The following is a 93621-nucleotide window of genomic DNA, read 5'->3' on the forward strand; positions in this document are numbered from 1 at the left end:
TGATATTTTTGAATCTTTTCAAAGCCGCCCATCAATTCCTGTCTTTCATATTCAGCCAGTGCCCAGTTTTTGTGCTGACCGGCAAACCACAATTTAAGATGATGAGGTTGAACAATAGTATTCATAATCGCCCCGGTGCCTGGTATATAAGAGGAATTCAACTTATTTTGCAGGCTATCTATCCGGGTCTTTAGATCTACCTTTTCACTGCCGGACTGTTCACACCCTACCATTATTGAAAATGGCAGAGCGAGTGATAAGAAAATTAATGATAATCGTTTCATATATTTAACTATTAGCGTGACTGATTAAAAATTGTACTTTATCTGGTATTAACCCCTTGTTATTACCCAAGACTATTTTTAGTTTTTCTTCCCGCATTGCGTGGCGGCCTCTATGACCAATTGTGCAACTTCTATTGGGTGGGATTCATAAACAGAATGACTGGCACCATCAATTTCAACCTTGTGGCTGTTTGCTCGTTTCGCATACATGCGTTCCAAGTCCGGATTAATAATGCGGTCAGATTTGGCGACCATATACCAGCTTGGTTTTGATCTCCAGGCCGGATTTTGGATTACCGCGTGAAATACTTCGTCTGCTGTCAACATTTGTGCCTGAGCGGTAAATTCTGCTACACTCTTGGGCAGGTCAGCAGCAAAATCGGCATAGAACCGCGCAGGATCGATATAATCGAAACCATCCGCGGTTTTCTGAAGTGATTTATACGCTGGTGGATAAAGTTTTCCGTTGGCTGCTTCATTCTCTCCCTGACCAGGTGCATGCGCGGCAATGTAGACAAGGCCGGCAACATGGGCATCGTTACCGGCTTCTGTAATGATCGCGCCTCCATAGCTATGCCCTACTAAAATGCAGGGCCCGTCCTGCAGCGCCAAAATTCGCTTAACTGCGTCTACATCATTAATAAATGTGGTCAATGGTTGCTGCACGATGCTTACATGATAGCCTTTTTTGACTAAAATATCATAGACAGGTTTCCAGCCGGAACCATCTACGAAAGCTCCATGTACCAGGACTATATTTTTAATACCGGATGGTTGTTGTTGTTGTTGTGCCTCGGCTACAGCAAAGTTTAATATCAAGGCAAAAAATAAGCTGATTTTTGATAGCCTGGTGATGATGTTGGTTGACTTTTTCATATTCATAAAATTTATGTTATTAAAATTCAGGGTGCCTGTGCCTTGGCAACAGGTGTATAAACATTTAATTAGATTTTCAGGCCCCCAAAAATACTGGCCATCATGATAGCCAGAACGGTGAGCGTTATCCAGGTATATAATTTATCTTTTTCAATAATGAAGCCTACAAGGGAAAAGGCAATCCGCAAAATAGGCGTAATGATAAGCACCACTACACCCAGCTCAATAATGCCTTTTGCATTGACCTTACATACACCTTTAAAAATTTCGCCCAGGCTTGTGAACCCGGCTTTGGCTCCGGTAAACGAATGGTAATGGGGAACAGCCTGAGCCCCGGACTGTTTAAGATATATCAATCCGCCAATAAGCACGATCAGGCTGGCTATGATCACCCCAAATCTTAGTTGTAATCCGATGAGCCGCTCGATATCCTGATCTGCCGGAGTTTTTTTTGAAACTATATTTTTCATTACAAAATGGTAAAATGATTGATTAAAATTGATGATGGTATCCATTATAGATCATTTCCAGAGCGACAAATGAAATGGCCAGGCAAAAAATATACTTCAACACCTTCGGATCAAGTCGGGTAAGTAATTTGGAGCCGGTGAAAGCGCCTGCAAGAACCCCTAACACTACAGGAAAGGCGATGCCAGCATCCATATAACCCCTTTGCAGGTAAATTACGGCACTGGCCGCCGCTGTAACACCAATCATGAAGTTACTCGTCGTGGTGCTTACCTTAAAGGGAATACGCATAGTGGAATCCATGGCCAGCACCTTTAATGCTCCCGAGCCGATTCCCAGTAAGCCGGAAAGAACACCCGCAAGCGTCATAATGGAAAACCCTGCTCCAACGTTTTTTAGCTGGTAAGCCACCTCTCCATCTTTGGCTGGATAGGTACTGTTTAGTTTCAATTTTAACGAAACGTTACTTCCGGTGGTCAGCGCCTCCTGGTTTTTTTTCCGGATGGTCATAAAAGCGGAGAATAACAGGATCGCACCAAATAAAATGGCAATTGTATTGGTCGGGGTGTAAACAGCGATCACAGCCCCTGCGACAGCACCTATTGTTGTGGCGATTTCAAGGAACATGCCCAGGCGAATATTGGCGATGCCTTCTTTGACATAAGCGCTTGCGGCGCCGGAAGAATTGGCAATAGCCGCCAATAGTGCAGCACCGATCGCATATCGTATATCAACATGAAAAACAAGGGTTAACAGCGGGATAACAACAACGCCGCCGCCCAAACCTGTGAGCGAACCTACCAGACCAGCGAGATAGGCGCCGGCAAGTAATATCAGGGTGAATGTTAGAATAGTCATCGTTTTAATAATTATTGTCCAGAATATATTTGATAATGTCCAGCGCTTGCTTTTTTCTTTTGCCTTTGATCGCTTTGTACAAGTCCTCATGCAGGTGATGGCTCATCGCAAAATGACCGATACCCTGCAATTCACGCTGTGAAAAAAATGAACGTATAGTATGGGTGAAATGCTGATAGAGGTTCAATAAAACCTTATTTGAGGAGGCTTTGGCAATCGCTGTATGGAAGGCGATGTCTGCATTTGTGCACTGCTGGCGGTCTTCGTCGGCAATAGCCTGTTTGCGAAGTGCAAGCTGGTGTTCCATTTCTTGCAGCTGCTCTATAGTATGGTGTTCAACTGCCAGCTTGACAATTTCTTCTTCAAGCAGTTTCCTTACAATGTTAATTTCATCAAAATCAGCGTTTCTCAAACGCTCATCTATCGTTTGGGATGAGTTTTCTTCATTTACAAAGGTGCCATTTCCTTGTTGTACACTTACAATACCGGCCATTGTCAGGCTTTTAATCGCTTCCCTAATTGTAGAACGCCCAACCGCATAAGTTCCCATTAACTCCCGTTCTGTAGGTATTTTTTCACCTGCTTTGTATTTTTCCTTCAGAATGTCCTGCCGGATACGAACGCTGATTTGATCGGATAGTCTTTCGCTTTTCATGTCGCTTTATTTACAACTCAAAGGTATGACCTTTAAATAAAGATCATACCTTTGAAATGGAATATTGCATTCTCATTACCTGGTAATGACTAAAGCTTGACAACATCTATTTGTTGTAAAAAGGAAAGATTGTCTTCCAGGTGCCAATCTTCATAGATCCGGCCGCCTTTTATATGCAAAATATCTATTGCAAAAAAGGAAATTGGTTTACCTGTAGGTTTTTGTCCTTTGAACGAACCGGTATAATGGCCCGTGAAAACCAGGCGGGCAACGATCTTATCTTTACTGATCAGCAGGTCTTCAATGCTACATTTCAAATCAGGAATAATGGTTCTGAAGTTTTTTGAGGCGAATAAAACACCGGTAACACCTTGTGATCGGCCTTTGGGCAATGTATTGTCTTTAAAATTATCAGCTAAAGCGGCCCTGGCAAATTGGGGATCACCGGTATTCCAGAAGGCATAAAATAAGCGGGCGGTGTGTATAAGCTGTTTTGAATAGCTATCGCTCAGTTTTTCGCCCAGAGTAATTGATTTCGGAACAGGCAGTTCATGGCTTCCCATGTCTTGTGCGCGGGCGGTTTGGACTACAGTAAATAGTATGATACCCGGTATCACGCTTTTGAGCTTATTTTTAATATTCATTTCAGTAGTATTTGCTTGTAATTTAATCTGATCATTTATTAGAAAGCGCTCTTAATTACCCCTCCATCAGCTCTTACTGCTGCTCCGTTGGTAGCAATCGAAAGATCGCTTGATAAATATGCCACTAGGCTGGCTATCTCATCCGGGTCTATAAAGCGTTGCAAAATGGATGTGGGCCGCATGGTCTGAAAAAAATCCTTCTCGATTTCTCCAATCGTTTTGCCATTTTCGGCTGCCAGATCCTTTATAAAAGTACCCGCACCTTCGGAAAACGTCGGGCCGGGTAACACGGTATTTACGGTTACATTTGTGCCTTTTGTGAGTTCTGCCAGGCCACGGGCAACAGCGATCTGAGCGGTTTTAGTCACCCCGTAATGGATCATTTCTTTGGGTGTTTGCACCCCGGATTCACTGGAAATAAAGATGATCCGCCCCCAGTTTTTGTGGATCATTTGATTAAAATATGCTCTTGACAGCCTGATACCGCTCAATACATTTACTTCATAAAATTTCATCCAGTCTTCATCGGTAATATTCTCAAATGCTTTCGGTTCGAAAATTCCAACATTGTTGATCAGTATATCAACTTCGGGCAACTGATCTGTTAATTGCCGGATTTGGTTTTTATCAGAAAAATCGGCGACAATGCCTTTTATATCCTGATTTCCAGTTTCTTTTATTAAAGTCGCAACAGCAAGGTTAACGCGGTCAGTTGTGCGGCCGTTTACAAATACTTTAGCGCCTTCATTTGCCAGGGCTTTTGCTATGGCAAAACCAATTCCGGCAGTTGATCCGGTTACCAGGGCTATTTTATTTTTTATTTTGAGTTCCATTTCTATAATGATTAGTTTTTTTATCTGTAATCTTTATCAACTATAGCCGTTTTATCATTCATTGTCATGCGGGCGATTTCGTCTTTCCGCATAAACTTTACCCCCGGCTTTTGACTAGCGTAGGCCAAAAATTCATCCAGCACTTTCACCTGTGCAGGTATTCCACTGATACGGTCATGGGTGCTGACTGACATCAGGCGTTTGCGGGTTGCCCCTTCTTCATATAGCTGATCAAATTCGAGCTTTAACTGTTCGCCGAACTGCGTTGATGAAAAATACCGGCCTTCGATCAATTGAATATCGTTACATCGTAAGGTATAGGGTACGACAGCGAAATTTTTACCGTTTACAGGTATCACAAAAGGTTCGTCACGACTCAGATCATCAATGTGATAGATAAACCCCAGTTCCTGTAAAATGGAGATCGTGTTCTTGCTTCTGCGCAACCAATTACAGTTATAACCAATCGTGGTCTGGCCGGTTATTTCTCTGATCATATCTACGCTGTCTATTATAAACTTTTTTTCGGTTTCATAGCTCATGGTGTACTGTGGCGTCCAGTTTAAACCGTGCCCGGATATTTCATGGCCGCGTGCCGCAATTTCTTTGGCTAAGCCGGGATTATGCCTGGCAGCTTCCCCGATTACATGGCTGGTCACCTTAATACCGTATTTATCCCATAGGTTCAGTAGCCTGGGAACACCTTCTTTATAGCCGTATTGAAACCAGGTCTTGGCCGGCAGATCGGTGTACCCTTTTTCAAGCTTTGGCGGGAATGGGCTATCAAAACCCGTTTCCGGTTCTCCGCCTGCTTCAAACTGCATAGAAACGGAGATCACCAGGCGGGTACCCTGTTCCCAGGTTGATTGATTTCCTGACAGGGTATCAGATTTGTCCTGCGAAAATATCCGCTCAGGGATAAGCAGGGAACCTGCCCCCAATAATGCGGCGCTCTTAATAAAATCTTTTCTTGATTGCATCTGAAGAATGAATTAAATAATGAAAATTTATGCAGGAATCGCGCGGTGGCCATTTCCAGCTGTCATTGACTAGTACAAAATTAGGATATACCGGGTCCCCCAACATTGAAAAAAAAATGGAATAACTTTTAAATATCATAGCAACCCGGATTAGTTAAACCTTTCCATATCGTACCTGAATCCTGGTGATTTTGAAAATATTTTTTGATTGATGTTTGGCTTTGAGTCCTGCAGGAATATCGTTTGATGCCTTCTTTTTAAAATTAGGTTCCTTTGGGGCCGAGTCTTCCTTTAACACAGGAATGATCGCCCGGTCTTTTTCACGCTTCACCAAGCGGCTGGATAGATCAAACGATGAACAGATAATGCCGAAAAAGCAAATAACCATGATGACGTGGGTAACCAGATAAACGATGTACATTTTAAACAGGATTAATATGAATTACTATACAATAATTAAAATCGACTTATACAAAATTCTTTGGCTATGCTAATGGAATTACTTGCACAGCAGGGTAATTGCCAAACAAATGCCAAATTATTAATGATTTGAGTATGAGCTATTTAGTTTATTTGTCATTAAAGATGAGATATCCATATATCGCCGATAGGCCGGGTGATGGCGATATAAGAAGGCATTTTGCGCAACAAATGTGATCTAATAGCACAACCTGGAATAGCAAATAAGTGCCACCAGCTTTATAAGAAGTTCTATGCGGATACCCGTATTTAAGAATGATTATTGACGTGCTTCCTTTGAATGCCCAGGCGTTTGATCTTGGAGTTGAGCGTACTGGAGGGAACACCCAGGATCTCTGCAGCGCCCCCCTCACCGGAGATGCGGCCACTGCAATATTTCAATATTTCTAAAATATGATCCCTTTCGTTATCGTCAACTGTTTTCAAATTTAACACGCCCACGGATGGATTTGCGGCAGCAGCTTGTTTAGGGGGCGGGAGATGTATCTGCTTTATCATATCGCCCGATGTCAGCAATATGCTCCTTTCTATCAGGTGTTCCAATTCCCGGATATTGCCGGGCCAGTCATATTGAACAAGTTCCTGCATGGCCCGGCTGCTTAAGGTCTCAATTTTCCTGCCGGTTTTTTTTGCATAGTGCAGGATAAAATGGGAAGCTAATACAGGAATGTCCGCTCTGCGTTCACGGAGCGGGGGCAAATCAATGGGAAAGATATTCAGACGATAGTAAAGATCGCTCCTGAACCGCCCTTCGGCCATTTCTTTGCCCAAGTCGCGGTTTGTGGCCGCGATGATCCGTACATCTACTTTAATGGTACTTTTGCCGCCTACCCGTTCTATTTCCTTTTCCTGTAATGCCCTCAGCATTTTTACCTGTAATTCGGGCGGCATTTCGCCTATTTCATCCAGGAACAGTGTTCCGTTATTGGCCAGCTCAAATTTGCCCAGTCTGCGTTCGGTAGCGCCGGTAAAGCTGCCCCGTTCATGGCCAAACAGTTCACTTTCAATCAGGTTAGCCGGCAATGCGGCGCAATTAACCTTAACCATCAACTTATTTTTCCTTGGCGAGTTATTATGTATAGCACGGGCAATCAGTTCCTTTCCGGTTCCGGTTTCGCCAAGTATCAGCACCGTACTGTCGGATGGCGCGACCTGCGCTACTAGCCGGAAGATTTTTTGCATGCAAGGGCTGTCCCCAACAATTTCCGAATTGTTGTGGGAAGTTTCAATTTCTTCTTTCAGGTAGATCTTTTCTTCTTCCAGTTGCTGCTTGTAATGGTTAATCTCGCTTAACTGCTTTTCAATCCGGTCATTTGCTATCGCATTCGCCAGGGCTATAGCCATCTGTGCCGTTATGCCTTTCAACAGGTGATCGTTAGTATGACCCGGCTGTATCCAGAGGATGCCGATATCTTCGCTGGCAACCCGCAGCCGAAGACCCAAAATTCTCTCTGCGCCTGCGGACTTCCAAAACGATGCGCTTGGAAAAGAGAGCTTGCCTTGCTGCAGAACATCAGCGATATCGAATATCACCGGTTCTTCTGATTGCAGCACCACACCGGTCATTGATCCCGCAATAGGCATCCTGGTTCCGGTTATGATTTGAAACCCGTTATCGGCAGGTGTATCTGCTTCTAATTCATGCAGGAAGTAGCTGTAAGTTTCATGGTCATCGTTTTTAATCGTAATAATATATTCCTTGATCAGGAAGAGATTTTTCAGGTATCTTTTGATCACCAATCCGAGCCCTTTTTTGTCTCTTACGGTAGCAATATCATTGCTGAAAGACAGGAATAAAGCTTTTTCCTGCTCTCTCCTGGAAACATCCTCATTGGCGATGATGTTAGAAACGGCGACAGATATTTGGTTTGCCAAACCGCCTACAAGACTTAGCATGCTTTCACCCAGGCTGATCTTTTGGTCAAAAAAGATGATCCAAAAACCAAAGACTCGGATACTTCTGGAAAATCTCACTACGATCATTTGCCGGAGCCCGGTCTCAAAATTAATTTTCAGGTAAAGGGGCAGTACTATTTCCTTATTCAACTGTTCCAGATCGAAAACAACTGGCGCGGCTGTTTCGGCTGCTTTGTCAAAAATGCCGTCGTTAATAGGATACTTAGACTCTTTGGCCTTCAGGTAGGTAGGATGGTCTTTGGTTTTTGCTTCAGGGTCCAACAAAAATGCACTTACGGTAGTCTGATCGTCATTGACAGTAGCGATAACGGTATGAGAGAATCCAAGAATGTTTTTAAGTCGTTGTGTGATCACGCCGAGCAATTCATTCGTATTTCTTACCGCTGCAATATCAATACTCAGGGATAATAGTAGCTCCCTTTCTTTTTCCCTCCTATCAATTTCTTCATTCGCCAGTATATTGGAAATTGCAGTGGACAACTGGTAAGACACCCCCTTGATCAGATTCAGCTGATGCTCGCTGTATGCAGATTTATGCCTGGTGTTTACAAAGAACAAGCCAATGATCCCTTCATCACCCTGAAGCGCGATTCCAGCTTTTTCTTTAATGCCGCGTTCAAATTCTGCCTTGATATTTCCGGGCACATCCGGCTGATGATATAATTGCTCTATATCAAAAATAACAATCTCCTCTGTTCGCCTGATTTTATCAAAACAGGTCTCTAAATAAGCAGGTTGACCTGAAGACTTTTTCCATTCCCGATCTGAATCGTTTAACTGGTCATGGGTAAACAGGAGGGTATCGTGACATTCCCTGCCATGACAAATGACCACGGTGATATCGGTGAAATCCAGGAGCCGACAGAAATCTTTGGCAATCACTTCAGATAAATCGCTTTTGCTGCGTATCGTGGTAATGTCAAAACTCAGCTGCAGCAATAAGCTACGTTCAGCTTCTTTAGCCTCCATGGCCTCATTGATCCTGATATTATCGACAGCGATAGACAGCTGGTTGGAAATGTTTTTAACCAGTTGCAGTTGCTGCCGGTCCATCTGTTGATTTCCGGCAAGGCAGATCCCCCATATGCCAATCGTTTTGCTGCCTACCTGTAAACCGATCATAATGATTTTTTTTACGCCGCTGTCATGTAAAATTTGCATATACTCCGGCAAGCTGGTTCGGGCCGCCAGCTGGTCCAAATCAAATATAACCGGATCTTTTGATAAGAGTGCCTTGTTAAAAATGCCATCACTGATCGGGTATTTATGCGTGAGGGCCTTTTGAAATTTCGGATGATTCTTCGCATTTGATTCCGTGTCTTGCAAAAATGAGGTCATCGTAAGTTCATCATCGTTAATCGTCGCAACCCAATGGTGCCCGAAATCAAAAAAGTGATTTAATTTATGATGAATGACGTTGAGCAGGTCCGTTTTTTCCCTTATCAGGGCAAAGTCAATATTAAGGGATTGCAAAATTTCAGTTTCCTTCTGTAGTTCAACTATTGCATCATTAGCCTTGATCTTTACGACAACCAAAGCCAACTGGTTAGCTAATAATTGTATAAATTCTAATTGATCTTTTTCAAATAAAATATGAGTTTCATATAATAATACCCAATGCCCGATCACCTCGCTTCCCTGGTAAAGCTTTAATATCAGGCCTTCTTTTTTTTCAATATCTTCCTCATCATTTAAATAATGAGATACATTCCAGGTTTCCAGCATCTCATCAAAATTGAATATCACCGGAATTGATGAACCTGAAGGTTGACTATTTATACCATTATTGACAGTAAGTTTTCTTGTATTAGCATGTTGACAAAAAGGATTTTCCTCCGGCAATGACCCCTGGTCATATAAAAAATCTTTAATTAGTCCCCTGTTGTCATTAAAAAGGCATATGGTAGAATAACTAAACTTTAATAAGTCTTTAAGCTGAACATTGATGACCTTTAACAACATCTCCCAATTTTTAATGGAAGCAAGCTCAAGGCTGTAAGATAAAAGAAACTTCTTATTGCTTTCCATCAGCTGATTTTTGTGGACATTAAAACATTAATAAAAAAAATCTACTTTTCCTTAGTCACAAGATTAGATGACCGAAGACATTTAAAAATAGTGGTTTCAATCGCTATGCCATATATTAATCGACTTATTGTCAAGTGATTAAAATAATTAATTAGCGTTTGCGATTGGGATATTTCCAAATTTTGGGAAATGTCACAGACAGGTCATTAAAAAGCAAGTCAAAGCGGGGTTAATTAAATGGATAAAGGCTGTTTTATCTGTTCCCGGGAAATATTTAATGCGGATAAAAATTATCAATTTTATATAAAATTACGCCAATTGCAAAAAAGAGAAATGGCTTAGTTCAAAAACTTAGAGATTATGAACAGGTTTATAACTTCTATCATATTTCTTTTTCTGGCCATATCTGTCGAGGGGCAGGATATCTCGCGGCATGAAGCAGACTCATTACTCCGGTCATTGAGCAAGGCAAATGCAGACACAACCCTGATCAATTCATTATTAAAATTGTCCATTTTTGAAATTCATAAACCCGGCGAATTAAAAACCGATCTGGATAGTGCGGCTGCATTTTTTAACCAGGCTAAACAAATCAACCAGCAATTAAAATCAGTTGAGGCTTACGGCTATATTACTTTAGTGGAATCATATATTCATAGAGAAAAAGGCCAGGGAACGCAGGCGAAGACATTGGTTGAAAGGGCTATACAGATTCTCAGTAATACGACAGATAAGTTTCGATTGGGCCAGGCTTATAGGGAACTATCTGACTATTATGATTATCAGGATCCGGCTCAATTGCCCCGAAAGATACAGCTGGTAGAACAGGCCGTCAATAGCTTTAAAGAGTCCGGCCACATCGAGCAAGTGGCTAATAGTCTCAGAACGCTTGGCGAACTTTATAGCAATGCCGCCGATACCGGAAACCCCGGCAATTACTATAGTACTTTGGCTTTAGCTTTAGAAAAGCTTAAGCTTTCCTTAGCACTTTATAAGTCTATTCATTATACGAAGGTTCAAGGGATATACGTATCACTGGGACAGGTTTATTTCAGCCAGACAGATTATCAGCAATCGCTGAATTACGAGCTGATGGCATTAAAAACCGCTGAGAGTGTTCGCGACATAACCATGCAGCTATGTCAAATCAACAATCACATCGGTATAACCATGTTCCACCTGGGTGATTATGAAAAAGCAGTAGGTTACTTTAAAGATGCGATCCAAACAGCGAAAAGATATAAGGACAATGAAACTATTTATACGTTGGCGACCAATATTGCTGATTCATATGTAAAGATCAACAAGCCGTCGAGCGCAAAAGTATTCCTGGAAAATATTTCAAAAAACTTTGCTGTGCCAAAAGATAATATCCAGCTTTCCTGCAGAATTGCGGGCAGCTATTTAACTGTTTATATGCTGTTAAAACAATACCAGCCGGCAAAAGCTTATTCCGATAAGTTGCTGAGTATGCTCAATAACAATAAAATAGGACAACTGGATGTTAGCGTTATTTATACATTACTGATAAAATACTATACTTTCACAAAACAATACTCATCGGCCCGTATATATTTGATAAAAAATGATTCGTTAGCCATCAAATCAGGAGATCCCTTAAGAATAGGAAATAATAATTATTGGTGGTTTGTGCTGGATACTTCCAGGCATCATTACCAATCCGCAATTGCTCGCTTGTTAAAATATCAGAAAATAAAAGACTCCGTGTATACGGTAACTAAAAGCCGTCAGACACAACAATTGCAGGTTCAGTTTGAAACGCAGAAAAAGGAAAGCCAGATCAGTTTATTAAATCAAACTACCAAGCTGGATCACGCCAGTCTTCAGCGGGCTAACCTGGTTAAGAACATTACTATAGCCGGTACCATATTGGCATTGATCATTGCCGGACTATTTTACAGGCAATACAGGCAAAAGCAAAAAGCAAACCTGGCAATCACCCAGAAAAATGAAGTGATCACCCAAAAAAACGAGGTGATCACTCAAAAGAATGAAATGCTGCAGCATTTATTGACAGAGAAAGAATGGCTGTTAAAAGAAGTACATCACCGTGTAAAAAATAATTTACATACCGTAATTTGCCTGTTGGAATCGCAGGCGATCTACCTGGAAAATGATGCTTTAAAAGCAATTGAGAACAGCCAGCACCGGATTTATGCTATGTCATTGATCCATCAAAAATTATATCAGTCGGAAGATTTAAAAACGATAGATATGAAAGTATATCTGCATGAATTTATCAGGTATCTAGGTGATAGTTTTGGCTCAATCGATCTTATTCATTTTCAATTGGATGTTGAACCATTGAAGCTCGGGGTATCACAAGCTATACCATTGGGGCTGATCATTAATGAGGCAGTTACCAATTCTATCAAGTACGCATTCCCGGAAAATAAGATGGGTATAATCTCCGTCCGGCTGCATCAATCGGAAGCGCAAATTAAACTGGTGGTTTCCGATAACGGCGTCGGAATACATACCAGGATCGGGAAAAATGAAGTTAACTCATTGGGGATTGATTTGATGAAAGGGCTAAGCAAGGATATAAAGGGCAAGATTTTCTTTGATATCAAAAATGGAACCAAAATTACGGTTATATTTAATGCTGATCCGGTAAGTAATGAGCACCTGCTGGCCTCTTTTGCAGAAAGGAATAAGTACTCGTGAAAATTAAAATACTAATTGTTGAGGATGTTTATATTGAGGCAAATAACCTCCGATTAATACTTACAAAGGCAGGCTATTTTATATGCTCAATTGCCCGGTCAGTCCCGGAAGCATTAAAAATCATTAAAAAACAAAATCCGGATCTTGTATTGTTAGATATCCATTTAGAAGGAAATTTAACCGGAATTGATCTTGCCAAAACATTAAGTGATAAAAATATTGCTTTCGTTTTTCTCTCAGCAAACTCAAACAGGCAAATACTTGATGCAGCCAAAGCGACTAAGCCCTATGGTTTCCTTGTAAAGCCATTCCGCGAAAAAGACGTATTGGTGATGCTGGATGTTGCCTGGTATCTTCATCAGGAAAGGCAGGAATCGGTTAAAAATAAACAAAATGACACGGCACCATATCCATCTCCCGGTAATGAGTTTCAGGGCATAATCGGACAGAGTAAAAGCTTCTTTGAGGTATTAGATAATGTAAGGATAGTAGCACCTTCAGATACATCTGTTTTGATACTGGGCGAAAGTGGTACCGGAAAGGAACTTATTGCCAAAGCTATCCACAGGGCCTCTTCCCGCAAAGCAAAACCAATGATCGTAGTCAATTGTGCGGCACTTCCGGCTAGCCTGATTGAATCCGAATTGTTTGGGCATGAAAAAGGATCTTTTACCGGTGCAACAGATAAAAGGATCGGAAAATTTGAGCAGGCTGACGGCGGGACAATTTTTTTGGATGAAATAGGCGAATTACCATCGGACCTGCAGGTAAAGTTCCTCAGGGTATTACAGGAAAAAGAAATCGATCCGATCGGCGGAAAAAAAAGAAAAATTAATGTCCGCGTAATTGCTGCTACCAACCGCAATTTAGAAGAGGAGATGGCTGCCGGCCGCTTCCGTATGGACCTTTATTACCGTTTGAATATTTTTCCAATTTCATTACCACCCTTGCGTGCCCGTAAGGAAGACATCTTACCGTTAGCTAACCACTTTCTAAATTTTTACGCGCATAAGCAAAATAAATCAATAACCGGGCTGGCAGACCACGTGATTAAAAGTATGTTAGACTATTCCTGGCCGGGAAACATACGGGAATTAGAGAATTTGATGGAAAGGAGTGCATTGCTTGCAAATGGGCCTGTGATAAATTTCTTACAACTACCAACAATTCAAAAGAAAGAAAGACCCGATGATGAAGGACTAATAAAAACAATGGATGAAAATGAACGCGACCATATTTTAACAGTACTTGAAAAGTGTGATTGGAAAGTATTTGGCGAACGGGGGGCTGCAGAAATATTAAAAATGAATGCCTGGACGCTAAATTCCAGGATGAAAAAACTCGGGATAGAGAAAAAGAGCAACTCGAAAAACACCCCTCATTAAGTGTGTTTAGTCTATCGCATTATTCCACAGGTAAAATTGCGGCATCTCATTATTCTATCGCAAAATGGCGGAATAAAGCAAGTTACTAAACCGATAGATTTATATTAATTGTCTGATTTTCATCTGATTATCCGTTTGGCACAGTATTTAACTGATTGTGCCGGGAATGAGATCAGAACCTGAACCATGCCCGGCTCTTTTTTGTCTCTGTAATTCCCTTTTTTTTTATGAATAGTCATCCAGACCATATGAATCCCAAAGGTATTATCATCAGACCCAGTAAATATACGGTAAAAGAAACCATGAACCGGCTGGTCGTTTTTTTACAACAACGTGGTGCAATCGTTTATGCGAGAATTAACCAGCAGGCGGAGGTCAATCAAATCGGACTGGATCTGCCTCCTCTGGAATTTTTGATGTTCGGCAGCCCTAAATCCGGGGGGCCGGTCATGATCGAAAACCCGGTTGCTGCGCTCGACTTTCCCTTAAAAATCATTGCATGGGAAGACAAAGAGCGAAAAAGCTGGATAGCCTATAATGACGCGGCTTATTTCAAGGAAAGATATGCGTTATCTGATGACCTGGCAATGTCATTGGAGTTGGATGACCTGATCTCTGAAGCGTTAGAAATCAAGATTTGAGGTCCGACTGGTATTCCACCGCAATGTAAATTCATGCTGGATTTTCCGTGAACGTGCCTACTGTGCGCCTGTAAAATTTACAAGTTATTCTTCAGTTTCTGCAAGATGCGAAAGGTGCCCTTATCATATTCTTGCATTTTAATAAAATAAATAAAATGGAAAAGAAAACAGCATTGATCACTGGTGGTAATGGAATCATCGGTCGTAATATGGTCCGTTACCTGGAAGCAACCGGTAACTGGAAAATCCTTGTTACCTCTCAATCGCCCCTCGGTTATGAGGGTAATTTTGAGTATCTGCAAATGGATCTCACTCAAGCGGCGGCAGTGGAAACGAACCAGGACAAACTAGGCCAGGTAACCCATATTTTTTTTGGAGCTTACGTGGAAAAACAAACCCTTGCCGAGCAAACAACCGTAAATACCCAATTGTTGCAAAACCTTGTTTCAGAAATGGAAAAGATATCACCTGTTTTGAAGCATGTTACGTTAATACAGGGTGGAAAAGCTTATGGTGCCCATTTAGGTAAATATAAGACACCGGCTAAAGAAACGGATCACCGTCATTTTCCGCCTAACTTTTATTACAGCCAGGAAGATTTTTTAAGGCAGCGATCCGCTGGGAAAAGCTGGGGCTGGACTGCACTGCGACCTGATATTGTCATCGGGCTGGCCATTGGCAACCCCATGAACCTGGCCACCATTATTGCAGTATATGCCACACTCTGTAAGGAATTGGGTATCCCGATGCGGTTTCCGGGGCCTGATATGGCATACGAGGTCCTGGTCAATGTGACAGATGCCCAATTGCTTTCCAAGGGTATGGAATATGTGGCGACACATGACGCAGCAAAAGGCGAGGTATTCAATTTTACCAATGGAGATATTTTCCGGTGGAAGGAATTGTGGGAGAAATTCGGAAGGTATTTCGGCGTTGAGGTGGACGTTCCTATGACTTTTTCACTCACGGCCTATATGGCCGACAAAAAACAACTGTGGGACGAAATCAACCAGAAATATAAACTGCAGGGTATTTCATTAGACCGCCTTGTACAATGGCCCTTCGGTGAATTTATATTTAACAATATCTATGATGCCATTTTGGATGTGAATAAGCTTCGCCGGATCGGATTTCATGAAATGCACCTGGATAGCTACGGGTCATTTGAGCGTGCATTTAATGAGCTAAAATCACACAAAATTATTCCGGCTTAGCAAATTAAGTTTGAAGAGACTCCTGCGTGATTTTAGCGACTGCTGTAAGGAAAGAATAATTAGACACGATTATTAAGCCAGGAACGGGAACACACCGGAAGTCAGATTCCTTAATAAGGCACCACAATTATTAATGAAAGTAAGTACCTTCCGGTTGCCCCTGACCTTAGCCTAAAAGCTGCTTGCGGCTGATTTTATCAATCAACTTTAACCCGGCAGTTGGTAAAAAACGCCTGATCAGGGTCAGTAGGATCGCGTTGGCGCTTGGTGCATATTCCAGTTTTCCGGCTTTTATATTTTTGATCACATCTAGCGCAAAGACAGCCGGGCTGGCCAGTTTTGTGGTGTTTTTCAAGTCTTCGGTGGTCATCCTGGTTTCTACTGCCGGCGGAATAATTTCAATAACCTTGAAATTGCTTCCTTTTAACTGAATGCGCAAAGACTTGGTAAATACGCTCAGGCCTGCTTTTGACGAAGAATACAAAGGTAATATAGGGACCGGCATAATCGCCGCCTCAGTTGTTATGTTGATGATTTGGTTGAGTTTGCTTTGATCTGCCTGGCGGATAAAATTTTGACTGACAGCGATCGGGCCGGCAAGATTGGTATTGAGCTTGGTAAAAATATCGGCCGAGGAAATGGACTGATTAGGAATGTCCCAGGTTTCAATGACACCGGCATTATTAAAAACGACGTCCAGCATGATACCTTGTTCTTTAAGTTTTGCAAAGAGCAGATCGATCGATGCCGGATCGGATATATCGCAGGTAAAGATGTTCAATGCTGGGACCGCTTTTCGCGCCTCTTCCAGTTTGTCAAGACTTCGGCCTGCAATAATAACGGTGTTTTTTATGGACAAAGCTGTGGCCAATGCCAGGCCTATACCCGTAGCGCCGCCGGTGATCAGAATAGTTTTATTTGTTAATTTCATGTGAGTACGAATAACTAATTTTACAATAGGCAAAGTTGTGTTATAATGGCTTCCGCAACTATGAAGGAATCAATGAATAACTTGTAAATTTCACAGATGCACATCAGGAATCTTACCCAAAAGCTGGAGATCGCTTACGTTATTAAGGACGAATGGCACTTACCGGTGCACAAGCACACCCATTATGAACTTCAGTATATCATGAGGGGAAAGGGTCAGCATGTGGTCAATGATCAGACTTATAATTATCACAAAGGCGACCTGTTCATCCTGCCGCCGCAGGACTCGCATTTTTTTATTTTCCAGGAGAAAACAGTCATCTGCATTATTAAATTTCATGAAGGTTTCTTCGAAGAGTTTTTGCGGGATGCGGATTTTAAACAGCTCTTGATGCGCTTTTCTTCCCCGCACAGAAAAATAATGCTTTCAGGGAATAACAGGCAGCAGGTAATTCAGTTAATGGACCTGCTGATAGCTGAGCATAGGACAAAAGGCCTTTATCAAAATATCATCATCAAAAATGCCTTATCACTCGTATTGATACTCATGGCTAAAGATGCAGATGAAAACCAGGTTGCTCCGCACGAAGGAAAGATCCAGGCGATACTCAATTATATCGATCAGCATATCACCGAGAAGCAAATGCTCTCAACTGAAAATATAGCCGACAAGTTCAACATAAGTAAATCCTATTTCAGCCAGTATTTCAGCAAAGCCACCGGTAGCCCTTATAAGCGGTATGTGCAGGAGTATGCGTTAAAGCTGATTGCCCACCAGTTGGTACACCGGGATAAAACTCTGTCACAGCTAGCCTATGAATTTGGTTACAGCGATGAAAGTCATTTAAGCAATTCCTTCAAGGCGCATTTTCATCAAACGCCATCCGCATTTAAAAAAGCAAATCAATTTTAACGGCACTGTCTTCATTTTATACAAGTTTTTCCCTGTTTGTTGCATAAGTCTGCATTACAGTCCTGTTTAGCTTTGTATCAGTAAAAGGAATAAAACAATGCATATAGATCATACGACCCTGCGAACCAGGGAAATGGAAAAAACAAAAGAATTTTTTATCCGTGTATTTGACCTCCAACCTGGGGAGAGACCGGCCGTAATAGCCACTAACATCCCCGATATTGGCTATATTATAAAGACAAACCGCTGATTCACCTGATACAAAGCTCATATTATTACAAAACAGCTATTGATAATTCAGCTGAGGCAATTGACCACGCCGCTTTTTTCTTAGAAGATTACGAGGCATTTAAGCAGAAGCTTACTGAACTTAAAATTCCTTACTCTTTAATGAACCTCCCGGATATAGGCGAACGGCGGATCTTCCTGCACACACCAACCGGTATTTTATTGGAAACCGTTTTCAGGTAACGATAAATAGTGCTGGAAAAATGAATTTATTTAAGATACGCACAGGAATATAAATTTTCATTGCTTTTTCGGTCTGATCATCAACCTTTAAGTAGGGTCATTGGTAATAAAACTCCAGGACCAATTCAATGCAAGTTTAATTTTGTTTCTAAATCCGGCAATAGGTATAATGTGAATGAATAACCATACCAACCATGCAATAAACCCTTTGAAGAAACCTGCAGGCAGATCAACCACAGCTTTATACTTGGCAATAATAGCCATGCTGCCTTTATTATGATAGCCGAACACTTTTAACGCCTTACCATCTTGTAAGCGCTTAAGATTTTCTGCTAGCGCAATTCCCTACTGAATAGCGACCTGTGCCAGTTGAGGATGACCGTCCGGGTAATTCTTATCTGTGCTTTGGATACATTGATCTCCGATTGCAAAAATATTTTGCGTGCCCGGTACCTGGTTATATTCGTTAACAATAATCCTCCTTCCACGACCTATATTCTCTGTCGGTAATCCCGGCGCTTCACGGGCTACTACACCGGATGCCCAAACCAATGTAGAAGTTGCTATTGTCTCATCACCGGCCAGTATGACTTTTCCATCTATATAATCTTTAACGGCGGTGTTCAATTTTATTTTTACGTCTAACTTGTTTAACACTTTGTATACCTCTTCCTGCGATCTGGGGCTCATTGGACCAAGCAATGTTTTACCAGAATTAATCAGATAAATATTACCTTTTGTATCCTTAAGTTCAGGATAATCTTTGTTAACGATATTACGACTCATTTCTGCCAGCATGCCAGAGATCTCCACGCCGGTCGGCCCTTCCCCTACTATAACAATATTTTGCAATTTTTCTTTCTCGGCAGTATCAGTAGCTCTTATGTTTTTCCCGACATTCAACAATAGATGGCTTCGGAGGTTAATTGCATCATCGATTGTTTTCAAAGGCAACCCCTTCTGCCTTATATTTTCCATTCCAAAATAATTGGTTTCAGTGCCCATTGCCAATACTAAATAATCATAGGACAGATTTCCGTCAGAAGTCTCGATCCGGTTTTCGAGCGGCACAATATTTTTTAATTCACCCAAATAGAACCGCAAATTTTCCTTATGCTGAAACATCTTTCGGATAAAGATGTAAAGACCACTACGGAAAAACAGGCGCATGTCCGGGAAAACTTCCGTAAATATGGTTTGTTCATTGCCTCAGTAGCCGAAGCGAAAACTCCCAACGATGTGAAAGATGCAATCAGTGCTTTCGCCCTGCCCAAAGGCAGCTCACGGATAAAAAAAGAAACGGCATCCAGTTTTGGCATTAATTCTTACGTAGGTATCTACCATACCTGGAATAAAGATTACACCGCGGCGCAAATACCCGCTGAAGAAACCGGACTAACGGCGCCAATCGGTTTTTCCTATAACCGGGGTCATTTTTTGGGAGGCAGTCTGACTGCATATGCCGAAGTGTTGGACATCGGGGCTATCTTCTCCTATAAACTGACCAGTGGTAACAATTTAAAATCAGACATTCAGCTGGGCCTGGTGTTTTCCCCGTCATTGGGGCTGATCTATGGGCTACCGATATTAAATAAGTACAATATTCCCTTGTCACTGGGAGCGAATATGCAATGGGGGCCGCGTTTAAAAGGCGTGTCTGACGCAGGTAATTCTTACTGCCACTGATGACACGGCGTTTTAACATATTCATCGCATTTGACATCCCTATTATTAATTTTTTTACATCTAAATAAACAACGTGTCATTCCATTGTCTACTTATTAAAACTTTATAGACTATCCTGCCAATTGCTTTAATCTTACAAGAAGTATTCCTGTAAAGGCTGCTAAATGACTTTACTTACCAGCTTTTAACCCAATCCTCTTTGTCAGCAAATCTGTTAATGAGCATAGCAGCCACGGTATCACCTGTTGCGTTTAGTAAAGTAGCAACGGGATCAATCAATGTTCCTATAATTATTGCAGGCGGCAGAGCTTCCGGAGGGAAGCCATAAGCAGAAATAAAAAGGAGTTCACCAACATAACCACCATTTGGAATACCGCCTTCAACAATGCTCACCATCACCGTCATGCCGAGGGCCAGCAGGACAACCTCCGGACTGTTGAAGCTTTTGCCGAACATGGCAAAAACAACAGCAATTTTTAAAATAGATGAAATGCTTGATCCGTCTTTGTGCAATGTTCCCCCAAGTGGTATTACTATCCCTGCTATGGTACTTGAAACACCCATTTTTTTGGCTGCTTCAAGATTTGCCGGAATGGTAGCAATGCTGCTGCAGGTGCCTACCGCAGTGAAGGATGGTATAATATTATTTTTCCAGTATTTTTTTACACCCTTTATTCCGCCTGCGATAAAAGCGTAAATACTGAAAAATACTGCATAATAAAAAATGCTGACGCCATAGCCAATACCCATTGTATGCGCATAAGCACCAAAAAGGGAGGGGCCAAATACAGCCACCTGGTAAGCAAAATAAGCGCCTAACCCAACGGGGCCAAGTTTCATAATAAGAACGAAAACATTTTTAAAAACTTCATTACCAGCATTTAAGAAACTACTGAATGCTAAACCCTGTTTCCCCGCCCGTAATGTTCCAAAACCTGTAAGGATTGCAAAAATAATCATTGCCAGCATGTTCTTCCTGGAAAGCAATTGATAAAATTCGCCCGTAGTAAACAACTGTGTTACCTGGTCGCCGGATAGCTTTTTATCTGCCTGGTGATTTAATAATTCAGGAGGTATAATTGTTTGCTGATGGATGGGAAACAACCATACTGCAAAAATCGTCACTAACGCTGCTATGAGAACCGTTGACAAAAACACGCCTGACATAATAGTCATGATCCTGGTCAGTTTTTGTTCGCCATGAAGATTAGCAATTGCCGAGGAGATAGCAAAAAAGACCAGCGGAATAACCGCAACAAACAACAGGTTCAGGAAAATATCTCCTATTGGCTTAAGCAGTTCTGCTCCTTTACCAAATAGTACTCCGGCAGCGCTGCCAATAATGATCCCGCCTATCAGCCAGATCATTCCACTATAATTTTTTAACCAATTATTCATTTGATGGTCTCCGGTTGTAAGATAACCATATTGCTGAAAAAAATTTGCGAAGCTTTTTAAAATACCTGTTAATAATAAAAGTATTTATAAAATATTCTGTCAGGAACGGTATTAATTTTACAGTCAGAGCATTTAATGCTTCTTACCGCCGAACTATTAAATTGGGGTACAGGCGGATAAATAAATCCCCGCTGCATATTATGAATTTGCTAAAAACTATAAATTATCAAACAATAGTTGCATTGTTTTATTCTTTATTTTCAAAGCATCCGCTTCGGGCAGAAATACATTATTCGACACAAATGTGAAATCCATTTGATTTTTAAATGTACTGGCAACCAGTGTACTGGGATTTCGCCATGGAAATGCAACTGTTGGGCTGTAAATAGCTTCTAATTCAAAAGATTTATATGTTTCGGGGATATTAAGCTTACCCATGTTGGATAAAGTAACATCATGCGTGCCATCAGTTGCTTTCAGAAATTTTACCATCCTTTTTACAGATGCGTGCATATACTCGCCCATCCATAACATTTCAAAAACGTTCAAAGCTTCTATTTTTGTGGTCAGCTCTGCTTTTATTTTCCGGACCGTGCTCCAAAAATCCAAACCTGATTTTTTATCAATGTTGAGTTCAACTATTGGAGCAAAGGCAAACATTGTATCCTGTTTTATCTGCGGAATAAAGTGCCTGATATCTACAGGGCTTATTACTTTTCCATGTGCTTTGTTGCCTCTTACCTCTTGAAATGCGTTAAGAAATGCTGCACATAACGCACCATGTACAGATGCATTGGCTTTTTTACTGGCTTTGGTTATATTAATTGTTTGTTCTGTGTCAAGTTTCCAGTGCAGCACATAATGATCCTTTGCAGATCTGTTCCTGGTAGGTTTAAAATAAAAAAATATCCTGCCTAAAAAAGCGAATATCCGGCTCTTCCTTTCCATTTTTTTATTGTCATGAAATTTATCCGGCATCAATTCATGTATCGAGACAAATGGAGAATATGCTTTCAATTCCTGGTCTGGCTCATCCAGCAAACTCAGTATTTCGCGCATCAGGGCTACAATAGTGCCGCCATCGCAAATACAATGCGGTAAAATCAGCATTAATTCAGATATTTCTACAGATCTGAGCCACACCACCCTGGCCAGTGGTTTGGATACTTCATTAAAAAGCTTGTACCATTCTTCCTTTGATACTGTCAACCAATCGTTATCTGTTAAGCGTTCAACTATACGTACCGGTACTTCAGCTATTTCGTTATTAAAAACAAAACATGGCTGATCCGAATATTCATCGCTGATACCAGCTCTCAGGGATGGGTGCTTTTGCTGTACTTTAAAGAGTGCTGAACGCAGGTTTCCAGGGCTTATGCTGCCTTTTATTTTTGCTGTAAACACACAATTGAGTGGTGTAACTGCGTCTACGTACATGATTCTTTCTACCATGATCAGATTTCTTTTCATATTACGATTGTAGCTGAAGTAAGTATGCGGTTTGTTCCTTAATAAGGGAGATAATTTTATCCTTTATGTTCAAAGCTTCCTGGTATGGGATAAAACCTTCGCTGGCAATAAATGAAAAATCCATTTGTCCGCGATAGGTGGAAGTGAGTAAAGTTGTAGTATTACCTAGCGGACCAATTACTGAAGGACTGAATATAGTTTCAATCTCAAATTTCTGGTACTGATATGGAATATCAATTTTACCGAGGTTAGAAAACATACAATCATTTGTTGATTTGCCATATTTCAAAAAATCACTGAATTTGGATAGCGAAGCATGAGCAGCCTCCATGGTCATAATGGTATCGTACGGGTTAAGCCGGACCATTTTTTTATCTATATCTTTTTGCAGCGCTTTAGCATTTTCAATAAAATCAAGTGAAGCGTAGGCCGACACTACTAACATTAAACCATATGCAAAAATTTGGTCTTTTTTTATTTCGGGCGCAAATCTGCGAATATCCACCGGGCACGTAATTTTATTATGTGCTTTTTCCTTTCTAATCTGTTTAAATGCACTTAACACCACACTGCATAGCAAAGTGTTTATTGTAACACCTTCCATTTTGCTAACGCGGATCAGATCTGCACTTACATTTTCATCGAGTTTCCAATGAATAAGATAATCTGTTTTTCTGTCTATGGCTTTCTTTTTTACGGGGATAAGCCAAAGTATCAATGTAGCGATGCCTCCAATAAGGCGGGCTTTTATTCTTTTCTTTTTGCTGTTGAGTATATTTGAAGGAATAATATCTGAAAGGTTATTTATCGGATGTTCTTTACCAATTTCCGCATCAGCATTATCCAAAATCTGTAACAATTCTTCCAGTATAACCATGGCAGCCCCACCATCACAAAGGCAATGATGCACTACAAGGATCAAGTCCGAAATTATGTCACTTTTTATCCATACCAAACGTATGAGCGGCCCATTTGCAGCATCAAAAACTGTTGACCATTCTTTTACCGATTCTGTTTTCCAATCATCATCGCTATTGCGGTTAACAATCCGTAAGGGAATTTTATTTTGCCTTTCTTTCTCAATTACAAACCAGGGAAACCCGTTTTCATCATTTTTTATACAGGCATTAAGCCAGGGATGCTTTTCCTGTATCCTTTGCAGCGAATAATTGAGTTCGTCGGCGGTTATATATCCTTTTATCCTTACCGGAGTTAAAACATTAAAGGCCGTTTGCCCGTTGCCAAACAGCATTCTTTCTCCAAATAACAGTTTTCTTTTCATGGCTTAATGCTGAGGTTCTGGTATTTGTTCTGTTTTAGCAAAATCTTCAAGCAATTGTACGGCCTTGTCATTTCCTCCGGCGGCAATAAATGTCTCTTTTATCTTTATTGAAGCATTACGGTATTCAGGATTTTCAAGCAATTCAAATACAGCGTTTTTCAGGTCTGCAATGCGCAAACGCTTATATCTTATGCTGATGCCACACCCGGCTTTTTCAATAAGCTTAGCAGTATGGAAATGATCATAAGCAATAGGTGTAATAAGCATTGGCAAGCCATTAATAAAAGTATCGTTAACAGTGTTAAAACCACCATGACATATCACCATGTCCATGTGTGGCATTAGTTCAGTTTGAGGAACAAAACCATTTACAATAAAATTATCAGGCCATACCTCAAAAATATCCTGATTTGTTGCAGCGACAATAGTAATTGGCTGATCGGTAAAAGCAGTTATCAATTTTTGAAAAAACTCTTTCCTGATATCCACCAGCAAGGTACCCAGCGACACAAAAACTTTTGGTGTAGTGGCTTTTGCCAGGCGTTCCCAATCAAAAGCTGCCTGGTTGGGCCTCCCCTTTACCGGGCCAACAAACTTCATATTTGCAGGTACTTCCTCAAAGCCAGCGAACACCCGGGAGGTAAAAACTATATTAAGTTTATTTGAATGGATAAAGATCCCATCGCTATAGATTCCAAATTCCCCCTGCAGACCTTTGATTAGATTTTGCTGCCATTCAAATATTTTTGGAGAGTTATTGGCGGTATCGCCCATTACGTCAGGAGGAACAGGTGTAGTTGTTACACATGGAATACCTTTAATATGGGCACATAAGGCACCTGCAAAAGTGATACAATCGTTTATAATTACATCGGGTTTCCAGGCATCCACAAAATTGCTTAATCCCTTCATCATGATCCGGGCGAAAGGCACATAGGTTTCTTCAAGGGCAAGTTTCATTACCTCCGGCCCCGAACAGCCCGGGCCATCATCCTGCCGTTTAAGTATGCTGCTTATTTGTTCCCGGTGTTCTTCAAGTTCCGCTCCGGGAACTATGAATTCGCCACCTGCAGGTATGTGTTTATCGGCAAGCGGGGTTAAACCCAGCCATTTTACAGTATGCCCGCGGGCAATTAAACTGGCGCCTATACTTAACGTCGGGCTGATATGACCAAAAAATGGTGGAACAACAAATAAAAATTTTGCCATAAATCTTTAATATTTTAATGTTTCTGATGGTTGTTTTATTAGGAGCTGTTCAAGCATATCTACAGCAGTTTGCGTACCTCCTGCCTCCTGAAATGATTTTTTCATCTGTTCAGCACTTGTTTTATAAGCTGGATTGTTTAATATTTCTTTTACTGCATCTTTAAGATGACCGGCTTTAAAGCGGTTAAAATTTAGTCGCTCACCAGCTCCGGTATGCACTACGCGCCCTGCAACATGTGATTGGTCGTAAGCAATAGGAATTACCACCATCGGCAGCCCATTCATCAAAGTTTCGCAAACGGTATTATGCCCGCCATGGCATACCACTGCATCAAGGTGTGGCAATAATTCCAATTGCGGCACCTGGGGCTGCACTATAAAGTTAGCGGGCCATGTGTCGAAAAGACCGGGATCTGAAACTACTACAACAGTTATATCATCATCTCCAAGTGCCTCTACTACCTTTTCAAAAAAACTTCTTTTATGTGCATGATCAAAGGTGGTACCAATGCTAACCAGGATCCTGGGTCTGTTGACAGCGTGCAGCAGGTCCCAGTCAAATGCAACATTAACAGTTCTGTGATGTATAACCGGACCGCTGAAACGGTAGTGCACAGGCAGGTCCATCTCCCCAAAAAATGACTTTGAAGTAAGCACCATGGTAAGCAGGTCAGAGCAGGCTATTGACGAATCACCTTTAACTCCCAACTCCTGTTGCAGCGCTACAATTTGGTTAACTTCCCATTCATGTACCTTTGGCAGCTCATCCATTACTTTTATGGCGGCTGGGGCAGTAACCGATGTTGCATAGGGTAGTTTTTTAATAACTGAGGCAATGGCTCCTGCAAACATCTGATGATCGGTAATAACCAGGTCAGGCTTAAATTTATCCAGCCAGCCAACAATGCCTTCATAGCTATGCCGGTTTAATGGAATTAATACCTCTTCGTATAAAAACTTGATACTGTCTATACCGTAAACTATTTTTTTGGTGATAAGATCCAGGTATTTTTCACTTTCTTGTTTTTGATGATCATTTTCATCATACCTGATAGGCAACAGTTCTCCACCTCCAGGTAATTTTGAGGCCAAAGATTCGTCGAGTGTTATCCAGCCAACCCGGTGGCCCCGTTGAAGCAAAACAGCTCCCATGCTTAAAGTAGGATTAACATGTCCGGTTAAAGGAGGCACTATAAATACAAACCTGGCCATAATGATGTTGTTACGGGTATATTTAATTCATAAAAAAAGAAGTGATCATATTGCCAATAAGCACAGGTTCCTGTATTGGGATATTATGATCGCCGTTTACAGGTATCAGTCTCGAATTTTTGATCATACCATTCAATTGTTTGCCACTTTCTATACAATTAGATGCTGATCCATAAAGCAACAGCGTATCTTTACTTATTGAAGTAATTTCCTGATCGTTAAAAAAATTCTTTTCTGCCACCATATCATTTTTAATACTGGTTTGGTAAAACAGGTATTCATACATCTGGTGGTTACGCTCCAACTGGCGCTTACCCATTTTCACTTTCGTGGTATCGGTAAAATTTTCGATATAGTGTTCCAGAAACTCCCGGCTATAGTCATCAATAATGCCCCGTGCTTTTTCGTCATTAGGATCGGGAGCCTCAATAATGGCCAGCTTTTTTATTTTTTCGGGAAAACGCAATGCCATTTTTAAGGCTATCAGCCCACCAAAACTATAGCCAGCCAGGTGCACCGCATCTAAACTCAGAGTTTCCATCAGGGCATTCAGGTCATCAGTCATGCTGTTTAAATCATAACCATCAGGAGCACGACCGCTCATGCCATGACTTTTTAAATCATACATTACCACATGAAACTGCCCGGCTAATATGGGTGCAATATTAAAAAAGTAAACAGAGAGGTTACTGAACATACCATGAACCAGCAACACGGTTTCGGCTGCCTCTTTATTCATCTCCTGGACATGTACATCCCTGTTATTTATCTTTATTACTGGCATTCTTTAATGTAGTTGATAATCATTCCCAAATTCAGGTTAATAAGCTGGTCAAGGTCCATTGAAGACAACCAACCTGTAAAATCTATCTGATCACCAAAATGAGCCTTTATTTTTTCGGAGAAGGATACAATTTCTATACTGTCCATCTCAAGGTCTTTAGTAAAAGAACTTTCCGGGGTAATATCCATCTCTTCAACAAACTCCTCACCTATTACTTCGGTAATAAATTGTTTCATCAGATCAAAGATCTCGTCGCTGTTTAATTCTGCCATTGATACTATTGTGTCCATCCGATTATATAATTTTTGTGTTTTATGGTTTTTATGTAGATGTCATTTATCCGCAACTCATCATCTTTAATCTCTGTGATGACGTATGCTTTTGGGTTACCTTGTAAACCCTTGCCAAGGTATTTTCCATAAGCTTCCTTGGCCACCCAAAAACGGGTAGCCCATTCCGCTTTATCTTTTCCTGTTAATAGAGCAGTTTCAGTTTTTGAAAACACAAGGCCAAAAAAACCAGCGCCCCGCTCTTCAATGGTTTCCATATCAATACCTACAGGCTTGTCAAATTGGGCTATACCAACAGCGTCGGTTCCTTTGTGTGCAATAGAAATGTGGATCCCATCTGCAAGGCCCCCGTGTGGGTATGGTTTACCCAGTTCATCTGCCCTTATCCCGAAAGCTATAGGATAACATGCCTGCTGCTTTACTTTATTAAGCAGGTTACGTACAGCATCTTTTACGGCTACACGGCTAATGATCCAGGTTTTTCTTTTGTTAGGCGGTAAGCTGTTATGATGTTTTTTTTCATCCTGGTTAAAATAGCGTTTCAGGATAAAATCCCATGAAACCACACGTGAGTAAGCTTGATGGAACATGAAAACGCCCGGCGCAATTTCTTCTGATAAACGATTATTTAATGGCGACATAGAAACGTTCCACAAAGGCTCGTCAATCTCCAGTCGCCTGTTTTGCCAACCCGAAATAATTGCCCATACCCTGCCATTCCGTTTCATGATAATATTTGCAGTAGCAAATTCTTCATTCATCTCAGTAAGTACGCAAGTGCATTCAAAAATTCCCTGTTGATCCTGCATCGGCTCGAAAAACTCTATCTCCTGTATTTTAACCGGGAAAGCAATACGATCTTTAGTTAAAGTTAGCTGCAACCATAAGCCAAATAATTGCCCGGCATTATCAAGCAGAGAACCTTTTCCGGCTGCACTCTCAATAATGCCGGTAATGCCCTTGCTGCCTACAGCTTTTATTGATCTGATACCCTGGTAGCCGGGGCCATGAAACATATGCGCATCGTAGATCTGTTCAGGGCTGCGTTGTATATCCAATAATTCACCAATGTCAAAATCCCTATCAGGTGGCACATTCAGGCTATTTGACAATTGAACCTCGGCATTGGCAAAGCGCTCCAGGTTAAGATAAACCCGATGCTGGTCCTTCCACTCCCCTATGACAGTTTCACGGAATGGCTTAACTACGTTCATCCATTGAAACACCCGGATATTCATTATTTTTTGAACCTGCTCACCAGGCGACTGTTCTGCAGCTATTTCACCAAATAGCTCAAATATCATGGTCATTGGAATCACAGGATCCATATCTTCTACACAATGCCAACCCTTTGGTTGCCTCAATAAAGAGTGATCAATTAAGTACGGACAATTATCAAGTGTAATATCAAGCTGCTTAGAAAACGCCTCGCGCGTTACAGGTGATGGTATTTCTGGTTTTGCAGTTTTGGTTAAGGGTTGTTGTAAAGCCCGGTTTTGAAATAGTTGCAGCATCTCTGCCTGCATACTTATCATTTGTGCCACATTATTATTAAAGGCACTCAAAACAGGATCTGCTACATCAACCAATAACGCTTCGTGAAGTACCGGAGTCAGGTGCTTAACTGCAAGGTTTTGAAGTACGGCCAGTTTATCAATAATTGGCAAACCTAACTGTAGTTTGATCCCCTTAGCGGTGTGGGGCGGAGAATATCTTTTGATCTCCATAAAATCCATTCCCAACTCTTTCCCCTCGATAAACAATGCAGCGAGCACCCGCTGCAACTGTGTTAAGCCGGAGCGCAAAGGAACATTGGATGCAATGGTGCTAAAGTTTTTCCCTTTTAAAGTATCATCGATAAAACCCATTAATCCGCCTGAACCTACCTGGATAAAAACACGGGCACCCTTCTGGTAGAGCTTTTCAGTAAGCTCACGAAAGCGTACAGGTTTTACCAGGTGTTCTGCGCTTAATTGCCTGATGGCTTCAAAACCTTCAGGATAAAGTTCTAAAGTTGTAGCAGACCAAAGTGGTATTGTTGTTTTACGGAACTGCATACTGCGCATTCCATCCAGTATTACATCAAGTTTATTGGCTATAAAAGGAGAGTGAAAGCCCGATTGAAATGGCAATACCTGGTGAAATATTTGTTGGGTTCTTAATATGGGTACCAGTTCATCCAACGCTGCTTTACTGCCGCAGAGGATTACCTGTTGCGGACAATTATCGTTGGAAAGATAAAGATGTTCAATAGTTGCAATTAGTGGCGCTAACTGATTTAATCCACATCCAATCGCAATAAACCTTGAATCTTTCAGCTCAAAAGTTTCAGGATTTAAAACATTGAGCAATTGTAAAACAGAGCTTTCTTCGGCCAGTTCAGATGAGCGGGCAGCAAGCCATTCGCCCAGGCTGTGCCCTGCGTTCATATCCGGTTTTATACCCAGCTGTTTAAGTGCCTTATCAAGAATACTACTCTTGTTCAATATTTTTAGCGCCTCGCTTAGTAAGCCTTCGGCTTTAGCATCATGGTCGGCTGCTATATTAAAGTAATCAGCTACACTTTCAACTTCGCCACCTGCCAGCCCGTCAAGGCCGGGAAAGACAAACGCAACTTTACCACCATTGCTAATAAGTGGTGCATTGGTGTACCATATATCCTGCTTGTTGCGCCAGGGCACATTTTTGGCTGCAATCTTTATGGCCTTTTTAAGTCGCTCAGGGGTTGGGCTAAACACTGCTATACGGTAATCACCCTCCCCCTTACTGTAATCCTGCGTTTCCAATGCATTCATCAATTCCTGATGACTTGGGCGTGCAAGTAACAATACTTCATCCTTTTTAGCTGAGTTGAACCCTTCGAGCACTACATGTGCGTTAATTCCTCCAAAACCAAAAGCGTTTACTCCAGCCAGTTTTGGCAGGCCGGAATCCCCCCAGTTTACCGGGTTTTGAACTGCCGAAAAGCGGGTATGTTCCATTTGCGCCAATGGCTCTTCGCAATGTAAAGTTGGCGGCAATACGCCGTGATAAAGCGCCATACAGGTTTTTATAAAACCGGCCATCCCGGCGGCTGGCATAGCATGCCCAATATTTGATTTTACACTGCCAATACCGGCGTTGGGCAGTTGCGCATCATTATTAAAAAACTTCGCCAGTGTTTCCAGTTCTGTTTTATCGCCTAAAGGGGTTCCGGTACCATGCGCTTCCAGGTAGCCTATGTTTTTCGGTTCAACACCTGCATTTTCCCAGGCTTGTTCAATTGCTTTAAGCTGTCCTTTTACTGACGGGCTCATTACACTTGTTCCGCTGCCATCGCTGCTTACACCAACGCCTTTAACAACCGCGTAAATTCTGTCCTTATCCTTTATCGCATCCTCAAGGCGTTTTAAAACCACAAAACCACAGCCTTCTCCAATAATTAATCCATCAGCATTTTTATCAAATGGTTTTATCTTTTCAGTCCGGGACAAAGCTCCTAACTGCGAAAATATGCTCCAGAAAGCTGCATTTTGCCCCACATGTACACCACCTGCAATAACTAAATTACAGCGCCCGCTATTGAGTTCCTGTACGGCGTGATCAATGGCGATAAGTGAACTGGCACAGGCGGCATCAAGTGTAAAAGCTACTCCGCCAAGATTTAAACGATTGGCCACCAGTGAAGCTGCCAGGTTTGGAATAAGCCCCATAACGGTATCAGGCCCAAAACGTCCTTTCCGGGATTGAAATTCCTCTTTAACCTTTTTTATTTCAGCATCATCCAAGTGTGGAAGAATATCTTTCAGTACAGCAACTATCTGTTCACCTGTTCTTACAATTTCAATGGCCCGCGTGGCCCCGGGGCCTGCATAGTTACCTTTTCCTATAATTATGCCCGTTTTTTCAAGCGACATGCTCTTTTCAAAAACACCGGCATCCTCAAGCGCTTTATGAACCAGATCAAGCGTTAATAAATGATCGGGTTCCATACCTTCAACTGCAAGGGGAAGAATACCAAAGCGTTGAGGATCAAATTCATGATCAGGAATAAAACCGCCACGATTGCAATAAAAGCGGTCGACACCCGAAGCATCTTTATCAAAGTGCACCGGATCTATCCGATCCGGCGGTACCGTTCGGGTAGAATCAACTTTATTGATGATATTTTGCCAAAATGTTTCCACATCACCCGCCCCGGGAAATATGCATGACATTCCTATAACAGCTACATCGGTTTTATTCATAATAGATTAGTTTAGGGAAATGAATACTACCAATTATCGCCGGCCATAATGAGCACCTGGCTCTCTTGTCCGTACTTTAGTTCATTTAAAAATGTTTCCCGGCCCTCCTTTAAGGGTATAAGTGTTATCCCGCGGCGCTCATATTCTTTTTCAAGCGCAGCTGATACCATTCCCGCTCCTTTCCATGGGCCCCAGTTTATTGATATTACCTTGCCTGTTATTTTCTTTTTCAATGCCCAGGCATACCTGTCAAGCACACTATTTGCGGCAGCGTAATCTGTTTGACCCCTATTACCATAAACCGACGCAATGCTTGAAAACAGTATAACGAACTGTGTATCGGGCAGTAACTGCTCTGCAAGCGCGCGCAGCGGTATAACTTTTGTGTCAAAAACGCGCTCAAATGATTCTGATGTTTTGCTGTGAAACAGTTTATCTTCCAATAACCCCGCTCCATGTATCACACCATCAATGCGGCCATACTGCTTGTAAACATTTTTAATAAACGTGCTAAAACCATCCGCATTACGCAGATCAAGCGACTCATATATTACTGTTGATCCGCTTTCTTCGAGCATGGCAATAGTAGATGCAATTTGGTTCTTTTTATGGATTCTTGCCGTTTCCTTTTCCAGCTCCGCAGGTTTTTTAATGTCTCCTTGTTTAACTAAAAAATTACGGATTTCATCTTTAGTTTGCAGTAATGCAGCCGGGTCCTGTTTTTCTGCATTGGAATAGGCAGAGCGGCCTACAAGGATATAAGTACAAGGATAATCCTTGGCTAAATGAGTGATCAACTCTGAAGTAATACCCTGTGCGCCACCAAGCACAAGTACTACCGAATTTTTATCCAGCTTAATATGTGATTCTTCTAAGCCGGCTATAAGTTGGGAAGGAACCAACTCCATAACCTGCCTTTTATGATCGTGGTAAATAACTTCTGAATGCTTATCCGGATTTAATATTTCATTTAAAGTAATCTCTGCCACTTCATCTTCAGACATTTGGGTTTGCAGACTCACAATCCTGCATTTAGTATATTCATACTCTTTATCCAGGCTTTTGAAAAAGCCCGGATAACCCTGGTAATGCCTTAACTGAGTAATGTCTGTATATTCTTTAAGATGAAGCCTGGTATCTGATACAAGGTAAACCCATTTCACCTCTCCAAAATCCAACTTTTTGATGGTTGAAAAATGATCAATGATTCCTTCTCTTTTTTGCGTAGCAAACATATTCAGGATAATGAGACCCTGGTAACCCTGAAGGGGATCACCGGCAGCTACTACATCCACAATAGCTCCATGTTTTTCAAATAATTTTTTAATCCTGAGGGCCTGAACCCCACCATCATCGGTTATAGCAAAACGCTGCCCACTGATAATGGTAGTTTCAGTTTTATGTAAAGCCGAAGGCTTAAGCTCAAAACGCATCCTTGAAAGTTTTTCGCTGAATGAATTGCCAGTCGCCCTGTTTTCAATAATCTTTTTAGCTTCAGTAACTATCGCGGCCCCTTCTGTTTCAATTTCTGAGATCCAGCTAACTAAACCATTGAGTGTTTTTATTGCAGCAAGCTTTTCCATATCGCCATCTTCCTGATCCTGGTTTTTACCAAAACCGATCTTTAACTTCAGTTCACCAATAATCTCCACCCTCTTGATAGAATCAATGCTAAGATCAGCTTCAAGGTCAAGGTCCATCCCCAGCATTTCCTGCGGATATCCAGTTTTTTCACTCACAACTGATAAAATAGCCGCTTTCAGTTCAACCGCTGAAAATTTTTGTTGATCTATTTTCACTTCCACATCTATATTAACAGCTGTTATATTTGTCGCAGCAGGCGAGGCATTGTCGTTGATCCATTTAACCAAACCGTTAAGTGTTTTAATACCCGCCAACTGCTCCATTATGGTATCTTCATTTTTATCTCCATGATTAAAACCTCCCAATTCAGTGCGTAAAGTGCCTATAATTTCTACCCGTTTGATAGAATCAATGCTCAGATCAGCCTCAAGATCCATTTCCATGCCAAGCATTTCCTGTGGATACCCGGTTTTATCACTTACAATTTGCAACAACACCTGCATCACATCTTTCGCCCGCACAGATTGGGAAACAGGCTTTAACTCTGGTTTGGTTATTGTTGGATGTTCAACCTGTATTGGATGTTGTATTATAGCATGCTGCGGCGTAGAATAGGATACAGTATGACCAACTGCTGGATTTTGCCCAAGGAAAGATAACATCACATCGCGCTGTGCCTGTATCATCAGCTTCATGCTATTCAAATATTCCTGCATCATCAGCTCAGAAGCCGAATTAGCAAATTGCGGATTTTCCATTCGTGTTTCTTTATTTTTGATTTTTATAGGTTTAGTTATTGGCGCTGCTCCATTTGATGGCAACTTGCCAGTTGCCGGTATAGCATGCTGGCCGTTAACATACCAAACAGCCGCACTTTTTTTATATAGCTCCGGCTCATCAAGGTTTAACAGCCTGGCATCCCGGCCTTCAAATAATTTTTCTATATGAATGTCACGGCCGGTAGCGATATAAGTAGCCAGCGTACATAACAAATGCGTCAATTTATTTTGCCCGCTATCTTCGGCAAATAATAAAATCTCGTCCTTACCGAGGCAAGCTTTAGCTAAGCCGGTTAGTACCTTACCCGGGCCAACCTCAATAAAGATCCTGGCGCCAGCGGCATACATTTGCTGTACCTCTGTTACAAATTTTACAGGCTTTATTAAATGATCAGTTAACCTTTCTTTTATTTTATCAGCCTTAACAGGGTATTCAGCAGCTGTGGTATTTGACCATACCGGCAATTGCAGGTCATTAAATTCAATATCTGCAAGTACATTTTGATACAAGCCTTTAGATTTAGCTAACAGCGGACTGTGAAAAGCACAGGCAACTTCCAGTTTTCTGAATGATACTTTTGCTGTTTTAAGCACCTCTGTTAAGTTTTGTATGGCTGGTGTAGTACCGGCAAGTACACACTGTAATGGTGAATTATAATTTACTGCATATATATCTTTTAGGCCTGATACTACCTTTAATAACTCATCCAGAGGTGCATTTACCGCAACCATGGCTCCGGCATCGCCGCCCTCTACAGCATCCAAAATAGATTTTGCCCGTTCGGCGCTTAATCTCACCAATTGATCTTCGGCAAATGCCCCGGCAAAACACAATGCCGGCAATTCTCCGTAACTATGTCCTGCAACCATATCAGGTTCAATGCCCAGCGATCTTAAAAAGTTGGCAATGGCCAGGTCAACAATACCCAATAAGGGCTGTGCCATACGGGTATCTTTAATATTTTCCTTTTGGGCCTTTATTAATCCGGCATCAAATGCAGCATTAGGGAAAAGCACTTTCTCCAACTGAGGATGCTGTTTTAATAAATTGCGCATGACCGGGAATATCACAAAAAGATCACGGGCCATATTGATGCGCTGGCTGCCTTGTCCGGGAAACATAAATGCAACCTTTCCTACTTGTTTTTTTACAATATAGGTGTCTTTGCTTTCAATACCCGATAAGGCAAGTTCAACCTTCATCATCAGGTCGTCGGCATTATCGGCAACAATGCTTAACTGAACAGGCTTTGCATCGGTTGTAGCCAAACTAAAAGCTATATCCTTTAAATCAATATTATCATTTATCTCCAAAAGCGTTTTAACTGAATTTAACCGCGCTTTTGCTTCTTCATAAGTGTCACCTTTGAAAACAAAAAGCTCCGACGGCCATGATTTTATCGTTGGCCTTTGATCCGATACCAAATTTGCGCTTTCAATTACCGCATGAAAATTAGTACCGCCAAAGCCAAAGGCGCTTATGCCTGCATAACGCTTGTCGTCCATCCATAAACCGGCTTCAGTATGAAAACTAAAAGGACTGGTTTGTGCGTTATAATAACTGTTTGGATTTTTTAGATGTATGGTTGGCGGCTTAATGCCATGATAAACCGACAGAGATGCCTTGATAAGCCCGGCCAAACCTGCAGCGCATTTGGTATGCCCTATTTGTGTTTTTACCGAACCAAGATGCGTTTGACCGGCAATTGCACCCGATTGGTTAAGCATATCGGTTAATGCACTCAGTTCTGTTTTGTCACCAACCACCGTTCCGGTTCCATGTGCCTCAACCAGCCCGATAACTGAGGGGGTGATTCCGGCCTGACCGTAAGCACGTTCCAAAGCACTTACCTGCCCGTTTTTACGCGGCGCTGTTAAACCTAAACTTTTGCCATCGCTTGAGCCGCCAATCCCTTTAATTACAGCATAAACAGTATTGCCGTCCTTTATGGCATCTTCGTGTCTTTTTAACACAACCATAGCAATACCTTCACCTAAAGCAATGCCATCCGCTTCAGCATCAAAAGTGGCACATCTGCCTTTACGTGACAGGGCATGCGTGCTCGAAAACATAAGGTAATCATTAATACCATTATGGAGATCGGCCCCTCCGGCAAGCACCATATCAGATTTTTCCAGGAACAGCTCCTGGCAAGCCAGATCAACCGCCGCTAGTGATGATGCACACGCAGCATCAACGGTAAAATTACGCCCGCCAAAGTTCATCCTGTTAGTGATACGGCCAGAGATGACGTTGGCTAAAATACCCGGGAAAGAATCCTCGGTCATTTTAGGCAAAGCATCATCTATTTCAGGCGGCATATCGCCCAAAACCTGCTTAAAGAAACACCTGAAGCCATAACTATTTGCCAGGTCATTACCCCCTTCGGCACCAATAATTACTGAAACGTTTTCCGGATTAAACCCACCATTGGCATATCCGGCATTTTCCATGGCTTGTCTTGCTACCATAAGGGTAAGCAGTTGGGTTGGCTCAATGGCTGCCAGTGATTGAGGGGGGATACCAAATTCAAGCGGATCAAAATCTATCTTCGGAATAAACCCACCCCATTTAGAATGCGACATATCCCCGGCTGCGGATTCAGGGTTATAATATAAATCTTTATTCCATCGTTCATCAGGCACTTCGGTAACGCAATCTTTTCCTAATATTATATTACGCCAGTATTCTTCTATATTTTTTGCGCCGGGGAAAATACAGGCCATCCCCACGATAGCTACATCCAGAGATTTTGCCGAAGACTGAGGCAAAGCCGGCATCGTTGCATTTAAAATATGTTTATAATTATCCCCGGCCACATCTTTGTGTAATTCCAGCAATGAAACTACTTTGTTATGCATGGAAGCCACCTGGCCAATCATATACATTCCCAGGTTAAGCTGTTCTGCTTCATCAATAGTCACTAATTTATCCCCCCTGCGTTCAATGCCTTTTGCTGCAATACGTAAGCGGCCAACATTAAGGGTTTCAAGTTTTTCCCAGATTTCCTTTTTGTCGATACCCGCCTGTTTTAATTTTTCCTTTTCTTCATTAAAAAAATCAGCAAACGGGGAGTTCAAACACCTTGTTTCATGTCCCGGCGCGGTTTCAAGCAAAATAGTATCAGTGGCCTGCATAGCCTGTTCCTGAAATTTATTCTGGATAGCACCGGTAGTAACGGCTTCTTTAGTATACAAATATGCCGTTCCCATAAGCACCCCTAATTTTACCCCTTTAGCTGCCAATGGTGCGGCCATAACGGCTATGAAAGCTGCAGAAAAGGAATCATGAATACCACCCGCAAAAAATACACTTATCAGCTCCGGCTGATCTTCCTTTAGCAGGCGTTCTATTTGTTTTTCCCAAAGCACCATGCTGGATAAAGGGCCTACATGCCCTCCGCATTCACGGCCTTCAAAAACAAACCTTTTAGCGCCTTCCTTTAAAAACATATCCAATAAGGATACCGAGGGTACGTGCAAAAATGTTTTTATGCCTGCCTTTTCAAGTGGCTTTGCTTGCGAAGGTCTTCCGCCTGCAATTAAAACCACCGGTGGTTTGGCTTCCAGAATATACTTCATCTGTTCATCACGCAATTCCTGCGGTGCAAAGCCAAGTACGCCAACTCCCCAGGTTTTTTCACCGGCAAGCAATTTGGTTTCGGCAATAAGTTCTTTAGCACGCGCCCCTTTTAATAGGGATAATGCAATAAAAGACAATGCACCTGCCTCTGAAACCGCATTAGCGAATGTTGCAACATCACTTACCCTCGTCATTGGGCCCTGCGCTATAGGATAAGTAATATTGAGATCTTTTGCCAATGCATTACCAGGACTAATCACATTTATTGACTTTGCCTGGTTCAAATGCCCGTACATAGCTTCTTTAATACCAAAAACAAGCCTGCTTATTTTTTTATAACGATCAACGAGATCAGTAGCAAGGGCAATATCCTGCCCAATAGGGATATAACTTTTTTCCGGATCAAGATCAATAAAATATTGTTTAAGGTGTTTATAAGATATATTGTGAGGAAGTGCCGGCGAATTTGGACGAACCAAAACACGGCAATTATCAATCAGCTTTGTTTCAGTGCCGCTAAGTTTAGCGCAAACATCTTTGAATGATTTAGGGGCAGAGCATTCCGGGAACAAGGCCAACTGACTGTCAAGTACAATACCTGCAGCTCCCTGGGCAGATAATGCCGCTGCCGTATGTATGCCAACACCGCCCTGTACCCAAACAGGTATATCACCAATTTCTTTTATGATGCGTTGAAATAAAATAAAGGAAGATTCATAACCAACCATCCCGGCACCTTCATTTCCTTTTACAATAAGCCCATCGGCTGCTTCCTCTTTTGCCAACTTTGCCGATTCAAGATCAAAAACCTGGTAAATGATCTTGATATTGCCTCCAGACTTAAACTTTGTACCATAAGGGATAATGATTGTACTAACCTGGCGGGGAAGCTTAATATCGGCAAGATCTGCATTAGGGAAACAAACTCCAAAATCGTTTATATCGCTTTGCGCCAGTTTTTCAAGAGCCTGATCAGCTGCAGGTCTGTTATGCCCTAAATTCAACACCGGAAAAGCTCCGGCTTTTTTTAATTCGTGTATAAGTGACAGGTCTGGTTTTTCAAACGGAGAGATTCCAATTACTAGATGTTTTTTCATGGTTTGAGGTTAAAAAGTAAAATGTATTAATGTACCGGCAAACAAAATGTTCTAATAATTAATTGTCTTATAAAGCAATAATTAAATGCTTTATAATTCAAGAAACATTAGTCCTAAATTAATACCTTTTTTTCATTTTTTATTAACTATTGATAAAAAATTAATAAAAAAAGTGAGAAAACATTCTTAATAACATAAAATTAACATTACAATCACTTTCGAATTATTATTAACCATAAAGAAAAAAGAAGAATAATAACGGTACAATACTCCAAAAACAAATAAAATAATAAAATAAATACTCCTATACTTAACCAATAGTTAGTGGCAAATATTTTTCTGAATAACCATTAGTTAATAATATAGTGACAATTAAATAAATTTCAACATACTTTAATTTTTATAAAAAGAGTCATTCTTTAACTTTTAAGGCAGATATTTCCACCTCAAATCTTCAATAAGTTGGTTTGACGAGGTCATATCGGGCGTTTTTTTCATAAAAAAATCTGCACTTTCTTCGTAACAGAATGAATAATGAATAAAATTTGATAAAACTGAAAAACCGAAATATTGGAAATTGGTTACAATTCAAACTCCTAAATTTCAAGTCGCAAAAAAGACTTTCAATAAAAGCCGGGTAGCTTTTTTATCAGGTTAATGCTCATAAAATGGTCGCCATTCGCTGATAACATTTATAACTTAAGTCAAAAACTTATTTCATTTATTTAACCAAAGGACTGATCGATGGGGAAGTGCTTTTTCTTCCCGGATGAATATAAGATCAACCGGGAAGAAAATGCAATAAGGACGCTTCCGAATTACCTTTCAAAATTATTTTATGAAATAAGGTTGCGTTTTATAGAAAGTTGTTCTGTTACTGCTCAAGAACTTTAAAAAAAATATGATCTCAATGGGCAATAAAGCTAAAATTAAAGTGTGAACTTGTTTACAATCTCATTCACATCAGTATAATTATTAACATTATTAAAGATATTTGTAATAATTTTGATACATACTTAAATATCATTAGCCACCCGCTAATATTTTAATTTTTATTCAAATCAAGCTTCTATGAGTTTTAGATCATTAAAATATTCATCGAATAGTATTGATTGCCAGGTAGCATTATTTGATTTGAGCAGTAAAATCAACAACAAAGATGTTGATATTGAGGATATTGGCGATTATATCCCAGGCAGTGTTATGGTTCAGGACCTGGATGAAATGACGAACCTATACATGAACAGCAACGGATGCGAGGTGCTCAGACATAGTAAAGAAGAGTTAAATAGTTTAGGCCCGGCATATTTTGATTTGTTTTTTCCGCCGGAAGAAATTACTTCTTTAAAACCAGAAATAACAAAATTTCTTCAACTTGACGACCCAACCAGGACATATTCATTTTTTCAAAGGGTGAGGCCAAATAAAAATACCGAATATAAATGGTATTTAAGTAATGTAAGGCTTTACAAACCTTCTGCCTTAGATAGTGGGCTTAAGCTGATGAATGTTGCCATAGAAGTTGATAATATATGCTGTGCAGCAAAAAAAATCAACTCTATCTGTGAACAGAACGAATTTGTTCAGAAAAACTATTTTAAATTCATGTTACTAACCAAACGTGAAAAAGAAATAATTAAGCTGATTGCCAATGGTTACAATAGTCGTTATATTTCTGACTTGTTATTTATTTCGTTACACACTGTTAATAATCACAGAAAAAATATTTTAAATAAGCTAAACATTAAAAGCTTAATTGATCTGATTAAATTTGCTGCTGCCTATAGCATTGTATAATAAAAATATACTAGCAATTTCCTTTTACTTATTTACTTCTGCCTATCCGGTTTTCTGACTATTGCTGTCAAACAGATTGATAAATTTAAGTACGGCCGGTAACGCCGCTGTAAGAACACCGACATAAGTAATTACCGTTGAATAGGTTTCTTGCTGAGATGCAAAAAGAAACGCCAAAACCGCAACTATCAAAATCATAAGTGGTGTTTTTAATTTATTCCAATTGCCATTATCTTTTATTTGTTTCCTTATCATCATTGCTTCAGATGTTCCAATGGCCGTGAGAATAAAATTCCTAAATCCTTTATTAAAGAGGTGCAAAACTCCGTTTTTCCTAATTATTAATCCTTTGCTAACCAGCATGGTCAGGTTATAGTCGTCGTATGAATTTACAAGACTATCCTCTGCCAGATCATACAATAGAAATTTTTCTTCTTTTGTTAATGATTGCCAGATATACATATAAAAATAATGAGCGGTAACCTGCATTTTAAAAGCAAGCGAGTCCCCATCAAGACGGTCAGGTTTATCAGCATCCAATTTTTCAAGCATTTGAACTAAAGGATCCTGCATTTTATTTAAAAAATGAGTATTGCTGGTTTCCATTAATAATGTCTTTTCCCAAAGTTTTAAATCCTCGGATATAACACTATTGCCCGAACTAAGAACTTCTATAACTATTTTAAAGTGCCCTAATAAAACATGCCATCTTTCCAGATCATGTTCCGGCTTTCTTATATTATCTGCCTGGTATATTGTTTGTTCATTAAGTGACTCCAAAAAATTAACCGGGTGTACCGTAGATATTATAAATATTTTACTCCTGTTTTTTTGCAGTAAACCTTCTAAAAAATTCAGCTTTATCAGGTTTGTCAAAGGGTTTTGTATATCATACTCAAAGTGGTTAACTATAATGAGCGAAAAATCTCCATTTAAAGCTAATTGTTTTACATCATCCCAATCCTTACTAGTCTTTACATCCTCTTCATTATCAGGAATAAGTATCATATCTACTATTAAAACAGTACCTGCTGTATTATTCTGCTCATTTAATGTGACTATATTACCATCCTTTCCTATAATCTTTTTGTTGGATATAAGCTTCTTTACTTTTTCCAGTTTTCCTGAGCCGGGTGAACCAATAATAAAAAGTAATGAATTTAACTTGGGATGTGTTAGCAAAAGCTGATCAATCTCTTGCCATCCAGCTTCGTTTGGAAGATTCAACGCAAATAATTTACGAATTATGAGGTGAAGTATCCGCCAAAAAACAAATAGTGCTGTAATAAAAATAAGCCAATAAATTATACCGTAGTTGTTAAGCGGGAATAACCGTGGCAGTATATAGTTAAAGTTAAAAGAAGAAAGTTTTAGATATTTACCTGATGGCAACGTATAAAAAGTGTACCCGGGTTTGGCATCAAATAATCTATTAAAAAACAATGAACTTCCCGGGCGATTATTATAAAACTCATTAACAGCGGTTTTATCAAATATATCGTAACTAATGTTGTTAAATAACCAGATAGTTTTTACTTCCGCAACAGACGACGGTTGTATTTTAGGAATCTTAGATTCAATACTCATTGTCTTTATCCAAACGCCATCATTATAAATATTCGTGCGTTTAAATAAGGATACACTATCCGGTAAGGGTGCTTTTTTAAGAACATCCTGAATAAATAGAGCATGTCTGTACCTGGATGTTAACCTTTCCTGAAAATTATATGATGAAGTATAAAATAACGCAACAGGTATACCACTTGTAATAATAAGACGGGTAAATATCATTAGCGAATAGCTGGTGCTGAAATCCCAAAAATCACCGGGTAATTTTTCTTTTAATTGCCTAAGGTATCTGAATAATTTAATGGCAACTTTTAACAATGTCCATGATAAGACAAGCAGCAGCATCTCGAAAAAGAAAAACAATAAAAATTGTTCCTGTATCATAATCACTGCAATAAAGTTTATAAACCCTATGGTGAGCAGAAGGGCTATATTTCCCTTTTTCTTTTCGCTGTATCTTTGAGGCTCAAACTTTTTATATATTTTGGAATAAAGAATATTTAAAAATAAGGTAACAGCCATAGCCGAGAACAGCAGAATAAAAAGGAATTGCAGAAAACTTGTGAATTTGTAAAATATAATGAGGAGCAGAATGTTTATAACATTTAAAACAATTGCTAAGTTATATTGATGGTGAAAACGTGAATCGGGCCGTACCCATGAAATATCAAAGTACTGTTTTTCAAAAAATGACTGCTTACGGCAAACCACAAAAATCAACAGTAACTGTATGATCAGGATAAGAAAAAAACCGGTTAGCATGTAAAAACTAAAAGAGAAAATTTTAATATCCCTCATACTTTTAAAAGTGCCATCTTCAAATATTACTACATAATAAGGTAGAAATTGAACAGGTTTAGCATAAAAATTATAGTTTTTGCCTGAATATTTAGCCTCAAAAAAATCACTTCCCTGGCTTATAATTAATCTATTTAATTTTTGTTCTGCTGATATTTCATTCAGTAAGTTTTCATTTAGGTTTTTTGTTGTGTCTGAATGATAAAGTACCTTGCCCTGGGCATTTATTATACAATAGAACAAACCTTTGGGAAAAACAGGCTGATTTAAACATTTCAGGTTAAAAGTAATAGCAGCCACAGCAACATCCTTATTTACAGAAGGCATGGATAACACAGATGTAAATTTACCATTGGTCCATGATATTATCTGATCTGCATAATATGGCTTATCTAATTTATTATTTAAGAAATATGGTTTATTATCAACTATATGTTTGAAATAATTTCGTCGCCCAAAATCCCCTGGTGGTGCATTATCAAACGAGGAAGACCAATTATTAACCTCCAACCCATTACTTCTTACCCAATAAACCTTATTTATATCCAACACAGAAAAAATCGAATCTATTGTTTTATTATAAGTGGTGTTTACGCTTACATTATTTGAATCAGTTTTTGCGGCATGGCTTTTACCCAGGTTTTTCAGATCAAATGCAAGCTTTGCCTTGTTCCTGATGTCATCAAGTTTATGTAGCTGTTGATATGTATCATTAAGTTCGGCGGTAAAGTTTTTTTCAATTTTGTCAGCAAGATTTTTTTTTACTTCTTCTGAATGGCTCATAAACGGCCTGAAAAGTATATTGTATTTAAAAAAAGCAAAGAATAGCAGTGACATTAGTAGCATTGATACAGCAAATGAAAACATTCCATCCATTACGGTAAGCCTGTCCTGGTTGCCCATTTGATATAACTTGATCCAGGGCAATGCCAGTATAACAGCCATTGCCGATATTAAAAGCAGTAATACTATATTTTCAGGTAATTTCGTCCGCTCATAGGCATAATTACTGTTGGTTACCAAACCCGTTATTGTTAATGCAGAATCTTCGTTCAAACTCAGCTGCTGTGCGAAAAGTTTATATTCAATTCCGCTCATTTTTATACTTTTTACCTGATTTTTTAAAAAAGCGCTTTTTTCAGTTTTTAAAGAGTCGGCAGTTATTGCCGTTATTCCGCTGGGAAAACTTTGATATATAATTTTACCATCTTTAAGTAAAATGTATTCATCAAATATTTCACGTATAAGCAATTGATCTATAAATTGATTAATACTGTATTTGAGCCCCACCTGGTATTTTCCTTTTCTGAGGTAAATAATTAGTTCCTTTTTATTAAGATTTATATTACTGGCGCTATCTGAAAGGGCGCCATTGTTTTTACCGGGCACAACATGTTCAACGGGAAGCAATATGAAATTTTGACGGGGATATTCTTTGATGTATGAATTTAATTTGCTTGAGTCATACTGTGGCAAATTCTTTTCATAAGTAACAAGCAAGGTATTTAACAGAGCTATAGAATTATTTACCTTGGCATGAATGTTATTTTCAATATTTCTCAGGCACCTAAAACGTTGTTCCTCTAAGTGTTGTTGGTTATTAGGAACATAGATAAAAAAATAAAGCCCGCCAAGGGTTAGTACAAATAACAGCGTAACCAAAACAACAACCTGATTCTTATTAAAAGAAAAAAAGTTTTTCATCACTGTCAATATTTACAATGTTAATTGCCTGCACAGCCCTGCCATCTTGCTTTAGCTTCCCGGTAAGTGGCATCGCCGAGGTGTAAGCCGCTTTCATCCCCCCTAATTAGCTGATTAGGTAAACAAATGCCTCCATTAACAATAAATTTATCACATAGCTGCTGAATTAAAGCCACCTCATCATTAGCGACTGCGTCCATATCTAAATCCATTAGTTTTATAAAGTCTTGTTGGTTATTGTGATAAACAGAGGGGGCCTCAAAAAGCAAAGTATCCGTGTTTAAGATTGGTTTTATGCAAGGATTAATGCGGACAATGCAAGCATTATTACTTAAGGATGGATCAATTATAGAGTACGCAATAAATGATGCTGAATCTGGCGGGTCTCCCAATATACTTGTTGACATCTTTTGAATGTCTGCTATAAAGGAGGAGTGATTATCAGTTAATGCAAGCTTATTATTGATATTCTTTTGATATATAGCTGCAATCCGGGGATCTGTAGAATTTTGATAATCTGCAATTATAGCCTGTCCCCCGGTACCTGTACCAAGCGATAGAATTTTATATTCGCTTAGTGGTATAGTGAGATTATTAGTTATTGCTTCAATAAGCCCCCCTAAAATCGGGTTATTAAAGCCCGAAACCGCACCATCCCAATACCAGGTCTTCCGTTTATCATTTCCGCCCAATAAACTTATATTTATTTCTGCAGGCGAATCAAAATAATTTACAGGAGCATTACTTGATGAATGAATGGCATCGCCAAGTGTTACCTGGTAAAACTTTCCGTTACTGAAAACATCGGTTCGGCTCTTCGTATTTGATCTGAAAAAACTTGCTCTTTGCTTAAAATAATCAAAGCCTACAATAACTATTTGTAAATCAGCTTTACCTATAATAGCAGGCAACTCATTTAAAGGGGTTTCAATTATTGATTTTGTAGTTTTCCCTTGTTTAATTAAACCATCGTATTTGTTAAAAACACTTTTTAGTCCGCTTAATTTTCTCTTAGTGCTGTATTTGGGACCCAGCACGCTTGTTAAACTTGTAATATTTCTTAAATTAAGTTTTTCCCAAAAGCTTAGCTTTGAAAACACCTGCTTCCGCTGGTTTTCATCCTCAAAAACAGAAATAATTTCACTTAGCAGCATATCATTGCATAGTGTTGCCAAAACAAGGCTACCCCCTGAATTAGCAATTACCAGGTCAAATTCTTTTAGCAACTGGTGCCCGCGAATATCTCCGTATAGATCTTTAAGCACTTTGGCTTGTATCATGGCCCATGAGCCACCACCGTCAAGTGAAAGTATTTTGTATGGCATAGAAATAAAGGTTTAAATTATGGTTTCAGTATGTTTTGGATGCAAGTGTTTTTAATAGGCAGATCATTAAGCATCAGTTTTCCAAATAATCCGGGCAACAATGAAATTAACTGGTAGTCAATAGCTTAAATTTAAGTTAAATTAAACCCTCAAGCAATGACTACTTATAGCTATTTATGCTAAGAGATATTTCAAGATTTGATGCAACACACTTAGTAAAAGACTGATAAACAGCTTGTTAAACACCATAGAATTACCTTTATTCCTACTCAGTTTTTTAAGTTTAACAAACGATTTAAAATGTAATAAAATAAAAATACCGGGCTGTATGTGCCCGGTATCAAAGATTGTGAATAACAAGAATTGTAGAATACTTATATCTGATCTAATATAAGCCAGGATTTGGGTCCAATTATACCATCTGGAACTAAACCATTTTTTAACTGAAAGTTCCGCACGGCAGCTTCTGTTTTAGCACCAAAATCGCCGTCCTGATCTAAACGCAGCCTTCGTTGAACCTGCTTCACCAACTCAACGTCATTATCTCCCCCCCTGCGAATGGTGGCACGGCCAGGCTTATCACCCCCTTGTGAGGGCTCTTCAGCCGGTATCAGTTTGGGTTCAGGAGCAGTTCCACTTAAAATGGATTCAACCGTTGCACGGAAAGCCACCATATCGAATCCGGGATCAGTTTTACGGCCCGGGGGCAAAGCGTACTCTTTGTGCCCGGCACACCACTCCGCCTTCTGACCTATATGTTTGAGGATTGCAGCAACACCACGATGATAAGCATCCATTTGAACTTCGGGCCAGGGAAAATCATCAGCTCCCCCCGTATTTTCAGCTTCTATACCTATAAAGTTTGTATTCCCGTTTACAATGTCGTTCCAAACACCCTTACCTGCATGAAAGCATTTGCCTGCAGCAACGATAAAATAAGTGCCATCACGACCTAAACCAAGTTGCGATAGCGGCCCTGGCAAATCTTCCCTGCCATTAATAAGGGTATGAAGGGTAGGCATATTTCCATCTTTGCCAGGTGTGGCAGTATGGTGACAGATGACGCCAAAAATCCTGCCCACGTCACCATGGCCGCGATCTTCCCAACCCGGGCACAAAGACACTTTTAAGCCAGCCTCCTTTAATACATTGGGCAGCCATATTAATGAATTTGGCATGTCATTTAACGCCTCCCTGCGTTATTGGCAAATCTTCGTCAATAGTTTTTATTACAGTCTCTACATCACAACCATCAATTGCTGTATCATCATCACCTACACTGGGTGTTTGTCCCGGCGAAATAGCTGCCACAAGATTGCTGACTGCCTTTATGCCTTCTTCTGCAACTGCCGGAACCGGGATAGCTTGAACCGGAATAGCCTGAACAATACTTGCCGGGCTCTCTACTGCCTGTAGTATTTTATCTACTGAGGGAACTTGCCGGTCTTCTGAAGATTCCTCCTGGCTTTTTTCATGCGGCTTAACTGTTGAGCGTATAACCATTACTTTGTTAAGCATGTCAAACCAGAACGGGGCTCCCAGGGAAGACGCCAATGCGGTGAACAACCAGCCCAGTATGCCTCCAAAAAATATTCCAATAATACCTCCAAAACTAAGCGGTTCTTTTAGTTCAGGCCAGCCAATTGGCAAACCCAGGTTATTCAGCTCGGCTTTGGCACTGTTATAATTTCCGTTGGTAACCGATAAGCTATCTTTGCTAAAAGCCTCGGCTCTCCTTACTATTAACTCACGCGCGGTTTGATTCTTTGTCAGATAATCAGCTATGGTTAATGTATTTATATTTAAACCGATAGCCATTGCCAGGGATATTGCAAATATGATGATCTGAGTTGACCGTTTGTACCACCCGGAGACCCTGTCCATGCCACTATTAAACCAATCTTCAATGCGTGCCTGTACTTTGTTAAGATCACCCTGGGCTGTATCAATGGCACTCAACAATAATCTCTGTACCTGTGGGTTTCCCAGGTTGGCCACATTTATCCGCATTGCTTCAAGCGAAATAACAGGCGAATTAGCATCGCTGTTCACTTCGTCCGTCATCGGGCCGCGGGCTGCGATATCCATAAGTGCCTGGGCAAAGTTCCTTGAGGGGATATATGAAGGCAAATTGCCGCCTTTGGCAAATAAAGATGGAGCTCCCGTGTTTTTTCCAGGTTTGTAAGCATCTATAAAAAGACCAAAAATAAGGGGATGATTATAGATATTTTTCGCCAGGCCGGTTCCTCCTGTATCCGCCAGCAATTGTCTTATACCATGTTCAAGGTAAGCGGCCCTGGTTTTTAACCATCCTTCTATTCCTTCGCGGACAGCAGTACATATAATACTAACCAATATAAATACAAAGATGACGCCGGTGGCCACTTCAAGAATGTTTGATCCAAACATATCATTTATGGTTTAAATACGTGAATTTATAAGGGAATCTTGTTATTTGATTAGTGATAAAGCGTAAATAAATTACGCCTGCGCTATTATAAATTTGATAAATAAATACATCAGTTACAATAGCTATTTGTAGTTATATTTTTAATAAAACACTGAAAATATGCATTTTGCATTACATTAAATTTCATCCAAAAAGGCTTGACTACTTTTGTTTTATTAAACTTTTAGCAGCTGACTTTAGTGCATCCTTTTCACTGCTGTCACCCGGTAAAGCGTCAATAACTGAGTCAATTGCCTTTTCTGTACCGGCCTCAATGCCTTTTCTAATCAGCCCCTCCGCTTTTTCTCTCATATCTTTAGATAAAGGAAGCTTTTTCAAGATAGGTTTTATAGTTGCGTCCATCACCCCATCAATAATCACATCTGTTACACTTCTTTTTTTGGGTGGATTTTTACGGTCAAACTCATCAATTCTCCGCTGGTTTTCTTCCATCTTTTTCCACTGTGAGCTTTCGTCCGGATCCCGGAAGGGAATTCTGCGCTCAGGCTCTTTTGGGACAGTTAGAGTAATGGGTGGCTTTTCCGGCGGCTTTGGCGTATCAGTGAGTTTTTCGGGAGGCCGTAATTTCAAATCCATGCCGAACGAAACAGAACCTTTGTGTACATTAAATATCACTTGTACACGCCTGTTCCTTGGTTCAGGTATGTTATCTTTTGTTTGAACAGCCGGCTCATTTTCCCCTTTACTCTCCGTAGTCATTATTTCATCAGGAACTCCCTCCTGCCGCAAAAAATCTTTTACTGCATCAGCTCGCTCCTGTCCCAGTGTCATATTGCTTTCGCCATCCCCAACTTTATCGGTAAACCCTTTTATATTTACCGATGACCGGGGGAATTTTGAAAGAAAAAACAAGATCTGTTTTGCGGAATAACGCAGGGTATCTTTACCTTCTTTTGGTAATTCATAACCACCCAGCTTAAACCGGCTTATCTCAGCAGATCCTAATGCGCTTGCAAGTAAAGGCGAAGCTGTATCTCTTAAGTCAACTGATGGTACTGCGGTATCACCTTTATCAGGTGAAAGTGGTTGGCGCTGTACAACATTGTTTCCAACGCCTCCGCCTGATTGCTGTATTACATGGCTAAGCTCATGAGCCAGCAAGTGCTGTCCGGCAGGCGAATTATGATTTATATTTTTATTTAGAACAATGTTGCTTCCATGGGTGTAAGCCTTAGCATTGATGGATTCAGCAGACTTTACCGCCTTGCTATTATCATGGATACGAACATTACTAAAGTTATAGCCAAAACGGGATTCCATAAAATTCCGCGAGTCATCATTTAATGGACGACCGCCTGATTGCAGCACTTCATTTACTAAAGGGTTAGATTCACCCTTGCCATCCTTCTCACTTAAAGTTGATAAATTGGTTTTTGAAAGATGTCCTGCAGGTGCAGCTCCTGCGGGGTTTATTACCTTGTCGGCCATCTTATCCGCCTCCTGTTCATGCCGGTCGCCAGGTGTATTTACAATTAGCTTTTTCTGCAGCCGAAAAGGAGCTGCGGATAAAAGCTCACGTTTCCTTTCAAGTTTTGAGTACCGCCACATAACTTCTGGTTAATAAACCTTACAAATGAATAATTATCTCTTAATCATCTTTAAAAAAAACTGTTATATGCCAGCAATGCCTGGTTTGCCACATCAGTGTTTGGATGTTTAATAAGTTTTTTTATCAGATCAGTAGCCGCGGAACGAAGGGAAAGCAGCAAACTAAGGGAATGGGTATTTAAAGGCTTTTGTAAACAATCGTTATAAAGTTTTTTAGACAACTTTTTTAATTGCTCATCATCGCGATAAATTTTTAACGAAAGCTTCAATTGGATCACCTTTTCATTTTGATAAAGGTCATCATTAGCTATTGAGGCATATTTAAGAGAATAATTACAACTTAAATTCATAACTCCAGTTGTACCGTTCAGCATGAGATGAAGCAAATTTTCCAGATTCACATATTCATTTAAAAGGATCAATTGCCTCCAGGGATTCTCTGCCGAAACAATAACATTACCTTCGGGGCCACCCATAAAAGGTACATCAGCCATTGGATCGTCAATCAAAATATCTTCAAAATAGGCTTCAAAGCTATATTGTGCCGGACGTAAACGTAACCTATCCGCGGATATAAATAATTTCAGCGGAGATCCACTGTTATTAATTACAAAAGCTTCAATTTCAACAGGTCCGCCTGCAATTATTTTGGGGGTGATAGCACGAAAGCCAATCTCAAGTGGCACTGATCCGGCAGTTACCCTGGTAGAAACCAACAATATCCGAGGTATATTTTCATTCATAAAAATCTTATACCATTTCCTCCTGCTGCATTAAATAGGTGGAACGCCTGCAGGGTCGAGGTCTTTGCGGGCATCTATACATTTTTTCTGATCGGCAGCACTTTCGAAAGCTACCTTACAAACGTCTTCAGCTAACAAGCTATTACTACTAGTGGCCATTTTGCTAAAAGGATCCCGCGCGCCGCCAGTTTTTTTCATTTGTTCAAGAAACCAATGCAGTCTCATATTAACAGGCATATCCGGATTTTTGGAATGAGATTCTATGTAATCATAGCGGTCTCCTAACCCAAGGGCATGATGCACCTCATGTGAAAGTGTATCGGGACTTGAGGCCCAATTGCCGGAATTAGGCCATTCACAGAAATTAACATCAAATTCAAAAACATCAGGCCCACTTTTATCAACAAATTCAATATCCAGGTGATAGCCTTTAGTACCTATGGAAACGGCCCTTTCTATAGCATCCTCAAGTGCTTTTATCTTATCTACTTCATCTTTTTTACCATTTAAGTGAACTTTAATTTTCACCAAAATGTTCCTGGGGTCCGATCTGTCAACTGTATATATTTTACCCTGTTCCCCTGTTCTCTTCACCGCTTTAGTGCCCTTTGCTACGGCCTTTTCATCTACATCAGAATAAGCGCCGCCCCACTTTTCTTCAGTTTTTAAAGCTGCACCCACAATGGCTCGGTTCTTTTTTTCCAGTACAGGCGAACATCCATAGCCCCCACCAGTTGGCTTAACCCCGTTAAAGGGAGTTGTAAGCGCTATTTTTAATTTTTTCAAATAATAATTACGCTGCCCTTTGGAGCTTCCTAAGGGTTTTGTTTTTGCACGTGTAATTATCTCCATCCCTTCGGCTTTTGGTTTCGGATCAAGTGATGTAAACTCTGACATTCCTAATATTTCTTTTTCAAGATCTTTTGCTTCGTCCTCATCTTTGCTCGCTCCTGAAACTGGGGGGGCCGGTTTATTATCAGGGGCCCTTTGAATCATGCGCCCTTGTTGTTGCTGAATTACGTGAGTTAATTCGTGCCCTAACAACCTTTTTCCTTCGATTGTTTGAGGTGAATATTGCCCGCTGTTAAATACGATATTATTTGCAGTAGTATAAGCTAAGGCATTAATGGAATGAGCCGACCTCGCTGCTTCATTGTCAGTATGTACCCGTACTTTTGAAAAATCGTATCCGAATTTGGGTTCAAAATAACCTCTTACTTGCTGGGGAAGCGGCATGCCAGCGTTATTAAGACCATTTAAATAGCTATGCATACTATCGCTTACCTCAGGATGACCAGCTTTACTTTCTTTTCTTTGAACTTGTTGCTCCTTTTCCTCCTCCTCGCAATGGGAACATTTGCGCCGAATAGCAGGGTTAACAGATTTTAGGAAAGAAGTTGGCCGGGCATCCTTCAGTAATATATGTTCAGCCATAGCATCCGCTTCTCTCTCAAACTGATCGCCGGGCCGGTTAACTATTAATTTTGTTTGAAGGTGATGTGAAGGAGAGTTAAACAGTGGGATTCTGCCAAAATTTGTTGCAGAATTTGCATTAACTGAATGAGCCGCTGACGGTTTAACCGGTAAATATTTTAATAGCTTAACTGGATCCTTTCCTCTTTCAGTTTCCCTAATAACTGAGGAAGCACCCTGTATGTCTGCTTTTTTCTGCCCCTCTAATTTGGGAGCTGTTGCATGAGTTGGCATATTAAACTATTGTATTGTTAAATAGATTACATTAAACCACGCCATTGTTAAGGAATTTATAAATGCGATATGCTATTTTTTTTGAACAACAATAAGGCTTTTGGCTTTACCTATCTCCACATAATCACCGGTTGAAAGAATTTCATTAACAAAGGCCATTACACCAGGATAATAATCCGCATAATCATGAAATGCGATATAACCACCACTGCTTACCCATTTGAAAAAATGATAAAAATCACGTGAAACGTTAAGATAATCATGAAGGCCGTCAATAAATAACAGGGAAATAGGTTTGTTCCATTTAACATTAAATGAATAATCTTTAATCAGCTCAACTACGTCAGTCAGTTCATGCTGCTCAATGTTTCTTTCAAATGCTTCAAGCGTGGGTGACAATTCCTCAATCAACTGATCTGTGGCTCCTACCACACCTTCATGAGGATCAACAGCATAAACTTTAGCTCCGGAAAAAAACGCTTTCAACACGCTTCCGAAAAGCACAGTGGATTTACCCTGGAAACTCCCAACTTCAACAATTGAGTGTGGCTTGGGTAGCTCAATACATGCTTTAAGTGTTGCTGACATCAGCAAATCTGCTTCGGCCTCATCCAACCATCCCATTATTCCTTTGATGTTATTTAACAATTCAAGTGAAGATAACATGTTGCCCGAGTTTTGATTTTTACATGAACAATTATGTTTTCCATAATGATCAAACTGCTGCCTGATCACTTTACGCACCGGGTCATCATATTCTCTTTTAACCGGGTGAACCCAATATACACCCGGCTTGTTAAAAGCATCATTAAGTTCAGATATGGAATAGTCTTTTTTGTAATTTACAAATTCATTATTCCCCGGGTTAGCCTCTATTTTAAACCCAAGCAAAGCCGTTAACGTTGGTAATACTACCTCCTCTGTAGCCCAGATCTGCGATTTTCGCATAATCTGCTTAAGCTGATCGTCTGTTTTAAAAATCTTTACAAGCTCTTTTACTGCATCAGCAGTAAAAACAGTTGAGGGCCAAAATGACCAATGCAGGAATTTGTTTTCACCATCTTTAAATTTATTCAAAAGGGGCTTCCATAGGTCATATTCCTTAAATGCCTGGATTGATGTGTAAACGTGTGTGTGACCTTGTGTAATACGTTCAGGCAAATTAGAAAGCAATCCCACATTTTGCAAAGGATAAAGGAACTTACTTATATATTGGCTATAGCTATTTCTAATGCAAAGTTGATCAGAATCAACAATGGTCATTATATCAAACGAAAAATTATTCAATGAAAACTCCATGCAATCAAGCGCAAAATCATGAAGGTAGCCCCATTTTATAATTTTAGAGCCTGAGTAAATAACGGCGCCATATTTTTCATAGGGGAAACCACTGGAAAATAACTGCTTATTTTCGCCCCCGTTATATAATAATATAATTGAGTCAGGGTCATGATAGTGAAGATTTCGTACCAGGTCAATAACACAATCTTCGTTTTCATGCACGCAACATGCGTATACATTCTTTAGTGTTTTTATCTTAACATCAGTAAATCTTGTTAAGTCAATACCATTTTGCTGCTTGGGTTCTGCTTTTATAAATCCGTTATGATTATACCTATCCAGGTCATGATTCATTATATTTTTTATTTCATCAACAGATGAAGTCTGCCACCAAACTCCATTTGTTATTTTGGGACTTATATTATTATCATGTATCATGTGTACAGCTATACTGCTATCAGCAAGTACGGTTATCTTATCTTCACTGGTACCCCAAACAAAATATGCGTCCATACCAACATTGATATCTGCAAATTTATTGTGACTCCAAAGCTCACGTTTATAGCATAATGAACTCCCTAAAAGCCAAACACGTTGATTTGGCGGATATATATAGGTATGCGCATTATGGTTACGTAAATCATAATACAACAATTTATTAATGCCACACACATCCGTGCCATTGCGTTGTAATGCTTTTACCTGGTAGTTAATACGGCGGGGGGCATACCAGTCATCGTCATCCCAGTTTATAAGAATGTTTCCCTGTGCATAATCACAGGCCATGTTTAACTTGGCTCCTAAACTAATTTTATCATCAAGATAATAGTAATGGATATTTTCAATATCGGGAACTATATTCCTGATATTGTCAGTACCATCATCAATAATGATCAGTTCTTTATTGGGATAATCCTGCCTTAGGAAGTAATGGATGGCATGGGGTATAAATTCACGCCGGTTATAGGTAGGCATGATACAGGAAACCAGTGGAATTTCATCTTCAGGTATCATGTTAGGTGAAATTTTAGACTATATATATTATGGGGTTTCTCCGGGAGAACGCAAGCCGGTTGTTTTTTGCGCTGCTATCAATTTAGTAAATGAATCAGAAGTAAGTACGCTTTTCATTTCCAGGTGATCTTTTTGTAATGCCTCCATTTGAATTTTAAGCTGGTTTATCTGTTCATCTTTTGCAACTGCCTCCTGCTTCGATACTGTTAGTTCGTCCTGTAATTTGGTAAACTGCTCAGTTGTAATATGACTTATAGGTACCTCGGTTACAGGCAGCCCGGCAACTGGCGGCTGGCTTACGGGGATCCCGGCAATTGGCGGCTGGCTCACAGGTACCCCGGCAGCCGGCGGCTGACTTACGGGTATCCCGGCAGCAGGCGGCTGGCTTACTGGTATCCCGGCAGTAGGTGCCTGGGGTTGACCCGTTGTGACCTGTGTTTGATCCGTAACCACAGAATAGTACATTACTTTACCATTTTCCTGGTAAAGATTTACTTTTTGTCCGGCGGCAACTTTAATAGGGGCAGACGTAAGAATTTTAAATGAATCTGAATTTAGCTGCGGATTATAAGGAAGCACCTCATTTACCTGTACCTGCTGCGCTTGCAGATTAGTTGTAGCAACTGCAACATCCTGTTTATAAATTCCGGCTTCGGGGGTACTTTTAACGCGAATTGGATTTATATCAGCATTTTTAAATGTATTTGTCAGCATGTCAGTAAAAAAACCAACCGGCATTGAAAACTTGTCTTTAGTTTGTTGATAAACTCCTTTAAAGTCTGATTGCTGAACAAAATTTGCCGTTTTTAAAACTTGTGTTGCATTAATGCGGTCTTTACCAACAGGGCGATCAGGCCGGCTAACTGTGCGGATAAAAATAGTTACATCGTCTTCGGTCTGTGTATTCCATACAACTGCATTATCTGTGCTTGTAAATAGCACACCGTCTTTTAGCACCTTAAAAATAAGCGTTGGCGGAGTTTCAAAGCCAAATTGACGTAAATCAAGCAGCACGCTAAACCTCCCATGCTCATCTGTTGTCAATACAGCCATTGCCGACTGAAATCTGAGTGACTTATCCCACACCTCAACATTAAAACCGGTTACACCGGTATTTGTCTGGGCATCAACAACCTGCCCTGTAATATTTAGCGAATTATTCATATCAACAGCTTTATTATTATATTAACACAAACCCTTTTTATATAACAGTACAGCAAAATTTGGTAAACGCTTCTTTTAAAATAGGCATAACAGGAATGGTTGACATCCAATATTCTACCGATGGAAACGATTTAACATATTTACGCTTACTAAAATTACAAATATGATATACTTGTCTGTCGCGGATCTCTACGCAGCCTAAATAAACTTTATTTGCCTCAGTACATTGCGGGCAATCAATCAAAAACTCTTCACAGAAACCATCCTTGAGATATTCCAGCAGATGTTTGAAAATATCCTTGAAGGCAGATAATACATCATCCCGGTAGTATGCAAGTTCCAAAGGCGGTTCAATGGTATAATTTGGTGCCTGTGCCGCATTAAATGTTAGTTCGATATCAATAACAGTTAATGTGTTAACCAGCATATTAAGCACGTAACCTTTTTTGTTAAAGCTATTTACAACTATACCCATGGGGAAGAGCTGAACCGGGATCCTGAACCGTGTATTAACCTGCATTCCGAGTCCTGTTGCCGGGTTATCCAGCGATACACGGATCACCTTAAATTTATCTGCAAGCGTAACAAGCAGTTCAAAAAAGTTCCCATTGGGTAAAAGTGCCATGCGGTACACCGAACTGGCTTCAAGTGTTACAGGGCTTAGCAATCCGCTTGTATTTTGATCAAAACCGCCCAGGATGTTTTGCCCTGAAGCATTAATACCTGTTACATAGATCTTTTTATTGAAAAACAACAGGTCATTAACCCCATTTTCGCCGTTGAACAGAAAAAATGTATCATTTATTACAACAGCCGGGATGCTTATATCAAATATATTTATCCGGCTAAAAGCAGTTCCGCCCGCGGTGCTGGAGGCTGCATATGCAAACTTGCCGTCATCTGAAAATGCCAGCAAGCCTGTGGGATGAAAACCTTCACGAACCGGGGTATGCGCAAATGATGCCGAACCAATGTTAGTTAACTCGTATAAGCCCAAATCAAGCGCAACCGCATAAATTTGATTGGTAACCGGTCGTATAGCCAGCGTTACATGCTTTTTAGCGCATTTGGGCGATACACTGCTCCAGGTATGTTTTCCTGTACCATCAATTGAAGCAACCGCAAAATAAGAATCAGTATCTTCAATAACACCAACCGCATAAAGTGATTTACCGTCGGCAGAAATTGCAATATCTAAAACCTGGACATTGTCTGTTGACGGAAAAGTGAGTATTTCTACAGCCTCATTAGTTTGCAGGTCATACACAATCATTTTGTTACCAAGGCCACAGGTATAGGCAAACTTACCGGTAGGATCGAGCTTTAATTTTGAATGAAATTTAAGCGGAGTGCCAAATATGGTATCTAAACCGGCGTCAAGTGTATAACTTGGGAATTGATTATCTCCATCATACATGGCACAAAATGTTGAACTGGAAAGTAAATTTCTTAAATCATTAAAAAAACACCAGATCAATTGGTCTTCATATAATTTCTCATCGCTGCTTACCCCACAATTTTTAAGGAGATCTCTTTTTCCTTTTTGCCCCGATATAAATGCAAAAGAACCACTTGCGGAATTAATATACTGCGCAAATAAATTGATAACAGCCGAAAGCCTGCGTTGTTCAACCGGAACCGGAACTTGTTCGGCAAGAGAAAAGGAAAGCTGCTTTTTAACAAAAGTGATGATATTTAGAATATGGTCATCATAAAAATCTTTGAGCAATGAGTTTTCAAGTACCTCTTCCCAAAAGGTTTTCTGTACATAAGCCTCAAGGGCAATAGTTGGCACCTGTGAGCCTTTGGCGGAGATAGACAAGCATACCGTTCCATTACCGGTTGCGTCCAAAAAATTACCTGCAGCAGCCTGGTCAACCAGCTTGTATGCCATAGCATTTTTAAGCTGTATAATGTTACCATCACAATCAATAGCATAGCCGCCGCTAATATTAACTTGTTGCCTATTAAGGCCGCAGCTTACTTTTAGGCCGCATACTACACCATAACCATGCATTAGTTTATGATGTAACCGCAGATCATTAGCTGCACATAACAGATCTAATGCTTCCTGAACATTATCTGCCTCGCCCAGGTTACAGTTATTATTATTAAAGCTTACATCCTCTGCACTAATATCAGTTAACGACGGGAACAGGTTCCTGCAATCATCCAAAACTGATGCATTGCCATTGACCTTTAAAAGCGCCAGTTTACAGAATTTATGATTTATGCCGGCTGGTAATTGCTCAACAGGATTTAAATTTGGAATTTCATAAGGCGGCCATTCCACTTCCCCGGTTGCTGTCCTGGCAGGGATCAGCCAATAATTTCCGGGTTTGTAGGTTCCACCGGTAAATTTTACCTGAACGCCATCTTCGAGGTCAATCCAGGTATTTGTCCCGGATAATCCATCGGTGGAAGCCGCGGGGCCTGACTGATCCCAGCGGCGCAGTTTTTTATTAATAAGATTATGATAAGGCTCAACTGAAGTTGCAAAGGTAATTTTACGGGAAGACGGCTCCAGGTCACTGATTTGCAGTAATGGATTGGGGGTGCCTTTCAGCGTTGATTCTTCATCAACAATTTCAACCCATTGGCCAATTGAAAACCCAAGCAATTCATCCTTCCCTACAGAAGATACGGTTATTGAACTTCCTGATACATCCTCTATCCTGGTTTCGACAGATGCATTGTCGCGCGACCATTTAAAAGAAACATTTCCGGCGGTATCAACTTTCTGTACCTCCACGCGATATAGTTGATTTTCGAGCCTGCGATAACCAGAGCTTGGAGGTAAAAGGCAAGGATTTTTATCGTTTGATGTGCGGTTGGTTTGTACATTTAACTTACCTGTTAGCGGAGCAACAAGGCCCTGCCATTCATCAAAATAACTATCACAGGTGGCTTTATCAGGTTCAGGAGCAGTAACTTTTAAATATTTTACCTGCCAAACGTTTTGCACCCGGGTGGTTGTATCAGCCTCGCCCAATGCGACTTCATGGATCAGCGGATCATCCAGGTAGTTAATTTCACGTTGCCAGGCATCCACGTAAATTACATAAACCCCATCATTCAGGTTCAAAGAATTCGCTCCCTGAACCGGGCTAAGCGGCGAATTAAACGGGCTGCTTACCGGGCTGCTCAGCGGACTGGTTATAAAGAAAGAAGTATCCGGATTTGGGTAATACGGCTGCTTGAAATAAGTGGTTTTTGCAGGCGAAATATCTTCCAGCTCACATAGTAAACCCTCCACATAGATCCTGCCTGGCGCAATCTCCAGATCGCTACCATCAGCAGCAATACTTATTTGAAAACCATTATTTTTCTTAGGTACTCCTGAGGTACCAATCACATCATTTGCTTCAGTAAGGGTCCGGTATTGCTGGATGTGTAATTGCTCATTCCAGTCGGCATCTACCTGTACGCGTCCCTGTTGCATCAGGACTCCCCTGTAATGCTTTTTCTTATTGAAGATCTTACGAGAATAGTCTCCTGGCATTTTTATTCCTCCTGATTTAGATTGATTTAAGATGCATATAATATTCCGGCTTCAAGACCGAAGCGCAGATACTCTGTAAGACGAGCCCGAAGGTTTTGTTCGCGCTGCGGCTGGTATAAATTATGAAATACTCCCATTTCTGCTTCATCATCGGCCCCTTGTCTGATCTGTCGTGTACAATGTTCACTAAGCTGGCAATAAGCTGCATTACCATATTTTTGACTTGTAAATACGGGTTTTACGCTGGCAGCAAGTTCAGCGTTTCCGGGCAGGCAATGGTATAAACGCGGTAGTTTTGAACCAAAAGGAGCATATGAAAAACGGATACAACCCTCCTGCAAACGTTCAGCAATGACCGGGGTTGCCCAGGCATCTATTGGCTTTAACGCTGCATATAGTATGGAATTAGAGGCATTCATAACCAATGTATAAATTTTCCCTATTATTGTTGTGTTTTTTATGGTTAACGATGCTCCCTGGTCTGAATCCAAAAGTCCGGAATAAGCAGTTCCTGTTGCATTTGCTGCGTCTATGATGCTGTTATTTACACTTATATTTGCGCCATCAACTGCAAGGATACTTCCAGTAACAGACGCTTCAATATTGATAACCGAATCCGGTAGCTCAACCACCAATGCCGGGACCGCAGCTTTTGAAGCCCTGGGGCCAATTTGCGGGGAAGCTCCCGGTACAATGGTGCAATGTTCTATTAACAGTGAATGTAATTTATTATCTCCGGCAGCTGTCGTATTTAAAGGGATCTTTAATGATCCGCCACTGAACGCCAGGCCATTTACAGAAAATACAGCATTATCTCCCCCTTCTATAATTAAATCACCATCAAGAACCAATAACGGATTAAAGCCATCGGCCGCTCTTAGTTCAATTTTTTTACCGGATGCAATTTTAACAACCGGGGTTTCAAAATAATAGTCATTGTTGTGAATCTCAACAATACCGCCAGTTAAGGTAAGATCATTTAAGGCATTCTGGATAGTTGGAGATTCAAACGGAACTTTTATAATATTTTTTAGCTCTGCATCAAATGTTCCGCCCCTACCGTATTCACCACCACCCAATGCTGTGCTAAACCCCGAAAAATAGTCTACTTCAACTTTTGCAGGAACATCAATTAAAGGGAAAGCCAGGCGGCCCAAAACCGGATCAATAGTTATTTTATCAACCGGGGTATTGGCCCAGCCTATAATATTTCCTCCCGGATCAAGTAAATCACTTAAATTACATACATTAATGAGATCATTTAAATACGGCGGACCATCTTCGCCCGGCAAAACAGCTTTATCATTTTTGTAAATTAATATGCTCTTATTCTGGTCGCCATAATATTTATCAAGCCCGGTAAGCATATTCCGGCCAATAGGCATCGCAACATTGCTGTCATCTGCGAGGTGAGTAATAATGCTGTCGGTTTGGGGATTGTTGTAAAGTGGCAAGTCAAGCCCTAAACAGTTAAATTTATACCGGGTATTATCAACTTTATAAGCTGGAGATTTTGTATGCGGGTAACTGTTTATTCTCCATAGCCAGATCCCTATGTTCGGAATATTATACTTCCCTGATTTATTTTCAATACTTCTTACATCAAGGGTACGGGTCGTTTTATCAAAAGGTTTATTAATTTTTTCATGAGTGTCCCATGCCCGCACGCTGGTTACTGATTTATTTTCAGGCCTTAGGTGATTAAGATATTGCGTTGTGGCCAGCAGCTGAAAATACTCAACTACACTGGCATTCCATCCGGTTACATCTCTTGCTAATTGCTCTAAAACAGCAGCTGTTCCTTTACGTCTTCTGTATGAAAGCGTATTAGCAACCTGCGAGCGCTGGCTGAAATCAGCATCAGGGTATACATACAACCCGCGTGTAGCTACAAGATCACCAATGTAAGGCACAACCCACTCAGCACAGGTTTCAATAAATTGATCATCATATAATTGGTCAAAATTATCTTCTAAAACGGCTATCTGACCAGCTATTATACTTAACAGCGCTTTTAACGGCCCTCTTTGCTTTTCATCAAGCAAATTGCGTAAACTATTAGCCTCAAGACTGTCCTGGTTTATAATACCGTTAAGTTCAACCGTTAATTGTGCTATACTTGCCTTATCATCTGCAGTAAGTACTTTTGCACCAAGCCGGGCATCCCTGACCCTGTAAAATACCGGGAGCAACTGATAAAGCCTATTTACATCAAAACTCATAACATTTGGGTTAATTGAATAGGGCGAAAGTCAATAGTCAGCAGCTCAGCTGCAATGATATTTTCCCCTCCCTGTAACGGGCTGGCTGATTTTAATAAATTATTTAAAGCCAGGCTATTATCATCAGACCTGTAAAGTTTATCCAGGTCAACAGCAACAACGCCATTTACCTGCTGAATTGTGGCAATAACTTCACTCTGTGACACTAACTGTCCCAATTGCCGTTGTTTAAATGAGAATTTGTCTCTTAAACTGACTTCAATATTATTCAATACATTTTTGGCAATATATGCCGGGTCAATTTGAACTTTTGCCTCAAGCCTAAAAAACACCGGATTATACGATTTTACGGTAAGGGGAATATTCGGATCACCCGAATTTAATAATGCTTTAACTAAATTTGTATATAAGTCTCCGCTTACTACCTGTCCATTTGAGGCGGCTACAGTAATACATACACCACGCTTTTGTCCAAACCAGGTCCATGTAGCCAGCGCCTTATCAATTCCGGCAAATGAACGTGCAAAATCTTCATAATCCTGTAAGGAAACTATGCGGCCAAGTGTATGAATTGTTAGCGTGGCATTGGCTCTTGCATCTTCAATTTTTTCAGCATCCGTAGCGCCTGTTGGGGCCAGCATATTTGTAACCTCTTTAACACCCAAAGGGCGGGTGATCAATTGTGAAAGCTGGTTAGCTTTTACTAATCCGCCAAGGCCTATCCCCTTTCTGTAATTTGCTTTTACATTATTTTGCCCCCGGGGTAAACGTGAACCATTTATCCCGTCGCCAAAAACAACTGTTGTGGTTGCATCAGCATTAAGCTGTGTAACATAAACTTTATCGTTGGGTGAATGATTGATAAATGAATCCGCTTTTTCCCAAAGAATATCATTAACGCGAATTTCGAGTGTTGATTTAGCTCCTGATGCAGTATCAGCGCTTATATATGTTAAGGGTGTTTGTTTTAAAATGAATTTTTGGAACGGTTTTGATGCATCGCCACTGCCCAGAACTTCTGTAACCGATTCTCCGTTGGTTGCATAGGCAACATTTGCATTTATAAATACTGTATTCCGGATGTATGAAGGTTTAATGGCCTGTTCAAAAACCAGGAAGGTTAATCCATTTTCAATAATTATATTTTTGATAGTCAGCAGTTCTGTAGACACTACACCGGGCAAATCAGCACGACTACCTGTAAGTAAAACTATTTGGCCGGCTACCAGGTTCAAATCAAGTGTTTGAAGTTCTAACTTATCACCGGTAACAACCTCATCAATCGGCGTTTCAACCAGTTCAAGTTTTTGACTTTCAACATATACGGCAACTTCACGTATTGCGCCAATATCGGATGCATATGGATCATACCAATTAGCGTTCAACCCAAATTTGATCAGTGTAGTTTTTGAGCTTATGCCATAGGCTGTCCTTGACCGTTGAAAAACTTCACTTACCTGCAAAACATCCGTGTCCTCAATTGCGTGGTCTGGTTTCTGAATAGCAACAAAACTGTTTGGTAAAATTCCATCATAGGCATTATCAAGGAAAATCTTGTCTTCCGTTTCTCCATCTAAAGGCCAATCAACCCACTGTACCGGCTTTTTAGGAATATTGCCATCAAAGGCAATCTGCTTGATAACATTATATCCAAAAACTGAAACACGTTTGCGAAACACATAAACGCTGCTGCTATCTAGTTTTGGCAATTGCTTTATTACCTGGTTAACCCCAAGCAGAAAATCAGTAATTTGCCAGCCCTGGGTTTTCAGGAGTGCGATAAGATCTTCCTTTTCCCACGTTTCGCTGATAATTGATTTTATAATATTACTCTCAAGTGCTGCTTTGTTTGAAAAATCGGCTATTGAACCATCTGCAACCGGCTCCGGCTGTGTATATGGTGGCATAGATGGCGCCTCATCCAGATTAGCCCATGTTGTTTGAGAACTGATATCTAAATAAACATTCAATATTTTCCGTAACCCAGGTTTTTTGGGATGGCTTATATATAAAATATCACCTTCTTTTAAATCATTGTTCAGGCCTTTGAAAATTATTCGTTTTGCGTTTTTGTCTGGAGCCTGAGTTTGTGTCAATTTGGGTTTCAAAGCATTCCACTCCGCCCTGGCATATATCTCCGCAATGGTTTCAAAAGTTTGCGGGGTTTCATTGGGTCCGGGAACGCTTTGAACTTTTGTACCCGGTGAAATTAAAACAGGCGGCAAGCCTACACCTCCCTGACCTGTTATTACGCCGGCCGTTAACGCGCCGGGCAAATCATCCAGCTTAAATGACAAATATGTTCCTGCGGCAACGCCGGGCCTAAGTTCATAGTCAATTAAACGGGCAAGCTCCAGTATTGAAAGCCGCTCAGTAGCTGTTCTTAAATATAATTCATTGGCAATTCGTTCCTGGTAAAAGGTAAGCACATCCGAAACCATTGACCATGAATCAAGCAGGGCAATAGCAAAATCATCATCGCTCCGTGAAGTTAAATCGTGTAAAGCAGGTTGCCCTGAAAGCGTGAGTGCTGCTAATAAACTTTTTTTAAAATCATCATGTACGCCGGCGCGATAAGCAATAGCATTTAAACCAGGCCGGTTAAAAACCTGGAGTGGTGTTTCTGATGAAATGCCGGAGCAGCAGTTACAAGTATCACTCATTTTTTACCTCCATTCATAAACAGGCTAAAAATGCCACGTTCCGGAAAATTGGAATCATTATCAAGCCGCGCTATTTCAAGCCTGTTGATAAGCAATTTGCCGCTATCAAGAGCGTCAGTTAATGGTTGACCCTGCCGCTGGAATTTGGTAACCTGCACTGATGACACACCCGGTATTGCCTGTGCCGATGCATAAATATTACTCAGATAAACAGTTTGGCCAAACGTGAAATTATCCGGGTGAAAAACACCTTTTTTTCCGTTAGCCAGGTTTTTATTACTAAAAACTTTAAGCAGATCAGCTTTAACATCAGATGGGAAATAAGTATCCTGAACGCAAACGGTTATTTCAATTTCAAGTGAAATATACACCGGCCCGTCAACTTCTAAATCCACCCCTGCCATTCTGTATTTTTCGAGCCCGTCCCGCAAATTTTCTTCATAAAGGGCGCTTACGTCAAGTCCTCCCATACGATCGACTGATACAAAGGTGGTATGCCAGCTCCCGGTCCACCTGGAAGTTGCTGCCGCGCGTTGAATATCGGGCATACTACGTTTTGCCATTTCTTCGTAATCAGCGGGTAGCACGGCCCTTTCCTGGATCCTGAAAGTTTTAGGAGCCTTGAGTCTTATTTCTTCCATAGTTTCAGGATCGCCGCCACCTCTTGCGGGGAGAAGATTAGTGATCTTTAATATGGCTGGCTTATTATTTAAAACAGCAGGATCATTAGTGGCGATATGAGCAAGAATATCCGCTCCTATATTGCCACGGGTTCCGTTACCAATGCGGTAAGTGGCTGTGAACCTGGAGCCAGCTTTTGGCAGCGCACCCAAAATTCCATCACCAAACCTTATATGAGCTATTCCGTCAGATTCCATTTCGACAACAAATTCCTTTGCTTCTGAATTGCTTTCCAGCAGATCACGCTGGGTAAACCATTGAGCGGTTACTGCCGGCACATCCGGGTCCTCAAATTCCTTAAGCATAATTTCAGGTTTGATAAAACCATTAAGCTTCCCTGTTAGTAATGCTGCGGGAGTGATTAAGTCAGTTTTATCGTATGGAATTGAAAACGTTAATGGCCCTTGCTGGAGTTGCGGACGATAGCGCGGTGATTTTAAATTAGTATCTGTTGGTTGGCAATGATCTATATTTTGATTTGATACAGCTATTTTAACCAACGGTAGCCGATCAGGAAATAATGAACTATTTTGGTCATCATTAATAGTAATTCCATGATCTGCCAAAACTATATTGCCGAGCGCAACACTTACATTTGGAATATATTCACTACCAACGCGGGATGAGATGCATAAAGAGAATTGTAAAGCATCAGTTCCATCCCAGGTTATTTCAGTAACAAGCTGACCATGTTTTATGGCAAAGGGAGATTCAATAGTATCAAACAAGGGATCATAAGACTGACTAATCCCTGTTAATCTTACAGGATGCCGGTGTGCAGGGTTTGCATCGCCGGGCACACCGGTTTGCGGGCCAAGTACTTCGGCCAGGATAAGAACATCGCCAACTTTAAGGTTTGGGTAGTCTCCGGCCAAAGTAGCCGATACTGCTCCCTTAGATAAACAACAATCCTCCTCGCTCCAGGTATAAAAATTAATTGAATTATGTTTGCTGTACAATACAATATCATGTAACACTTCAAATACTTGTGCCCCTTCATATACCGCCTGTTCAAATTCAGGACTGGTTAATGGCAATACTATCGGCAATTCAGGAACCCGGGCAATAAATTTTGTCTTGTTTTCATCAACCCCGGCTTTATAGTCATATCCGTTTAAATCGTCACCTATACTGATCTGAACCCACGCTCGTGCGTTGCAGCCATCGTTAATAAAATAATCAATCAAACGCGCATGCCGACGAATAGAAACTCGTTTCCTACAGGTATTCAAATAAGCTTCAGTAGCAATTGCATCCTGCTGATAACTTAAATAATCACCCGCATAAGCCAAAAGTTCAATTAATGCAATCCCGGGGTCTGCAGGGCTGCGCTCGCTCCAACCCGGATCAAGCAAAGCCATCCTATCAAGCATAAGCTGGCGGAAACTCGAATAATCTTTGGCCAGGTAGTTAATATCAGGAGTTGATGTAACCTGCTTTTCGCAGGAAGTTTCCTGTTTACAATCAAACTCACTTTCACAAAGCACCTTAAATGAAAAATCGATCTCTGACAGTATAGGATCAAAATTTACGGGCGGCTGCGGATGGTCTTCATCCTTGACCAGGCGAAGCTTATAGATTGAAAAATCACCGGATTGGTTTACCTTGATCTGTAAAATCCTTGGATCTGATGATAGTGGTGACGCGACTACCTCCGTTTTTACTTCAATAACTTTAATATCCCTTATCCGTTCTCCACCTTCAATAAGGACATTTGCTTTAGTTAGGCTGCCAGCAGCTATGGGCTTTAAAAAGTGAATAAACAACGTAGTTTGCCTAAGCGGAAAAACGTCCGTAGGATTATCAAGTACCTCTAAAAAGTCAATACCATTTAAAAAGGCATGATCTTTAACGGCATTCCTGCGATTTTCGCTACAGCAGTGGTATTCCATCTCTTTTTAGCTGGTAAATTGAACAGTATAATTTTGTTGCGTACTGCGTATGGTATAACTAACCACTACTTCTAAAACAGCATCAATTGTGTTTACTTGTACGCTATTTATTTCTATTAAATGCCCAAGCCATTGTTGCAACGATCCCTGAACCAAAAATTGCGTGGTAGCTGCCATTTCGTTACTATTGGGTTCAAAAACAAGCTTTAGTAACCCACTTCCAAAATCAGGGCGATTAACACGCTCGCCCGGGCTTGTAAAAAGCACCTGCTCAATCAACGTACGAATATGTTCTTCGTAGCTTGTTTCAGCAGTCCGGCCCAAATTATTAAACTGATAAGGAAATTTTAAATTCATAATTTAAGATCCTGTTACCCTGGTTTGTGTGGATACAATTAATAAAGGGGTTCCGTTAGGTGCGCAAATTGCCTGGCTATCCAAAAGCAATACCGGTAATCCGCTTGCAAGAACGCGTACGGCGGCAGTAACCCATTGTGCAGTGACACATGGTACGGGCGCTCCCGAAACATTAAACGGACACGCTGCTATTGTATATGGCGCAGCTTGTGTAACAATTGGCTGGCTGCTTACAAACACCCGCGGGCTGGTTACTGTAGGTTGTGCCTGACCACCGTGCGCGCATTGCACCGTTGCACCCATATGAAGTAAAAATCCTGGCATAATGATTATGTGATTGTTAAAGCACCGCTATTAATGTTAATGGTTGGGCCCGTCATTGTGATACTGGCGCCTTTTCCATTCTGGATATAAATCCCCGTGTCGTTTACAATTATGCTGGCACCGGTGGCGCTTTTAAGCATAATCCCCCCGGTAGGCCCCGGAAGATCACTGATCACCAGTGTATTTTGCCCTAACGTTTGCATTACTATATTAGGAGATACCGGTAAACCCGCCTGGGCCAGGGTAGGCACATCAGATGATGTTCCCCAGCGGCACCCCACCCAAACGGGACGGTCGGCGCTGCCGTGTTCAAACTCGACCCAAACGCCAGCGCCAATTGGCGGCACCATGTAAACCCCCATTGGCGGCCCTGTTGGGCCTGCCAGCGGAACACAGGGCTCAGCCCATGAACTCGGTATCAAATCCAATACATCCGGCACTGTTATTAACAGCCGTCCCCGCATATCAGGATCAATATTATTCATAACCGTTCCGCGGTATTTTCCAAAAAAAGGTCCACTTGTACTCATGTTAACACAAAAGGTGTATTTGATATTACCCCGTCGCGCGACAGGGAAAAGTTTTGCTTATATTCCCCCGGTTTAATACTATGTGTAACACTATCAACATAATACATACCGTCGTAAGTGATGCCTGCCCCCCTTACGCCTACCATCATCCTTGATCTGAGTATATTCTGGTATCTCAAGACATTCAGTGATCCCGTACCGCTTACCGCTGCTGAATTGTTCATCAGAAAACCCAGGATCCCTTGTGCAGCTTCATCAGGATCTGCCTGTGCAATATCACTGGCAAACTCAATCTTCGCAGGCGGTGTTGGCCTTGCGCCCATGGGCGGTTTAAAAATATTAATATTCGGTACCGGGATTGGGATCGGGATCTTTTTTGTAATGGGATCCATAATTGTATAGATCCTTACTTTTTTAGCTAAACCATCCAGTGAAAAACTCATACTTTCAACATTGGTTGCACCGTCCATATTTACCGATAGTGCCGGCTGAGGAACAGGAAGGTTCACATCAGGACCAAAATAAGCTATGTTTTGCCCCGGTAAGGGCCCTGATTCTACAAAAAATAAATAGCCGCATTTACTAGCCATTTGTTTTAGGTACTCCCTGTCTGTCATTTTAGGCTGGGTGCTCCAGCTTTCAGTTGGCGACCGGATTAATGAAATAATTGGCGGTATAACTAAAGGCACAATACCTAAAAATGCATATTTAGCCAGTATAAGGTTGATTTGGGCTATTTCGGGCATTGCCGGATAAGGAATTATCATTTCAATAATATCCATGGCTAAACTTAAATCCTCGCCGGTTAGCGTTAAAGTTGATTTACCAGGTTCATTCGATGGTCCTAACTGGTGGTTGGTAACCAGCCCATCCATAATTACATTGGGGATTCCGTTAAGGGTAACAATTAAAATTACCCTTGTTGTAATAGGGTCAAAAAAGCCTGCCGGCAGCAGTGTTGTAACAATACTCGAGTTTTTTCCTGTTAAAAAGCTTATCTGGAACCCGCTCCGGTCTTTACTGCTGGTAACCTGGATATTGCTTAGTGAATCAACCAATACCTTTGGAGCCGGGATTGGTACACCCGGGCCAATTAACATAGTAAGATATATTCCTTTAAGCATTGCTGTTACCCGGGATGCCTTCTGGTAATGTGATTTTTATTTTGCTGCCCGGCTCTTCAATAAGCTCTTCCGGGCGCATGGCATTGTTTGCGTCACATATCTGCCAAAAACGTTCGGGATCGCCAAGATAGCGGTCAGTAACCTGGTCAAGACGTTCGCCCTGTAAAACAGTGTGTTGCTGAAGCTGAAAAAATTGGTCTGCCGGCGGTAAAAATCTGCGGCGCAGATAAGTAATATCATTGCCATTTGCATCCTTCATTGTAGCAGTATCTATACTATAATACCGGCTCCCCGGTGAAAATGCGTTGGTTTTTAACCCGCTTTGCTGTAATAATGATTGAATGGAACTATTCATACAATTGCTTTTATACCCAATTTACTTAAGGAACCTGATATAAACATGGCTGCAAGACGTTCTTTGTTTTGCTGATAGCTCATATACAGGTTACCGCCTTTATTATCAAATCCAAGGTCATCAACATTCAGAACCCGCATACCCAAACTTACCTTCGCCCTTATTGGGTTTAGGTTAACATCAAATGCCTCCTCTGTTATACTAAATTCGGTTATGCGGACCGGGATAATACGATTTGCATTCCAGATAAATAATGTAAGGGCCGATTCCATTGGCGCAATTTCAATTGTACCAGCACGTGAGATATTATTATTAGCTATCAGGTGATCGCTTGCAGGATAGATAATTGTTTCAAGTGCAGCCAGCTGAGGTTGTATACCAACGTTGGTCGTTAATTTATCGGCGGTTTCCAGCTGATCTGTTCCATCAATTTCAGCTTCGAGCTTTATGGTTTCGGTCGGAGGCCCTGTAAGCCGCAATGCTTCTGAACGATTGTTACCATCGCCTCCGGTTCCATGAACCTGCATTGTCCGGGTAAGTGTATCAGGGTTATACTGCAATGCAATAACCCTTAATATCGCTGAAGTTTGGGGATCAACTAATACAATACCTCCTTTAATGAGATAAGGCGAGCCGGTAAATGCTGTCATAAATATAATAGGGGTTATTTCCTGGTTTTGGATTCGCCAAATCCGTTATAAACTTGGTTTGATATTTTGGATGCGAGCGTTTTTAAGCTTGATCCGGTCTTAATGCTAAAGTTTCCGCCCGGTAAATGCTCAAAGTTCCCTCCCGATTTTATCACTTCAGGAAGTCCTCTTTCTTTTATTAAACGGCCCAATTCAAATTCAACGGCTTCTTTTAACCCTTTGGAATCTTTAGGGGCAAAACCGTGAAGCACAATTTTATCTATAGCCAATTCAATATCCCGTTCGGTTTTCATCACCAGTAATTAATTTCTGAACCGCTAAGCATTTTTTCAAGCTTACTATATTCACCCCTTGCGGCACGTGATATATGCCCCATTTGCACCGGCTGACCGTCATGAGCAGCCATAAAAGAGGCGTTCATGGCAATGTTCTTTATATTTCCGCCGGCTACATTTAAACGGGCAAGCTTTTCCAGGTCTAGGTCCCGGGTTGGTGTTTTGTCAGGAAAAACCCGCTTCCAGATCTCAATGCGCTGTGATGTGTCAGGAAACGGAAACTGAACAACAAAACGCAGGCGCCGCAAAAAAGCATTATCCAGGGCGCTTTTCATATTGGTTGTTAATATAGCAAGCCCCCGGTATGATTCCATCCGCTGAAGAAGATAGCTGACCTCAATATTTCCATAACGATCATGGCTGTCCTTTACTTCGCTTCTTCGTCCAAATAATGCATCGGCCTCGTCAAATAACAATATTGAGCCACCATCTTCAGCCGCATCAAAAATCCTTTTCAAATTCTTTTCAGTTTCACCTATATATTTATTTACTACCTGGCTCAGGTCAATACGGTATAGATCAAGTTGTAATTCATTTGCCAAAACCTCTGAGGCCATAGTTTTACCTGTACCGCTTTCGCCATAAAACAGGACACTGATACCTAGTCCTCTTGAACTTACAGCGGCGAAGCCCCAATCATCATAAACTGTATTGCGATGCTGAACGTGAATGGCTATTTCTTTTAAAATTTCCTTTTGCGCCTGGGGAATAATAAGGTCGTCCCATTTTGCAACAGGAATAACTCTTTCTGCAAGTTCATTTATTTGAGGACGTGTCTCGGCACAGCATATATTCCAGATGTTTTTACCATTGATTACTGAATGACCGTTTTGGGAATGATGCTTTGAAGCTTCTGTGGCTGCGAGGCGTATGTTTTTAGCGCTCATATTAAATTGCGATACAAGCCGGGTCAAATCAATTTCCGTATAGTTTAATTCTGGCCTTAGTTGTGATTGCCAAAGCATAAGCTGTTCCTTTGCGGTAGGTTTATTTACATTAAGTACCATTTGCTGCCTTTTTAAGTTCAGGGAAGCGCTGACAGTACTTATAAAAGCTAAACTTTGAACATTCTCGGCAATGCTTGTTACTGACTGCATTGTAGTACGGTCAGTAAGATCACTTTCAAAACAATCAATAAATAAGGCAAACTCATTTAACGCTGATTCGCGGTTCCATAAACGAATAAACTCATTAAGGCTCTTTGCTGCTGGTAAAGTATTTGCATTTACTGAGTATAACTGTAAGCCCATTTTTGATGCAGCGGCTTTAGCAATCGCTCTTTTATCGGCACTTTCACTGCCCACCAGTTGAATTAACTGTGTTATTTCATTTGATTGAGAACAAACGCTAGTTATATGATTTGCCAGGGTTTGCTGTGAAGGAACAAGATCTTCTTCATTTTCAACCATTTCAAGCAATTCTATCAAACGTTCATCAACATAGTTTACACCAGTAAGGTAATGAAGTATTTGCTCATCAATTTTAAAAGGGCTGTTAGCCATTAAGTCTCTAGGATTCAATTCAATAAGACGCCAGTAACGCAGCGGAGATACCGGAGAAAATGCACTCCAGTGAGCATCGGTAAATATATGCAATGCTAATCTGAAGGTTGGTAATACAGATGTTTGAGTGAAGCCTAAAACAAGTTGACCCAGTTCCTCGTCCAACTCAACTCCGGCACATATTAATATAATTTTCCTTTCAAAGGATGATAGATTGAGGATTCTGCAAAGTTCATTAATTGATGCAGGGGCAGGTAATTCAGCTTCGATACGTTCAACATGCTTTTTTGCGGCTAACAGGTCATTTTTAAAATTATCATTATCACCCTGTTGCAAATGAATCCTCATTTCAGCTTTGATCTCGCCAAGTAAAGCAACCAGGTACCGTTGGTTAGCTTCTGTCCAATCAATAAATGTTTGAGCGCTCATGGTAATACAATATTCGGAACATCGTATAATCCTAATCCATTAACAGTTAATGGACTTTCAGCTCCGTCTACCTGGATCCGCACCAGGTATTTTCCGGCTTTTACGCCTTTAACTTTGAAAGTAATGGTTTTAACAGGCACAAATGGAGAAGCTATCGTAAACACTGGGTCTAAAAAGCTGTAAAAATTAGGGTCTTTTGATGGATCTGCAGTAATTTCATTTAATAATAAAACAACTTTTTGTTTTTCGCCTAAAGCAGGCTCAATCTTCAGCACGATATCGGCTGATCTTGGTGTGCTGCCTGAACCTGTAACGTTGTTCACCGCAGCATTAGTAATAAAAGGGCTTAAAATGAATGCCAGGGAATTTGAAATAAAGCCTTTATGCGGTAATTCCGGCGTTCCCATTGCTATGGTATTTACTACCTGTACTCCATGAATTCCTGCTTGCAGTTCACCAGGTAATTTAACAGTGATATTTGAGTCACTTATTTTTGATGCCTCGGGTGTAATGTTAAACTCATCTATCTTTACAAATACATGGTCGGCATATAATGAGGATCCTTGCAGCACGAGATTATAACCTGGTAATATTTTTTGACCTTCGATAACCGGGTCGGTATCAATTTTTTGCGACAAAAGTTTATCAATAGTTGCGTGTTTAAAGGGTAAAACGTATACATTTCTTTCCTTAACCGGTAATGAAGATTTAAATGATTTCTTGCTTTCAATAAGAACCACGGTTATTTTATAAGCTGCTGTAGGTCTGTATTTAGCTTGAAAAGCTGTCCAGAGTTTTGAAAGTTCGTCAACGCTTAATGCCTGGGGGGTGATTTTTATAAGCTCCGCCTGTTGGTCAAGCCCTGATGTTGAAAGTGCTTTTAAATTGGCCGGAAGATCATTTCCCGTGACCGTTTGCGGTGGCGAAAGTGAATTTTTTATGGCGCTTTTGCTAAGCATGGGTGTTTCATGTAATAGCTGCATACCATATCCTAACAAAATTTCTGTATGCAACTCAACAGTTCCATAGGCGGTTAACAAGTAATGAAGATCAAGCGCCAGCGGCGGATTGCTTACCAGATCTCCATTGCTATTTCTTGAAGGCATCCCCTGCGAATTCCAGCCAGGGTTGGGTGAAACCTGGTACATAAACAGGTTAAGCTGGCTATGCTCATTAGCACTTGTATCAATTTTATCAGGAGCTAAAGCCGTAACAATAACGTTTCCACCTACAACCCCGGTGATATCACGATCAATGATCCCATTGTTTAAAAGATCTTTTAAAACGTGAGTAACAGAGGCAATAGCAAGTGCGGTACTCATTTTTTGCTTGAATTTCGCATTTTTAAATAATCATCCAATGACATACGCGGTTCTGCTGCACTTTTATTTTTAGTTAAAACAGCCTGAGGTTCAGAAATTGCCTTTACATCAATTTGTCCTATAGTAACTTTAATGGCAGGTTGTATTGTTGCAGGTTGCTGCTTGCTTTTTAAAGGGATATATTTATCAAAAAAAGCTGTACCCGGATAAGCATTAATTTTTGAATTTTGAAATTCGTTTTTCACTTGTTCAGAAACTGTTGCTTGATCGTTATTCAAAAATGATTTTATCACATGAGCTTTTGAATTTAAAGTAGAATGTTTATCAACGCTCGCCTCTATTATGGTTGATGAGTCTGCATTTACTTTTTTATTGTGGTCATTAATATCAGAGAGCTTTCTTGTTGCACTTTTTACATCCCTGGCAAACTGGTTTACCTCTAAAACATTTTCATCATTGTTTTTTTCCTCCTTTTGTATTGGAACGTTATATTTCGGAGTGATCACTTGTTTTTCAGTTTGCAAGTTGTTATCATCATCCTGTTGGGGTAATGTAATTTGTGGTTTAAGGGTCGCCGGCACATTTTTATTTTCCTGATCATTTGTAATATCCGCAACTGGTTCTTGCTCCGTATTAAAGCCTTGTGTTTTTGAAGCAACGGGGCTATTGGCTTTAAATTCATTTACAGCACTTTTGCCCTGGTTTAAACTTTCAGCTTCAAACATACTTCTGAATCTTGGTCTAATCAGATTTTCAGTATTTATATGACGATTGATCAGGTTATTAACAAAGGAACTCATGCCTGAATTAGTTTAACATACAGTTTACGCCGTTGCTCACTCATGTTCAAAATATCTTTTTCCGACCATCCGAAAGAGGATGCCAGTAAATAAACTTCATGCAGCAAATGGGTTGCCCATATATCTATTTCGGTCCATAAATAAGTAACTATGTCAAATTTTGCTTCCCATTTATTCAAGCAAGCCGGGCAATTTAACAACATACCGATATCGGCCTGGGGATCATCCTTGCTTATTTGCAGGTCAAGTTCCCTTAATAAATCTTTATCCAGGGCTTCTGCTCCTAAAGCCTTGTTATTATACCTTACGTCAACAATACAATCGGTTAATAACTTTTCCGGGTTTAAAAGATAAGCATCTGCCGACTGAGTAACTTTTAACAGGTCATTACTATTGGGAAGCCGGTATTTGATTTCTACATCATTCTTAACAAACCCGAAGTAATTATTTACAGGAAATGAAGGTACAGGTTGTAAATGAAGATCGCTACTATTGATCTCCCATTCAACCATGTTGGAGCAATAAGGACAAGCAGCTGTATTTAAAAGCTTTGTCCCGAAAAGGTATTCACGCAACGTTAATAACATTTCGTCGCGCTCGCCTATACTTAACATTGCCAGTGTTCCGGGAGTTTCTGCAGGCGATGTTTTGGCCAAAAGCAAAAGTGTTTTTTCGATCAGCGTTTGTTCACTGCCTGTCTCCCAAAGCTGTAATAGCCCGGCGGGGGTTATCTGCATTAATGGTTAGGATTATGGTTCAGTAAATGAAGGTTCTGAGGGCTCAACAACTTCATAATCGCGTTCCCATCCCTCATTTTCAAGTTTAATGTGCTGTATGGCTACCGCATTGGCATTGGCGTCCAAATCAGGCATAGCCTGGTATTCAGATACCCAGCAACGGTAAACTTTATAGGCAATAACCAATTGCCCCGCTTCATTATAAAGCTCAATTATTAGATCTTTTCTGAAGTCTTTTAAAGAAACCTCTGACCCCAGACCAGATCCAAAATTCCATACCTTATTTGCCCACTGTTCAAAATTCACATCATGAGTAACCCCCCGTTCCAGTGATATTGCGTCGTACTCAGTGCGGCCGGGTGATTTCCGGCTACTGCTCGGGTCGCCGCCTTCACGATGTTTAACTACTTCCGTGGTTTTCTTTAACCCACCTACTTTGCTAACCCCTAAAACGTATCGCCCATCCCATTTTACACGGAACTTGAAGTTTTTATAAGGATCAAAGCGCTGGGTGTTTACTGTAAACTGTGCCATAATACTCTTATTAATTAAGTGTCTATCTGTCCTGTTAATTGCTGAATTTTTATAAATACAAATTCCGCAGGTTTTAGCGGAGCAAAACCTACCAAAATATTAACCACTCCCTGGTTAATATCATTTTGAGTAGTGGTTTCTTTGTCACATTTAACCAAATATGCATCCCTTGGTGTAGTTCCCTGGAAAGCACCCTGCCTAAAAAGGTTGTGCATAAATGCCCCTACATTTAGTCGTATCTGTGCCCAAAGAGGTTCATCATTAGGTTCAAAAACCACCCATTGGGTTCCCCGATACAGACTCTCTTCTATTAAGAGTGCTGTTCTTCTAACTGCAATATATTTGTAATCATCAGCCAATTGATCGGCCCCTCTTAATGTTCTGGCCCCCCATACGACACTTCCAACGATCGAAAAATTCCTGAGTACATTTATTCCTAACGGATTAAGTTGTCCGTTTTCTTCATCAGTCAGGCTAACGCTTAATCCCTGGATGCCATTTAATGAAGCATCAATGCCAGCCGGAGATTTCCATACCCCGCGTGTTGTATCGGTTCTTGCCATAATTCCGGCTATTAGCCCGCTTGGTACAAAAACATCACTTTGTCCGTCGCGTAATTGATCGGCCTCTTTAATTCTTGGAAAATACAATGCTGCGTTCCTTGAATCCGGGCCATTAAGACCCAGGGCTCCCAAACCGGCTATAGCATTTGCAGGAGCAGTGGCAGCTGTTGCCTCCCATGCAGCCGGCGAATCAACTAAAAGCACAGCCCTTTTTGATACACAAAGTTTCATGGCCTGCTTGTAAACCTGCACATCAGTATCTCCTCCTCGTATAGGCGGTGGGATACACAATAAATTAAACAGGTCAACATTTTTCAAGGCATAGATTCCTGTTTTATTTACTTCACTACCCAAATACTGAGCAGCTGTTAAATCAACTCCATCTGATCCTCCGGCGGCGGCAATTGCGCTAAATCCACTTCCTGGTGGGTTTAAGGGAACACTTGCAACAGGCCTGTTGGCCGGTACAACTCCGTTTACCCTTACCAGCACTGAACTTTGCTGCAAAACTCGTGTAACAAATCTTGGATCATTTACATTTGTAGAAACATTTAAAAATGTCTCTTTTACTCCGCCATCAATATCCTCAAAGACAGTCAAATTAAATAAACGCTTGTCCGGTACTGCACTGTCGGCATCTTTTGTTTGATAGTTGACAGATACTTTGAGGCTGTTTCCCCAGCTGCCATTACTGGCCACCTTAAGAACCAAAGTACCAAGCGGGCTGCCAATTGTTGGCAGATTGATGGTTGAAGGTGTTGCGCCATTTTCAACACGGACAATTATTGCCTGACTTCCACCATTCAGGTAGAAATCTTTTACAGCATACCCCAACATGCTTTTAACCCACAATCCCCCGAACGTGCGTTCAAAATCAGAAAAACTATTGATAGTGACAGGCTGATTGGCAGGCGCTTTTAAGGCTGAACCAATAAAGGCTGTTATAGAAGTAGCTACTCCTATAATTGTACGTACACCGCTGGGGATTTCCTGTACATATACGCCTGGATAAGTTGGTTGTACTGACATATTTAATTTATTAAATTTTAATGATTACAATATTTAATTAAACCCGTTGATGCAGGTGTTACATTTTTCTTAAGCAAGAAGTACAAACTTCAAGAGATAATGACTGGTTAATGGATTTTAGTTGTATCCCAAATCTATTTTTTCCCCGCTTAGAGAATAACTTTCCTTGTAACCCCGTAAAGGGACCGTTTATGATCATTACATCATCGCCCTGCACAAGATTAGGCTCAACTTCAAAAGCAGTATTTTCGAAGCGCATTATATTTTGGATCTCATCATTTGAAACCACCGCCGGCTTACCGCCAAATACAATGAATTTTAATATCCCGCTAATGTTGTACAGGTTGCCACGTTCTTTTTCGGTAGTATTAATAAAAACATAATTAGGGAACAGCGGAATATGCAACTCTTTTTTTCGGTCGCTCCATTGGCGAATAACGCGTTGCATAGGCAGATATGCCTTTATGCTTTTCTTAATAAGCTCTTTGAGAATTTTTTTTTCAAGATTCGGAAAGGTGTAAATAACATACCAATTTGCTTTAATTTCAGCTTCCATGTTTTGAAATGATATATTAAAACTTCTGTTAAATTATTAGTCATCACGTGGCTTCGCCGAAGGCTTGTCACATCCTTGTTGAAATTTCAAGGCGAATTGTTAGTTATGTAGTTGTTAGAAGAAAGGCTTTTGTAGTAAATATTTAATCAGAGCGACGATAATAATATTAAAAAATGACAATGATTTAAGTGTAAATAGAATCGAATACCTTTATAATTAAATATTAACTAATAACTAAAGTTGAGCATTCCATGCCCTTAATGCAATAGCTACTTGTAGCTATTTTATGGTTATTTTAAAAGAAGGTATTCTGAATTTCTAAATGTTAAGAGCGCGAATCCTTATGGTTTTACAGTAAGGTATAAGACAGGAAAACTTACCGAATAAAATTTAAATCCATTGTAATGTTTTAAAACTGCACGATAAAAAGTATAAAAAAAATAGCCTACAGTCTACCCATAGCTTTTTATAGCAAAATCGACATTAACATCGCATATAAAATCCTGCTATTTCGCTGCAGCAGTTTGCTCTACCTGCGCTATCTTATCAAACATAACCCTGAATGTGTTCCATGGGGTTTTATCACCGGCGGCGGGGTTTACTGTTTTTCCGTAATACCCGTCGAGAAACTGAACCGGCGATGACCATACAGTCTCTGCGATCCCGTAAAACCGTCCTTTAAGCTCCTTACCTGATATATCTCTTGAACGGTAAAGGCTTTCTACCTGGCTTACCGCCACCTGCGGACGGTTCCATGCACAGGTTACTACCCTGAGGCCTTTCATCGCAAAGTAAACTGCTGTTTGGTTATCCTGATCATATTGCCAGTCGCAAATCACCACATCGCGGGGGATCATGTCAATGGCCTTATAAGTATTGTTATAACTGGCTGCCCACTCACCAATACCTGTAGTTCTTCCGTCTATCAAACGATCACCCCAGATCCATAGTTCCCGGTTCTGTTCAGCAAGGTGATCACGGATCGTTTGTACTTCATTAGCAAAAAGAACCGCTTTATCCCTGCCTGCGCAACGAGGACATTTATCTTCGCCCAAATAAAAAACCTCATCCATCCCTGCATGGAAAGCTTTTGCTTCAAATATATCCATTATCTCATCCACCAGGTCGAACACAACTTTGTGCACGCCAGGATGAAGCGGACAATAGCTTTTACAGTATAAACCATCTGCATTTGGCCATTTATATTCAGCGGCGGTGGCCGGCATTTTTACCCATGGGTTTTCATCAAATTCCGGGTAAACTTTCAATAACATTCCTGTTTTACTAGCCCACGACTGGTGCCCCAGCAGATTGATCTGTGGAATAATGCTGATGTTGTTCTTTTTACAAGCCTCGACCAGCTTTCTGACATCGCCTTTTGACAGGCATATTGAATCCCGAAGTTCCGGGTGGCTTTTAAATTGATAATTGAAATCAACCCGCAGGATCAATGTATTTACCTTACGCGGCGCCAGTTCTTCATTAATAAATTTAACAAAATCCGCTACACCATTAGGCCGGGGTGCTGCAATGGCAAATCCTTTTACCTGGTATAAACTATCCGCATTTTGCCGGGCGAATGCATTGCAGCCAAATAAACTAATCATTAATAACAGTAAGTATTTGTATTTTCTCATTTTAGTTAAAGGTTATTGGTTAAACATACAAATGGGCTTATAACAGTTAAATTTCTTAATAGAAATTATCTGTACAAGTTAAATAAAAATTTAAAATTACTTTGAAATATTGCATACTGAGCTGCGGATAAGTATTTACCTGTATAAATAACACAAAATCATTTCAATCCCTCAATAAATATTATAAAACTATTTTAACTTAATTACCCGGATTACGTATTAAAATATAAAGCCTAATTATTTTAACATATAGTAATCTGAATAAAAATTTGGTTAACATTGATTTCCAATTATTTATTGATCGTGCCGAAAATGAGTACGGCAGGGAGCCTTGATAATATTCACTAAAAGTATGGTCAATAAAAACACTGGGTTTACCTGGAATTCCAAAGATGCAATTGCAGAACGCTTGATGATTAGATTAAATTAAAGAAATTTTAACTATGTATAAAAGGTATAAAAAATTTAATTTTCTTTTCACAATCGTGTGTGTGATGGGGTTTACATTTCCGTTTAACAGTTACTCCCAAAATGAAAGCCTGAAATTTTTACATGTTGGTACAAGTGAGGGTTTGTCACAGATAAACGTAAATAATATTATGCAGGACAGTCGCGGATTTATGTGGATAGCTACCCGCAATGGCTTAAACCGGTATGATGGCTATCAATTTATCACCTACAGGTATGATGCGAAAGATACTACGTCTTTAAGTAATAACATGATTACTGACATTGCTGAAGATAAGAATGGGAACATATGGCTGGCTACGCAAAATGGTTTAAATATGTACCAAAGAAAAACCGGCCGCTTTATAAGGTTTATGCATGATAACAATAACCCTAAATCTATTGCTAATAATATTATTAACCGGCTTACATTTGATGACGATGATTTATGGCTTGCGACTCAAAATGGCGGGCTCGATCGTTATGATATAAAGAAGAATATATTTTATCATCATATTCATTCAGAAATAAATGCAGAGAGCCTGAGCAATAATAATGCACGCGCTGTATTTAAGGATGCACAACATAATATTTGGGTGGGTACAGCAATAGGGGGATTAAATTTGTATAATAAAAAGAACAATACATTTTCCAAATTCCTTTATCACGATCCAATATCAAAAGCAGTCAGCGGTAATAACATCATCTCTATTTTTGAAGATAAGCAACATTATTTATGGATTGGCACCCAGGACGATGGGCTTTACTTGTTTGACAGACAGCATAAAACCTTTAAACGGTTTAAACATGATATAAAAAATGTTAACAGCCTCTCGGGCAATACTATTTATAGCTTAAATGACGATGAAGATGGAAATTTGTGGATAGGTACAGAAAATGGTGGTTTGTGTATATTAAACAAACGATCAGGTGTTTTTCATACTTACCAGCACGATGAAATTGATAATAACAGCATTAATGGCAATTCAGTGTATGCTATCTGTAAAGATAAAACCTTTAATATGTGGGTTGGTTCATTTGGCGGGGGTATTAACCTGTCAAAAAAAACCACATCAACCTTTGCTCTTTACAGGCATAACAGTAACCAGCAAAGCCTGTCTAATAATTACGTGCTCGATTTGGCAGAAGATAAAAATAATAACATTTGGATAGGAACAGACGGTGGCGGGCTAAACATGTTTAACCCAAAAACTAGAAACTTCACTACTTATAAACAACAGCCAGAAGGAAAAAATGGCATAACCGGCAATTATGTGTTAGTTGTAAGACCGGACAATATGGATAAATTATGGATTGGTACCTGGGGAGACGGGCTAAGCATAATGGACCCAAAGACACATATTTTCAAAAATTTTAAACATGATCCCGCAAAACCACAGGGTATTGGAGGGAACAATATTTATTACATTTTACACAGTAGCAACAAAAAGACATGGATAAGTACATTTAATGAAGGATTGGATTGTTATGACGGGGCAACAAATAGCTTTAAACATTACAAGTTTAATATCAATGACCCTGGCAGTATAAGCAGTGACAGGGTATATTCAATGCTTGAGGACAAAAAGGGAAACTTATGGATAGGGACCTCAGATGGTGGTTTAGATCTTTTTAACAGCACGACTGATAAATTTGAACATTTTATTCATGATGAAAAAAGAAACAGCATTAGCAACAATGGGGTAACCGACATTTTTGAAGACAGCAAGGGAAGATTATGGGTGACTACCTTATCGGGCCTTGATCTGTTTGATCCGGTTAGTAAGCATTTTACCATTTTCTCAAAAAAAGACGGTTTGCCAAGTGATATTATATACGCGATAAGAGAGGACAACTTTGGTAAATTATGGATAAGCACCAATGGTGGCCTATCTAAATTTAATGCTGAAAAAAGAATATTCAACAATTACACAGTAGAGGATGGCCTTCAGGGCGATGAATTTAAGCCACATTCGGCGTTAAAGGACCATAGCGGAAATATTTATTTTGGGGGGATTAATGGTTTTAATAAATTTTCTCCGTCCCGCGTGGTAAATACAACGATTTTTGCCCCCCTGGTGATCACGTCGTTCCAATTATTTAACAAACAACTTTCAATAGCTAAAGATTCAGCTGATCTATCGCCTTTAAAAAATGATATTACTGATACAAAAAGCTTAACCTTATCCTATAAACAGTCGGTATTTTCATTTGAATTTTCAGCATTGGATTATGCATCACCAGAAAGAAAGCAATATGCTTATTTTCTGGAAGGTTTTGATACGGAATGGAATTATATAGGTAGTCACCATGCTGCATCCTATACTAATCTTTCCCCGGGTACGTACCATGTTAAGTTAAAGTACAGGAATAGCCAGGGTGCCTGGTCACCGGTTACATCACCTTTGCAAATAACAATTATACCTCCGTTTTGGTTAACCTGGTGGTTTGACACCTTAGCCGTGCTGGGTGTTATTGGCGCCATTTACCGGCTGTTTAAATATCGTATCCACTCCATACAAAAGCAAAAGGTCAATCTTGAAATACAGGTAAAAGAGCGTACAGAGAGCATGGCACAACTTACTATTGAAGAGCGTAAATCGCGTGAGCAAGCCGAGAAAGCCAGGGAGGAGGCGGAAACCGCCAGGGAAGAGGCTGAAAAAGCCAGGGAGGAAGCAGAAAATGCCAATAAAGCAAAAAGTATATTCCTGGCAACAATGAGCCATGAGATAAGAACACCTATGAATGGCGTTATTGGCATGGCTAATTTATTGTCAAATACGGAGCTAACAACAGAGCAAAATGAGTATACCGAGATTATAAAAAGTTCAGGCGATGCCCTATTGGCGGTGATCAATGATATTCTTGATTTTTCGAAGATCGAATCGGGGAATATAGAAATTGAAGAACATGATTTTGATATCAGGGATTGTGTAGAAAGTGTATTGGATCTGTTTGCTGAAAAAGCATCCCATCTAAACATTGACCTAATCTATCAAATTGAACCGGAAGTTCCTGATCATATCATTGCCGATTCAATGCGTTTGAGACAGGTTTTAATAAACCTTATAGGGAATGCAATAAAGTTTACCAGCGAAGGAGAAATTTTTATACACGTAAGCGCATTGGCATTAAAAAACAATGAACTTGAATTATCATTTACAGTTCGTGATACCGGTATAGGGATACCTGAAAATAAATTGAGCAGGCTCTTTAAGGCGTTCTCACAAGTTGATTCAAGCACAACCAGGAAATACGGCGGTACAGGCCTTGGCTTAGTAATTAGTGAAAAGCTGATTAATTTAATGGGAGGAAGTATTGATGTAAAAAGTGAACTGGGAGTTGGTACTACATTTAGTTTCACTATTAAAACTAAAGTTGGCGTAACAGTCCCCCTGCCCTATAATCAATTAAATGGAGTAGGACTTGAAAATAAACTCATACTGGTTGTTGACGATAATGCTACCAATCGTATTATAATGGAAACGCAGCTAAAGCAATGGAAGTATAAACCCTTAATTGCCAGATCCGGTGCAGAGGCTTTGGCAATTTTATCTTCACAAAAGATAGACCTGGTAATATCCGATTTGAACATGCCGGAAATGGATGGGATTAAACTGGCAAAGAAAATAAAAGAAACAAGGGCTGATCTGCCTATAATATTATTGAGTTCTGTTGATAATCAGCAAAGCAAGCTGGAAGCCAAATTATTCAATGTCGTTTTAACTAAACCAGCAAAGCATAACGTGCTTTACAAGCATATTATTGAACAGTTAAAAAGTGACAAAAACTTTTCTCAAAATACCAAATCAGAAAATGGCCAATTGTCAAAAGATACGGCGCTTCAGTTTCCAATGAACATTTTGATTGCTGAAGACAATATAGTGAATCAAAAAGTTGCCTTACATATTCTTCAAAAAATGGGTTATCAACCCGGCATAGTAAGTAATGGTATTGAAGCGATGGAAGCTGTGCACAAACAGAAATACGACCTTATCCTGATGGATATACAAATGCCTGAAATGGATGGGTTTGAAGCTACCCGGCTAATCAGGGAGCAATTGAGCGCGCAACCATTTATAATAGCTATGACAGCTAACGCCATGGCGGAAGATAAAGAAGCCTGTATGCAGGCCGGAATGGACGATTATTTGAGCAAACCCATGAAACTTGCTGAAATAATAACGTTATTAGAGAAATACGGAAGAAAAATTAAGGATCAAGCATAGTTGTTGCAATTACTATTTTTCAATTTATCCTGGGGGTAATTATTAGCTTGTATACCATACATAGAATAAATTATACCACTTCTCTCCTTTTTTATAAATTAGATTTATGAAAACAACCTATACCCAATCCCGATTAAACCTATGGCAAAGGGTAATGCCATTTGTTTTAGGTGTAATGCTCTGCAGTGGCATCGCATCAGCACAATCAAATAAACCTGTTATTGACAGTATAATGGCCGAAGAAACCAATAACTCGCAATTGGAGAAAATGGCACATGAGCTTTTTGATGGCGTTGGTCCCCGTTTGGTAGGTACACCACAAATGAAAGAGGCTAATGACTGGGCTGTAGCCAAATATAAAAGCTGGAACATCCCCGCCCATAACGAAAAATGGGGTGAATGGCGCGGCTGGGAACGTGGGATCTCTCACATTGATATGGTTTCACCACGGGTAAAATCACTGGAAGGCACCCAACTGGCCTGGAGCCCGGGAATGGGTAAAAAGACAGTTACCGCCGGAATAATTATTCTACCTGATTTAGCTGACTCTGTTGCTTTTCAGCAATGGCTGTCAAATGTTAAGGGCAAATTTGTAATGATCTCTATGTGCCAGCCAACCGGCAGGCCCGATTATAACTGGAAGGAATTTGCCACAACGGAATCATTCGATAAAATGAAAAAAGAGCGCACCGTCATGACGGATGCCTGGCGCAAACGCATCAGCAAAACCGGATTTACCAACAAAACACTGCCTGTGGCCCTTGAAAAAGCCGGCGCTGTGGGGATATTGACCAATAACTGGTCGGCGGGTTTTGGGGTTGATAAGATCTTTGGCGCTTATACTAAAATAGTTCCTACGGTTGATATTGGTTTGGAAGATTACGGGATGCTTTACCGCTTGACTGAATCGGGCAGCAGTCCAAAGATCAGTGTGCACACCGAATCAAAAGAGTTAGGTGTAGTGCCAACCTTTAATACCATTGCCGAAATAAAAGGCAGCGAAAAACCTGATGAATATGTAATGCTCAGCGCCCACTTCGACTCATGGGATGGCGGCACCGGCGCTACAGATAACGGTACCGGCACCTTAACCATGATGGAGGCCATGCGTTTATTAAAGAAATATTATCCCCACCCAAAACGCACCATACTGGTTGGTCATTGGGGTAGTGAAGAGGAAGGATTGAACGGCTCCCGCGCCTTTGTGGAGGACCACCCGGAAATAGTGAAAAACTTGCAGGCACTGTTTAACCAGGATAACGGCACCGGCCGCGTAGTAAACCTGGCCGGGCAGGGCTATGTTGAAGCCAAGGATTACCTTACCCGCTGGCTCGCCGCAGTACCCGATACCATTAAGAACCGCATAAAAACAACTTTCCCCGGCACACCCGGCGGCGGCGGCTCTGACTTTGCCTCGTTTGTAGCAGTTGGCGCACCCGGCTTTTCGTTGAGCTCGCTTAACTGGTCGTACGGCTCATACACCTGGCACACTAATCGCGATACGTATGACAAAGTTGTTTTTGACGACCTGCGCAATAATGCCATGCTTGCTGCCATGCTTGCTTATATGGCTAGTGAAGATCCGGCTAAAACAGTAAATACAAAAACTGAGGGAATTAAATGGCCGGTGCAGGTGAAAGCGACACGGAGGGGTGGGTTGGATAAGTAATTAAATGAGGACTGATATTTGAAGCCTTTCAGCGGAAGTTGGAAGGCTTTAAACATTAATCAACTCATCCATATTTCAGGCTTAATTTATCTGCTAAGCCTTCTATATCTTTTACTCTTGCCAATTGATTTAACCAACTTACTGGTATTGAATTATATCCATATAAAATCCCAGCAAGTCCGCCTGTAACTGCAGCTGTTGTGTCTGTATCATTGCCAAGGTTTACTGCTTTTAACACAGCATCTTTATAATTATCTGTATTTAGCAAGCACCACAAACTTGCTTCTAATGTGTGGATAACATATCCGGTGCTTTGAATTTCTTCTTCTTCCAAATCAAAAATATTAGCTCTAAGTAATCTATTAAATAAGAATACTTCCTCCGGATTCAATGAGTTTAGTTCTAAGAAATTTGCAACCTCACTTTTTAAATTTTCATAAATCAAGAATTTATCAACGCCCAACAGAATTTGTTGCGCGAATTCTAAATAGTAAAAACATGCAATTACCGACCGAATGTGCCCGTGTGTTATAGATGATACTAGTTTCGTTATTTCGTATCGTTCTTCAATGGGTTTCTCTTGTATATAAAACAATAAAGGTAGTATGCGCATCAGACTTCCGTTACCATTTGAAGAAACCTCAAATCCTCCGGCTAAATCAGGTCTGCATCCTTTTAACAGCCTATTAATTGCTTGTTGCGTTGCCATACCAATATCAAAAACCACCCCGGTTGCTGTCCAATAATTTTCGTATAGCCACGATATAAAATTGTCTGCGATTTGTTCGATACTAAAATCCTTTGTTAATGCTTCAGCCAGGCAAAATGTTAAAGAACTATCATCTGACCATGTACCTGCCGGAACATGGTGTGTTCCAAATCCCGTCATAGCGGTTACAGGATTTAACGCTCTTTCGGCTCTCGTTTCAAACTCTACCGGTACACCGAGCGCATCACCTACAGCTATACCTAATAAAACATCCTTAAAAAAGTCTCTGTTGTTCATCAATTTTAAATATAGAATTTAGGATGCATAGATGTCGCTTTATTTCAAAGTTTACTATATTAAATTGGGGATCAACAAAAAATAGCCTTCTTTCAAAGGCTGTTTTTTATCTTGCGGCTGGTTATTCCACACAATTAACCCAATACACCACAGGGTCCGCCATGCGAGACCCTGCGGAAACGGGAGGTATATTTTACTTCTTATTAATCTTCTTCAACATTATATCCGCCGTTTGCAAAGCGCCTTCAACCCAGCCCTGGGCATCGGAGTAGGCTTCGCCGCAGATGTAAAGCTGTAAATTATCAATCGGCTGGGTAATCTGATCCCGCACTTCCGAGCTTTTTACGCCGATATTCCAGCTGTTCCAGCCGCCACCAAAGGGGTCTTCGCCCCAATCGCGGAAGGCTGCATTTTTAACAACCGGGGTATGGCTCAGGCCGTGCATTAGTTGCAATTGCCTGGCTACTTCATCCACCATGGCAGCTGGGGCTTTGTATTCAAACCAATCAAGATCGGCCTTATCACTTTTTTCTTCACCTAAAAAGGGGCCCTCAATTTTAGCGTGAGCAAGTCCCTCGGCCCAGGCCTGTTTACGTTGCGGGCGCAGACCATCCCAAAAACCAATGTTGTTGCCATCGTCATAGCTGGCCAGCAGCATTGATTCGCCTTTTGTGGCGGGCTTACCGTTATTTTTTGGCCAATAATACGTTTGTCTTACCGGCAGATCGGTAACGCTCCTGCCCGACTCTACCGGGACAAATTTGCCTGTTGCTTTATCCGTATAACCGGCCGCCATCCACCATGGATTTGCATATGTGGTAAACAATTTAAACAGTGGACGCGGCGTAACACTGCCGATCAGCTGTTTTATTTGCTGCAGCGATTGACTGCCCGGCGCAAGCAGATCAAGCGAGCGGCGCGGCATGGCCAGGATCAATGAATCCGCAACAACTGTACTGTCTTTAAAAGCTAAATGAAACTTACCATCAATGGTTTCAAAGCTGTTCAATTTGGTGTTCAAATGGATCTCGCCGCCCAATTGAACAAAAAAATCAGCCAATGTTTTAGGGATCTGCTGAAAGCCTTTTTTAAATCCTTTATATTGCGGCACTATGCCAAAATCTGTCAGGAACCACGGAATAGCATCGGCAGCGTTCCAGTTGGATAGGGTTGAGTTGTACCCGCCCGCATCCATGCCAAATTGATAAGCTTCACCGCTGATAACACGGTATAACACATTCCAAAAGCCTTGCTTATAAAGCGGTTCACCGGCAAATATGGTTTGCTGCGCCATGTGGCGTCTTTCCTCTTCGGTTAGCTTGGGATTGGTGATCCCGGGTACAATTTGCTCAATTGCATTTACAATGATGCCCCCCGGCGAGCCGCCTTTTTCAAGGAAAGATAGCTTATAAGGCACCTTATCAGGATTCGATGAAAAATCCGATAGTCTTAAATATACACCCCGCAGGTAAGCTATGTTTTGATTCTCATCAACCGGAAAATCGTATAATTCTATCTGCTTATCGTCCGGAAGCTGCTTGTTTAATTTTTTTATCAGCGCAACGATTAGCGGCTGGGCATTTTCGAGAATGCGCATTCCACCAAGCTCTGCTACCATTTCGGGGATATTGGGCGGCACAACAGATAGCAAACGACCGCCAATATGGTCGCCGCCTTCAAATACAACAATTTTTTTTGCCGGGTATTTTTGTTTAAGCTTCCAGGCGCTGTAAACACCCGAAACACCGCCGCCCACAATGGCGATGTCAATAGTCTCATTTTTTTTCATCATGAATCCTCGTTGCGGAGAGGAGCCGTTGTTAAAGGTTTTAGGATTAAATAATACAGCTTAATGCCTTTATTCAAATATTAGCTTTTTTACCGATTTATGCCTGTTTTATTTAAAAATATTTCAAATTATGTAAAGCCACGCGCGTCTGATCGGCGAAAACAGGTTCCACTATAATTTACCGTCAAAATCCCTGCACTCACCGAGAACTTCTCCCCTCCCGCAAGGTTCTGCTTTTCACTACAAAAACCATCCATTAGTTTTGAGCAACATTTAAATTTTAAGATCATGAATAATCAAGCAGCATCAATTATCCTTAGCAAGGATGATTATATAAATACAACCGATAGTTTTACCGGTACAAACGAGGAGGCTCAAACAGCTATTCCTGAAGTTTCGCGGGGACCACATGAAAGTAAAACAGCAGGGTCATGGAATTGGCGGCAGGAAACAGACACCGCGGAACTCTTTGTAGCAATGTGGGGATAAACCACTGTTAGGCTATATATTTATATACAACAAAGCCACCCCAAGGTGGCTTTGTTGTATAGCAAACAATAATATTGCGAATTGGTGAAAGCCAGTGTTTTAAAATCTATCAAACTAAACATAAATGAATTTATACCGGTGAAACGATGTATAATTAATTTTACCGGCATAACCCCCTCATTTACCGACATCTTCTCCCCTTCTGCAAGCTTTATCTTCTCATCCTTAAGCGCTTCCATTAGTTTTGGTCAACATTAAAATTTAAAGATCATGAACAATCAAGCAGCATATATTTTCGCCAACGATGATTATATAAATACAACCACCGTTTTCGGAGGTATAAAAAAGACCGTTATTTCAAAAGATTTCAGGGGCTGTAAAGTCAGCAACTTATTTGGCAGCACCGAACTGGATTTCACCCATGCCGACCTTGCGGGTGTTGCTATTCTTGACATTTCACAAGGCTTTGGTGAAGTTAAAATAACCGTACCGCAGGATTGGTGGATAGAAACAGACACCACCCAGATTTTTGCAACGATTGAGGATAAACGAACCTATACGATGGAAGCCTGCAACTCAAAAAAGATCCTGGTGTTAAGAGGGACATCTGTTTTTGGAGTTGTTGAAATTTTAAGCAGCCTGTAGCATTAATACTATAACAGAGAAGGCACAAAGAGCGCCGTGATCCAAGATCACAGATCTTTTGCCATCTCCAAATGCACCTTGCTTCCTGAATGTGCAGCATCCATTTCAAGTACCTTTGTAAACATTTGGATTGCTTCAGCTGATCTTTCAAGACCAAAGTAACCTAAACCCTGAATAAAATAGGCATGAATGCGGTTGCGCAGATCCGGGTCATCATCAAATATCAACAGATTGGGAAGCGAGACGGCAAAGTAATCAAGCTTTATTTCATCAGCTACATGCTCAATGCCGTATGCAACCAGTTTGTTAAAAACAGTATTCGCTAATTCATTATTACCCAGTTTTTTATGGGCCAATCCCTGGTAAAAGATCTTATCAGGCGGCTGGTCGTTATAGAATATGGCGGCTGACGGTTCGCTTAATCCTTTGGTAGCTTTTATAAAATATCCGTTTGCTTTTTCATTTTTATCTAACCCTGCGGATGCACAACCCAGCCAATAATCAATATCATTTTCCTGTGCACCGTAAAGTTTGCCTTCGCCTAAATTATGCGGATAGGTTTGGGCTCTTTCTAAATATGCAATGGCTTTTTCATGCTGTTTTTGTTTGATAAAATGCTTTGCCAATTGAACCAGGCTTAAGAGGTATTGATAAGAAACCTTTCCTTCCCCTCCCTCCCAGGGATGGAATTTCCGTGCTTCAATTAAACGGAGAGCGGTTTCGTAATCCCCGGCAAAGTTATACAGGCTAAGGCGTTCCAAATAAATATCATCGCGTTGTTCTGTTATAGCAAGATGATCTTCCAAAAACTGTAATCTTTGTGCCGGCGCCCGGTTCAGTCTTTTATAGAGCTGATCCAGTTCCATTAATACTCGTGCATCGTTAGGATCAAGAGCAAATGCCTTTTCATAACAGTTTAGCGCCTTTTGAGCTTCGTTTTGTTTATTAAAATAAGCTATGCCAAGGTTACGATGAACCGTTGGAAATGTATCATCCAGGCGAGCCGAAGTTTCCCAGCATTTTATCGCATCTGCATATTGCCGCTTATCATAAAACAGGTTGCCTAGGTAATAGGGCGCTTTTGCATCGGTTGGGTTTATTTCAAATGCCAGTTGCAGGATCTTTATTTCAATTAACCGGTTTGGAAAACACAAATATGGATTGGCTATAGCCGCTTTATTAAACCATTCTTTAGCCTTTTGATGATCGCCTGATTTATAGCTAAACCAACCCAAACTATAAAACACCATAGGATTGGTATCAGGTTCCTTCACGGCATATTCCAAAAGCTCACCAGCTTCTTCATATAAACCTGCCGCAGCATAATCCAATGCATATTCCAGCAGGTTTCGCTCATCTCCCCGTGAAAGTATCAGCAGTTCTTCTATCAATCGCTTCGCTTTATCATCCTGGTGATTTAATTTGCTGATCAATGCTTTTTCAAAAAGCGCTCCCAGGTTAAATCTGTCGAGCTTCAAAGCTTCACTAACAGTTTGCAGCGCGCTATCAAGGTGCAGCAGCTTCCGATAGGCTGCTACTTTTATTACCCAGGCCTTGCTGTTGTTACGGTTTCTATCTAAGGCCTGGCAAATATGCTCCAAAGCCTTCTCATAATGGCCTCTTTTCAGATCTATCAATGCCACAGAAAAATAACCGCTATCTTTCCAGGCATTGCTCCAGGTAGCTTTATAAAAAGCTTCATAAGCCTCATTATCCCGTTCAAGATAGGTTAAACATAATCCCAGGTTATAATATGGCTCGCTATCGTACGGGTTGGGATTGCGTTGGGTTATCGTTTCAATTGCCTTCCTGAAATATGCCTCACTTTTGGCAAACTGCCCCTTACTTAGCAACCATTTACCCATTGCATCATTACTCCTGATGTCAGACGGATCGCGCTGTAAAGCTTCTTCATAATAATCTACCGGATTATAGGTTGCATGGCGGTATTGCTCCAAATGCTGTCCGGTTAAAAACAATTGCTCTGTGCTTATAATTTCCTGCGGAGATAAGGCGGCCTTTGCAGGTTGCGGAAGCTCGTTTTTACAATTAGCTACCGGTTCATATTTGAGCAGCTCCTTTCCATCCGTAGAAGAGACTTTTATTAACAGCTCATTTTCATCAAGATCATGTTTAATGGCCCATTCTTTATTAAAGATCACCTCTGGTGAAACCGTTATTGTCTCTTTGTACAATTCCTGCCCTTTTATAGACAAGCTTAGTGTTATATTCTCATGTACGGATGTGGCGTATACTTTTACGGTTACCTTATTCCCAGCTTTATCGGCTGCCAACAGGATGTCTTTACTTGCATTTTTTATCATGCCAAGCTCCCGGTAAGGCATAAAATATTGAGTGAATGATTTTTCCTCGTATGGCATCAGCCAGCTAAAATCCGGCTGGTTATCAGTAAATACACCCGTCATCAGTTCAATATAGGGACCATCCTCATCGGTAAGGTTTCTGTCCCAGGCCTGGCCGAAATCGCTATGCCCCCAGGTCCATTGTTTTTTACCCGGCGAAATATGGTGATCCGCAACATGCAGTAAACCGCCTTTGCTATCATGCTCATAGCCTCCAACAAAATCATAATCTGAATTAATAGCCATGTATGATGTAGGTACCGGGATATTTTTATACATGGAAATATCCGTTCCCGGTGAATAGTCGACCTTATAATAGGTACCGGTAGCAATTGGGAAATCTGATACATCGCGCTTACCGTGATCAAAAACAGCATTAACATCCGGCGGAAAAACTGATTGGTAGTGATCATTGACCTTCACAGCCGGGTTGGCCCACCATAAAAAGGTTTGCGGCAGGCCGGTGCGGTTATACAATTTTGCACTGATCTCGATATATGCTTTATCCGGGTATAATGTAAATCCCGCCATGCCTTTGGTATGGAACATTTTTTCTACTTCATTAACCCATACGGTTTTACTGCCATCGGGATTTTCGGCTAAAGTATAATCGACCGGCTCAAAGGTGCTTGGGCGATGATGTTGGGGCCAGTTAAACTCAATCCCGCCCGAGATCCAAGGACCGGTTAAGCCTACCAGTGCCGGCTTAATAACCTGGTTATAATAGATGAAATGCCTTTGTTTAATTTTGTCATAAGCCATCTGGATGCGCCCGCCAAGCTCTGGCAGGATCATTATTTTGAGATATTTATTTTCTAAAAACAACCCAATGTATTCTTTATCGGTCTTTTCATCCTCAATCTTTTCAATAACCGGGTTTGGATATACCACGCCACTGCTTCCCTGGTATACCCGCTTTTCAAAAAACATGGGGTTTTTATCTGGTTTGCCTATGCCATAAGTTGGTATAATCACCTTTTCTTCCCAAACTGATACCGCTAAATCATTCATTATTATTAAATTATTATAATATACTCATTGCCGCCCCACTTAAATCCTCTCCAAAGGAGAGGACTTGAACTTCGCGCTTCTTTTGACCCGTCTCCTTTGGAGAGGCGCAAAGCGTTCCATTTTTACAAACTGACCTTCCCTAAAATAAGTTGACAGTTTTTAAATACAATTATAGAAGGTTTATGTTAAAGAAAACGTTGTTGTTTCTTTGTAGTGTTTGAATGTGGGAAACTCCTTCAGTTTT

General features: G+C 40.6%; 66 protein-coding genes. 11 read left to right on the plus strand and 55 right to left on the minus strand.

What is annotated here, in order from left to right; all coding sequences use genetic code 11:
• The 10 genes from JWQ54_RS25590 to JWQ54_RS25635 all read right to left on the minus strand — a co-directional run.
• The coding region (locus tag JWQ54_RS25590) for a hypothetical protein (RefSeq protein ID WP_299590671.1) at positions 1 to 284 on the minus strand (284 nt) is incomplete at its 3' end.
• A gap of 78 nt (positions 285 to 362) precedes the next feature.
• Positions 363 to 1160 (minus strand): alpha/beta hydrolase, encoded by a 798-nt coding sequence (locus JWQ54_RS25595; RefSeq protein ID WP_299590672.1) that lies wholly within the window; start codon positions 1158 to 1160, stop codon positions 363 to 365.
• Between the two features lie 68 nt (positions 1161 to 1228).
• Positions 1229 to 1630, minus strand: coding sequence for a DUF1634 domain-containing protein (locus JWQ54_RS25600; RefSeq protein ID WP_299590673.1), 402 nt, complete (start codon positions 1628 to 1630; stop codon positions 1229 to 1231).
• Between the two features lie 22 nt (positions 1631 to 1652).
• The gene (locus tag JWQ54_RS25605; RefSeq protein WP_299590675.1) at positions 1653 to 2486 is read right to left on the minus strand and encodes a sulfite exporter TauE/SafE family protein; all 834 of its coding nucleotides are present in this window, start codon (positions 2484 to 2486) and stop codon (positions 1653 to 1655) included.
• Positions 2487 to 2490: 4 nt separating this feature from the next.
• Positions 2491 to 3141 carry a FadR/GntR family transcriptional regulator gene (locus tag JWQ54_RS25610; protein WP_299590676.1) on the minus strand — a complete coding sequence of 217 codons (651 nt, stop codon included), beginning with the start codon at positions 3139 to 3141 and terminating at the stop codon, positions 2491 to 2493.
• A gap of 89 nt (positions 3142 to 3230) precedes the next feature.
• Positions 3231 to 3785 carry an ester cyclase gene (locus JWQ54_RS25615; protein WP_299590677.1) on the minus strand — a complete coding sequence of 185 codons (555 nt, stop codon included), beginning with the start codon at positions 3783 to 3785 and terminating at the stop codon, positions 3231 to 3233.
• A gap of 38 nt (positions 3786 to 3823) precedes the next feature.
• Positions 3824 to 4618, minus strand: coding sequence for an SDR family NAD(P)-dependent oxidoreductase (locus JWQ54_RS25620; RefSeq protein ID WP_299590678.1), 795 nt, complete (start codon positions 4616 to 4618; stop codon positions 3824 to 3826).
• Positions 4619 to 4638: 20 nt separating this feature from the next.
• Positions 4639 to 5598, minus strand: coding sequence for a polysaccharide deacetylase family protein (locus JWQ54_RS25625; protein ID WP_299590679.1), 960 nt, complete (start codon positions 5596 to 5598; stop codon positions 4639 to 4641).
• Positions 5599 to 5752: 154 nt separating this feature from the next.
• Complete coding sequence (locus tag JWQ54_RS25630) at positions 5753 to 6019, minus strand: hypothetical protein (RefSeq protein ID WP_299590681.1); 267 nt, start codon at positions 6017 to 6019, stop codon at positions 5753 to 5755.
• 308 nt (positions 6020 to 6327) lie between these two features.
• A complete protein-coding gene (locus JWQ54_RS25635) occupies positions 6328 to 10023 on the minus strand; it encodes a sigma-54-dependent Fis family transcriptional regulator (protein WP_299590682.1) in 3696 nt (1231 codons plus the stop codon).
• A gap of 360 nt (positions 10024 to 10383) precedes the next feature.
• On the opposite strand from JWQ54_RS25635, the gene JWQ54_RS25640 reads away from it, so the two are divergent.
• The 4 genes from JWQ54_RS25640 (at position 10384) to JWQ54_RS25655 (ending at position 15951) form a co-directional block, all read left to right on the plus strand.
• On the plus strand, positions 10384 to 12711 hold the full coding sequence (locus JWQ54_RS25640; RefSeq protein ID WP_299590684.1) for a histidine kinase dimerization/phosphoacceptor domain -containing protein: 2328 nt from the start codon (positions 10384 to 10386) through the stop codon (positions 12709 to 12711).
• Complete coding sequence (locus tag JWQ54_RS25645; protein ID WP_299590686.1) at positions 12708 to 14096, plus strand: sigma-54 dependent transcriptional regulator; 1389 nt, start codon at positions 12708 to 12710, stop codon at positions 14094 to 14096. The genes JWQ54_RS25640 and JWQ54_RS25645 overlap by 4 nt, the downstream gene beginning before the upstream one ends.
• A gap of 248 nt (positions 14097 to 14344) precedes the next feature.
• The gene (locus JWQ54_RS25650) at positions 14345 to 14737 is read left to right on the plus strand and encodes a DUF302 domain-containing protein (protein WP_299590687.1); all 393 of its coding nucleotides are present in this window, start codon (positions 14345 to 14347) and stop codon (positions 14735 to 14737) included.
• Between the two features lie 155 nt (positions 14738 to 14892).
• The gene (locus JWQ54_RS25655; protein WP_299590688.1) at positions 14893 to 15951 is read left to right on the plus strand and encodes an SDR family oxidoreductase; all 1059 of its coding nucleotides are present in this window, start codon (positions 14893 to 14895) and stop codon (positions 15949 to 15951) included.
• 166 nt (positions 15952 to 16117) lie between these two features.
• Here the strand turns inward: JWQ54_RS25655 and JWQ54_RS25660 are convergent, their stop codons facing one another.
• The gene (locus JWQ54_RS25660) at positions 16118 to 16882 is read right to left on the minus strand and encodes an SDR family NAD(P)-dependent oxidoreductase (protein ID WP_299590690.1); all 765 of its coding nucleotides are present in this window, start codon (positions 16880 to 16882) and stop codon (positions 16118 to 16120) included.
• A gap of 96 nt (positions 16883 to 16978) precedes the next feature.
• Between JWQ54_RS25660 and JWQ54_RS25665 the strand changes: the two genes are divergently transcribed.
• A complete protein-coding gene (locus tag JWQ54_RS25665) occupies positions 16979 to 17794 on the plus strand; it encodes an AraC family transcriptional regulator (protein WP_299590692.1) in 816 nt (271 codons plus the stop codon).
• Between the two features lie 16 nt (positions 17795 to 17810).
• Here the strand turns inward: JWQ54_RS25665 and JWQ54_RS25670 are convergent, their stop codons facing one another.
• The 3 genes from JWQ54_RS25670 to JWQ54_RS25680 all read right to left on the minus strand — a co-directional run bounded on the left by JWQ54_RS25670 (position 17811) and on the right by JWQ54_RS25680 (position 19390).
• Positions 17811 to 18065, minus strand: coding sequence for a hypothetical protein (locus tag JWQ54_RS25670; RefSeq protein WP_299590694.1), 255 nt, complete (start codon positions 18063 to 18065; stop codon positions 17811 to 17813).
• Between the two features lie 287 nt (positions 18066 to 18352).
• Positions 18353 to 18529 (minus strand): hypothetical protein, encoded by a 177-nt coding sequence (locus JWQ54_RS25675; protein ID WP_299590695.1) that lies wholly within the window; start codon positions 18527 to 18529, stop codon positions 18353 to 18355.
• A gap of 81 nt (positions 18530 to 18610) precedes the next feature.
• Positions 18611 to 19390 (minus strand): FAD-dependent oxidoreductase, encoded by a 780-nt coding sequence (locus JWQ54_RS25680; RefSeq protein WP_299590696.1) that lies wholly within the window; start codon positions 19388 to 19390, stop codon positions 18611 to 18613.
• Between JWQ54_RS25680 and JWQ54_RS25685 the strand changes: the two genes are divergently transcribed.
• Positions 19379 to 19951: a hypothetical protein gene (locus JWQ54_RS25685; protein ID WP_299590697.1), complete on the plus strand. Its 573-nt coding sequence runs from the start codon at positions 19379 to 19381 to the stop codon at positions 19949 to 19951. The two genes, JWQ54_RS25680 and JWQ54_RS25685, sit on opposite strands and share 12 nt — an antisense overlap.
• 174 nt (positions 19952 to 20125) lie before the next feature.
• On the opposite strand, the gene JWQ54_RS25690 is transcribed toward JWQ54_RS25685, so the two are convergent.
• From JWQ54_RS25690 to JWQ54_RS25730, 9 genes are all read right to left on the minus strand, one after another.
• The gene (locus tag JWQ54_RS25690; protein ID WP_299590699.1) at positions 20126 to 21349 is read right to left on the minus strand and encodes a dicarboxylate/amino acid:cation symporter; all 1224 of its coding nucleotides are present in this window, start codon (positions 21347 to 21349) and stop codon (positions 20126 to 20128) included.
• Between the two features lie 216 nt (positions 21350 to 21565).
• The gene (locus JWQ54_RS25695; protein ID WP_299590701.1) at positions 21566 to 22819 is read right to left on the minus strand and encodes a hypothetical protein; all 1254 of its coding nucleotides are present in this window, start codon (positions 22817 to 22819) and stop codon (positions 21566 to 21568) included.
• A 1-nt stretch (position 22820) separates the two neighbouring features.
• Positions 22821 to 24101 (minus strand): condensation domain-containing protein, encoded by a 1281-nt coding sequence (locus JWQ54_RS25700; RefSeq protein ID WP_299590703.1) that lies wholly within the window; start codon positions 24099 to 24101, stop codon positions 22821 to 22823.
• Between the two features lie 3 nt (positions 24102 to 24104).
• Complete coding sequence (locus tag JWQ54_RS25705; RefSeq protein WP_299590705.1) at positions 24105 to 25310, minus strand: nucleotide disphospho-sugar-binding domain-containing protein; 1206 nt, start codon at positions 25308 to 25310, stop codon at positions 24105 to 24107.
• Between the two features lie 6 nt (positions 25311 to 25316).
• Positions 25317 to 26522 (minus strand): nucleotide disphospho-sugar-binding domain-containing protein, encoded by a 1206-nt coding sequence (locus tag JWQ54_RS25710; protein ID WP_299590707.1) that lies wholly within the window; start codon positions 26520 to 26522, stop codon positions 25317 to 25319.
• A 22-nt stretch (positions 26523 to 26544) separates the two neighbouring features.
• Positions 26545 to 27306, minus strand: coding sequence for an alpha/beta fold hydrolase (locus JWQ54_RS25715; protein WP_299590708.1), 762 nt, complete (start codon positions 27304 to 27306; stop codon positions 26545 to 26547).
• Positions 27297 to 27596 carry an acyl carrier protein gene (locus tag JWQ54_RS25720; RefSeq protein WP_299590710.1) on the minus strand — a complete coding sequence of 100 codons (300 nt, stop codon included), beginning with the start codon at positions 27594 to 27596 and terminating at the stop codon, positions 27297 to 27299. Before JWQ54_RS25720 ends, JWQ54_RS25715 begins: the two co-directional genes overlap by 10 nt.
• Positions 27584 to 31822 carry a beta-ketoacyl synthase N-terminal-like domain-containing protein gene (locus JWQ54_RS25725; RefSeq protein WP_299590712.1) on the minus strand — a complete coding sequence of 1413 codons (4239 nt, stop codon included), beginning with the start codon at positions 31820 to 31822 and terminating at the stop codon, positions 27584 to 27586. The genes JWQ54_RS25720 and JWQ54_RS25725 overlap by 13 nt, the downstream gene beginning before the upstream one ends.
• A 26-nt stretch (positions 31823 to 31848) precedes the next feature.
• On the minus strand, positions 31849 to 38865 hold the full coding sequence (locus JWQ54_RS25730; RefSeq protein ID WP_299590714.1) for a type I polyketide synthase: 7017 nt from the start codon (positions 38863 to 38865) through the stop codon (positions 31849 to 31851).
• A gap of 1071 nt (positions 38866 to 39936) precedes the next feature.
• Between JWQ54_RS25730 and JWQ54_RS25735 the strand changes: the two genes are divergently transcribed.
• On the plus strand, positions 39937 to 40662 hold the full coding sequence (locus JWQ54_RS25735; RefSeq protein ID WP_299590716.1) for a response regulator transcription factor: 726 nt from the start codon (positions 39937 to 39939) through the stop codon (positions 40660 to 40662).
• A gap of 42 nt (positions 40663 to 40704) precedes the next feature.
• Here JWQ54_RS25735 and JWQ54_RS25740 read toward each other — a convergent pair whose 3' ends face one another.
• The 28 genes from JWQ54_RS25740 to JWQ54_RS25875 form a co-directional block, all read right to left on the minus strand.
• On the minus strand, positions 40705 to 44733 hold the full coding sequence (locus JWQ54_RS25740) for a cache domain-containing protein (protein WP_299590718.1): 4029 nt from the start codon (positions 44731 to 44733) through the stop codon (positions 40705 to 40707).
• Positions 44734 to 44753: 20 nt separating this feature from the next.
• Positions 44754 to 46058, minus strand: coding sequence for a patatin-like phospholipase family protein (locus JWQ54_RS25745; protein ID WP_299590719.1), 1305 nt, complete (start codon positions 46056 to 46058; stop codon positions 44754 to 44756).
• A 374-nt stretch (positions 46059 to 46432) separates the two neighbouring features.
• On the minus strand, positions 46433 to 47236 hold the full coding sequence (locus JWQ54_RS25750; protein WP_299590720.1) for an N-acetylmuramoyl-L-alanine amidase: 804 nt from the start codon (positions 47234 to 47236) through the stop codon (positions 46433 to 46435).
• A gap of 1 nt (position 47237) precedes the next feature.
• Entirely contained in the window at positions 47238 to 48467 is a 1230-nt protein-coding gene (locus JWQ54_RS25755; protein WP_299590721.1) for a hypothetical protein, read from the minus strand.
• Between the two features lie 202 nt (positions 48468 to 48669).
• Positions 48670 to 50076 carry a DUF4157 domain-containing protein gene (locus tag JWQ54_RS25760; RefSeq protein WP_299590723.1) on the minus strand — a complete coding sequence of 469 codons (1407 nt, stop codon included), beginning with the start codon at positions 50074 to 50076 and terminating at the stop codon, positions 48670 to 48672.
• A 50-nt stretch (positions 50077 to 50126) separates the two neighbouring features.
• A complete protein-coding gene (locus tag JWQ54_RS25765) occupies positions 50127 to 50819 on the minus strand; it encodes a hypothetical protein (RefSeq protein WP_299590725.1) in 693 nt (230 codons plus the stop codon).
• Between the two features lie 30 nt (positions 50820 to 50849).
• Positions 50850 to 52526 (minus strand): DUF4157 domain-containing protein, encoded by a 1677-nt coding sequence (locus JWQ54_RS25770; protein ID WP_299590726.1) that lies wholly within the window; start codon positions 52524 to 52526, stop codon positions 50850 to 50852.
• Between the two features lie 72 nt (positions 52527 to 52598).
• Complete coding sequence (locus JWQ54_RS25775) at positions 52599 to 54821, minus strand: glycosyltransferase (RefSeq protein WP_299590727.1); 2223 nt, start codon at positions 54819 to 54821, stop codon at positions 52599 to 52601.
• Between the two features lie 27 nt (positions 54822 to 54848).
• The gene (locus JWQ54_RS25780; protein WP_299590729.1) at positions 54849 to 55985 is read right to left on the minus strand and encodes a hypothetical protein; all 1137 of its coding nucleotides are present in this window, start codon (positions 55983 to 55985) and stop codon (positions 54849 to 54851) included.
• Between the two features lie 37 nt (positions 55986 to 56022).
• On the minus strand, positions 56023 to 59487 hold the full coding sequence (locus tag JWQ54_RS25785; RefSeq protein WP_299590730.1) for a DUF6519 domain-containing protein: 3465 nt from the start codon (positions 59485 to 59487) through the stop codon (positions 56023 to 56025).
• Between the two features lie 26 nt (positions 59488 to 59513).
• Positions 59514 to 61709 (minus strand): hypothetical protein, encoded by a 2196-nt coding sequence (locus JWQ54_RS25790; RefSeq protein WP_299590731.1) that lies wholly within the window; start codon positions 61707 to 61709, stop codon positions 59514 to 59516.
• Positions 61706 to 64372, minus strand: coding sequence for a putative baseplate assembly protein (locus tag JWQ54_RS25795; protein WP_299590733.1), 2667 nt, complete (start codon positions 64370 to 64372; stop codon positions 61706 to 61708). The genes JWQ54_RS25790 and JWQ54_RS25795 overlap by 4 nt, the downstream gene beginning before the upstream one ends.
• A complete protein-coding gene (locus JWQ54_RS25800) occupies positions 64369 to 66945 on the minus strand; it encodes a putative baseplate assembly protein (protein ID WP_299590734.1) in 2577 nt (858 codons plus the stop codon). The genes JWQ54_RS25795 and JWQ54_RS25800 overlap by 4 nt, the downstream gene beginning before the upstream one ends.
• Positions 66946 to 66951: 6 nt before the next feature.
• Positions 66952 to 67302 (minus strand): GPW/gp25 family protein, encoded by a 351-nt coding sequence (locus JWQ54_RS25805; protein ID WP_299590735.1) that lies wholly within the window; start codon positions 67300 to 67302, stop codon positions 66952 to 66954.
• A 3-nt stretch (positions 67303 to 67305) separates the two neighbouring features.
• On the minus strand, positions 67306 to 67626 hold the full coding sequence (locus JWQ54_RS25810) for a hypothetical protein (protein ID WP_299590737.1): 321 nt from the start codon (positions 67624 to 67626) through the stop codon (positions 67306 to 67308).
• Positions 67627 to 67631: 5 nt separating this feature from the next.
• On the minus strand, positions 67632 to 68156 hold the full coding sequence (locus JWQ54_RS25815; RefSeq protein WP_299590739.1) for a phage baseplate assembly protein V: 525 nt from the start codon (positions 68154 to 68156) through the stop codon (positions 67632 to 67634).
• Positions 68153 to 69280, minus strand: a complete 1128-nt coding sequence (locus JWQ54_RS25820) for a hypothetical protein (RefSeq protein ID WP_299590740.1) — start codon at positions 69278 to 69280, stop codon at positions 68153 to 68155. Before JWQ54_RS25820 ends, JWQ54_RS25815 begins: the two co-directional genes overlap by 4 nt.
• The gene (locus JWQ54_RS25825; RefSeq protein ID WP_299590742.1) at positions 69273 to 69635 is read right to left on the minus strand and encodes a hypothetical protein; all 363 of its coding nucleotides are present in this window, start codon (positions 69633 to 69635) and stop codon (positions 69273 to 69275) included. Before JWQ54_RS25825 ends, JWQ54_RS25820 begins: the two co-directional genes overlap by 8 nt.
• The gene (locus tag JWQ54_RS25830) at positions 69632 to 70285 is read right to left on the minus strand and encodes a hypothetical protein (protein WP_299590744.1); all 654 of its coding nucleotides are present in this window, start codon (positions 70283 to 70285) and stop codon (positions 69632 to 69634) included. Before JWQ54_RS25830 ends, JWQ54_RS25825 begins: the two co-directional genes overlap by 4 nt.
• Before the next feature lie 14 nt (positions 70286 to 70299).
• Positions 70300 to 70578 carry a hypothetical protein gene (locus JWQ54_RS25835; protein ID WP_299590745.1) on the minus strand — a complete coding sequence of 93 codons (279 nt, stop codon included), beginning with the start codon at positions 70576 to 70578 and terminating at the stop codon, positions 70300 to 70302.
• Positions 70578 to 72551 carry an AAA family ATPase gene (locus JWQ54_RS25840; RefSeq protein WP_299590746.1) on the minus strand — a complete coding sequence of 658 codons (1974 nt, stop codon included), beginning with the start codon at positions 72549 to 72551 and terminating at the stop codon, positions 70578 to 70580. The genes JWQ54_RS25835 and JWQ54_RS25840 overlap by 1 nt, the downstream gene beginning before the upstream one ends.
• Positions 72548 to 73873 carry a DUF4255 domain-containing protein gene (locus tag JWQ54_RS25845; protein ID WP_299590747.1) on the minus strand — a complete coding sequence of 442 codons (1326 nt, stop codon included), beginning with the start codon at positions 73871 to 73873 and terminating at the stop codon, positions 72548 to 72550. Before JWQ54_RS25845 ends, JWQ54_RS25840 begins: the two co-directional genes overlap by 4 nt.
• On the minus strand, positions 73870 to 74673 hold the full coding sequence (locus tag JWQ54_RS25850; protein ID WP_299590748.1) for a hypothetical protein: 804 nt from the start codon (positions 74671 to 74673) through the stop codon (positions 73870 to 73872). Before JWQ54_RS25850 ends, JWQ54_RS25845 begins: the two co-directional genes overlap by 4 nt.
• Entirely contained in the window at positions 74670 to 75410 is a 741-nt protein-coding gene (locus tag JWQ54_RS25855) for a hypothetical protein (RefSeq protein WP_299590749.1), read from the minus strand. The genes JWQ54_RS25850 and JWQ54_RS25855 overlap by 4 nt, the downstream gene beginning before the upstream one ends.
• A gap of 12 nt (positions 75411 to 75422) precedes the next feature.
• Positions 75423 to 75944 carry a phage tail protein gene (locus JWQ54_RS25860; RefSeq protein ID WP_299590751.1) on the minus strand — a complete coding sequence of 174 codons (522 nt, stop codon included), beginning with the start codon at positions 75942 to 75944 and terminating at the stop codon, positions 75423 to 75425.
• Positions 75945 to 75958: 14 nt separating this feature from the next.
• On the minus strand, positions 75959 to 77536 hold the full coding sequence (locus JWQ54_RS25865) for a phage tail sheath C-terminal domain-containing protein (RefSeq protein WP_299590753.1): 1578 nt from the start codon (positions 77534 to 77536) through the stop codon (positions 75959 to 75961).
• A 58-nt stretch (positions 77537 to 77594) separates the two neighbouring features.
• Positions 77595 to 78092 (minus strand): UpxY family transcription antiterminator, encoded by a 498-nt coding sequence (locus tag JWQ54_RS25870; RefSeq protein ID WP_299590755.1) that lies wholly within the window; start codon positions 78090 to 78092, stop codon positions 77595 to 77597.
• Between the two features lie 506 nt (positions 78093 to 78598).
• Positions 78599 to 79729, minus strand: coding sequence for a family 20 glycosylhydrolase (locus tag JWQ54_RS25875; protein ID WP_299590756.1), 1131 nt, complete (start codon positions 79727 to 79729; stop codon positions 78599 to 78601).
• Between the two features lie 494 nt (positions 79730 to 80223).
• Here JWQ54_RS25875 and JWQ54_RS25880 point away from each other — a divergent pair, with 494 nt between their 5' ends.
• The gene (locus JWQ54_RS25880) at positions 80224 to 84405 is read left to right on the plus strand and encodes a hybrid sensor histidine kinase/response regulator (protein WP_299590757.1); all 4182 of its coding nucleotides are present in this window, start codon (positions 80224 to 80226) and stop codon (positions 84403 to 84405) included.
• A 106-nt stretch (positions 84406 to 84511) separates the two neighbouring features.
• Complete coding sequence (locus JWQ54_RS25885; protein WP_299590758.1) at positions 84512 to 86074, plus strand: M20/M25/M40 family metallo-hydrolase; 1563 nt, start codon at positions 84512 to 84514, stop codon at positions 86072 to 86074.
• Positions 86075 to 86138: 64 nt separating this feature from the next.
• On the opposite strand, the gene JWQ54_RS25890 is transcribed toward JWQ54_RS25885, so the two are convergent.
• Positions 86139 to 87080, minus strand: coding sequence for an ADP-ribosylglycohydrolase family protein (locus tag JWQ54_RS25890; protein WP_299590759.1), 942 nt, complete (start codon positions 87078 to 87080; stop codon positions 86139 to 86141).
• Between the two features lie 193 nt (positions 87081 to 87273).
• Positions 87274 to 88872: an FAD-dependent oxidoreductase gene (locus tag JWQ54_RS25895; RefSeq protein WP_299590760.1), complete on the minus strand. Its 1599-nt coding sequence runs from the start codon at positions 88870 to 88872 to the stop codon at positions 87274 to 87276.
• Positions 88873 to 89157: 285 nt separating this feature from the next.
• Here JWQ54_RS25895 and JWQ54_RS25900 point away from each other — a divergent pair, with 285 nt between their 5' ends.
• Positions 89158 to 89358, plus strand: a complete 201-nt coding sequence (locus tag JWQ54_RS25900) for a hypothetical protein (protein WP_299590761.1) — start codon at positions 89158 to 89160, stop codon at positions 89356 to 89358.
• Positions 89359 to 89378: 20 nt separating this feature from the next.
• On the opposite strand, the gene JWQ54_RS25905 is transcribed toward JWQ54_RS25900, so the two are convergent.
• Entirely contained in the window at positions 89379 to 89597 is a 219-nt protein-coding gene (locus JWQ54_RS25905; protein ID WP_299590763.1) for a hypothetical protein, read from the minus strand.
• A gap of 31 nt (positions 89598 to 89628) precedes the next feature.
• On the opposite strand from JWQ54_RS25905, the gene JWQ54_RS25910 reads away from it, so the two are divergent.
• Positions 89629 to 90003, plus strand: coding sequence for a LiaF domain-containing protein (locus JWQ54_RS25910; RefSeq protein ID WP_299590764.1), 375 nt, complete (start codon positions 89629 to 89631; stop codon positions 90001 to 90003).
• Positions 90004 to 90050: 47 nt separating this feature from the next.
• On the opposite strand, the gene JWQ54_RS25915 is transcribed toward JWQ54_RS25910, so the two are convergent.
• Entirely contained in the window at positions 90051 to 93377 is a 3327-nt protein-coding gene (locus JWQ54_RS25915) for a DUF5107 domain-containing protein (protein ID WP_299590766.1), read from the minus strand.
• Positions 93378 to 93621 lie beyond the last annotated feature (244 nt).

This window comes from Mucilaginibacter sp. (assembly GCF_028288225.1).
GTDB lineage: Bacteria > Bacteroidota > Bacteroidia > Sphingobacteriales > Sphingobacteriaceae > Mucilaginibacter.

Excerpts from the sequence above, each read along its gene's own strand:
- JWQ54_RS25595 (WP_299590672.1), bottom strand. The coding sequence starts at position 1,160 with ATGAAAAAGTCAACCAACATCATCACCAGGCTATCAAAAATCAGCTTA.
- JWQ54_RS25600 (WP_299590673.1), bottom strand. The coding sequence starts at position 1,630 with ATGAAAAATATAGTTTCAAAAAAAACTCCGGCAGATCAGGATATCGAG.
- JWQ54_RS25605 (WP_299590675.1), bottom strand. The coding sequence starts at position 2,486 with ATGACTATTCTAACATTCACCCTGATATTACTTGCCGGCGCCTATCTC.
- JWQ54_RS25610 (WP_299590676.1), bottom strand. The coding sequence starts at position 3,141 with ATGAAAAGCGAAAGACTATCCGATCAAATCAGCGTTCGTATCCGGCAG.
- JWQ54_RS25615 (WP_299590677.1), bottom strand. The coding sequence starts at position 3,785 with ATGAATATTAAAAATAAGCTCAAAAGCGTGATACCGGGTATCATACTA.
- JWQ54_RS25620 (WP_299590678.1), bottom strand. The coding sequence starts at position 4,618 with ATGGAACTCAAAATAAAAAATAAAATAGCCCTGGTAACCGGATCAACT.
- JWQ54_RS25625 (WP_299590679.1), bottom strand. The coding sequence starts at position 5,598 with ATGCAATCAAGAAAAGATTTTATTAAGAGCGCCGCATTATTGGGGGCA.
- JWQ54_RS25630 (WP_299590681.1), bottom strand. The coding sequence starts at position 6,019 with ATGTACATCGTTTATCTGGTTACCCACGTCATCATGGTTATTTGCTTT.
- JWQ54_RS25635 (WP_299590682.1), bottom strand. The coding sequence starts at position 10,023 with ATGGAAAGCAATAAGAAGTTTCTTTTATCTTACAGCCTTGAGCTTGCT.
- JWQ54_RS25640 (WP_299590684.1), top strand. The coding sequence starts at position 10,384 with ATGAACAGGTTTATAACTTCTATCATATTTCTTTTTCTGGCCATATCT.
- JWQ54_RS25650 (WP_299590687.1), top strand. The coding sequence starts at position 14,345 with ATGAATCCCAAAGGTATTATCATCAGACCCAGTAAATATACGGTAAAA.
- JWQ54_RS25655 (WP_299590688.1), top strand. The coding sequence starts at position 14,893 with ATGGAAAAGAAAACAGCATTGATCACTGGTGGTAATGGAATCATCGGT.
- JWQ54_RS25660 (WP_299590690.1), bottom strand. The coding sequence starts at position 16,882 with ATGAAATTAACAAATAAAACTATTCTGATCACCGGCGGCGCTACGGGT.
- JWQ54_RS25665 (WP_299590692.1), top strand. The coding sequence starts at position 16,979 with ATGCACATCAGGAATCTTACCCAAAAGCTGGAGATCGCTTACGTTATT.
- JWQ54_RS25670 (WP_299590694.1), bottom strand. The coding sequence starts at position 18,065 with ATGAGCTTTGTATCAGGTGAATCAGCGGTTTGTCTTTATAATATAGCC.
- JWQ54_RS25675 (WP_299590695.1), bottom strand. The coding sequence starts at position 18,529 with ATGGCTATTATTGCCAAGTATAAAGCTGTGGTTGATCTGCCTGCAGGT.
- JWQ54_RS25685 (WP_299590697.1), top strand. The coding sequence starts at position 19,379 with ATGCTGAAACATCTTTCGGATAAAGATGTAAAGACCACTACGGAAAAA.
- JWQ54_RS25680 (WP_299590696.1), bottom strand. The coding sequence starts at position 19,390 with ATGTTTCAGCATAAGGAAAATTTGCGGTTCTATTTGGGTGAATTAAAA.
- JWQ54_RS25690 (WP_299590699.1), bottom strand. The coding sequence starts at position 21,349 with ATGAATAATTGGTTAAAAAATTATAGTGGAATGATCTGGCTGATAGGC.
- JWQ54_RS25695 (WP_299590701.1), bottom strand. The coding sequence starts at position 22,819 with ATGAAAAGAAATCTGATCATGGTAGAAAGAATCATGTACGTAGACGCA.
- JWQ54_RS25700 (WP_299590703.1), bottom strand. The coding sequence starts at position 24,101 with ATGAAAAGAAAACTGTTATTTGGAGAAAGAATGCTGTTTGGCAACGGG.
- JWQ54_RS25705 (WP_299590705.1), bottom strand. The coding sequence starts at position 25,310 with ATGGCAAAATTTTTATTTGTTGTTCCACCATTTTTTGGTCATATCAGC.
- JWQ54_RS25710 (WP_299590707.1), bottom strand. The coding sequence starts at position 26,522 with ATGGCCAGGTTTGTATTTATAGTGCCTCCTTTAACCGGACATGTTAAT.
- JWQ54_RS25715 (WP_299590708.1), bottom strand. The coding sequence starts at position 27,306 with ATGCCAGTAATAAAGATAAATAACAGGGATGTACATGTCCAGGAGATG.
- JWQ54_RS25720 (WP_299590710.1), bottom strand. The coding sequence starts at position 27,596 with ATGGACACAATAGTATCAATGGCAGAATTAAACAGCGACGAGATCTTT.
- JWQ54_RS25725 (WP_299590712.1), bottom strand. The coding sequence starts at position 31,822 with ATGAATAAAACCGATGTAGCTGTTATAGGAATGTCATGCATATTTCCC.
- JWQ54_RS25730 (WP_299590714.1), bottom strand. The coding sequence starts at position 38,865 with ATGAAAAAACATCTAGTAATTGGAATCTCTCCGTTTGAAAAACCAGAC.
- JWQ54_RS25735 (WP_299590716.1), top strand. The coding sequence starts at position 39,937 with ATGAGTTTTAGATCATTAAAATATTCATCGAATAGTATTGATTGCCAG.
- JWQ54_RS25740 (WP_299590718.1), bottom strand. The coding sequence starts at position 44,733 with ATGAAAAACTTTTTTTCTTTTAATAAGAATCAGGTTGTTGTTTTGGTT.
- JWQ54_RS25745 (WP_299590719.1), bottom strand. The coding sequence starts at position 46,058 with ATGCCATACAAAATACTTTCACTTGACGGTGGTGGCTCATGGGCCATG.
- JWQ54_RS25750 (WP_299590720.1), bottom strand. The coding sequence starts at position 47,236 with ATGCCAAATTCATTAATATGGCTGCCCAATGTATTAAAGGAGGCTGGC.
- JWQ54_RS25755 (WP_299590721.1), bottom strand. The coding sequence starts at position 48,467 with ATGTTTGGATCAAACATTCTTGAAGTGGCCACCGGCGTCATCTTTGTA.
- JWQ54_RS25760 (WP_299590723.1), bottom strand. The coding sequence starts at position 50,076 with ATGTGGCGGTACTCAAAACTTGAAAGGAAACGTGAGCTTTTATCCGCA.
- JWQ54_RS25765 (WP_299590725.1), bottom strand. The coding sequence starts at position 50,819 with ATGAATGAAAATATACCTCGGATATTGTTGGTTTCTACCAGGGTAACT.
- JWQ54_RS25770 (WP_299590726.1), bottom strand. The coding sequence starts at position 52,526 with ATGCCAACTCATGCAACAGCTCCCAAATTAGAGGGGCAGAAAAAAGCA.
- JWQ54_RS25775 (WP_299590727.1), bottom strand. The coding sequence starts at position 54,821 with ATGATACCTGAAGATGAAATTCCACTGGTTTCCTGTATCATGCCTACC.
- JWQ54_RS25780 (WP_299590729.1), bottom strand. The coding sequence starts at position 55,985 with ATGAATAATTCGCTAAATATTACAGGGCAGGTTGTTGATGCCCAGACA.
- JWQ54_RS25785 (WP_299590730.1), bottom strand. The coding sequence starts at position 59,487 with ATGCCAGGAGACTATTCTCGTAAGATCTTCAATAAGAAAAAGCATTAC.
- JWQ54_RS25790 (WP_299590731.1), bottom strand. The coding sequence starts at position 61,709 with ATGAGTTTTGATGTAAATAGGCTTTATCAGTTGCTCCCGGTATTTTAC.
- JWQ54_RS25795 (WP_299590733.1), bottom strand. The coding sequence starts at position 64,372 with ATGAGTGATACTTGTAACTGCTGCTCCGGCATTTCATCAGAAACACCA.
- JWQ54_RS25800 (WP_299590734.1), bottom strand. The coding sequence starts at position 66,945 with ATGGAATACCACTGCTGTAGCGAAAATCGCAGGAATGCCGTTAAAGAT.
- JWQ54_RS25805 (WP_299590735.1), bottom strand. The coding sequence starts at position 67,302 with ATGAATTTAAAATTTCCTTATCAGTTTAATAATTTGGGCCGGACTGCT.
- JWQ54_RS25810 (WP_299590737.1), bottom strand. The coding sequence starts at position 67,626 with ATGCCAGGATTTTTACTTCATATGGGTGCAACGGTGCAATGCGCGCAC.
- JWQ54_RS25815 (WP_299590739.1), bottom strand. The coding sequence starts at position 68,156 with ATGAGTACAAGTGGACCTTTTTTTGGAAAATACCGCGGAACGGTTATG.
- JWQ54_RS25820 (WP_299590740.1), bottom strand. The coding sequence starts at position 69,280 with ATGCTTAAAGGAATATATCTTACTATGTTAATTGGCCCGGGTGTACCA.
- JWQ54_RS25825 (WP_299590742.1), bottom strand. The coding sequence starts at position 69,635 with ATGAATAGTTCCATTCAATCATTATTACAGCAAAGCGGGTTAAAAACC.
- JWQ54_RS25830 (WP_299590744.1), bottom strand. The coding sequence starts at position 70,285 with ATGACAGCATTTACCGGCTCGCCTTATCTCATTAAAGGAGGTATTGTA.
- JWQ54_RS25835 (WP_299590745.1), bottom strand. The coding sequence starts at position 70,578 with ATGAAAACCGAACGGGATATTGAATTGGCTATAGATAAAATTGTGCTT.
- JWQ54_RS25840 (WP_299590746.1), bottom strand. The coding sequence starts at position 72,551 with ATGAGCGCTCAAACATTTATTGATTGGACAGAAGCTAACCAACGGTAC.
- JWQ54_RS25845 (WP_299590747.1), bottom strand. The coding sequence starts at position 73,873 with ATGAGTACCGCACTTGCTATTGCCTCTGTTACTCACGTTTTAAAAGAT.
- JWQ54_RS25850 (WP_299590748.1), bottom strand. The coding sequence starts at position 74,673 with ATGAGTTCCTTTGTTAATAACCTGATCAATCGTCATATAAATACTGAA.
- JWQ54_RS25855 (WP_299590749.1), bottom strand. The coding sequence starts at position 75,410 with ATGCAGATAACCCCCGCCGGGCTATTACAGCTTTGGGAGACAGGCAGT.
- JWQ54_RS25860 (WP_299590751.1), bottom strand. The coding sequence starts at position 75,944 with ATGGCACAGTTTACAGTAAACACCCAGCGCTTTGATCCTTATAAAAAC.
- JWQ54_RS25865 (WP_299590753.1), bottom strand. The coding sequence starts at position 77,536 with ATGTCAGTACAACCAACTTATCCAGGCGTATATGTACAGGAAATCCCC.
- JWQ54_RS25870 (WP_299590755.1), bottom strand. The coding sequence starts at position 78,092 with ATGGAAGCTGAAATTAAAGCAAATTGGTATGTTATTTACACCTTTCCG.
- JWQ54_RS25875 (WP_299590756.1), bottom strand. The coding sequence starts at position 79,729 with ATGAGAAAATACAAATACTTACTGTTATTAATGATTAGTTTATTTGGC.
- JWQ54_RS25880 (WP_299590757.1), top strand. The coding sequence starts at position 80,224 with ATGGGGTTTACATTTCCGTTTAACAGTTACTCCCAAAATGAAAGCCTG.
- JWQ54_RS25885 (WP_299590758.1), top strand. The coding sequence starts at position 84,512 with ATGAAAACAACCTATACCCAATCCCGATTAAACCTATGGCAAAGGGTA.
- JWQ54_RS25890 (WP_299590759.1), bottom strand. The coding sequence starts at position 87,080 with ATGAACAACAGAGACTTTTTTAAGGATGTTTTATTAGGTATAGCTGTA.
- JWQ54_RS25895 (WP_299590760.1), bottom strand. The coding sequence starts at position 88,872 with ATGATGAAAAAAAATGAGACTATTGACATCGCCATTGTGGGCGGCGGT.
- JWQ54_RS25900 (WP_299590761.1), top strand. The coding sequence starts at position 89,158 with ATGAATAATCAAGCAGCATCAATTATCCTTAGCAAGGATGATTATATA.
- JWQ54_RS25905 (WP_299590763.1), bottom strand. The coding sequence starts at position 89,597 with ATGGAAGCGCTTAAGGATGAGAAGATAAAGCTTGCAGAAGGGGAGAAG.
- JWQ54_RS25910 (WP_299590764.1), top strand. The coding sequence starts at position 89,629 with ATGAACAATCAAGCAGCATATATTTTCGCCAACGATGATTATATAAAT.
- JWQ54_RS25915 (WP_299590766.1), bottom strand. The coding sequence starts at position 93,377 with ATGAATGATTTAGCGGTATCAGTTTGGGAAGAAAAGGTGATTATACCA.